At 59.3% G+C, this 91,371-nt stretch carries 83 protein-coding genes, 4 tRNA genes, 3 pseudogenes and 1 riboswitch; of the genes and pseudogenes, 35 read left to right on the forward strand and 55 right to left on the reverse strand.

The genetic code is table 11. The features are described from left to right. From BFQ00_RS02900 to leuC, 7 genes are all read right to left on the reverse strand, one after another. Positions 1 to 1,144 (reverse strand): type IV pilus assembly protein FimV (locus BFQ00_RS02900; protein WP_305884807.1); only part of this gene is annotated, 1,144 nt, incomplete at its 3' end. 161 nt (positions 1,145 to 1,305) lie between these two features. Continuing rightward, positions 1,306 to 2,316, reverse strand: a complete 1,011-nt coding sequence (locus tag BFQ00_RS02905; protein ID WP_065932552.1) for an aspartate-semialdehyde dehydrogenase — start codon at positions 2,314 to 2,316, stop codon at positions 1,306 to 1,308. Positions 2,317 to 2,562: 246 nt separating this feature from the next. Beyond that, on the reverse strand, positions 2,563 to 3,675 hold the full coding sequence (asd, locus tag BFQ00_RS02910) for an aspartate-semialdehyde dehydrogenase (protein WP_057721535.1): 1,113 nt from the start codon (positions 3,673 to 3,675) through the stop codon (positions 2,563 to 2,565). Between the two features lie 64 nt (positions 3,676 to 3,739). Next, positions 3,740 to 4,822: a 3-isopropylmalate dehydrogenase gene (leuB, locus tag BFQ00_RS02915; protein WP_065932553.1), complete on the reverse strand. Its 1,083-nt coding sequence runs from the start codon at positions 4,820 to 4,822 to the stop codon at positions 3,740 to 3,742. Positions 4,823 to 4,875: 53 nt separating this feature from the next. Next, the gene (locus tag BFQ00_RS02920) at positions 4,876 to 5,640 is read right to left on the reverse strand and encodes a class I SAM-dependent methyltransferase (RefSeq protein WP_065884098.1); all 765 of its coding nucleotides are present in this window, start codon (positions 5,638 to 5,640) and stop codon (positions 4,876 to 4,878) included. Positions 5,641 to 5,769: 129 nt separating this feature from the next. Then, positions 5,770 to 6,411, reverse strand: coding sequence for a 3-isopropylmalate dehydratase small subunit (leuD, locus tag BFQ00_RS02925; protein ID WP_065932554.1), 642 nt, complete (start codon positions 6,409 to 6,411; stop codon positions 5,770 to 5,772). 10 nt (positions 6,412 to 6,421) lie between these two features. Next, positions 6,422 to 7,840 carry a 3-isopropylmalate dehydratase large subunit gene (gene leuC / locus BFQ00_RS02930; protein ID WP_065884101.1) on the reverse strand — a complete coding sequence of 473 codons (1,419 nt, stop codon included), beginning with the start codon at positions 7,838 to 7,840 and terminating at the stop codon, positions 6,422 to 6,424. A 139-nt stretch (positions 7,841 to 7,979) separates the two neighbouring features. Here leuC and BFQ00_RS02935 point away from each other — a divergent pair, with 139 nt between their 5' ends. Both BFQ00_RS02935 and BFQ00_RS02940 read left to right on the forward strand, forming a co-directional pair. Then, positions 7,980 to 8,870 carry a LysR family transcriptional regulator gene (locus BFQ00_RS02935; protein WP_065932555.1) on the forward strand — a complete coding sequence of 297 codons (891 nt, stop codon included), beginning with the start codon at positions 7,980 to 7,982 and terminating at the stop codon, positions 8,868 to 8,870. Positions 8,871 to 8,936: 66 nt separating this feature from the next. Next, positions 8,937 to 12,215: a PAS domain S-box protein gene (locus tag BFQ00_RS02940; RefSeq protein WP_065932556.1), complete on the forward strand. Its 3,279-nt coding sequence runs from the start codon at positions 8,937 to 8,939 to the stop codon at positions 12,213 to 12,215. A 67-nt stretch (positions 12,216 to 12,282) separates the two neighbouring features. Here the strand turns inward: BFQ00_RS02940 and BFQ00_RS29880 are convergent, their stop codons facing one another. The 12 genes from BFQ00_RS29880 to uvrB all read right to left on the reverse strand — a co-directional run bounded on the left by BFQ00_RS29880 (position 12,283) and on the right by uvrB (position 22,194). After that, complete coding sequence (locus BFQ00_RS29880; protein WP_242527119.1) at positions 12,283 to 13,233, reverse strand: hypothetical protein; 951 nt, start codon at positions 13,231 to 13,233, stop codon at positions 12,283 to 12,285. An 88-nt stretch (positions 13,234 to 13,321) separates the two neighbouring features. Then, complete coding sequence (locus BFQ00_RS02950) at positions 13,322 to 14,413, reverse strand: hypothetical protein (protein ID WP_130184624.1); 1,092 nt, start codon at positions 14,411 to 14,413, stop codon at positions 13,322 to 13,324. A 384-nt stretch (positions 14,414 to 14,797) separates the two neighbouring features. Beyond that, the gene (locus tag BFQ00_RS02955; RefSeq protein WP_065884111.1) at positions 14,798 to 15,757 is read right to left on the reverse strand and encodes a tRNA dihydrouridine synthase; all 960 of its coding nucleotides are present in this window, start codon (positions 15,755 to 15,757) and stop codon (positions 14,798 to 14,800) included. Positions 15,758 to 15,812: 55 nt separating this feature from the next. Further along, on the reverse strand, positions 15,813 to 16,247 hold the full coding sequence (locus BFQ00_RS02960; protein ID WP_065932558.1) for an acyl-CoA thioesterase: 435 nt from the start codon (positions 16,245 to 16,247) through the stop codon (positions 15,813 to 15,815). A 39-nt stretch (positions 16,248 to 16,286) separates the two neighbouring features. Next, entirely contained in the window at positions 16,287 to 17,120 is an 834-nt protein-coding gene (locus tag BFQ00_RS02965; RefSeq protein ID WP_065932559.1) for an alpha/beta fold hydrolase, read from the reverse strand. Positions 17,121 to 17,134: 14 nt separating this feature from the next. Further along, the gene (locus tag BFQ00_RS02970; protein ID WP_065884118.1) at positions 17,135 to 17,674 is read right to left on the reverse strand and encodes a TetR/AcrR family transcriptional regulator; all 540 of its coding nucleotides are present in this window, start codon (positions 17,672 to 17,674) and stop codon (positions 17,135 to 17,137) included. Between the two features lie 182 nt (positions 17,675 to 17,856). Beyond that, positions 17,857 to 17,932: transfer RNA gene (locus BFQ00_RS02975), tRNA-Glu, on the reverse strand. 78 nt (positions 17,933 to 18,010) lie between these two features. Then, positions 18,011 to 18,086, reverse strand: a tRNA-Ala gene (locus tag BFQ00_RS02980). A 49-nt stretch (positions 18,087 to 18,135) separates the two neighbouring features. Then, positions 18,136 to 18,211 (reverse strand) — tRNA-Glu (locus BFQ00_RS02985). Positions 18,212 to 18,289: 78 nt separating this feature from the next. Next, positions 18,290 to 18,365: transfer RNA gene (locus tag BFQ00_RS02990), tRNA-Ala, on the reverse strand. A gap of 147 nt (positions 18,366 to 18,512) precedes the next feature. Beyond that, a complete protein-coding gene (gene gltX / locus BFQ00_RS02995) occupies positions 18,513 to 19,994 on the reverse strand; it encodes a glutamate--tRNA ligase (protein ID WP_065884120.1) in 1,482 nt (493 codons plus the stop codon). A gap of 184 nt (positions 19,995 to 20,178) precedes the next feature. Next, complete coding sequence (gene uvrB, locus BFQ00_RS03000) at positions 20,179 to 22,194, reverse strand: excinuclease ABC subunit UvrB (RefSeq protein WP_065894094.1); 2,016 nt, start codon at positions 22,192 to 22,194, stop codon at positions 20,179 to 20,181. A 342-nt stretch (positions 22,195 to 22,536) separates the two neighbouring features. On the opposite strand from uvrB, the gene BFQ00_RS03005 reads away from it, so the two are divergent. Then, the gene (locus BFQ00_RS03005; RefSeq protein ID WP_065894093.1) at positions 22,537 to 23,733 is read left to right on the forward strand and encodes an amino acid aminotransferase; all 1,197 of its coding nucleotides are present in this window, start codon (positions 22,537 to 22,539) and stop codon (positions 23,731 to 23,733) included. 101 nt (positions 23,734 to 23,834) lie between these two features. After that, positions 23,835 to 24,044 (forward strand): hypothetical protein, encoded by a 210-nt coding sequence (locus BFQ00_RS03010; RefSeq protein WP_043047518.1) that lies wholly within the window; start codon positions 23,835 to 23,837, stop codon positions 24,042 to 24,044. A gap of 144 nt (positions 24,045 to 24,188) precedes the next feature. Here BFQ00_RS03010 and BFQ00_RS03015 read toward each other — a convergent pair whose 3' ends face one another. Next, a complete protein-coding gene (locus BFQ00_RS03015) occupies positions 24,189 to 25,061 on the reverse strand; it encodes a putrescine utilization regulator PtrR (RefSeq protein ID WP_065884125.1) in 873 nt (290 codons plus the stop codon). A gap of 105 nt (positions 25,062 to 25,166) precedes the next feature. On the opposite strand from BFQ00_RS03015, the gene BFQ00_RS03020 reads away from it, so the two are divergent. Then, entirely contained in the window at positions 25,167 to 26,558 is a 1,392-nt protein-coding gene (locus BFQ00_RS03020) for an aldehyde dehydrogenase family protein (protein WP_065932560.1), read from the forward strand. A 158-nt stretch (positions 26,559 to 26,716) separates the two neighbouring features. Here BFQ00_RS03020 and BFQ00_RS03025 read toward each other — a convergent pair whose 3' ends face one another. Both BFQ00_RS03025 and BFQ00_RS03030 read right to left on the reverse strand, forming a co-directional pair. Continuing rightward, on the reverse strand, positions 26,717 to 27,016 hold the full coding sequence (locus BFQ00_RS03025) for a protealysin inhibitor emfourin (RefSeq protein WP_065884129.1): 300 nt from the start codon (positions 27,014 to 27,016) through the stop codon (positions 26,717 to 26,719). A 28-nt stretch (positions 27,017 to 27,044) separates the two neighbouring features. After that, a complete protein-coding gene (locus tag BFQ00_RS03030) occupies positions 27,045 to 28,106 on the reverse strand; it encodes a M4 family metallopeptidase (RefSeq protein ID WP_065884131.1) in 1,062 nt (353 codons plus the stop codon). Between the two features lie 134 nt (positions 28,107 to 28,240). On the opposite strand from BFQ00_RS03030, the gene BFQ00_RS03035 reads away from it, so the two are divergent. The 4 genes from BFQ00_RS03035 (at position 28,241) to BFQ00_RS03050 (ending at position 32,324) form a co-directional block, all read left to right on the forward strand. Then, complete coding sequence (locus BFQ00_RS03035; protein ID WP_065932561.1) at positions 28,241 to 29,170, forward strand: DNA/RNA non-specific endonuclease; 930 nt, start codon at positions 28,241 to 28,243, stop codon at positions 29,168 to 29,170. Between the two features lie 72 nt (positions 29,171 to 29,242). After that, positions 29,243 to 29,437, forward strand: a riboswitch (cobalamin riboswitch). A 114-nt stretch (positions 29,438 to 29,551) separates the two neighbouring features. Then, entirely contained in the window at positions 29,552 to 30,562 is a 1,011-nt protein-coding gene (locus tag BFQ00_RS03040) for an ABC transporter substrate-binding protein (RefSeq protein ID WP_065932562.1), read from the forward strand. Then, positions 30,559 to 31,563: a FecCD family ABC transporter permease gene (locus tag BFQ00_RS03045; protein ID WP_065894088.1), complete on the forward strand. Its 1,005-nt coding sequence runs from the start codon at positions 30,559 to 30,561 to the stop codon at positions 31,561 to 31,563. The genes BFQ00_RS03040 and BFQ00_RS03045 overlap by 4 nt, the downstream gene beginning before the upstream one ends. Further along, on the forward strand, positions 31,560 to 32,324 hold the full coding sequence (locus BFQ00_RS03050) for an ABC transporter ATP-binding protein (protein WP_065932563.1): 765 nt from the start codon (positions 31,560 to 31,562) through the stop codon (positions 32,322 to 32,324). The genes BFQ00_RS03045 and BFQ00_RS03050 overlap by 4 nt, the downstream gene beginning before the upstream one ends. Before the next feature lie 370 nt (positions 32,325 to 32,694). On the opposite strand, the gene BFQ00_RS03055 is transcribed toward BFQ00_RS03050, so the two are convergent. The 5 genes from BFQ00_RS03055 to BFQ00_RS03075 all read right to left on the reverse strand — a co-directional run bounded on the left by BFQ00_RS03055 (position 32,695) and on the right by BFQ00_RS03075 (position 36,107). After that, positions 32,695 to 32,919 carry a hypothetical protein gene (locus tag BFQ00_RS03055; protein ID WP_065884138.1) on the reverse strand — a complete coding sequence of 75 codons (225 nt, stop codon included), beginning with the start codon at positions 32,917 to 32,919 and terminating at the stop codon, positions 32,695 to 32,697. A gap of 30 nt (positions 32,920 to 32,949) precedes the next feature. Next, entirely contained in the window at positions 32,950 to 33,903 is a 954-nt protein-coding gene (locus BFQ00_RS03060; protein ID WP_065932564.1) for an alpha/beta hydrolase, read from the reverse strand. Beyond that, on the reverse strand, positions 33,903 to 34,343 hold the full coding sequence (locus BFQ00_RS03065) for a tryptophan-rich sensory protein TspO (RefSeq protein ID WP_065932565.1): 441 nt from the start codon (positions 34,341 to 34,343) through the stop codon (positions 33,903 to 33,905). The genes BFQ00_RS03060 and BFQ00_RS03065 overlap by 1 nt, the downstream gene beginning before the upstream one ends. 128 nt (positions 34,344 to 34,471) lie before the next feature. Further along, positions 34,472 to 35,035 carry a nucleotidyltransferase family protein gene (locus tag BFQ00_RS03070; protein WP_065932566.1) on the reverse strand — a complete coding sequence of 188 codons (564 nt, stop codon included), beginning with the start codon at positions 35,033 to 35,035 and terminating at the stop codon, positions 34,472 to 34,474. Between the two features lie 115 nt (positions 35,036 to 35,150). Further along, positions 35,151 to 36,107 carry a GlxA family transcriptional regulator gene (locus BFQ00_RS03075; protein ID WP_065884144.1) on the reverse strand — a complete coding sequence of 319 codons (957 nt, stop codon included), beginning with the start codon at positions 36,105 to 36,107 and terminating at the stop codon, positions 35,151 to 35,153. Between the two features lie 116 nt (positions 36,108 to 36,223). Between BFQ00_RS03075 and BFQ00_RS03080 the strand changes: the two genes are divergently transcribed. Further along, positions 36,224 to 37,225: an SLAC1 anion channel family protein gene (locus BFQ00_RS03080; RefSeq protein ID WP_065932567.1), complete on the forward strand. Its 1,002-nt coding sequence runs from the start codon at positions 36,224 to 36,226 to the stop codon at positions 37,223 to 37,225. Positions 37,226 to 37,368: 143 nt separating this feature from the next. Here BFQ00_RS03080 and BFQ00_RS03085 read toward each other — a convergent pair whose 3' ends face one another. The 4 genes and pseudogenes from BFQ00_RS03085 to BFQ00_RS03095 form a co-directional block, all read right to left on the reverse strand. Further along, on the reverse strand, positions 37,369 to 38,406 hold the full coding sequence (locus BFQ00_RS03085; RefSeq protein WP_065932568.1) for a GGDEF domain-containing protein: 1,038 nt from the start codon (positions 38,404 to 38,406) through the stop codon (positions 37,369 to 37,371). 163 nt (positions 38,407 to 38,569) lie between these two features. Continuing rightward, on the reverse strand, positions 38,570 to 39,076 hold the full coding sequence (locus BFQ00_RS30285) for a methyl-accepting chemotaxis protein (protein ID WP_370671201.1): 507 nt from the start codon (positions 39,074 to 39,076) through the stop codon (positions 38,570 to 38,572). Positions 39,077 to 39,121: 45 nt separating this feature from the next. Then, positions 39,122 to 39,838, reverse strand: a pseudogene (locus BFQ00_RS30290) (PAS domain S-box protein); the annotation flags it as partial. A 99-nt stretch (positions 39,839 to 39,937) separates the two neighbouring features. Beyond that, the gene (locus BFQ00_RS03095; protein ID WP_065932570.1) at positions 39,938 to 40,831 is read right to left on the reverse strand and encodes a helix-turn-helix domain-containing protein; all 894 of its coding nucleotides are present in this window, start codon (positions 40,829 to 40,831) and stop codon (positions 39,938 to 39,940) included. A gap of 214 nt (positions 40,832 to 41,045) precedes the next feature. Between BFQ00_RS03095 and BFQ00_RS03100 the strand changes: the two genes are divergently transcribed. Continuing rightward, a complete protein-coding gene (locus tag BFQ00_RS03100) occupies positions 41,046 to 41,402 on the forward strand; it encodes a hypothetical protein (protein WP_065932571.1) in 357 nt (118 codons plus the stop codon). Positions 41,403 to 41,750: 348 nt separating this feature from the next. Further along, positions 41,751 to 41,981, forward strand: coding sequence for a DUF6124 family protein (locus BFQ00_RS03105; protein WP_065932572.1), 231 nt, complete (start codon positions 41,751 to 41,753; stop codon positions 41,979 to 41,981). A 194-nt stretch (positions 41,982 to 42,175) separates the two neighbouring features. Here the strand turns inward: BFQ00_RS03105 and BFQ00_RS03110 are convergent, their stop codons facing one another. From BFQ00_RS03110 to BFQ00_RS03120, 3 genes are all read right to left on the reverse strand, one after another. Beyond that, positions 42,176 to 42,904 carry an SDR family oxidoreductase gene (locus BFQ00_RS03110; RefSeq protein ID WP_065932573.1) on the reverse strand — a complete coding sequence of 243 codons (729 nt, stop codon included), beginning with the start codon at positions 42,902 to 42,904 and terminating at the stop codon, positions 42,176 to 42,178. A 122-nt stretch (positions 42,905 to 43,026) separates the two neighbouring features. Then, positions 43,027 to 43,512 (reverse strand): nuclear transport factor 2 family protein, encoded by a 486-nt coding sequence (locus tag BFQ00_RS03115; RefSeq protein ID WP_065884159.1) that lies wholly within the window; start codon positions 43,510 to 43,512, stop codon positions 43,027 to 43,029. 205 nt (positions 43,513 to 43,717) lie between these two features. Further along, complete coding sequence (locus BFQ00_RS03120) at positions 43,718 to 44,458, reverse strand: SDR family NAD(P)-dependent oxidoreductase (protein ID WP_065932574.1); 741 nt, start codon at positions 44,456 to 44,458, stop codon at positions 43,718 to 43,720. A gap of 174 nt (positions 44,459 to 44,632) precedes the next feature. Between BFQ00_RS03120 and BFQ00_RS03125 the strand changes: the two genes are divergently transcribed. Beyond that, positions 44,633 to 45,232, forward strand: a complete 600-nt coding sequence (locus BFQ00_RS03125; protein WP_065932575.1) for a TetR/AcrR family transcriptional regulator — start codon at positions 44,633 to 44,635, stop codon at positions 45,230 to 45,232. A 126-nt stretch (positions 45,233 to 45,358) separates the two neighbouring features. Continuing rightward, positions 45,359 to 45,976 carry a LysR substrate-binding domain-containing protein gene (locus tag BFQ00_RS03130; RefSeq protein WP_083208007.1) on the forward strand — a complete coding sequence of 206 codons (618 nt, stop codon included), beginning with the start codon at positions 45,359 to 45,361 and terminating at the stop codon, positions 45,974 to 45,976. Positions 45,977 to 46,025: 49 nt separating this feature from the next. Here BFQ00_RS03130 and BFQ00_RS03135 read toward each other — a convergent pair whose 3' ends face one another. After that, complete coding sequence (locus tag BFQ00_RS03135; protein WP_065884166.1) at positions 46,026 to 46,775, reverse strand: glucose 1-dehydrogenase; 750 nt, start codon at positions 46,773 to 46,775, stop codon at positions 46,026 to 46,028. 201 nt (positions 46,776 to 46,976) lie between these two features. Here BFQ00_RS03135 and BFQ00_RS03140 point away from each other — a divergent pair, with 201 nt between their 5' ends. After that, entirely contained in the window at positions 46,977 to 47,837 is an 861-nt protein-coding gene (locus BFQ00_RS03140) for an AraC family transcriptional regulator (protein ID WP_083227287.1), read from the forward strand. 34 nt (positions 47,838 to 47,871) lie between these two features. On the opposite strand, the gene BFQ00_RS03145 is transcribed toward BFQ00_RS03140, so the two are convergent. From BFQ00_RS03145 to BFQ00_RS03155, 3 genes are read right to left on the reverse strand one after another with little or no spacing between them, the layout of a single operon-like run. Then, positions 47,872 to 48,849: a saccharopine dehydrogenase family protein gene (locus tag BFQ00_RS03145; RefSeq protein WP_065932577.1), complete on the reverse strand. Its 978-nt coding sequence runs from the start codon at positions 48,847 to 48,849 to the stop codon at positions 47,872 to 47,874. Next, positions 48,846 to 49,247 (reverse strand): VOC family protein, encoded by a 402-nt coding sequence (locus BFQ00_RS03150; protein ID WP_065932578.1) that lies wholly within the window; start codon positions 49,245 to 49,247, stop codon positions 48,846 to 48,848. Before BFQ00_RS03150 ends, BFQ00_RS03145 begins: the two co-directional genes overlap by 4 nt. Before the next feature lie 11 nt (positions 49,248 to 49,258). Beyond that, a complete protein-coding gene (locus BFQ00_RS03155; RefSeq protein ID WP_065884211.1) occupies positions 49,259 to 50,002 on the reverse strand; it encodes an SDR family NAD(P)-dependent oxidoreductase in 744 nt (247 codons plus the stop codon). 139 nt (positions 50,003 to 50,141) lie between these two features. Here BFQ00_RS03155 and BFQ00_RS03160 point away from each other — a divergent pair, with 139 nt between their 5' ends. The 3 genes from BFQ00_RS03160 to BFQ00_RS03170 all read left to right on the forward strand — a co-directional run bounded on the left by BFQ00_RS03160 (position 50,142) and on the right by BFQ00_RS03170 (position 52,867). Continuing rightward, positions 50,142 to 51,026: an AraC family transcriptional regulator gene (locus BFQ00_RS03160; protein ID WP_065932594.1), complete on the forward strand. Its 885-nt coding sequence runs from the start codon at positions 50,142 to 50,144 to the stop codon at positions 51,024 to 51,026. Positions 51,027 to 51,443: 417 nt separating this feature from the next. Further along, positions 51,444 to 51,962, forward strand: a complete 519-nt coding sequence (locus BFQ00_RS03165) for an isochorismatase family protein (RefSeq protein ID WP_065887277.1) — start codon at positions 51,444 to 51,446, stop codon at positions 51,960 to 51,962. 500 nt (positions 51,963 to 52,462) lie between these two features. Beyond that, positions 52,463 to 52,867 carry a hypothetical protein gene (locus BFQ00_RS03170; RefSeq protein WP_065932595.1) on the forward strand — a complete coding sequence of 135 codons (405 nt, stop codon included), beginning with the start codon at positions 52,463 to 52,465 and terminating at the stop codon, positions 52,865 to 52,867. Positions 52,868 to 53,604: 737 nt separating this feature from the next. On the opposite strand, the pseudogene BFQ00_RS03175 reads toward BFQ00_RS03170, so the two are convergent. Continuing rightward, positions 53,605 to 53,781 (reverse strand): annotated as a pseudogene (locus BFQ00_RS03175) (IS5/IS1182 family transposase); the annotation flags it as partial. 288 nt (positions 53,782 to 54,069) lie between these two features. On the opposite strand from BFQ00_RS03175, the gene BFQ00_RS03180 reads away from it, so the two are divergent. The 5 genes from BFQ00_RS03180 to BFQ00_RS03200 all read left to right on the forward strand — a co-directional run bounded on the left by BFQ00_RS03180 (position 54,070) and on the right by BFQ00_RS03200 (position 59,057). Next, the gene (locus tag BFQ00_RS03180; RefSeq protein ID WP_065932580.1) at positions 54,070 to 54,921 is read left to right on the forward strand and encodes an AraC family transcriptional regulator; all 852 of its coding nucleotides are present in this window, start codon (positions 54,070 to 54,072) and stop codon (positions 54,919 to 54,921) included. 310 nt (positions 54,922 to 55,231) lie between these two features. Further along, the gene (locus BFQ00_RS03185) at positions 55,232 to 57,391 is read left to right on the forward strand and encodes a TonB-dependent siderophore receptor (RefSeq protein WP_242527107.1); all 2,160 of its coding nucleotides are present in this window, start codon (positions 55,232 to 55,234) and stop codon (positions 57,389 to 57,391) included. A gap of 107 nt (positions 57,392 to 57,498) precedes the next feature. Next, positions 57,499 to 57,912 (forward strand): hypothetical protein, encoded by a 414-nt coding sequence (locus tag BFQ00_RS03190; RefSeq protein ID WP_242527106.1) that lies wholly within the window; start codon positions 57,499 to 57,501, stop codon positions 57,910 to 57,912. Further along, the gene (locus BFQ00_RS03195; protein ID WP_065932583.1) at positions 57,899 to 58,300 is read left to right on the forward strand and encodes a hypothetical protein; all 402 of its coding nucleotides are present in this window, start codon (positions 57,899 to 57,901) and stop codon (positions 58,298 to 58,300) included. Before BFQ00_RS03190 ends, BFQ00_RS03195 begins: the two co-directional genes overlap by 14 nt. Positions 58,301 to 58,844: 544 nt before the next feature. Next, complete coding sequence (locus tag BFQ00_RS03200) at positions 58,845 to 59,057, forward strand: DUF6124 family protein (protein WP_065932584.1); 213 nt, start codon at positions 58,845 to 58,847, stop codon at positions 59,055 to 59,057. A gap of 224 nt (positions 59,058 to 59,281) precedes the next feature. On the opposite strand, the gene BFQ00_RS03205 is transcribed toward BFQ00_RS03200, so the two are convergent. From BFQ00_RS03205 to BFQ00_RS03215, 3 genes are read right to left on the reverse strand one after another with little or no spacing between them, the layout of a single operon-like run. After that, positions 59,282 to 60,142: an SMP-30/gluconolactonase/LRE family protein gene (locus BFQ00_RS03205; protein ID WP_065932585.1), complete on the reverse strand. Its 861-nt coding sequence runs from the start codon at positions 60,140 to 60,142 to the stop codon at positions 59,282 to 59,284. A 39-nt stretch (positions 60,143 to 60,181) separates the two neighbouring features. After that, complete coding sequence (locus BFQ00_RS03210; RefSeq protein ID WP_015371102.1) at positions 60,182 to 60,655, reverse strand: DMT family transporter; 474 nt, start codon at positions 60,653 to 60,655, stop codon at positions 60,182 to 60,184. An 11-nt stretch (positions 60,656 to 60,666) separates the two neighbouring features. Further along, positions 60,667 to 62,064 carry an amidohydrolase family protein gene (locus BFQ00_RS03215; protein ID WP_015371103.1) on the reverse strand — a complete coding sequence of 466 codons (1,398 nt, stop codon included), beginning with the start codon at positions 62,062 to 62,064 and terminating at the stop codon, positions 60,667 to 60,669. Between the two features lie 145 nt (positions 62,065 to 62,209). Here BFQ00_RS03215 and BFQ00_RS03220 point away from each other — a divergent pair, with 145 nt between their 5' ends. Further along, entirely contained in the window at positions 62,210 to 63,121 is a 912-nt protein-coding gene (locus BFQ00_RS03220; RefSeq protein ID WP_015371104.1) for a LysR substrate-binding domain-containing protein, read from the forward strand. Here BFQ00_RS03220 and BFQ00_RS03225 read toward each other — a convergent pair. Then, entirely contained in the window at positions 63,034 to 64,281 is a 1,248-nt protein-coding gene (locus BFQ00_RS03225) for an MFS transporter (protein WP_015371105.1), read from the reverse strand. The two genes, BFQ00_RS03220 and BFQ00_RS03225, sit on opposite strands and share 88 nt — an antisense overlap. A gap of 88 nt (positions 64,282 to 64,369) precedes the next feature. On the opposite strand from BFQ00_RS03225, the gene BFQ00_RS03230 reads away from it, so the two are divergent. From BFQ00_RS03230 to BFQ00_RS03245, 4 genes are all read left to right on the forward strand, one after another. Then, on the forward strand, positions 64,370 to 65,164 hold the full coding sequence (locus BFQ00_RS03230; protein ID WP_041931406.1) for an AraC family transcriptional regulator: 795 nt from the start codon (positions 64,370 to 64,372) through the stop codon (positions 65,162 to 65,164). 117 nt (positions 65,165 to 65,281) lie between these two features. Next, positions 65,282 to 65,902 carry a tyrosine-type recombinase/integrase gene (locus BFQ00_RS03235; protein ID WP_015371100.1) on the forward strand — a complete coding sequence of 207 codons (621 nt, stop codon included), beginning with the start codon at positions 65,282 to 65,284 and terminating at the stop codon, positions 65,900 to 65,902. A gap of 253 nt (positions 65,903 to 66,155) precedes the next feature. Beyond that, entirely contained in the window at positions 66,156 to 66,470 is a 315-nt protein-coding gene (locus BFQ00_RS03240; RefSeq protein WP_017530066.1) for a hypothetical protein, read from the forward strand. Positions 66,471 to 66,769: 299 nt separating this feature from the next. Next, the gene (locus tag BFQ00_RS03245) at positions 66,770 to 67,141 is read left to right on the forward strand and encodes a DUF1203 domain-containing protein (protein ID WP_225927072.1); all 372 of its coding nucleotides are present in this window, start codon (positions 66,770 to 66,772) and stop codon (positions 67,139 to 67,141) included. 825 nt (positions 67,142 to 67,966) lie between these two features. On the opposite strand, the gene BFQ00_RS03255 is transcribed toward BFQ00_RS03245, so the two are convergent. The 3 genes from BFQ00_RS03255 to BFQ00_RS03265 form a co-directional block, all read right to left on the reverse strand. Next, on the reverse strand, positions 67,967 to 68,548 hold the full coding sequence (locus tag BFQ00_RS03255) for an NADPH-dependent FMN reductase (protein ID WP_065883890.1): 582 nt from the start codon (positions 68,546 to 68,548) through the stop codon (positions 67,967 to 67,969). Between the two features lie 122 nt (positions 68,549 to 68,670). Beyond that, positions 68,671 to 69,414 (reverse strand): SDR family NAD(P)-dependent oxidoreductase, encoded by a 744-nt coding sequence (locus tag BFQ00_RS03260; protein ID WP_056861412.1) that lies wholly within the window; start codon positions 69,412 to 69,414, stop codon positions 68,671 to 68,673. A gap of 2 nt (positions 69,415 to 69,416) precedes the next feature. Next, entirely contained in the window at positions 69,417 to 70,274 is an 858-nt protein-coding gene (locus BFQ00_RS03265; protein WP_056861411.1) for an SDR family NAD(P)-dependent oxidoreductase, read from the reverse strand. Positions 70,275 to 70,423: 149 nt separating this feature from the next. On the opposite strand from BFQ00_RS03265, the gene BFQ00_RS03270 reads away from it, so the two are divergent. The 6 genes and pseudogenes from BFQ00_RS03270 to BFQ00_RS03285 all read left to right on the forward strand — a co-directional run bounded on the left by BFQ00_RS03270 (position 70,424) and on the right by BFQ00_RS03285 (position 77,817). After that, positions 70,424 to 71,383 carry a LysR substrate-binding domain-containing protein gene (locus tag BFQ00_RS03270; protein WP_234010441.1) on the forward strand — a complete coding sequence of 320 codons (960 nt, stop codon included), beginning with the start codon at positions 70,424 to 70,426 and terminating at the stop codon, positions 71,381 to 71,383. A 256-nt stretch (positions 71,384 to 71,639) separates the two neighbouring features. Continuing rightward, positions 71,640 to 73,283, forward strand: coding sequence for a GMC family oxidoreductase (locus tag BFQ00_RS03275; protein WP_065883894.1), 1,644 nt, complete (start codon positions 71,640 to 71,642; stop codon positions 73,281 to 73,283). A 324-nt stretch (positions 73,284 to 73,607) separates the two neighbouring features. Beyond that, positions 73,608 to 74,354, forward strand: coding sequence for an AAA family ATPase (locus BFQ00_RS27595; RefSeq protein WP_083203152.1), 747 nt, complete (start codon positions 73,608 to 73,610; stop codon positions 74,352 to 74,354). Positions 74,355 to 74,633: 279 nt separating this feature from the next. Continuing rightward, on the forward strand, positions 74,634 to 75,002 hold the full coding sequence (locus BFQ00_RS27600) for a hypothetical protein (RefSeq protein ID WP_082463679.1): 369 nt from the start codon (positions 74,634 to 74,636) through the stop codon (positions 75,000 to 75,002). 314 nt (positions 75,003 to 75,316) lie between these two features. Beyond that, a pseudogene (locus tag BFQ00_RS03280) lies at positions 75,317 to 76,938 on the forward strand (methyl-accepting chemotaxis protein). A gap of 156 nt (positions 76,939 to 77,094) precedes the next feature. After that, positions 77,095 to 77,817 carry a hypothetical protein gene (locus BFQ00_RS03285; protein ID WP_065932586.1) on the forward strand — a complete coding sequence of 241 codons (723 nt, stop codon included), beginning with the start codon at positions 77,095 to 77,097 and terminating at the stop codon, positions 77,815 to 77,817. Between the two features lie 59 nt (positions 77,818 to 77,876). Here BFQ00_RS03285 and BFQ00_RS03290 read toward each other — a convergent pair whose 3' ends face one another. The 4 genes from BFQ00_RS03290 to BFQ00_RS03305 form a co-directional block, all read right to left on the reverse strand. Continuing rightward, the gene (locus BFQ00_RS03290; protein ID WP_017136893.1) at positions 77,877 to 78,110 is read right to left on the reverse strand and encodes a hypothetical protein; all 234 of its coding nucleotides are present in this window, start codon (positions 78,108 to 78,110) and stop codon (positions 77,877 to 77,879) included. Positions 78,111 to 78,249: 139 nt separating this feature from the next. After that, positions 78,250 to 78,978: a hypothetical protein gene (locus tag BFQ00_RS03295; RefSeq protein WP_065932587.1), complete on the reverse strand. Its 729-nt coding sequence runs from the start codon at positions 78,976 to 78,978 to the stop codon at positions 78,250 to 78,252. An 83-nt stretch (positions 78,979 to 79,061) separates the two neighbouring features. Further along, the gene (locus BFQ00_RS03300) at positions 79,062 to 79,793 is read right to left on the reverse strand and encodes a BPL-N domain-containing protein (protein WP_065895502.1); all 732 of its coding nucleotides are present in this window, start codon (positions 79,791 to 79,793) and stop codon (positions 79,062 to 79,064) included. A 102-nt stretch (positions 79,794 to 79,895) separates the two neighbouring features. Further along, positions 79,896 to 81,350 (reverse strand): MFS transporter, encoded by a 1,455-nt coding sequence (locus tag BFQ00_RS03305; RefSeq protein WP_065932588.1) that lies wholly within the window; start codon positions 81,348 to 81,350, stop codon positions 79,896 to 79,898. Positions 81,351 to 81,480: 130 nt separating this feature from the next. On the opposite strand from BFQ00_RS03305, the gene BFQ00_RS03310 reads away from it, so the two are divergent. Then, positions 81,481 to 83,247: a S8/S53 family peptidase gene (locus BFQ00_RS03310; protein ID WP_065932589.1), complete on the forward strand. Its 1,767-nt coding sequence runs from the start codon at positions 81,481 to 81,483 to the stop codon at positions 83,245 to 83,247. 69 nt (positions 83,248 to 83,316) lie between these two features. Here the strand turns inward: BFQ00_RS03310 and BFQ00_RS03315 are convergent, their stop codons facing one another. From BFQ00_RS03315 to BFQ00_RS03335, 5 genes are all read right to left on the reverse strand, one after another. Beyond that, positions 83,317 to 84,402, reverse strand: coding sequence for a choline metabolism transcriptional regulator GbdR (locus BFQ00_RS03315; RefSeq protein WP_065932590.1), 1,086 nt, complete (start codon positions 84,400 to 84,402; stop codon positions 83,317 to 83,319). 21 nt (positions 84,403 to 84,423) lie between these two features. Next, a complete protein-coding gene (gabP, locus tag BFQ00_RS03320; RefSeq protein ID WP_065932591.1) occupies positions 84,424 to 85,830 on the reverse strand; it encodes a GABA permease in 1,407 nt (468 codons plus the stop codon). 152 nt (positions 85,831 to 85,982) lie between these two features. Further along, on the reverse strand, positions 85,983 to 88,547 hold the full coding sequence (locus tag BFQ00_RS28885) for a hypothetical protein (RefSeq protein WP_130184416.1): 2,565 nt from the start codon (positions 88,545 to 88,547) through the stop codon (positions 85,983 to 85,985). 49 nt (positions 88,548 to 88,596) lie between these two features. Then, on the reverse strand, positions 88,597 to 88,998 hold the full coding sequence (locus BFQ00_RS03330) for an InvB/SpaK family type III secretion system chaperone (protein ID WP_065884205.1): 402 nt from the start codon (positions 88,996 to 88,998) through the stop codon (positions 88,597 to 88,599). Positions 88,999 to 89,157: 159 nt separating this feature from the next. Beyond that, complete coding sequence (locus BFQ00_RS03335; protein ID WP_065932592.1) at positions 89,158 to 90,891, reverse strand: OPT family oligopeptide transporter; 1,734 nt, start codon at positions 90,889 to 90,891, stop codon at positions 89,158 to 89,160. Between the last annotated feature and the right edge of the window lie 480 nt (positions 90,892 to 91,371).

Raw genomic sequence — 91,371 nt, forward strand, 5'->3', positions numbered from 1 at the left:
CAGGCGCCGGCTCATCGGCCGACGGCGCAGGCATCGCCGCCGCCACGGGCGCAGTTGCCGTCGCGGGCGCCACTGCATCGCCCTTCTCGGCCTGCAGCCGGGCCAGTTGATCGTTTTTCAGTTGAATCAGCTTTTGCAGCTTGTCCAACTGGCTTTGCAAATCCGCCGCGCGGCTTTTGAGTTCTTCGTTATCGCGACGGGTGGTGTCCAGTTGCTCTTGAGTCATCGCCAGCTTGTCGCTCAACGCACGGCTGTCGCCCGCCTTGCCGTTCGCCCCTTTTTTGGCTGCTTCGGCCGACACCAGGCTCAAGTTGTCCTTGGCGTTGGTGCTCGACGGCGCATTGCCCGTCTCGGTGCGCTTGGTGGCATCCAACTGGGCCTTGCCCGCCACTTGCTGGCTGGCGGTACGGCGGCCCTGGCGCCAGGCGGCGTTCTGCGCAGTCACTTCGGCAATCGCCTGGGGTTGCGCCAGCGCGGTGCTTTGCACGGTGTCCGGCAGGCGCAGGACCTGGCCGGTTTTCAGGCGGTTGATGTTGCCATCGACAAAGGCATTCGGGTTGAGTGCCTGAATGGCCAGCATGGTCTGTTGCACAGAGCCACCATTGCGGTTTTTCTCGGCAATTTCCCACAAGGTGTCGCGAGCCGTGGTGGTATGTTGCGCAGGCTTGCTGACGGCGGACGCGGTGCCGGCCGGCGCACTCAAGCGCGGCGCCGGGGCGCTGGCAGCCGATGTGGGCTGATCGAATTTGGCGGGATCGAGCAACACGCTGTAGTCACGCATCAGGCGGCCATTGGGCCATTGCACCTGCAGCAGGAAGCGTACATAGGAGTCGGGCAGGGGTTTGTCGGAGGTGACGCGCACCACGCTGCGGCCATTGGGATTGACCACCGGCGTAAAGGTGAGCTGGTCGAGAAAGGCCTGGCGATCGACACCGGCATCGACGAACGCCTGGGACGACGCCAGGCTCGGGGTGATCTCGGACGCCGTGAGGCCACCGACGTCGAGCAGCTCGATTTCCACCGACAGCGGCTGGTTCAACTTCGACTTGAGGGTCATCTCCCCAAGTTGCAGCGCCTGCGCCATACCGGAGGACAGCGCCGAGGCGGCCGCTATTGCTAACACCAGTTTGCGAACTTGAACCATAGCCTCATCCTTTGTCTGAACACTCCCCGGCCTGCGAGAAGGTTGGTAACCGCTGCCATAAGGCATGGCGAGCCGATAGGTTACCGACGCGCTTGTGTTCCGCTTTGGGCCAAGCATAGCGCTTGGTGAGAATCAATCTACAAATTGACGCCAAGTATCTTTTACGCAAGGCCTTTTATCAACAACTGCGCCACTTGCACGGCGTTAAGCGCCGCCCCTTTGCGTACGTTATCTGACGTCAGCCACAAATTTAGTTCCGCCGGGTCGTCGACACCCGCGCGTACTCGCCCTACATAAACAACGTCCTGACCCACTGCATCACCAACTGCCGTCGGGTAGTCGCCCGCCTCGACCAGCTCGATACCCGGCGCCGCCTCAAGGGCCTCGTTCACCGCAGCCAGATCGACCGGCGCCGCCAACTGCAGCGACACAGCCAGGCTATCGCCGAAAAACACCGGGGCTTGAACGCACGTGGCGGACACTTTCAGTAAAGGTGTTTCCAGTACGGCGCGCAATTCATGCACGAGACGTTTCTCCAGCGCCGTGTGACCCTGGGCGTCTGGAGTGCCGACTTGTGCCAGCAGGTTGAAGGCCACTTGCCGATCGAAGAAGGTCGGCTCCAGCGGACGCACATTCAACAGCTCGGCGGTCTGGCGGGCCAACTCACTCACGGCCTCGCGGCCCAGGGCAGACACGGCCAGGTTGGCGGTGACGCTCACGCGCTGGATATCCAGCAAGCCACGCAACGGCGCCAGCACCACCGCCAGGTGAGTCGCGGACGGGCTCGGGCTGGCGATTTGAAACGGTTTCTTCAAGCCTTTGAGCACATGGGCATTGGCTTGCGGCACCACGTGCGGCGCCTGTTCGGCAGGCAACGCGCCAGACAGGTCGATCACCGAACAACCGGCGGCCGTGGCGCGCGGCGCGAAGCTCAAGGTCACCGCCGGGCCGGCCGCGAAGAACGCCAGTTGCGCCTTGCTGAAATCGAACTCGTCGACCTCCTTTACCCGCAGGTTCTTGCCGCGGAACGGCACCGAAGCACCGGCGGAATTGTTGCCTGCCAGCAAATAAAGGGTGCCTACCGGGAAGTCCAGCTCTTCGAGAATCTGTACCAGGGTTTCGCCAACGGTGCCGGTGGCGCCGATCACGGCGATTTCAAAGGTCTGGGTCATGGAGGTTGCCTCGGGCATTGCGGGGGAGCGGCACTTTACCGGGTGGCAGGGGGTGAGGCAATTGGCCTGGGTGCTGTGGTGTGGCTGAGGGCCTCATCGGGGGCAAGCCCCCTCCCACAGTTGACCGAGTTCCAACCTTGAAATGAGGGCAAATGTGGGAGGGGGCTTGCCCCCGATGAGGCCCTGGCAGACAACAAAAAACCCGCGCCTGTCACCAGAGCGCGGGTTTCCCGGAACAAGCAGCAATCAACGCTCGAGCAAAATCCGCAGCATGCGCCGCAACGGCTCGGCCGCGCCCCACAGCAGCTGGTCGCCGACGGTGAACGCGCCGAGGAACTGGCTGCCCATGTTCAGCTTGCGCAGACGGCCCACCGGTACATTCAGGGTGCCGGTGACCTTGGTCGGGCTCAGCTCCTGCATGCTGATATCGCGGTTGTTCGGCACCAGCTTGACCCAAGGGTTGTGCTGGCTGATCAGCCCTTCGATATCGGCGATCGGCACGTCTTTGTTCAGTTTGATGGTCAGCGCCTGGCTGTGGCAACGCATGGCACCGATACGTACGCAGATGCCGTCCACCGGGATCGGGTTCTTGAAGCGACCGAGAATCTTGTTGGTCTCGGCCTGGGCCTTCCACTCTTCGCGGCTCTGGCCGTTCGGCAGTTCCTTGTCGATCCACGGGATCAGGCTACCGGCCAACGGCACGCCGAAGTTTTCGGTCGGATAAGCTTCGCTGCGCATGGCGTCGGCCACGCGGCGGTCAATATCCAGGATCGCGCTGGCCGGGTCGGCCAGTTGATCGGCAACCGCAGCATGGGTCGCGCCCATCTGCTTGATCAGCTCGCGCATGTTCTGCGCACCGGCGCCGGAGGCCGCTTGATAAGTCATGGCGCTCATCCACTCGACCAGGCCGGCCTCGAACAAGCCGCCCAGGCCCATCAGCATCAGGCTGACGGTGCAGTTGCCGCCCACATAGTTGCGGGTGCCGGCGTCCAGCTGCTGGTCGATGACCTTGCGGTTGACCGGGTCGAGGATGATCACGGCATCGTCCTGCATGCGCAGGCTCGATGCGGCGTCGATCCAGTAGCCCTGCCAGCCGGCTTCGCGCAGCTTGGGGAAGACTTCGCTGGTGTAGTCGCCGCCCTGGCAGGTCAGAATCACATCGAGGGTCTTGAGCTCTTCAATGCTGTAGGCATCCTTGAGCGGCGCAATATCCTTGCCCACGGACGGCCCTTGGCCACCCACGTTCGACGTGGTGAAAAACACCGGCTCAATAAGATCGAAATCCTGCTCTTCCAGCATCCGCTGCATGAGCACGGAACCGACCATACCGCGCCAACCGATCAGACCTACACGTTTCATCGCAACTACACCTTGTTAAAAAGTGGGCCGCCTTGCAGCGACAACTGCAAGCGGGCCCGAGAGATTACAGATTCCGCAGCGCGGCGACTACAGCATCGCCCATTTCTTGCGTACCTACGCGGGTGCAGCCCTGCGACCAGATGTCGCCGGTGCGCAGGCCCTGGTCCAGCACCAGGCTTACGGCCTTCTCGATCGCATCGGCCGCATCGCTGAGGTTGAAGCTGTAACGCAGCATCATCGACACCGACAAAATGGTCGCCAGCGGGTTGGCAATGCCCTGGCCTGCGATGTCCGGTGCAGAACCGTGGCACGGCTCGTACATGCCCTTGTTGTTTGTGTCCAGGGAGGCCGACGGCAGCATGCCGATGGAGCCGGTGAGCATCGACGCCTGGTCGGACAGGATGTCGCCGAACAGGTTGTCGGTGACGATCACGTCGAACTGCTTGGGCGCACGCACCAGTTGCATGGCGGCGTTGTCGACGTACATGTGGCTCAGCTCGACGTCCGGGTAGTCCCTGGCGACTTCTTCGACGATCTCACGCCACAGTTGGCTGGAAGCCAGTACGTTGGCCTTGTCCACCGAGCAGACCTTCTTGCCGCGCACACGGGCCATGTCGAAACCGACACGGGCGATGCGGCGGATTTCGCTCTCGCTGTACGGCAGGGTGTCGTAGGCCTGACGCTCGCCATTTTCCAGCTCGCGCACGCCGCGCGGCGAACCGAAATAGATACCGCCGGTCAGCTCACGCACGATCAGGATATCCAGGCCCGCCACTACTTCCGGCTTGAGGCTCGAGGCGTCGGCCAGTTGCGGATAGAGGATGGCCGGGCGCAGGTTGCCGAACAGGCCCAGTTGCGCACGGATTTTCAGCAGGCCGCGCTCAGGGCGGATATCCCGCTCGATCTTGTCCCACTTCGGTCCGCCCACGGCGCCCAGCAGCACGGCGTCGGCGGCGCGGGCGCGGTCCAGGGTCTCGTCGGCCAGGGGCACGCCGTGCTTGTCGATGGCGGCGCCGCCGATCACGTCGTGGCTCAGTTCGAAGCCCAGGCTGTATTTGGCGTTGGCCAATTCCAGCACCTTGACCGCTTCGGCCATGATTTCCGGGCCAATACCGTCGCCAGGGAGAATCAGAATCTGCTTGCTCATGGGTTCCTCATTTCATCGAGCGACCTGCCCAGGGGCCGGTCGGGAAAAATCAATCAGCGTTGGGCAAAGACCACCAGCACGTCGGTGCTGAAGGTGCCGTCGGCCTGAATGTCGTAGTAATCGCGCACTTCCTGGCCCATCGCCTGTTGCAGCTCAAGGATGGCCGCACGCAGCACCTCTGGCGTGCGCATACGCTCGACCCACGAGGTGTACTCCAGGCGCAGGCGTTGACGCAGGCTGTTACGCACATGCAGACCGGACTCGCTGAGTTGCTGCATCCACTCGGCAGCGGCGTAATCACGCACATGGCTGGTATCGCGCAGCACTTCGACGGTTTGCAGGTAAGTGTCCAGCAACGGGCTGCCGGGTGACAACACATCCACGAACGCCGCCACGCCGCCCGGCTTGAGCACCCGACGCACTTCGCGCAGGGCCAGGCCGAGGTCGCTCCAGTGGTGGGCCGAATAACGGCTGAACACGAAGTCGAACTCGCCATCGGCGAACGGCAGGCGCTCGGCGGCGCCGTTCACGGTGCTGATATTGGTGAAACCGCGATCTTGCGCAGCGGCGGCCACCACATCAAGCATCTGTTGGGACAAGTCGTAGGCCACCACTTCTTTAACCAGCGGTGCGACATGAAAACTGACATGGCCGGCACCGCACCCCAGGTCCAGCAGTCGTGCACCGCCCTGCCCGGCCAGTTCGGCCTGGAGCAGCGCGAATTCGGTGCCCTGGGCGTGAACGGCGCTGCTCAGGTAGGCCGCGGCCTGTTCGCCGAATTGCTTTTGCACGACGTGGGTGTGGGCGGTGGTGGTCATGGGGGCTTCCTCGGGTTTTGTGTGGTTAACACTGGCCTCATCGGGGGCAAGCCCCCTCCCACATTTGAATGTATTCACAGGTCAAAAGGTGGGAGGGGCTTGCCCTCGATGGCGGCGGTCCTGCCTACCTCAATCGCGAAACAACCACGGCTGGCTCGCCCGGTGCTTGCTCTCGAACGCCGCAATCGCATCGCCGTCCTGCAAGGTCAGGCCAATATCGTCCAGGCCATTGATCAAGCAGTGCTTGCGAAAGGCGTCCACTTCGAAGTGGTACACCTTGCCATCCGGACGGGTCACGGTCTGTGCGGCCAGGTCCACCGTCAGTTGGTAGCCCACATTGACTTCCACTTGCTGGAACAGCTCATCCACTTCGGCGTCGCTCAGGATGATCGGCAACAAGCCGTTCTTGAAGCTGTTGTTGAAGAAGATGTCCGCATAGCTCGGCGCGATAATGCTGCGAAAGCCATATTCTTCCAGGGCCCACGGCGCATGTTCACGGCTGGAGCCGCACCCGAAGTTTTCCCGGGCCAGCAGCACACTGGCGCCCTGGTAACGCTCGGCGTTGAGCACGAAGTCCTTGTTCAGCGGGCGCTTGGAGTTGTCCTGGTAGGCATAGCCCACGTCCAGGTAGCGCCATTCGTCAAACAGGTTGGGGCCGAAACCGGTGCGCTTGATCGACTTCAGGAACTGCTTGGGGATGATCTGGTCGGTGTCCACGTTGGCACGGTCCAACGGCGCGACTAAACCTGTGTGTTGTGTAAAAGCACGCATGGGGTATTCCTCAGATCAATTCGCGAACGTCGATGAAACGACCGTTGACGGCAGCGGCGGCAGCCATGGCCGGGCTGACCAGGTGGGTACGCCCACCGGCGCCCTGGCGACCTTCGAAGTTACGGTTGGAGGTGGACGCGCAATGCTCGCCGGACTCCAGGCGGTCCGGGTTCATTGCCAGGCACATCGAGCAGCCCGGCTCACGCCATTCGAAACCGGCTTCGAGGAAGATCTTGTCCAGGCCCTCGGCCTCGGCCTGGGCTTTGACCAGACCCGAACCGGGCACCACGATGGCTTGTTTGATGGTCGACGCCACCTTGCGGCCCTTGGCGATCACGGCAGCGGCGCGCAGGTCTTCGATACGCGAGTTGGTGCAGGAGCCGATGAATACGCGGTCCAGCTGGATATCGGTAATCGCCTGATTGGCTTTCAAGCCCATGTACTTGAGGGCGCGCTCGATGGAGCCGCGCTTGACCAGATCGGCCTCCTGGGCCGGGTCCGGCACGTTTTGATCAACGGCCAACACCATTTCCGGCGACGTGCCCCAGCTGACTTGCGGCTTGATCTGCGCAGCGTCGAGTTCGACCACGGTGTCGAACACCGCGTCGGCGTCGGAGACCAGGTCTTTCCAGGCTTCGACGGCGGCGTCCCAATCAGCGCCCTGCGGAGCGAATGGCCGGCCCTTGACGTATTCGACGGTCTTTTCGTCCGCCGCCACCATGCCTACGCGGGCACCGGCTTCGATGGACATGTTGCAGATGGTCATGCGGCCTTCGATGGACAGGTCGCGAATGGCGCTGCCGGCGAATTCGATGGCATGGCCGTTACCGCCGGCGGTGCCGATCTTGCCGATTACCGCGAGCACAATGTCCTTGGCGGTCACACCGAACGGCAACTGGCCTTCGACGCGCACCAGCATGTTCTTCATCTTCTTGGCGACCAGGCACTGGGTGGCGAACACATGCTCCACCTCGGAGGTGCCGATGCCATGGGCCAGGGCGCCGAACGCACCGTGGGTGGAGGTGTGCGAGTCGCCGCAGACCACGGTCATGCCCGGCAAGGTCGCGCCCTGCTCCGGGCCGATCACGTGGACGATGCCCTGACGCACGTCATTCATCTTGAATTCGGTGATGCCATATTCATCGCAGTAATCGTCGAGGGTCTGTACCTGCAAGCGCGACACCGTATCGGCAATGGCGTCAATCCCGCCCTTGCGCTCCGGGGTGGTTGGCACGTTGTGGTCCGGGGTGGCGATGATGGAGTCGACGCGCCATGGCTTGCGCCCGGCCAGCCGCAGGCCTTCGAACGCTTGAGGCGAGGTCACTTCATGGATGATGTGACGGTCGATGTAGATCAGCGACGATCCATCATCGCGACGTTTCACTTCATGGGAATCCCAAAGCTTGTCGTAAAGCGTTTTGCCGGCCATCAGTCGGTCCTCATCAGCGGTGTTTCCATATGCCGGGCTTTCAATAACCCTTTGGCTTGTGAGGCTGATGGTATGGCGCTACATTAAATAACTCAAATTCATATTTTTTATGCTTTGGATTACCAACTGGAATAGCACCATGGACCTGGCCAACCTCAATGCCTTTATCGCCATCGCCGAAACCGGCAGCTTCTCCGGCGCCGGTGAACGCCTGCACCTGACCCAACCGGCCATCAGCAAACGCATAGCCGGCCTGGAGCAACAATTGAAGGTACGCCTGTTCGATCGCCTGGGCCGTGAAGTGGGCCTGACCCAAGCCGGGCGGGCCTTGCTGCCGCGTGCCTATCAGATCCTGAATGTGCTGGATGACACCCGTCGCGCCTTGACCAACCTGACCGGGGAAGTCAGTGGGCGCCTCACACTGGCTACCAGCCACCACATCGGCCTGCATCGCCTGCCGCCGGTCCTGCGCACCTTCACTCGGCAATACCCCAGCGTGGCGCTGGATATTCAATTCCTCGATTCGGAAGTGGCCTACGAAGAAATCCTCCACGGCCGCGCCGAAGTGGCGGTCATCACCCTGGCGCCCGAGCCGCACAACCTGGTGCGCGCGACACCGGTGTGGGACGACCCGCTGGATTTCGTGGTGGCCCCCGAACATAGCCTGATCAACAACGGCTCGGTCAGCCTGGCCGATATCGCCGGGCACCCTGCGGTGTTTCCCGGCGGCAACACGTTTACCCACCATATTGTCAGCCGGCTGTTCGAGGCCCAGGGCCTGACGCCGAACATCGCGATGAGCACCAACTACCTGGAAACCATCAAGATGATGGTGTCCATCGGCCTGGCCTGGAGCGTGTTGCCACGCACCATGCTGGATGATCAGGTGGCAAGTATCGCTTTGCCGGGCATACAGCTGCGTCGCCAGCTAGGCTATATCGTGCACACCGAAAGGACGCTGTCGAACGCTGCGCGGGCTTTCATGAGCCTGCTGGATGCACAGGTCGATCCGCCAGGGACACCGGCATGATCTTGTGCGTCCTCGGGTTTAAACAAAAGCGCGCTGTCTTCCCATCGAGCCAAGGCCCTTTGAATAATGCCCAACCCCGTTGATTCCGTGCCACCGCTGCCCCGCATCCACGCCCTGGACCCACAGGAGGCGGAACAACACTGGGACAGCGCCCCGCAATTGCTGTCGGCGCTCAATGCCGCGCGACTGGGCGCGTGGTGCTGGGAAATCGACACCGGGAAGATCAGCTGGTCCCGAGGCACTCAGGCATTGTTTGGCTACGATCCGCGCCAGCCACTGCCCAATGACCTCAATTACCTGGACCTCCTGGCGCCGGAAGACCGCGCCCGGGTCGTCAGGGCATTTCATGCGGTGCTGGCCGGCGAACCGGTCGAACAGGCCATGCATCACCGCATCCAATGGCCCGATGGCAGCCTGCACTGGCTGGAAATCAACGGCAGCCTGGTGCCGGACAAAAACGGCAGGCGCCGAATGATTGGGGTGGTCCGCGAGATCACGCACCAGCGCGAGCGGGAACACGCCCTCAGCCACTCTGAAAAACGCTTCGCCACGCTCTTCCACCTGTGCCCGAACATGGTGCTGCTGACGCGCCAGGCCGACGGCCTGATCAGCGAGGCCAACCACCATTTCGAACTGCTGTTCGGCTGGCCGGTGGCGCAAGTCATTGGCCGTACCACGCTGGAGTTGGGCCTGTGGCGTCACCCGGAGCAACGCGCGCACCTGGTCAAGGCGACCCAGCGCAAAGGTGAATCCATCATCATGGAAGTGCAGTTCTGCGCCAGCAACGGCCAGATCCACGATGGCACGCTCAGTGCGCAAAAGGTCGAACTGGACGGTGAGGCCTACCTGATCAGCACCTTCCTCGACACCACCGAGCGCAAAAATGCCGAGCAAGCGCTCAAGGACAGCCAGGAGCGCCTGGACCTGGCGCTGGACTCGGCACAACTGGGCACCTGGGACTGGCATATACCGACCGGCATGCTCTACGGCTCGGCCCGTGCCGCCCAGCTCCATGGCCTGCCGAGCGAACCGTTCCACGAATCCTTCGATGCGTTTTTTGAAGGCATGTCCGATCAGGACCGCGAGGGCATGCGCCATGCCTACCGCAGTTTGCGCGAAGGCGCGGACGGCAACTACCAGTTGACCTACCGCGTACCGGCCGAGGACGGCAGCGTGCGCTATCTGGAAAGCCGCGCACGCCTGTATCGCGATGAATCCGGCAAGCCCCTGCGCATGGCCGGCACCCTGCTCGATATCACCGATCAGGTGGAACGCGAGCAGCGCCTGAGCGCGTCCGAAGAGAAATTCGCCAGCCTGTTCCAGGCCAGTCCCGACCCTATTTGCGTCACCGGCCTGGACAGTGGCGAGTTTATCGAGATCAACCCGGCGTTCACCCAGACGTTTGGCTGGACGGCCGCCGAAGTGATCGACAAGAGCGCCGAGCAGATCGGCCTGTGGGATGAATCGAGCAAGCGCCTGCAACGCATCCAGCGGGTGATTCGCGAACAATCACTGAGCAATGTGGCCATCGTGGTGCATGCCAGGAACGGCCAGAGCCTGACCTGCGTGATTTCCAGCCGCCTGGTCAAGGTCAATGAGCAGCCGTGCATCGTCACGACCCTGCGCGATATCACCCAGCAGCAACGCTCGGAGGCGGCGCTCAAGGCCAGCGAAGAGAAGTTCGCCAAGGCCTTCCATTCCAGCCCCGACGCCATTTCGATCACCGAGCGCGACACGGGTCGATACGTGGAGGTCAATGATGGGTTTTGTCGCCTGACCGGCTACCGCGCCGAAGAAGCCATCGGCCTCACCCTGTACCAGATTGGCATCTGGGCCGATGAAAACCAGCGCACCGCGCTGCTGGCCGAATTGCAGATCAAGGGGCGCATCCATCACCTTGAAATGCTTTGGCACAACAAGCGTGGCGAGGTGCTGGCGGTGGAGGTGTCGGTCGAACCGATCACCTTGAATGAAACGCCGTGCCTGCTACTGACCGCGCGGGACGTGAGCCTGTTGAAGAACGCCCAGGCACAGATCCGCCACCTGGCCTATCACGACCCGCTGACCAACCTGCCCAACCGTGCGCTGCTGATGGACCGCCTGAGCCAGCAGATCGCCCTGCTCAAGCGCCACAACCTGCGCGGCGCCCTGCTGTTCCTCGACCTCGACCACTTCAAGCACATCAACGACTCCCTCGGTCATCCGGTGGGCGATACCGTGTTGAAAATCGTCACCGCACGCCTGGAAGCCAGCGTGCGCACAGAAGATACGGTGGCGCGCCTGGGCGGTGACGAGTTCGTGGTCCTGCTCAGCGGCCTGGAGGGCTCACGCATACAAGTCAGCGGCCAGGTGCAGGCGCTGGCCGATACCCTGCGCGAATTGCTCTCCGAACCGATGTTCCTCGACGGCCACCGCTTGCAGGTGACGCCAAGCATCGGCGTGGCGCTGATCCCCGACCATGGCACCACCCCCGCCGACCTGCTCAAGCGCGCCGACATCGCCCTGTACCGCGCCAAGGACTCGGGGCGCAACACCATCCAGATGTTTCACACCAGCATGCAGAAAACCGCCAGCGAGCGCCTGCGCATGGAAACCGACCTGCGCCTGGCCCTGTCGCGCGGTGAATTCAGCGTGCACTACCAGCCTCAGGTGGATGCGCGCGGCAACAAGATCGTCGGCGCCGAGGCCCTGGTGCGCTGGCAGCACCCGCAACTGGGTGCGCAGTCGCCGGCGGAATTCATCAAGGTGCTGGAGGACAGCGGCTTGATCCTGGAGGTGGGCACCTGGATTCTCGACGAAGCGTGCAGCGCATTGGCGCAGTTGATTGCCGAAGGCCTGGTGGACCCGCTGAATTTCAGCCTGTGCGTGAATATCAGCCCGCGGCAGTTTCGCCAGAACGACTTTGTCGAGCGGGTCGAGCGCAGCCTCACGCAACACCACCTGCCCTGCAGTTTGCTGAAGCTGGAAATCACTGAAGGCATCGTGATCCAGAACCTGGACGACACGGTGATGAAGATGCGGCGCCTGAAAAAACTCGGGGTCAGCTTTGCGATGGACGATTTTGGCACCGGTTACTCATCGCTGACGTATCTCAAGCGTTTGCCGGTGGATGCGCTGAAAATCGACCAGTCGTTTGTGCGCGACGCGACTCACGATCCCAATGACGCTGAAATCATCCGTGCCATTGTGGCCATGGCCCGCAGCTTGAATCTGGAAGTGATTGCCGAAGGCGTGGAAACCGTGGAACAACTGGCGTTCCTGCAGAAGCTCGGCTGTCATTTGTATCAGGGGTACTTGCATAGCCGGCCATTGCCGATAGAGGGGTTCAGGCAGCTACTGGAATAGCCATGTGCTGAAACGCAGCGTTGAAACAAAATGCACCCTGGGTTATCCCTGCCCAGGTGCACCACGGTCAAATCAGTGCAACGGCCTGACCATGCGAGGGGGCTCGCCCCTGTTTTCCCCATAACTCTTCGCGGCCGTTGATGACCGCCACCGAATGCCCGGTACGGTTGCACATGCCCAACTGACCTCGGGCAAGCTCACCCACCGGTACTCTCTTCATGTGGTTTTTCAAGCCAAGGCGCAGAAAGCCTTCTCCCGGACCGCTTTCATCCTCTCCGTTATTCAGACTACGAATCGCATGCTGATAACTGCGACCGGCCGTGCGATCGTTATCCTCCATCTGTGCACGCTTGGCGCTGACGGCAAACAGAAATTGCGCATCCTTGAGCATGCCTTTGTCGGGACCATTGAACTGGGCGCCTCGAGAGCCCTCGGCCAATTCGCGGTCAGTCAACGTGAGCCGGAAGCCATCGCGCATGACAACATGGTATCCGTCATGGGTCTTGGCCACTTCCTGGAAAATATCCGTGGGACTTTGTCCGAATCGGTGCATCGCAGCCTTGATCGCCGATACCGTCACGCAGTTGCCATCCGGGCCCTGACGAAAGCCACTCCAGATATTGTCGGGCTTCGCGCCACCGCGCTTGTTGGACAACCCCGGAATGTCCGCTGCGGCATCCGGTTTCGGCAACACCGGTTGGGGGGTTACCTGCGGAACAACAGGTGAAGGAACAGCGTCAGGCTTACTCTCTTCTTTTTTATCGGTTACCAGGGCAAGCAACTGAATAAAAAACGAAGCAAATAAAGCCATGACTGCGTTGATCGGCTGCGTGTCATTCCCGCCAGCCGCCGAACGCTGCGATATATATCCATACCTTATATCAGGCGTCGCACTGATCGGCGCGAGACCAGCACCTGATTTAATAGTGGCTTCATTACTTGCGCTGAGTGCATCGATCGTCAATGACTGCCTTACATCAATGACCCGCGCAATGTTATTAATTGGAAAGCGTGACATAGAGTTCTCCCTATACAGGCATCTCTTCGAAATACACGCTCGAAAAAATGCCTGTACTTATAAAAAGACCAAAACGCGATGACGGTGTTTAAAACCTGGAACTTAGCCGATTAAAACGGCCATGCCTGTCAGCCGTTCGGTCATCAACAGGACCCGGACTGGTCAGATCCGGAGTGGGAGCGTCGGGCACGGGCGTTGGCTTGGCGTCCGGCGACATGGGGCGCTGCGTTTTGGTATCCATTGGCACATTAGGCCTTGGGAAGTCGCCCGGAAGCACAGGGGGTTGGGGCCTGGTATCCGTGGAAACCCTGGACGGCGGCAGGCGATCCGGCAAGACTTTTCCATCAGGGCAGTGGCAATGGCCAACAACCACATTCACATTTACGTTTGTCTTGGGGTCATTGTCCACGCTGATCTCGGGCTTGGGCACCGTCGGATGGAGCGGCATGGGGTGCGGTTTATTCCCAGGCACGTTGACCAAGGGATCATTGGGTTGTGGCAGCACCCGCATGCCTGCGTCCGGTTTCACCGGCAGCTTGTCTGCATCCGGCTTGATCAGCGCCTGGGAGGTATCCGGTTTTACCGGCTGCTTGCCCGCATCCGGCTTGATCAGCGCCTGGGGGGCATCCGGCTTCACCGGCTGCTTGCCTGCGTCCGGCTTAATCAACGCCTGGGGGGTATCCGGTTTTACCGGCTGCTTGCCCGCATCCGGCTTGATCAGCGCCTGGGGGGTATCCGGTTTTACCGGCTGCTTGCCTGCATCCGGCTTGATCAACGCCTGGGGGGTATCCGGTTTTACCGGCTGCTTGCCTGCATCCGGCTTGATCAGCGCCTGGGGGGTATCCGGTTTTACCGGCGACTTGCCCGCATCCGGTTTGACCAGTTCCTTACTGTTATCCGGTGCAATGGGTAATTTGCCTGAGTCAGGTTTGATCGGTGTTTTACCCGAAAATATGTCGCGCATGGCCCTGAAGATACCTTCAAGCATATCGAACAGTTGCCTTAGCGCGGTCTCGGGGGTGATTGCCGTGTTATCGGGACGCAGGGACGTTTGAGGCGGTGTTGTCCCCAAAGACTTGCCGGTTTGCTGGGGAATAACTTTATTGTCCGAAACCGTTTGTTGTTCCGTAACAACTGTATCGACTTTAACCAATGGCGGAGTGTTAATCGACATAGACATACGCACGTTCCTTTATTTCATACAACCCGACCGTTTAACGGCCGGAGGGAGTGATAGTTTTATTGACTGAACAACAACAGCGCTGCTTCAGTCCCTCCATTCGTGGGAACTTGAGCTATCGAGTTCCGCGAATCGCAGTTCATATAAGGAAACCAACATGCATTATCAGACTTTGCCTCATGGACAATTTGCGCGAAGCCTTGATTTATGGCTTTGTAGCTACGAAAGTGTGGTCACACGCGCTAATACTCTGTAGGCATGTCACTCGTCGATAACATTCCACGTGTTTACTTGCCTCTGGTTTGTGTTAACTCGCACGCGTAAAAAAGGCGCCTGCCGTGGCGCCTTTATGCAAATTAATGGCAAGAGTTCGATTGCCTCGCTTCAGACAGCCACAGGGTTGGGCATCCCCAGCAGGCGACTGACCTGCTCCAGGCCGGTCTCGCGGCGCAAGGCGGTAAACAGCTCCACCGCTTCGGGGTAGTTGCGCGTCAGCATCGCCAGCCACTGCTTCAAGCGGCCGGGTGCCTGGCGCTCGGTCAATTGCGCCACCGATTGGGTCCAGAATTCCTGGAGCATCGGCTGCATCTGCGCCCAGGTCATTTCCACCACCTCTTGCCCTGCACGCGCCGCCGCGATCTGCCGCGCCAGGTCAGGACGCGCCACCAGGCCACGGCCAAGCATGATGTCTTCGGCGCCACTGACTTCGCGGCAACGTTTCCAATCGTCGACGCTCCAGATGTCGCCATTGGCAAACACCGGCACCTTGACCACCTCCTGCACCCGCGGAATCCACTCCCAATGGGCGGGCGGCTTGTAGCCATCGGTCTTGGTGCGCGCATGCACCACGATATGCGCGGCCCCGCCTTCGGCCAGCGCCGTGGCACAGACCAATGCGCCATCCGGGCTGTCGAAGCCCAGGCGCATTTTGGCGGTGACCGGGATATGCGCCGGGACCGCACGGCGCACATGCTCGACGATCCGGTTGAGCAGCTCCGGCTCCTTGAGCAGCACCGCACCGCCGCGGGACTTGTTGACGGTCTTGGCCGGGCAGCCGAAGTTGAGGTCGATCACCTGCGAACCCAACTCGCAGGCCAGGGCGGCGTTTTCCGCCAGGCAGACCGGGTCAGACCCCAGCAATTGCACGCGCAGCGGCACGCCCGCGGCGGTGTGGGCACCCTGCAGCAGTTCCGGAGCGAGCTTGTGAAAATAGGCGGGGGTGAGCAAGCGGTCGTTGACGCGGATGAATTCGGTCACGCACCAGTCGATACCGCCCACGCGGGTCAACACGTCCCGCAGGATGTTGTCGACCAACCCCTCCATGGGCGCCAAGGCAATTTGCATGGAAAACACTCAACAAAAATCGTGGCGCAGTTTACTGGGTTTCCCACGACAACCGTTAACCCCCTGTCAGCGCAGGCCCGTACCCCTCGATAAACTCGGCGGGCATGCGCTTGGGCCTGCCGCTGGACAGTTCGATGCAAACGAAGGTGGTCTGCGCGCGCAGCAAGGTCGCACCGTCACGCGGGCGTACCAGCTGAAAGCGGCGCGTCATCTTCAGGCGCTGGTCCCAATCGACGATCCACGTGGCCAGTTGCAGCTCATCGCCTTCGTAGCCGGCCGCCAGGTAGTCGATCTCATGACGCACCACGGCCATCGCGCGGTCCAGGCGCCGATACTCGGCAAGGTCCAGCCCCAGGCGCTGGGAATGGCGCCAGGCGCAACGCTCCAGCCAGGACACGTACACGGCGTTATTGGCGTGCCCCAGGCCGTCGATGTCCTCAGCGGCGACCTGCAGGTCGATGATGAACGGCGTTGCCAAATCCCAGCCCATGCCTTGCTCCAGTCGATTGATGTCGGCGGGCGCAGTGTATCAGGCGGTCTGGCGCTCCTGTACATGACAGCTCGCCAACAGGGCGAGTACGCCTTCGATTACCTGTGGATCGGCCAGCACCTTCTGATGCCCGCCCTGCTCCAGGCGCATCAGGCGACTGCCTGGCCAGGCCTCGTGGATGGTCTGCGAGGCTTTGACCGGGACGAACGTATCGTCTTCGGCATGCACGATCAGGCCGGGAAGGTTCATCTGGTAGTGCGCGACATCCAGGTGCTTGAGCGGCATGCCGAACGCCAGTTCGACCGTCTGGATAAACGCCGAACGTGCGCGCGGCGGCAACCCCATCATGCGCGTGAAACCGCGCAGCGCATCGAGGAACCGCGAGGGCGCGGCGATACTCACCAACGCCTGCGTACGCAGCCCCAACTGCACCGCCAGCATCGCGCTGGCACCGCCCATGGAGTGGCCGACCACCGCCTGCAGCGGGGGCAGCTCGGCCGCCGCCTCGAGCATGGCACGGGCGAACAGCAGCACATGCGCTTCACGCCCTGGCGAATGCCCATGGGCCGGGCCATCCAGCGCAATCACCGAGTAGCCGCCCTCCACCAACGCCGTGATCAGGCTGGCGAATTGCGTAGGCCGGCCTTCCCAGCCGTGCATCAGCAACACCGCCGGCCCTTGCCCCCAGCGCAGCGCCGAGAGGCCGAACCGCAAGGTGATGCGCTCCGATTGCGCCAGCACCGGCAGCTCCCACGCCCGTGGCGGTAGCTCACGGGGCGTCATGAAGGTGCGGCGCATCCGGTTGGCCACCGTTTGCGGCGCGAGTCGGCCGACCGTGCCGTTGAAACCACGAACCCAATTCAAGCCGCCCATGCCCTGAACCCTCTTCAGCGTACCGCCGACTTGGCGGCGCGCAGCACACGATCGGACAGCTCACCGGGCCCCAGGGCCCGCGCCAGCGTCAGGCCGCCGACCATCAGCGCCATGTCGGCCAGGGCCTTGTCGGTATCTTCCGGGGTGGCCGCCAGTTGGGCGGCCATCAGCTCGCAATGTTCGCTCAATGCCTGACGGAACGCGTCCGGCAAACGGCCCATTTCGCCAACCGTCGCAGGCAGCGGGCATGCCTCGCCGGTGGAGTCCCGGTGCTTGCGCGACAAGTAAAACGCCGCCACCAGGCTTCGGCGCTCTTCGCCGGTCAGTTGGGTGTCCAGGTCTTCTATCGCCGCGCGGCGCTTGGCCAGCAACTCAGTGAAGGCCTCCAGCATCAGCGCATCCTTGCTCTCAAAGTGCGCATAAAAACCGCCGACCGTCAGCCCCGCCGCGCCCATGACTTCGCCGACACTCGGCTCAGCCGGGCCACGCTGGATCAATGCCGCGCTGGCGGCCTGCAAGATGCGTTCGCGCGTTTGCGCTTTTTTATCGCTCATCAAAGCCTCCGTCTCTCATGGGTTGAATATTATTACCATAATAATATTGCGCAAGCGACAAGCATGACCATTGGTCAGAACAGAAGAAAGGAGGTGAAGAAAGAATTGGCCGAACGCCAGACAAACAAAAGGGCCATTCAATAATTGAATGACCCTTAAAAATCCCGCAGAGCGGGTAATCGTGGCGTCCCCTAGGGGACTCGAACCCCTGTTACCGCCGTGAAAGGGCGGTGTCCTAGGCCACTAGACGAAGGGGACACAAACCTTCTGTACAGTGATCAGTGCGAAGACCGATCGACCCAAGGACGGTGTGGCCGCAACCTTGAACCTGTAAATTGGTGGAGCTAAACGGGATCGAACCGTTGACCTCTTGCATGCCATGCAAGCGCTCTCCCAGCTGAGCTATAGCCCCGATTTTTCGCCTGGCGGCGCAGCAGATCTTTCGAGCTGCTTGTTGAAACTGGCGTCCCCTAGGGGACTCGAACCCCTGTTACCGCCGTGAAAGGGCGGTGTCCTAGGCCACTAGACGAAGGGGACAAAACCTTCTGTACAACTGATCGGCGCTGAGTGCCGATCGATTCAAGGACGGTGTGGCCAGACCTTGAACCTGTAAATTGGTGGAGCTAAACGGGATCGAACCGTTGACCTCTTGCATGCCATGCAAGCGCTCTCCCAGCTGAGCTATAGCCCCTCATCGGTGAGGACGGGGCGAATCTTAATGGCGGTTTCGAAACGTGTCAAATTTATTTTCAACAATTTTCAAAATTTTTTGCCGGGATAACAATCACTTACCGACGAAACCCCGGAAAACCGGGGTTTCGTCCTTACAGCCGTGCGCTTAAGCGATAGCGCCCAGCAGTTTTTCCCACTCTTTGTTTTCTTTCTTCGAAACACCACCAAGCAAATCAAGGGCTTGGCGCAGACGGAAACGCGTGAGGTCCGGGCCGAGGATTTCCATCGCGTCGAGCACCGACACTGAACTGGCCTGACCGGTAATCGCGGCAAACATCAACGGCATGGCATCACGCAACTTCAGCTCCAGCGACTCGACCACCGCCTGGATCGTCGCGGTGATCGCATCCTTCTCCCATTGGCGCAGGCTTTCGAGCTTCCACAGGATCAACTGCATCAACTGACGCACCTGGTCACCGGAGAGCTTTTTCGATTCAAACAGCTTGGCCTCCGGGTTCACGCCACCGGCGAAGAAAAAGCTGGCCAGCGGTGCGACCTGGCTGAACGTTTCCACCCTGCCCTGCACCAGCGGCGCTATCTTCATCATGTACTCGGGGTTGAGTGCCCACTGCTGCACACGACTGGCGAACTCTTCTACCGGCAAATCACGCAACCACTGGCCGTTAAGCCACGACAGCTTCTCGATATCGAAAATCGGCCCGCCCAGGGAGACGCGGGACAGGTCGAAGTTATCGACCATTTCCTGCAGCGAGAATTTCTCGCGCTCGTCCGGCATCGACCAGCCCATGCGGCCCAGGTAGTTGAGCATCGCTTCGGGCATAAAGCCCATGCGCTCGTAGAAGGTCACCGACGTCGGGTTCTTGCGCTTGGACAGCTTGCTCTTGTCCGGGTTACGCAGCAGCGGCATGTAGCACAGCTGCGGCTGCTCCCAGCCGAAGTATTCGTAGAGCAGGATCAGCTTGGGCGCCGAGGGCAGCCATTCTTCGCCGCGCAGCACATGGGTGATGCCCATCAGGTGGTCGTCGACCACGTTGGCCAGGAAGTACGTCGGCAGGCCGTCGGTCTTCATCAGCACCTGCATGTCCATGCGGTCCCACGGAATCTCGACATCACCGCGCAGCATGTCCGGCACCACGCATACGCCTTCGCTCGGCACTTTCATGCGGATCACATGGGGCTCGCCGGCGGCCAGGCGCGCGGCCACTTCCTCTTTGGACAACAACAGCGCGCGGCCATCGTAGCGCGGTGTCTCGCCACGGGCCTGTTGCTCGGCGCGCATCTGGTCCAGCTCTTCGGCGGTGCAGAAGCAGGGGAACGCGTGGCCCATGTCCACCAGTTGCTGGGTGTACTGCTTGTAGATGTCGCTGCGCTCGCTCTGGCGATACGGGCCGTGGGGGCCGCCGACATCCGGGCCTTCGGCCCAGGTAATGCCCAACCAGCGCAGGGCATCGAAAATCTGCTGTTCCGACTCACGGGTCGAGCGCAGTTGATCGGTGTCTTCGATCCGCAGGATGAATTCACCGCCGTGCTGCTTGGCAAAGCAGTAGTTGAACAGGGCGATGTAAGCAGTGCCGACGTGGGGATCCCCAGTAGGCGATGGCGCAATGCGCGTGCGGACGGTGGTCATGGCAGGTCTCGAATGGGCGATAAAAACTGAAAATTGAAACAAGGGGCGAATGGTAACAGCCCAAAGCGCCTTATTGTAGGAGCGAGCTTGCTCGCGAAGAACGCAAGGACACCACGTTTAGCCAGGAGGCCCGCGTTATCGTTGACGATTTTCGCGAGCAAGCTCGCTCCTACAGTGGGTGGGTTTATACGGCTAAAAGGCGCTCGCGCAACTTGCCAATCTCATCCCGGGTCTGTGCCGCCGCCTCAAACTCCAGATCGCGCGCCAACTGATACATCTTCTCTTCCAACTGCCGAATCCGCTTGGTGATTTCACTCGGCGAGCGCAGTTCGTTTTCGTACTTGGCGCTTTCCTCGGCAGCCTTGGCCATGCCCTTGCGCTTCTTGCTGCGCGAGCCGGGTACGGTGGCGCCTTCCATGATGTCGGCCACGTCCTTGAACACGCCCTTGGGGGTGATACCGTGTTCCAGGTTGAATGCAATCTGCTTCTCGCGACGACGCTCGGTCTCGCCGATCGCGCGCTCCATGGAGCCGGTGATGCGGTCCGCATACAGGATCGCCCGACCGTTGAGGTTGCGCGCCGCGCGGCCGATGGTCTGGATCAGCGAACGCTCGGAGCGCAGGAAGCCCTCCTTGTCCGCGTCCAGGATCGCCACCAGCGATACCTCGGGCATGTCCAGGCCTTCGCGCAGCAGGTTGATGCCCACCAGCACATCAAAGGTGCCCAGGCGTAGATCCCGAATGATTTCCACACGCTCCACCGTGTCGATGTCCGAGTGCAGATAGCGCACGCGCACGCCGTGGTCGGCCAGGTAATCGGTCAAGTCTTCGGACATGCGCTTGGTCAGGGTAGTAACCAGCACGCGCTCTTCCAGGGCCACGCGCTTGTTGATCTCCGACAGCAGGTCGTCGACCTGGGTCAGCGCCGGGCGGATTTCGATTTGCGGGTCGACCAGGCCGGTCGGTCGCACGACCTGTTCAATTACCCGGCCGGCATGTTCGGCCTCGTAATTGCCGGGCGTTGCGGAGACAAAGATGGTCTGCGGGCTGATGGCCTCCCATTCGTCGAAACGCATTGGCCGGTTGTCCAGCGCCGATGGCAGACGGAAGCCGTATTCCACCAGGGTTTCCTTGCGTGAACGGTCGCCCTTATACATCGCGCCGACTTGCGGCACGCTGACGTGGGATTCGTCGATCACCAGCAAGGCGTCCGGCGGCAGGTAATCATAAAGTGTCGGCGGCGGCGCACCGGACTCGCGACCCGACAGGTAGCGCGAATAGTTTTCGATGCCGTTGCAGTAGCCCAGCTCCAGGATCATCTCCAGGTCGAACCGGGTGCGCTGCTCCAGGCGCTGGGCTTCCACCAGTTTGTTGTTGGAACGCAAGTACTCCAGGCGCTCGGCCAATTCCACCTTGATGCCCTCGATCGCGCCCATCAGGGTTTCACGCGGGGTCACATAGTGGCTTTTCGGGTAGAAGGTGAAGCGCGGCAATTTGCGGATCACCTCGCCGGTCAACGGGTCGAAGGCCGACAGGCTTTCGACTTCATCGTCGAACAGCTCGATGCGGATCGCCTCCAGGTCGGATTCGGCCGGGTAGATATCGATCACATCGCCGCGCACGCGGAACGTGGCGCGGGCAAAGTCCATGTCGTTGCGGGTGTACTGCAGGCTGGTCAGGCGCCGCAGCAGTTCGCGCTGGTCGAGCTTGTCGCCGCGATCGACGTGCAGCACCATTTTCAAATAGGTTTCCGGGCTGCCCAGGCCGTAGATGCACGACACCGTGGTGACGATGATCGCGTCCTTGCGTTCCAGCAAGGCCTTGGTCGCCGACAGCCGCATCTGCTCGATATGGTCGTTGATCGACGCATCCTTCTCGATAAAGGTATCGGAGGACGGCACATAGGCTTCGGGCTGGTAGTAGTCGTAGTAGGAAACGAAATACTCCACCGCATTGTTCGGGAAGAACGCCTTGAACTCGCCATACAGCTGCGCGGCCAGGGTTTTGTTCGGTGCCAGCACCAGGGTTGGGCGATTGATCTGCGCGATCACGTTGGCGATGCTGAACGTCTTGCCTGAACCGGTCACCCCAAGCAGCGTCTGATGCGCCAGGCCGGCCTCAATGCCTTCGACCATCTGGCGAATCGCTTCCGGTTGGTCGCCGGCGGGTTCAAAACGGGTGACGAGCTGGAAATCCGACATAACGTACCTCGTGTGGTCACCCCAGACTCAACACCGCCAGGGACGAAATAGCTCAGCAACCCACGGATAATCATCGCAGGTTGCAGGAAAAAACCATGATAGCCGTAGTAGTGGTGACGAAGGTGTCGGGTTTCAAGGCAAACGTCCTACCTGCCGTCCGGGACCAATCTGCAATAAGACTAACGGTGGGCAATTAAACCGAAAAACTTGGCCGAAAAGGCGTTTCCGCTGTCGCCCTCAGCCGTGATGGCCTCTATACTAGCTCCCCGTTTGTGCACCGCTCTAGTGCAACCGGCTGGAGCGCGACACGTCCCTCCCTTCCCCCATAGAGCTGCCGCAAAAATGAGCCTGTTCTCCGCTGTCGAAATGGCACCACGCGATCCAATCCTGGGCCTCAACGAAGCATTCAACGCCGATACTCGAACCACCAAGGTCAACCTTGGCGTGGGCGTTTACTGCAACGAGGAGGGGAAGATTCCGCTCTTGCGTGCCGTTGCCGAAGCGGAAGCCATTCGCGTGGCGCAACATGCCGCCCGTGGCTACTTGCCGATTGACGGCATCGCGGCCTACGACAAGGCCGTGCAAACCCTGCTGTTCGGTGATAAGTCGCCGCTGCTCGAAGCCGGCCGTGTGGTGACCGTGCAGGCCGTGGGTGGCACCGGCGCGCTGAAGATCGGCGCCGACTTCCTCAAGCAGTTACTGCCCGACGCCGTGGTAGCCATCAGCGACCCGAGCTGGGAAAACCACCGCGCGCTGTTCGAAACCGCTGGTTTCCCGGTGCAGAACTACCGCTACTACGACGCCGCCACCCACGACGTAAACCGCAGCGGCCTGCTCGAAGACCTCAACGCCCTGCCGCCACAGTCCATCGTGGTGTTGCACGCCTGCTGCCACAACCCGACCGGTGTCGACCTGAGCCCGGCGGACTGGCAGAACGTACTGGACGTCATCAAGGCCAAGAACCTGGTGCCGTTTCTCGATATGGCCTACCAAGGCTTCGGCGACGGCATCCACGAAGACGCCGCCGCGGTGCGCCTGTTCGCGGAGTCGGGCCTGACCTTCTTCGTGTCCAGCTCGTTCTCCAAGTCGTTCTCCCTGTACGGCGAACGCGTGGGCGCCTTGTCCATCGTCGGCGACTCCAGGGAAGAAAGCGCGCGCATCCTGTCCCAGGTCAAGCGTGTGATCCGTACCAACTATTCCAACCCACCGACCCACGGCGCGGCAATCGTTGCAGCGGTACTGAACAACCCTGAGCTGCGCGCCCAGTGGGAAACAGAACTGGGCGAAATGCGCCTGCGCATCCGCGGCATGCGCGAGCAGATGGTGGCGGAGCTGACCAAGGCCGCGCCAGGCCACGATTTCAGTTTTGTCGGGCGCCAGCGTGGGATGTTCTCCTACTCCGGCTTGAGCGTTGAGCAAGTCACCCGCCTGCGCAGCGAGTTTGGCATCTATGCACTGGATACCGGCCGCATCTGTGTGGCGGCGCTGAACCAGTCGAACATTGCTGCGGTCACACAGGCAATCGTTCAGGTGCTGTAAACCTGGCCAGCGTTGAACGAGGGGGAAGCCAAGGGCTTCCCCCTTTTTGTTGGCGAACGCACTAGACTGCACACCGACTGTCCCTTTGCTGTGAGAGCCCTATGAGAAACGACGACCTGGATCTGCGTGCCGACCGCGACGAACTGCATGACTATGCTCCACGCGCGCCGCAAGCCAAGCGCCAGAAAAGCCTGGTGCTGCAAGTGGCGCTGGGGGTGTTCCTCGGTGGCCTGGCGTTGTGGCTGGTGCAACTGGGCGCCACGGCGATCATGGCCAAGCTGGCCATGGGCACCTTCCAGTTCGGCGGCTGATCAAGAGCGAAATGTGGTAGGGGGCTTGCCCCCGATGTTGTAGGAGCGAGCTTGCTCGCGAAAAACTCACAGCCACCGCGTTTATCCAGGAATTACGCGTTATCGTTGACGTTTTTCGCGAGCAAGCTCGCTCCTGCATTGGATTCAGGCTGCTGCAAGCCCGCGTTCTTCCAGCAGTTTTACGAAGCTGTTCAAGCTTTGCGACACCGTGCCCCGGCGCCAGATCAGCCAGGTATTCAACACACGGAAGTTGTCCGCCAGCGGCCACACGCTGACCGCCGCCGCCCCCGGCATGCTTTCCAGCATACTGCGCGGCATCAACGCCAGCCCTGCTCCGGCGCTGACGCACGCCAGCATGCCGTGGTAGGACTCAATCTCAAAGATTTTGCCCGGCACCGCACCGTCCTGTGAGAACCAACGCTCGAAGTGATGCCGATATGAGCAGTTGGAACGAAAGGTGTAGATGTTCTCGCCATTCACCTCCCGCCCCCGCGTGATCGGCGCATGATGCAGCGGCGCAATCACCACCATCTCCTCTTCAAACACCGCCACGCCCTCCAGCGTGGAGTGCAGCACCGGGCCATCGACAAAGGCCGCCGTCAAACGCCCGGACAGCACGCCTTCGATCATCGTGCCCGACGGTCCCGTGCTCAGGTCCAGCTCGACCTTGGTGTACTGCTGGTTATACGCCGCCAGCAACGCGGGAATACGCACCGCCGCGGTACTTTCCAGCGAGCCGAGGGCAAAGGCGCCCTGGGGCTCCTCCCCCGCCACCGTGGCGCGGGCCTCCTGTACCAGATCGAGAATACGCCGCGTATAGCCGAGGAAATTCCACCCGGCCGGTGACAGGCGCAGGCGGCTTTTCTCGCGGATAAACAATTCCACGCCCAGGTCCTGCTCCAGTTGTTTGATCCGCGTGGTCAGGTTCGACGGCACCCGATGGATCAACTGTGCGGCGGCGCTGATGCTGCCTTGTTCGGCAACGGCCTTGAAGATTTCCAACTGCACCAGATCCAATTCATTCTCCAATCGTGAATGTATTGCTTAATATTATTCAGTTTTCGGAAAACGTCCAGCAGCGTACGCTGGCTTCCATTCCCATCACCCCTGCAGGACGGTGCCATGAACGCTATTTCCCATCAGACCCACGCGTTGTCGATCAACCCGGCCAATGGCGAGACCGTTGGCAGCTACGCGTATGAAAGCCCGTCGCAGCTGGATGCCGCGCTCACCCGTTCCACCGCTGCCTTCCGCACCTGGCGCCGCCAAACCGTGGGCCGCCGCGCGCAATTGCTGTTGGCTCTGGCCGGCGCCCTGCGTGACCAGGCCGAAGCCATGGCGCAGATGATCACCCTGGAAATGGGCAAACCCATTGCCCAGGCCCGTGCCGAAATCGAGAAATGCGCCCAGCTCAGCGAGTGGTACGCGCAGCACGGCCCCGCCATGCTCGCGCCGGAGCCGACCCTGGTGGACAACGGCAGCGCCCGGATTGAATACCGCCCGCTGGGGCCGATCCTTGCCGTGATGCCGTGGAACTTTCCGGTATGGCAGGTACTGCGTGGCGCCGTGCCGACCCTGCTCGCCGGCAACACCTACGTGCTTAAACATGCGCCGAACGTGATGGGCAGCGCTTACTTGATGCAGCAGGCGTTCCAGAAGGCCGGTTTCGCTGAAGGCCTGTTCGAGGTGATCAACGTCACCCCCGAAGGTGTGTCCAGCGCCATCGCCGACCCACGTATCGCCGCCGTCACCCTCACAGGCAGCGTGCGCGCCGGTATCGCCATCGGTTCCCAGGCCGGTGCGGCACTGAAAAAATGCGTGCTGGAACTGGGCGGCTCCGATCCGTTCATCGTGCTCAACGACGCCGACCTCGACGCCGCCGTACAGGCCGCGCTGATCGGCCGCTTCCAGAACAGCGGCCAAGTCTGCGCCGCCGCCAAGCGCTTGATCATCGAGGCAGGTGTGGTTGAAGCCTTTACCGCCAGGTTCCTTGAAGCCAGCCGCAACCTGGTGATGGGCGACCCGACCTCGCCTGCCACCTACATCGGCCCCATGGCGCGCTTCGATCTGCGCGATGAGCTGCACGGCCAGGTCCAGGCCACCCTCGACGAAGGCGCCACCCTGCTGCTGGGCGGCAACAAAGTGGCGGGCGCAGGCAACTACTACGAACCCACCGTATTGGCCGACGTCACCGACCAGATGACCTCGTTCAAACAGGAACTGTTCGGCCCCGTTGCGTCGATCATCACCGCCCGCGACGCCGACCATGCGGTGGCCCTGGCCAACGACAGCGAATTCGGCCTGACCGCCAGTATCTTCACCACCGACCCGGCGAAGGCGCGAGAGATCGCCGACCAGTTGGAAACCGGTGGGATCTTCGTCAACGCTTACAGCGTTTCCGACCCGCGAGTCGCATTTGGTGGCATTAAGAAAAGCGGATTCGGCCGTGAGCTGTCGCACTTCGGCGTACGCGAGTTCTGCAACGCGCAAACGGTGTGGCTCGACCGTCAATAAACAGCCCTGGCTTCAACACACATCAAATGTGGGAGGGGGCTTGCCCCCGATGGCGGTGGATCAGCCAGACATCTGTCACTGACACACCGTTATCGGGGGCAAGCCCCCTCCCACATTTGGATCCAGACAACCTTGGAGGCCGTACCTATTCTAAGCAATCAGCGAATATGCCGCCGCACGCACTGCACCAACCCGTCCAGTGCCTGCGACTTCACCGGCGCCAATACGCACACGGTGTGTTCACGCTCGCCCTCGGTCACAGTGAGCGTGTAATGCACCTGCCCGGGATTGCCGGAGGGTTGAGTACTTTGCGGCAACTGGAAAAACTTCGACTGCTCGATCAGTTGCCGCAACTCCTGCTGATCCTGCTCGGGCAGTGCATCGAGCTCGACACTGCGAGGTTTGGCCAAACCCGGAAAGAACGCCGGGCCGCCGTTTTCCTTGATCGAGATTCGCATGGCTGTTCCTCACCGCCCTGGCGGAGTGTCAGACGTTGATACCGACCGCTTTCCAACCTTCCTTCACGGCCTTCTGCTCATCCTTGTTCGCGCCATAAAGGCGCCCGGCGACATCGTAAGTGATACGTGCAAAACGCAGAAACCCCGAGTTCGGCCGCAACCGCGAATCACGCAGGGCGTCATACCAGATACGCCCGGCACGCTCCCAGGCGAACCCGCCAATACGCGTAGCAACCTGATAGAACGCATGGTTGGGAATGCCGGAATTAATGTGCACGCCGCCATTGTCGTCATAGGTTTGCACAAAGTCATCCATATGCCCCGGCTGCGGGTCCTTGCCCAGCAATTTATCGTCAAACGCCGTGCCGGGGGCCTTCATCGAGCGCAGCGCGGTGCCTTTGATCTTTTTGGTAAACAGCCCCTTGCCGATCAACCAATCGGCGTCCTCGGCCTTTTGCTTTAACGCGTACTGCTTGATCAGCGATCCGAACACGTCCGACAACGATTCGTTCAGTGCACCGGATTGATTGAAGTACATCAACTTGGCTTCATCCTCGGTCACCCCGTGCGCCAACTCGTGACCAATCACGTCCAGCGCCACGGTAAAGCGGTTGAACAACTGCTGGTCGCCATCACCAAAGACCATCTGGGTCGAGTTCCAGAAGGCATTATTGTAGTCCTGGCCAAAGTGCACGGTGGCATCCAGCGCCATCCCGGCATCGTCGATGGAATTGCGATCGAATACCTGGTCGAAAAAATCGAAGGTCGCGCCCAGGCCGTCGTAGGCCTCGTCCACCGCGGCATCACCGCTGGCGGGTTGCCCTTCGCCACGGATCAGCTTGCCGGGCAGGCTGTCGGTGTTGTCGGCGCTGTAGATCGAGCGCTGTTTCTCGGCGCCCGCCAGCAGCGCCATGCGGGCCGGGCCTTTGGCGGGCACGGCGACCATGCGCAAGGAGCGGAACGTGCTGTCCTTGGCGCGCGTGCGCAGCGCAACCTCGCGCTGGGCTTTGTCACCGTGGCGCGCGATCTGGTCGAGCATGTACGGCGGGATCAGGCAGAAAATCGGATTTCGCGGGTGGCGAACACACATAAGCTGGCTCCTTTTTGGCGTGTGGTGAACGGCCGGTTAACGACTTCAGGATAGACGCGCGTCCGCCGCCTGGGACAAATTGTCATGAAATCATGTTGCAGTCGTGTTTATCCAAGGCCCATCAGGAATCCCCCATGCCCGCACGTCACGTCAAAATCGACCTGTCCTACCGCCCAAGGCTTGCCGACCTTAGCCCTCTGATCGCGCCCGCCCCTTCGCTGCTGGAGGCCAGGGCCGCGACGCCGCGTGTCACCGCCGCCAAGGACCTGCAAAACCGGCGCGGTTACGCCGAGGACTTTCTCGGTAGCTTCGCAGTGCCCTGGCCCACGCTGGACACGGCCCTGGCAGGCGATGCCCAGCCCGGACGCCTGGACTACACGCACTTTTCCATCAGCATGTCGCGCTCGCGACGCCTGGCACTCTACGTCGGCGTCAACATCGACGGCGACAAGCACGTGGATATCGTGCGCAGCAACGACACCTGGGCCTACGATGGCCGCCTGCCCCTCGACGCCCAGGTGGGCGAAGACCTCTACGCCAGCAATGGCCTGGACCGTGGTCATCTGGTGCGGCGCCAGGACCCCAATTGGGGGGACGAGGCGAATACCGCCAACATCGACACCTTTCACTTCACCAACTGCTCGCCGCAGATGAGCGGCTTCAACCAGAAGACCTGGCTGGAACTGGAGGACTACATCCTCGACAACACCCAGCGCTGGAAAGCCCGCGCCAGCGTTTTCAGCGGCCCGGTGTTCGCCGACGACGACCGCCTGTACCGTGGCGTGAAAATCCCCCAGGCGTTCTGGAAAGTGGTGGCCTACCTCAGCGACGACGGCAAACCCTCCGCCAGCGCCTACATGATCGACCAACGCAACGAACTGGGCCAACTGGACCTGGTGTTCGGCCCGCTCAAAACCTACCGGTGCAGCGTGTTGCAGATCGAACAACTGACCGGTATCCGCTTCGGCAACCTGGCCGACTACGACGGTTTCAGCAACGAGGAGCGCGCCACGGGGACGCGGATCGAAGCGCTGGTGCGGGGGCCGCAGGATATCCGACTCTGACCACGGCGCACCGGGGCCCCGCGTTATCGTTGACGACCTTCGCGAGCAAGCTCGCGCCTACAGGTCGTGATCGACTACCATAGCGCCGCCGGTTCCCGCACGGGACTAATAGGGAATTCGAAACGCCGTCCGCGACGTCAATCGAAACTGCCCCCGCAACTGTAGGTGCTGAGCCTGCTCCCCACTGCCACTGGACGTTGTCCGGGAAGGCCGGAGCCTGGCGACGACGCATCAGTCAGGAGACCTGCCGGCCAAGTGACTCACTAACCGGCGGGGTGTCCGGGAAGGCCATCCTTGCGCTGCCCGGCCGGCGGCGCGTGTGGGTGTATTTCCGAACCGTCCCTGCCCTGCTTCATCGACGGTTCAAACGGAGATTGCCCCATGCTGCCACGCGTTACGGCCCTGATCATCGGCCTGGGTGTCTGCACCCTGGCCCAAGCCGCACCGACCCACTACCCGCTGACCGTCGAGAACTGCGGCAGCTCCATCACCTTTGCGCAGGCTCCCGCGCGCAGCGTGACCATCGGCCAGGCCGCCACCGAGATGCTGTATGCGCTGGGCGTGGGCGATAAAGTGGTCGGCACGTCGCTGTGGTTCAACGATGTACTGGCGCAGTACAAGGCGCAGAACGCCAGCATCGAGCGCCTGGCCAATAACGAGCCGAGCTTCGAGGCAGTCATCGCCAAGCGCCCGCAACTGGTGGCCGCCGAGCTGGAATGGGTGGTCGGCCCCCAAGGTGTGGTGGGCACCCGCGAACAGTTTCACGAACTGAATATCCCCACCTACCTGCTGCCCTCCGACTGCGAAGGCAAGGACAACCTGGTGGGCGCCGACGGCACGCGGCTGGAGCCGTTTCGCATCGAGACGATCTACAAGAGCCTCAGCCAACTGGCCGAGATCTTCGACGTGCAGGCGCGCGGCCAGCAACTGACCGATGACCTCAAGGCGCGCCTGGCCAAGTCGATCGCCACCGCGCAGGGCAAAGGCTTGAAGCAGGCCAGCGCGCTGGTGTGGTTCTCCAGCGCCGAAATGGCCAGCGACCCTTACGTGGCAGGTCACAAAGGTGTTCCGCAATTCATGCTGCAAACCCTTGGCCTGCGCAACGTGGTGCAGTCCGACGAAGAATGGCCCGCCGTCGGCTGGGAAACCATTGCCAAGGCCAACCCTACCTTCCTGGTGATCGCACGCATGGACCGCCGTCGCTACCCCGCCGACGACCATGAAAAGAAGCTGGCCTTCCTGCGCAGCGACCCGGTGACGCGCAACATGGACGCGGTGAAGCACAACCGCATCATCATCCTTGACGCCCTGGCGCTGCAGGCCAGCCTGCGCACGTTCGACGGCCTGGAACAGCTGGCCGCCGCCATCGACGGCTACAACCTGCCGCAATGATACGCACCCTGCTCGCCCTTACGCTGCTGTTGATCGCCCTGCTTGCCGGCGTGGCCATCGGCGAAACCGCTATCTCGCCGCAGGTGGTACTCCAGGTGCTCGCCAACAAACTGTGGGCGGCCGGCTACGTGCTCGACCCCATCGATGAAGGCGTGGTGTGGAACTACCGCCTCACCCGTGCCCTGGTCGCCGGTGCCTGTGGCGCGGGCCTGGCAACCTGTGGAGTGATCCTGCAGTCGTTGCTGCGCAACCCGTTGGCCGACCCGTATCTGCTGGGCATCAGTGCCGGCGCCTCGACCGGTGCGGTGCTGATCGCGCTGATCGGGGTGGGCGGCGGGCTGATTTCGTTGTCGGCCGGTGCCTTTGTCGGCGCCATGGCCGCGTTTGCCCTGGTGATCCTGCTGGCGCGGGCCAGCGGCTCGTCCAGCGGCACCGGCCAGATCATCCTGGCCGGCATTGCCGGTTCGCAGTTGTTCAATGCGCTCACCGCGTTCCTGATTACCAAATCCGCCAGTTCCGAACAGGCTCGCGGCATCATGTTCTGGCTGTTGGGCAACCTCAGCGGCGTGCGTTGGCCATCGGTGTGGCTGGCGGTGCCGGTGGCGGTCGCGGGGCTGGCGGTATGCCTGTGGCACCGCCGTGCTTTGGATGCGTTTACCTTCGGCACCGACTCGGCGGCCTCGCTGGGCATCCCGGTGCGCCGCGTGCAGGTTGTGCTGGTGGGCTGCGCGGCGGTGGTCACGGCGGTGATGGTGTCGATTGTCGGCTCCATCGGGTTTGTCGGGCTGGTGATCCCCCATGCCGTGCGCTTGATGCTCGGCACCGGTCACTCGCGCCTGCTGCCGGCCAGCGCCCTGGGTGGCGCCTTGTTCCTGATCGCGGCGGACGTGCTGTCGCGCACCTTGATCAAGGGCCAGGTGATTCCGGTGGGCGTGGTCACGGCACTGGTCGGTGCGCCGGTGTTCGCGCTGATACTGATCGGCCGGAGGAATGCACGATGACGGTACTGAGCTGCACCGGCCTGGGCTTCAAGGTGCGTGACGCCGAGTTGCTGTGCGATATTCATCTGCAGGTGCAGTTGGGGGAAACCCTCGGCATCGTCGGGCCGAACGGCTCGGGCAAATCCACCCTGCTCAAGTTGCTCGCCGGCTTGCGCACCCCGGCCAGCGGTGAGGTACAGCTGGACGGCAAGCGCCTGGGTGAGTTGTCGCGCCGCGCCATCGCGCAGCAATTGGCGGTGGTGGAACAACAGGCCGACACCGACGACGCCATCCGCGTGTTCGACGCCGTGGCGCTGGGCCGCACGCCGTGGCTGTCGGCGTTGAGCCCATGGTCCGATGACGACGACCGCATCGTGCGCCAGGCCCTGCATGACGTGGACGCCACCCACCTGAGCCACCGCGCCTGGCGCAGCCTCTCCGGTGGCGAACGCCAGCGCGTGCACATCGCCCGCGCACTGGCACAACGGCCCCGGATTTTGTTGCTGGATGAACCGACCAATCACCTGGATATCCAGCATCAACTGACCATCCTCAAAGGTGTACAGGGTTTGCCGGTCACCACCTTGATCGCCCTGCATGACCTGAACCAGGCGCTGACCTGTGATCGCCTGGCGGTGCTGGACCGTGGGCGCCTGGTGGCGCTGGGCACGCCGCTGCAGGTGCTGACGCCAGCGCGGTTAAACGAGACATTCGGCGTGCAGGGGCATTACCTGACGGACCCCTTCGACGGCGCAAAAATCCTGCGCCTGCGCTGCAGCTGAATGCTGTGACGGCGGCACAGCTGCGGTGATTCACATGTGAGAGGGGGGTTGCCCCCGATGAGGCCGTGTCAGTAAAAGCATCAGTCACTGACCCACCGCTATCGGGGGCAAGCCCCCTCCCACATTGGAACACCAGAGGCCATTGCATCGGTGTCGCCTGCCCTGCCGAATTGGCGCGCAGAGACGTTACCTGACGGACCCGATCGACGGAGCGCAGTGATCCAAATGTGGGAGGGGGCTTGCCCCCGATGAGGCCGTGTCAGTAAAAGCATCAGTCACTGACCCACCGCTATCGGGGGCAAGCCCCCTCCCACATTGGAACACCAGAGGCCAGCGCATCGGTGTCGCCTGCACTACCGGATTGGCGGCCTCATTCCACCTTGATATGGGTGATTCCCACCACCTGCGCCTGCTCGAGGATTTCCTCCGGCGTCGCATCCGCAGCAGGCAGGATCAAGCCGTTTTCCGCATCACCAAAATGCAATTGCAGCAAATGCACCGCCGCTTCATGCACCGGCAGCTCGGACTGTTTGAGGTCAAATGTATGAGTGCGCGGTTCGTCATTGAACCGGTAGTTCAAGGTGTAAGCAGGCATTGGGGAATCCTCATAATGAGAAACAACTGATTAACCTGACTCAGCGATCAGTTTTTTAGTTCCCACTCGATGCAGGTGCTGGGTGATCCATTTGCGACTGTACGCCAACACGTTGTCCGCCAGCGCCACCGGAAAATGAATGAAGCCATGGGCCGACTCCGGCAGCAGATGCGCTTCTACCCCGCTCCAGCGTTCGGCGATGAGCAGCGTGTCGTCCTTGAGCGGGTCCAGCTCGCCCACAAACATCAACGCCGGCGGCAGGCCGCTAAAGTCGCCATACAAGGGTGACAGTGGCGGCTGTCGACGTGCTTCGTCGCTGATGCCCGGCGTGAGCAGACGCAGCGCCGCGACCATGCCCGGCCCATCCAGCAGCAGCGTCTGCGGCCCGGCCGCGCGCACGCTTGGCGTGCCGGTCAAGTCGTACACCCCGTAGTACAACACCGCGCCAGCGACGCGTTCGAGCAACGCCGGCCACTGCTTGAGCGCCAGCAACGTCGCCGCCGCCAAATGCCCACCGGCCGACTCGCCGACGAAAAATACCGGCAGGCCGGCAAACTCCGTGCAGTCCGCCAACAGCCAGCGCGCAGCGGCCAGGCAGTCTTCGAGCAGCCCCTCGACCGGCGTGTCGACCGCCAGCCGGTAGTCCACCGACACCACCGCCACGCCGCAGGCGCGCACCATGCCCAGGTTGAGGTCGTCATTCATCTGCGCATTGCCGATTACCCAACCGCCGCCGTGGATGTCCAGCACCACGCCTTTGGGCGCACCGTCGGGCCGCATGATGCGCACCGGCACGCCGCCGACCAGCCTGCGCTCCACCACCGGGGCCTTCTTGAAACGCTGGCTGGTTTGCAGCAGCGCCTGGATCAGACGGGGGGTGACGCGGTTGCGAATTTTAAAGCGCGGCATCCACGACAGCTTCTGATTGAAGCGACGCATCTGGGCCAGTTCGGCCTCGCTGGCGGGCCAGGATTGGTAAGCCATCAACGGTTATTCCGCAAAATCGAGAAGTTCAACGCCGCGGCCACACACAGCCAGGCGAGGTAAGGAAACAGGATCAAGCCGGTAATCAGGTCCAGGCGCACCGCCAGCACCACCATCGCCGCCACGGTCAGCCACAGCAGCACAATGATCACCATCCCGGCGAGCAAGCGGTGCGCGCCGAAGAACACCGGCGTCCACAGCGTATTCAACGCAATCTGCGCCGCCCACAGGGCCAACACCGTTTCACTGCCGGGGATCAGGCTCAAGCGGTAACCGGCCCAGGCCAGCAACAGGTAGATGATCGTCCACGCCACCGGGAACAGCCAATTGGGCGGTGTAAAGCTGGGCTTGACCAGGGATTCGTACCAGGCGCCGGGTTTGAAAATCACACCGGTACTGGCGGCGGCGGCGCAAGCGAGCAGGAAGATGAAAAAGGTCATGGTCGGTCCTTGAGAGGCAATGGTGGAAAGCAACGCAGTCTTTTCCAGTGACTCGAACGGGCGCGCATAAATTCCCTATACGCGGCAAAAATGACAGGCAGGCCATCTATTCAATATGCCGTGAAAAATCAGTCCGGTTCCACAATCCTGAGCCAGGGCCAGCGCGCCTGATAACTCCCGGCCTTGCGCAGAAACAGCTCAGGCTCGGCATGCACGGGGTTCATGCGCAGCACGCCCTGCTCCACATCCGCCAACCCATAAGGCGCATACACCTCACCCGTGGCAATGTCCAAAGCGATGCACGTGCCCGCCACCAAATACCGGTCCACCCCCTGCCTGGCCGAGAGCAATTGCGGGTATGGCCGGCCAAAGCACTGCCCATACCAGAGGTGAACGCGCGCCTGGTTCTTGACCTCCACGTTGACGCCCAGGTCCTGGAACAACGTCTCGGCCCTTCGAATCACTGCATCCTCCGCCTCGTAGGACAGGTCTTCATCGAAGTAGAAAACGTCATAGTCCTTCACCCCCGCGTCCGCCGGCCGCTGCGCCTGATGATTCCACACTGCCTGGAACAGACAGCCCGCCGTGAGCATGCATTGCGGCACGTCCAACGCCGGCAAGCGCGCAGTGATCTCGACGTTGATGGGGTTGGCCATGGCCAGTTCGAGGAAGGTGTTGACGGTCAATGTCATGGAAACTCCCAGGTAATCCGGCTCGAATTTGTTCGCCGAAAACGCCCTATCTGCGTTTACGCGCCAGGCCTTCCACGTGAGTGTTATCGGGCCGGAAGCGCGCGCTGAAGCAAGATTACACCGATGAAAAGCGCTTTCGGTAATCACTTGGCCCCACGCCGAGACGCCGCATGAATGCCCTCCTGAACCCATCCGTATTGGCATAGCCGACGGTATCGGCCAAGCGTTTGAGTGATACGTCCGAGCCTTCGATCAGCCGCCTGGCCGTATCGATCCGCGCCAGTTCGACAAATTCGGCCGGGGTCGAACCGGCTTCGGCCTTGAAGATACGGGCGAAGTTGCGCTCACTCATACCGGCGCGGGCGGCTAGGACGGGTACGCTCAAGTCGGTCTTCAGGTGCTCCACGACATAATTCTGCACGTCTGCGATCACGCTGCGTTCGGCGGTCTGCGCCGCCAGGTGCGCGCTGAACTGCGATTGCCCGCCAGGCCGCTTGAAGAACATCACCATTTCACGGGCAACGCTGAGCGCCAGTTCTCGGCCGTGGTCTTCTTCGACCAGCGCCAACGCCAGGTCCATGCCCGCCGTGACCCCGGCCGAGGTGTAGATGTTGCCATCCTTGATATAGATGCTGTCCGGGTCAACGCGGGTTTGCGGGTACTGCTCCGCCAGTTTTGCGCTGGAATTCCAGTGAGTGGTGACATGGCGGCCGTCGAGCAGGCCAGCGGCGGCCAGCAGAAAAGCGCCGCTGCAGACCGAGCCGATCCGACGTACGGATTTCGCCTGCCGGCGCAGCCAATCCTGCACAACAGGGTCATGCGCAATTTCGTCGATGTGGGGGCTGCCGGCCACGAGCAGGGTGTCGATCCTGCCTTTATGAGTTTTGAAGGTTTCGTCGATACCCAGCTTCAAACCACTTGAGCTTTTGATCATCCCCTTGTCGGCACCGATCACCTCGACCCGATAGGCACGTGGATTGCCCAGTTGCCTGGCTGCTTCGGCAAAAACGTCGGCAGGGCCGACGACGTCAAGCAGTTGCACGCGGGGGAATGCCAGGAGCGTTATGCGCATGATGTCTGTCCTCGTCGACTAATTGGCTGAATACGTCGCTATACAACTCTTTCAGCCATGGGCTCATTTGGCTGAAAATAGCCTCAACAGCAAATTCAGTCAAACAGGAGACTGCCATGAACACTGCATCCCCCCACAGCGCCGCTGCTGCTCAAGCGGTACACACCGGCACGACGTCCATCAAGAACCTGCCTGTCAATTTGTTTGGCTCGGTCATGGGCTTGGCCGGCCTGAGCCTGGCGTGGCGCTTGAGCGGGCAGTATTACGGCGTCGGCGGCGCGTTGGGTGAAGCGATTGGTGCCCTGGCCGGCCTGGTATTCGTGGTGTTGACCTTGGGTTACCTGACCAAATGGGCGAGACATTCTGGCGCAGTAAAAGCCGAGTTCAACCATCCGATCGCCAGTAACTTTTTTGGCACCGTCACCATTGCAGTGTTGCTGCTGTCGGCAGTCGCCGCGCCCCACAATGAATGGCTCGGACAGGCGCTCTGGATACTGGGGAGCTTACTGACCGTGTTGCTCGCAGGCTTCGTGGTGTTGCGCCTGTTGTCGGGCAACCAGGACGCGTTGAATGCCGTACCTGCCTGGCTGATTCCAGGTGTTGCCACCCTCGATATCGCGGTCACCGGCGCGCACATGCCCATGGCCTGGGCGGCTGAGTTCAACCTGTTTGCCCTCGCCGTGGGTGCGGTGCTGGCGCTGGTTTTCTTCACCCGGATTTTCTCGCGACTGGTGCATGAAGCCCCTCTGGCCAAAGGCATGGTGCCTTCGCTGATGGTCCTGATTGCACCTTTTGAAGTGGGTTTCCTGGCGTACACCAATGTATTCGGCGAGATCGACCGGTTTGCCAGCGTGTTGTTCTACTTCGGCCTGTTCCTGTTCGTGGTGCTGAGTTTCAAAGTGTTCCGTCGCGATGTGCCCTTTGCCCCTTCGTGGTGGGCAATCAGCTTTCCCATCGCAGCCCTGAGCAATGCGGCACTGAAATATGCACATGCCCAGGAAAGCAGCGTGCTGATGGTCATCGCCGCAGCGATCCTGCTGTTCCTCACGGTGGTACTCACCGTGCTGATGGTGAAAACCCTGATCAGCCTGTTCAGCGGCAAACTGCTTGCCAACTGACCGTTTACCTCCCTTTGGCGAGCCTTCATCGGCTCGCTTTTTTTTGCCCCACAGGTTTCATCCGCTGACGCGACCGCCGGTATGGCGCATGCCGGCACCATCCCTGCCCCGCGCAACCATGTACAACCGGAGCCCCCTCCTGATCATTTAATCGCAGGAAGCAGCGGCTTGATGCGTTTGCCATTCTGAAAAACTCGATCTTTACCGTCATGCTTGGCTTTATACATATTGATGTCCGCGCATTTGAGCACTGCTGACATGTCCGATGTCGCCGAGAACGGCGCGACCCCCGCGCTGCAGGTGTATTGATGCGGAGGCAATACGCTGCAACGGATGTTTGCCAATAGGCGCAACGCATATTCATGGGCGACGGCGTCATTGTCCCCCAGCAACAAGACACCGAACTCCTCCCCGCCGAGCCGCCCGACACTGTGGCTGCCTGGAGTCGATTTCAGGCAAGCGGCCATGGCGCATAAAATCTTGTCTCCCACATCGTGACCGTACTGGTCGTTTTTCTGTTTGAAACCGTCAATATCCAACATGATGAAATACCCGCTGCGCCCTCCCGCCAATGCACTTTGGAAGGTCGCCATGAAGGCGCGCCGGTTAAGAATGGAAGTAAGAAAGTCGGTCTCCGCCAATGTTCTGAACTCGCTTTCCACCAACAGTACCGAACGCATGTTCCTTAAATAGGTAAAGCTGAGGGTAAAGCCGACAGACATGGACGCGATGCAGAAAATGGCGAGATACACTTCGAGTCCGTTATACAAACCGACGTCAAGCGTGGGCCACATGATTACCCACACCAGCAGCGCAGACAGGAAATAGTCTTGAACCGCAACAAACAGGATGGCGCTACTCACCACGATGATTACAGCAAGCGGAAGTGTGAAGACGCGCAGCTCCGCATTGGCATCAATGACGTGCGCAAAACCCAATGACAACAACACAATATAAAGAATGCCAAGCACTCTCCAGATCCAGAAGTGAGCGGTTATGCGATGAACATACCAGACCCCTGACAGCGACAGCGTGATAATAATGTTTGGCAGGTCCAGCGTCGTCATCGGGTCTATCAGCAGAACCCCTATCCAGGCAACCAGCCCCACCCTTTCAATCATGTTCACAGCGGGTGATAGCAGCGTTCGCATTCTTGGTCTGATCTTGAAAATCGCCGGCATCCTGAAACTCCTTTGCCAAAATGACCTGGATGTATGTTAAATGTCCGGACGAGCGTTAATCCATGATGCAGACGATCCTCGACGGGTAACCCCCTCCTTAATCAGAAACATGCCTATAACACTGGGTGGCTACGTAAACATTACTGCGCAGCACGTTGAGAATTCAGTCCAGGTCGCTGGTGACCCTGCCAATGGCTTCCACGACTTGCCTGGCGCCAAGTTGGATATCAGCCATTGCCACGCCTGCCTGCTCGGATAATTTCAGCAAAACGTCAGCCTGGTCTCTGCTGCACTGGACACGCACTGCGGCTTGAGCGGCCAATTCACGGTTTTCCCGTACTACGCCCGTAATCTCCTGCGTGGCTAAACTGGTGCGGCCGGCGAGTTTGCGCACTTCATCCGCCACCACCGCAAAACCTCGTCCGTGTACTCCTGCGCGTGCCGCTTCGATGGCAGCGTTAAGCGCCAACAAGTTGGTCTGGGTGGCAATGGCGCCGATGGTGTCAACGATGGAACCGATCAACTGCGACTGGGATTCAAGCGCGGTCATGCTGTCGTTTACTGAGGCCATCTGTTGCGCAATAGTTTGGGCACCATGTACCGAGTCCGCGACCAGTTCCATACCTTTGTTAGCTTTTACATCGGTAGCCAACGACACGTCATAAGCCATTGTAGCGGCGCGTTTGACTCCATCGGCTTTCTCCACTTGCGCGGTCACTACGCTGGCGAATTTGGCTATTTTATAAACCCGGCCGGCAGCGTCCCTGATGGGATTGTAAGTGGCTTCCAACCACACCACGTTTCCGCTTTTATCCACCCGGCGAAAGCGCCCGGCGTGAAACACGCCTTTGTTTAAAGTCTTCCAGAACTCGGCGTAATCCGCCGAAGCCACGTCCTCTGCCAGGCAGAAAATACGGTGATGCCTGCCCTCTATCTCGGCAAGGCTATAACCCATGGTCTGGACGAAAGACTCGTTGGCATAAGTGACTTCACCCGCAAGGTTGAATTGAATCATCGCCATCGAACGGTCCAGCGCGCTGAACATTTCGATAGCCTCCCGTTCGTCCTGGGCAGGAGGGGGCACAACGACGCCGTAGCCTTGAAATGTACGGTTTGCCGCCATAATCCAACCGATATCGAGCATCACAGCACGGCCGTCGGCGGCACGATAGCGTTGCCGTTCGATGGCGCACAGGTTCGGGGCAAAATCGTTGCGTGGCTCATCCGTGATATCACTTACTGTCATATTCGACAGTCTTTCCAGCGAGTACCCCAGCGTCGCCGCAAACCGCTGATTGGCCGATATAATTCGCCCAGCCCCATCAACACGTATGGAGAGAAAGACCGATTCGATGCTGGCGAGCGTACCCAGCGACGTCGTCAGTTCCTCCTGGCAGTCAAGGAGAGCATTCTTGATTCGACGATTGAACACACTGACCTCCGGTATGAGCGAGTGTAAAAAAGGACAATGCTGGTGGTTAACACTGTTTTCGAGAGGACGACCGAATAAAACAAGGCGCTTATATCGGGCTCACGCCCTCAACAAACTGCAAGTATCCACAGAGCCATTCTTAACCGGCTCCTCAGCCACACCCAACTCCATACTCACCCGCGTGATTGCGAAACATATCGACATGGCCCGCCTCATTAACTCAACAAACGCCGGACTCAACACAATCAGACGTTTATCGCATTTGAAGTAGCCCTGTAACTCGCCCTCTTTGATCATGCGTTGCATGTGCGTTTTTGACACGCCAAGACATTGCGAGAGCTCCACATAGGATGACACTTTGTAACCGGTTTCCAGCGACCCGTTGCGCAAGGCATCCGTGTACAGCGCGAGCATTGGCAAGTGACCGCCATCGCGATTAAGAATCCATTTTGCCTCAGGTAAAAGTTTATCAAGCAGGAAATCCGACTCCAGTATTCTGGTAAACCCCCGAGCATAGATTCGTAATAAATCCACGGACGTTGCCAAGCTCGGGAACCAACTGTCGTAAGGAAGAATCATCTGCGATGGCAATAAATATGACTTGATGATCGGCGTGGCATCGCGCAATGTTTTATCCGTGGGATGAAAACAACGCAAGCGTCCATCTTGAACATGGAGCTGAACGCTCATATAGCCGCTGACCACTAGAAAGGAGAAATAGGCATCCAGACTGTTGCGAGACATATAGCCGCGTTTCTGGCAAAAAGCTTTAACTTCGGACAAGGGGACTTGTTCATCTTTGTAGCCAAAGCCGATTAAAGACAGCGCGACCATGAACCTGTCATATTTCAACAGGTTTTTATAGAAAAAAGGTTTGCTCCGATAGCGTTCCATTATCAAATCGAAATGAAGGAGCATCGCTTCATCTATATTGCCTCGGGTCATTTCGGTACTGGTCTCTTTCAAATACTCAAGCAGATCAGCTGTCTTCATCGACGTCAAACGACCCTCTCTATATAGAAACAATTTTTACTGCTCACAATGCCGGTAGTATATGCATATTCCAACGGCTGGCTGATTCACCCCAAAAATGTTTTACGGCCTTGCCTCGCCTCAAGCGCGTTCGATTGAAGGCGCGTCTGATCGACAAAGCAGAGTCGGACAAGGCCGGGCCTGCCCCACGCAACCATGCACAACCGGAGCCCCGATGCCGCTGACCAAACGCGACTGCGCCCGCCTCGAACGGCAACTGATCGCCGCCCTCACCGAGGCCTGCGAAACCGCCAAAGCCGAAATCCCGGGCTTCGACTGGCTGACCCACACCGTCGACTACAGCGCCTTCCCCCAAAGCCTGCGCGTGACCTGGGTATTCGACACCCGCGCCAACAAGGCACTCGCCCTCAGTTGCGGTGCCGACAAACGCATGCGCGAACTGACCGCCACGGCGCTGCACGAAGCTGGCATCCCACCCTTGCCGATGGAGCGCTGCGTGCATTTTGATTGCGAAGAAGACTGTCGCCTGCAACACGCGGGCGACTGGCGTGCGCGTCTGGCGCGTCGCTAACCTGACCTGATGCCGAGGCCCGCAGGAAAAATCCCAACCCCCTGCAACGCCTTGCTCCCTTGCCTACGCATGGGTCAGAATCCGCCGGCTTGTGCGCTGGGATGGCCGTGATTAAGGTGGCTCGGTCGCTGAATGTCTCGGCGATCGGGTTTAGTAGCCCACGGTTTAACCTAACAAGTGCACACGCTCTATCCACCAGACGTCCCGTCTGTGCTTGATGGTGGCTGTGCGTAGGGCGCCCCAGGGCGCGCCGGTTTTGTTAGGTTCCACCGGTCTACTAACCTGCGTACAGCTACCGCCTTATTGTTTAGTAGCGATGAGGCCGTGGCCCAAGCAAGGAACTTAACAATGGCTACTGTTTCAACCACCCTCTTCCGCGTCACTGCCGATGCCACCAATGAAACCCTCATCACCAACAGCTACGAAACCTTCACCAGCGTCAGCACCCTGCTGCTCGACCTGTCCGAAGACCTCAACGGCAAACACCGCGACATCGCCATGGCGATACACCAACTGAGCGAACTGGGCGTACTGCTAATCGCCCGATTGCTCGACCGCGAAATGCCGTGTACAGGCTGATTTTCAAGCATCCAACTCGAAAGACACTTTACTCGCCGAGTCGTTGTACGCACGTACGACGACGCGGCGATTTGCTTTTGATGGCTGCGTCGAATGACACAAAATGCGGCAGCTTTCGGCCATAAGCGGACTGGTGAATTCTTCGGGCATGGCACGAATGAACCATCAACTCGCATTGACGGGCCTTCACGCGACTACCAGGGCTGCCGACCGTGACTTCCAAAAAAACCACCAGTGGGGCCATCGAGACCCAGCAGCGCCATTTTGATAACTGTCGCCGCCCCTTCTTCAGGCGTCAAAATGCCCGAGTTACCATTGAGGTCGGTCCGCACATGCCCAGGTTCGACCGCATTCACTTTAATCCCCAGCGGCTCTAGTTCTTTCGCGAAAGAGACCGTAACGGCATTCAAGGCCACTTTTGAAGAGGTGTAGTCGAGAAGGTTGACGGTCGAATAGATCGATGTCGGATCTGTTATCAAAGTAAGCGAACCGACGCCGCTGCTCACCATGACGATCCGGGCCTGGTCAGCTTTTTTCAGCAAGGGCAGGAAGGCTTGGGTGACTCGAACCGGGCCAAACAAATTGACCTCGTAAACGGCTTTCATATCCTGCATTCGCACCTCACTGGGTGCTTTGGTCATGTCAACCGCGATCCCGGCGTTGTTAATCAGGATATCCAGCGCACCGATTTGCTCGGACAGAATCGCTGCTGCTCGATACACACTGTCTTCGACCGCAACGTCAAGATCCAGGAGGTCTGCATCGAGCCCGATATTACGTAATTGGGCAACGGCCTGCTCGCCACGGCTCCGATCGCGAGCGCCGATCCAGACAAAGAACCCAGCCTCGGCAAGCCCTTTGGCAATCGCCAGTCCGATACCTTTATTTGCGCCGGTGACGAGCGCCTGTCGTTTGTTATTCATCGCGATAGTCCTCGAAATATAAAGATGCTCTTCCTTTTGCAAGGCTTTAGGCTGCCAACTTGAAGAGCCCGCCCCCCATACCCGAGCCGCTTCACAAGCCGGGTATGGAGCCGGTTTTCTTGTCAGGAGGTCTGGGCTACCGCATCACTTTGAGCCCCCTGGACGTGGTGCCGTAGGTCGCCGGCAAACCGCAAAGTCACCTCACGACGAGTGAACCGCCATTCCCCATCATGCAGCTCGAACTGGTCGATGTACTTGCCGGCGCAGATAGGCTGCAATGGAAAGCCGTCGAGTTGCTGATGCACGGTGTAGTAACTCGCAGAACTCGCTTTATCGCCCGAAGGACCGACATCAATCAGCACATTGGTGATCGAATGCCACGTGCGGGGCGTAGCATCGGCATGTATCTGTAGGCCCGCCTCGAAGAAACCCAACAGCCCTTCAACCGAAGAGGCCTCGTTGCCAAGCACATGAATCACCGCATGCTGAAGCACCTCGGCGACACCCGAGAAATCTCCGCTATCAAGACGATGGATATAGGTGGCGTGAAGGCGGTGAATGGCGCTCTCGGCGGCGAGACGTGCGAGTATTTCTGGTGAGTAGGTCATGACTCTCTCCGGGGCCTTAGCCCACAAAGGAATGATGTATAGCGGCGGCCATACGTTTGATGCGCTCGGCAGACGACCTTGGCGGCAATCCAATATGGCGTCAGACGAACAATGATTTTGATAAGCGAGTTGTCAGCCTTGTGGCGGGGGACGAAATGGGATCAACCCTGCGGTTAAACCCCGAGGTCCGCAGCGATCCAGTGATCTAGGATTGCGACGCTCCGCCATCCGCGAACAGTTCGACACCGTTGATATAGCTGGCGGCGTCACTGGCCAGGAAGGCCACGGCAGCGCCAATCTCATGAGCTTGGCCGATACGTCCGATGGTGCTTTTTTCACTCAAGGACTCGATCACCGCCTCAGCGTGTTCCGCGAGCATATGACGCAGTGATGGGGTATCCACGGGGCCCGGACTCAAGAGGTTGATACGCACCCCGCTGCCTTTGATATCGAGCGTCCAGCTTCTGACCAGCGTGCGCAGTGCAGCTTTGGTTGCACCGTATACGCTCAGGCCAGGACCGGGATCAATGGAGGCTGTGGAGCCGATGATGATAATGCTGCTGCCCTTGCCCATGAGCGGCAGCGCTCCCTGAACGGTGAAGGTCACACCCTTGACGTTGGTGTTGAATACGCGGTCGAAGTAGGCCTCTGTGATGCTGCCAAGCGGAGCGATCTCGCCCATACCTGCATTGGCGACGAGCACATCGATTCGACCATGGCGGGTCTTGATTGCATCAAACAGCACAGTGAGGTCGGCTATTACCGAAACGTCCGCGACCACTGCGCTGGCCCGCTCCCCGAGCTTCGATAATGCCTCGTCCAGTTGCTCCTGCCGACGCCCGGTAATCACCACTGTGGCCCCCTGCCCCGCCAGTTCTTGGGCGATGGCAAGGCCCAATCCCGAGGATCCTCCGGTGACGAGAACGACTTTGTCTTGAAACTGCATGCTGATGCTCCAGTGAATGCTGAGGAGGGATGAATTTATATAGCGAACACTATATAGCTCCAGAGCATGAAGCAAGATATTTAGTGACCACTATATAAATTCACCGTTCAGCTCAGCACAGTTGCCCCGGCATATAGCGGTCGCTACAATCGCGACCACGCCAACGAGATCAACATGACCGACAAAATCCGCCAACGCCGCCCTGCCTTCGACAGAGAGGCTGGAGTCGCCATCGCCCAAGCCATGTTCCACGAACACGGCTTCGACGCGGTGAGCCTCACCGATCTGGTCGAAGCCATGGATATCAAGCCGCCCAGCTTCTATGCCGCGTATGGCAGCAAGGCTGAGTTGTTCGAGAAGGCCATGCAGCGCTATGCGCGCGAGCACGCTTTACCGTTGGACAAACTGCTAGCGCCGCACCGGCCAGTGCCTGAAGCACTCGCCGCCTTGCTGGTCGCGGCGGCGAAGCAGTATGGAAAGGACAGTGTTCTGCGAGGCTGTATGATCACTGAGGGCATGCGCGCGGACGACGAGTTGGCCCGCCAGATGGCGCAAACGTTGGCGGACGGAGGAATCAAAGTAATTCGGGATTATCTTGATCAGGCACTGCCTGAAAAAGCCCAATGCCTTACCGACTACCTTTCGATTACCCTGCGCGGGCTATCTTCTGCGGCGTGTAACGGAATGCCGCGTAAAAGGCTGATCGAGGCCGCGCAGACGGCGGGCCGGTTCATTGCTCATGAGCTGGATAAAGAGCAGCAAATGACCCGTTAGCACACACGCCCACCACAGCGTCCCACATTCCGAACTCAGCTGTTCTGCCCACCATCCACATTCAGCGTTGCGCCCGTAATGTAGGCCGCATCCGGCCCCACCAAACGCTGGCTGCATAGTCGCCACATGGGCACGACCATTGCCACGCACCTGGTGATACCGGCACTGGCAGCCTTCAACGCCCACTACCCCAACATCCAGATCGAAATAGATGCCAGCGACCGCACCGCAGACCTGGCAAGCGAAAACATCGACTGTGTCATTCGCGGCGGTGATCTTCGCGACTCCTCCCTGATCGCCCGTCGCTTGGGCAGCGTGGAATTCGTCACCTATGCGGCCCCTGCCTACCTCGCTGCGCGCGAACCGCTCTGCCATCCCTCGCAATTGGAGAACACTCACCCGGTGGTGCGGTACGTATTCCCTTCCTCCGGCAAACACAACCGGGTCGAATTCGTGCGAGGTGACGAGCAGATAGTGATCGACGGCAACTATGTGGCCGTCAACGACAGCAACGGCTACCTGGCCGCCGGGCTTGCAGGGCTGGGCGTGCTCCATACATTACGCTTCATGGTCCAGTCTCATCTGGATTCAGGCGAACTGGTTCCCGTGCTGGAAGACTGGTGGGCGCGCGCCAATACCCTTTCGGTGGTGTACATGCCCAATCGGCATCTGAGCGTGCGAGTGCGGGCATTTGTCGATTGGCTGGTCGAATGTTTTGCGACGCACCCGCAAGTGATGGCTTGAATGACACCGGCAACGCGTGGCCTCACGTGTTGCCCTCTCATCGCAACGGTCAGTAACCAACCCCGCGCACGCCGCCCGAAGCGCGAATGGACTCTCCGGTGATCCAATGCGAATCCTCGGATGCGAGGAAGACGGCAAGCGCAGCGATATCTTCCGGCTCACCGAAGCGCCCTAGCGGCGTTCCTGCCAGCAGCTTCTCGCCCAATTCTCCGGCAAAGTTACCGTGGGTACCTGGCGTATTGGTATGCCCTGGCAGGATGGAATTGACCCGGATGCCCCGTACGCCCAACTCGCGCGCCAAAGCAAAGGTCAAGGTATCTACCGCCCCCTTGGTGGCCGAGTAGACGCTGGAGGCCAGGTAGGGGTCGGTGCTGAGGATGGAACTGATATTGATGATGCTCCCACTCGCTCCTAGCAGCTTGACCGCCTCGCGCACTGCCAGCAGATAGCCCAGCACGTTGAGATTGAACTGTTTGTGGAAGGCCTCTTCGGTGAGGTCATCGATCATCTGGAACACCGCCAAGCCCGCGTTGTTGACGAGAATATCCAGGGTTCCATGCTCAGCCCTTACGGTATCGAACAGACGCACGACATCGGCGCCTATACTCATATCGGCCTGTAAGGCATAGGCGCTGCCTCCCTGCTCGGTGATGTGTGCGACTACGGCCCCGGCCTCGATCTGGCTGGATGCGTAATTGACGATGACCGTCGCACCCTGAGCGCTGAGTGCCTTGGCAATGCCCGCGCCGATGCCTTTGGAGGCGCCTGTGACTACCGCGATTTTTCCTTCGAGTTTCATGTTTGATTTTCTATGAGTCAGGGTTCTACTGAAGGCTCGTCGCCACCGGTCTCTGGCCGGAACGCAACGAACTACGTGCCCTAGTATTCGCCCCCCGCCTGCTCCACCGTATGCCGGTTTCTCGCACATCCTTGCCTATTCTTCTCACACGGGTTGCGCTGTCCCGATAACAAGATCATCTTCTCAGCCATGGACAAAGCAATGGCAGAACTGCGCAGCATCGTGATGCGCGCACACGATAAATGGACCGATACGGGATTGCCACGCGTGCAAATGGTCCGCGCCGAGGCATGCGCCGACCAGGTCTATCAGCCCATGCTGCATTTGGTGCTTCAGGGGCAAAAGACGCTGTCGATAGGGGATGCCGTATCTCGATACGTGGCGGGCAGCTATTTTCTGGTACCCGTGGATGTACCCGCGACGGGGCAGATTCACAGTGCCGCCACCGACCAACCCTATCTCGCTGTCAGCCTCACCCTAGATCCGGTGGTGATCTCGACGCTATTGTTTGAAGACCCCAGCACCGCCAAGCCCTCCAGAGGCTCCTGCTTTGAACCTGTGCAGGCACCGGCCGAGATGATCGATGCCTGGTTGCGCATGCTGCGCTTGATGGATCACCCCCATGAGGCTGCGGTTCTGGGTCCCATGGCCGAGCGCGAGATCCTGTTCCGCGCATTGCAGGGCCCCCTGGGCGGGGTGCTGCGAGACGTTGCGCGTCCGGAGGGTCGACTGGCGCAAATCCGACGGGCGACCCTGTGGATCCGCGAACATTACACAGAGCCATTTCGCGTGGAGCCGCTGGCTATGATGGCGGATATGAGCGTGGCGGCCTTCTACCGCCATTTCAAGTCGGTGACCGCCATGACGCCCATCCAATACCAGAAGCACCTGCGTTTGCTGAGGGCACGCTGGTTGCTGCTGTTCGACACGCGAGATGCCACCTCGATTGCCTACACCGTGGGCTACGAGAGCGCTTCGCAATTCAGCCGCGAATACGCACGGCTTTTTGGTCTGCCGCCGGCGCGCGATGCAGCAAGATTCAAACTGCCGCCCGCGGCCTAGGCAAAACCTGTTTCGTGAAAACGGGGCATCGCACCTAGAGATCGGTGATGACCGTTCCGGGAATGCTCTCGGCGAACCTGTTACCAAAAACGCCTACGGGCGTTGCAAAGCCGGAGCGTCGGTCACCGTCCAGAACGCGCCGCGCCGCCTCGATGGCCGCCAGCGGTGTGTAGGAATATCCGTTTACCGTCTCGATCCTCGAACACACCCTGCTGCCATCTTCCGCTATCACCTCGACCACAGCGCGGGCTCGATGGGCATCACGCTCCTGAGCACTGGGACCATCGGGCAGCAGTGACAAATCACCCTCAGGAAACGCATCACCGGAGATATGCACAAACACCGCGATGTTCGGTATCCGTGTCGTATGCCAACCGGTCACCAAATCGCCGAATGACAACGGCACACACAAGGCCTCGCCGTCACCAAAATCAAAATGGCGTGGCTGGGCGTCCGGGGTCGAGATCAGTCCGCCATCGATTCGCGCCAGCACACCCGCGCCGATGATCTCGCCAACGCTCATCGCCGACCCCCGGGACATCGATCCCGGTACCTGGAGTGCGATGCTCAACGCCAGGGGATTCGTGACGCGCTGGGCAACGTGCGCCGCGAGGCTATCAGTGGGAACAACATCCCAGCCAACGCCGGGCAACAGCATCACTCCTGCCGTGGCGGCTTGCATGCTTAATTGCTCGGCCAGCCGATAAATATTGATCTCTGCGGTGATATCCAGGTAGTCGACCTTGGCTACGATGCACGCTGCCATCAGAGCTGGAGCCGTATGCGCAAAGGGGCCTGCGAAGTTCAGCAGCACACTGATGCCCGACAGCGAACGCGCAGCATCGGCGTCTGCCTCGAACACGCGATAAGGCACTTCAAGCTGATCGGCGAAATCGACCAGAGCCTGGCGATTGCGACCGCCTATTTCGAAAGGCAGACCCAGTGCCTTGGCCCGATGGGCAGCCATGCGGCCGGTATAGCCCGTGGCGCCATAAATCAGAAGTGTGTTCATTGGACGTGCTGCCAGTTCTTGAAGACGAATTCCAAGCTGTACCCGTCCGGGTCCAGCACATTGGCGGCGTAGTAATCGGGATCGTAGTGCAAACGCGCGCCAGGTGCGCCGTTGTCGTCACCGCCATTGTTTAGCGCCGCAGCATAGGCGGCTTCAACCTCGGCCTTACTGTGTGCGACGAACCCCACATGCAGCGCCCGCCCTTCGACGACGCCGTTGCGCAACCAGAAGAACATCCGCCCATTGGCGCCAAACCCCTTCAGGTCAGGATGCCCGGGCGGGCCATCCAAGCCGTCGTAGTCCAATCGAGCTGTGATGCCCAACGGCGCGAGCGCCGCTTCGTAAAAAGCTATAGAGCGTGCAATGTCGCTGACCGACAGGAAAATATGATCCAGCATGGTGACACCTCTCAGATAATGTAGCCGCCAGCGACTTCGATGCTTTGGGCGTTGATCCAGGCGCCTTCTTGCGACAGCAGCATGGCGATGACCCGTGCAACATCTTCGGGCTCACCCACCCGGCCAAGTGCCGTCTGCCCGGCCAGCAGGTCTTCGAACTCATCGTTGAGCCCACCGCCCAACTCGGTACGAATCGCACCTGGGGAAACCGCATTGGCGCGGATACGGCGCTCGCCGAACTCCTTGGCCATGTACCGGGTGAGCACCTCCAGCCCGCCCTTGAAGGCTGCATAAGGCGCTACCCCGGCGGTGGCCACGCGGGTCGTGGCGCTGGTCAGATTGACAATGCTGGCGTGCTCACCCAGCAGTGGCAGCAACGCCTGAGTCAGGAAGAATGGCCCTTTGAGGTGAACATTAAAGAGGCCGTCAAACTGCGCCTCGGTGACTGACTCCAGCGGATTGAGCAGACCGTAGCCCGCGTTGTTCACCAAGCCTGCGAGCACTGTCGTGCCCCAGACTTCCTGAATGACCGTGGTCACAGTGCTGCGAAAACCCTGGAAGCTGGAAACGTCGGCAACATCGAGTTTGAGCGCAACGGCTTTACCGCCCGCCTGCTCGATGCGCTGCACGACCGCCTGCGCAGCCTCTGGGTGAGCGTTGTAGGTGAGGATGACGCCCATGCCGCGTTGCGCTACGTGTTCCGCTGCACTGGCACCTATACCGCGGCTGCCACCTGTGATGACGATTACGCTCATGATCATGCTCCGCTGCTCGTTAAATGAGCCTCCACGGTAAGGGACTGGGGCTTGGTGAGCGCGACGATTCCTGCTTCAAACTTGCCTGTTTCTGCTTTTCGCTTGCACTGCGCACCAAAGCCACGTCAGCATGCCCGGCATGAACAGCCAACTGAATGAACTGCGCACCCTCGCCGCCAAGGCTGAAAACCGTCGCACCGAGACGGGCATCCCGCGCGTGGCGATGGTCCAGGGCAAGATCCCGGAGCACATGCTCGCTGCGGTCTACGACCCGATGATCAACCTGATTTTGCGGGGCAGTAAAACCATGACGGTGGGCGACCGTACGTTGCGGTACGACCCGGCCACCTATTTCGTCATGTCCATCGAGTTACCAGCTGTGGGGGCTGTCCACCCTGCCGTCACCGGCGAGCCATACCTGGCGATCAGCTTGACACTCGATCCCATGGTGCTTTCGACACTGCTGGCGGACCTGCCCAAACCTGCCGGGCGACACGATCACGATCCAGGCTTTTCGGTCGCCGCTACCACACCCGAATTGATGGACGCCTGGGTGCGGATGCTGCGCTTGATGGGCAAGCCTGACGACATCGCGGCACTCGCCCCTGCGTATGAGCGCGAGATTCTGTTTCGCGTGCTGCAAGGGCCTCATGGCTGGATGTTGCGAGAGATCGCGGCGCCCGACACGGCCATGGCCAGGGTAAACCAGGCCATCCAATGGATTCGCCGTGACTACGCCGAACCCATCAGGGTCGAGAGCCTGGCGCAGCGAGCGGCTATGAGCGTCTCGGCGTTCCATCGTCATTTCAAGGCAGTGACTACGTTAAGCCCCTTGCAATATCAAAAGCGCGTACGCCTGCTGCAAGCGCGCATGCTGATCATCGCCAGTGCCAAAAGCGTCACGTCGGCGGCATTCGAGGTTGGTTATGAAAGCGCGACCCAATTCAGTCGAGATTACGCACGAGTGTTCGGATTACCTCCAGCGAGGGACGCGGGGAGAATCCTGGAAGCGACAAAGACCTAGGATCACTGCGAATGCAGTTGTGGCTTCCTAGGTGACAACCATACCCGCCACGTTGGGGGAATTAACCCAGTGAAATTTGCGAATTTGTAGCAACGGGGATAGAAGACGTTGAACGCCCTGCTTAAAGGTCATACACATGCCCAAGAGGCTGCTATAGGCCAGAAGCGGACCTCAATGAGCAATACAAGAAGTAGCCATCGCGCAGATCTTGTCCCCTTGCCAACCAAGCACCGTGCAGATACTGTCCACTTATGAATCAGCTACGTATTGCCTCGACCACCACTACCACGACCGCCCAAGGCGGGTCGTGAGAGGTGTCGTGAGCCAATAACGCACGAACTTCAAAGGCCCGCCAGTGATGGAGAGGGCCTTTTCTTTTGCCCTTGTGTCACTGGTCCAAACGCAAGGAAAAGCACTATGCATGCACTGTTGATTCTCGATATGCAGGTTGGATTGTTTCATGGCCCAGATAAACCATGGGCTGGTGAGGCGCTGCTAAATACGTTGAATAGTCTGTTGAATAAAGCCCGCAGGGCCGGCACGCCAATTTTTCTTGCTCGCCACGTGGGGCCGCCCGGCTCGCCTATCGAACCTGGAAGCCCGTTGACGCAACTGGTGCAGGAACTGTTGCTGCAAGGCGACGAAGTGATTTTCGAAAAAAGCCGACCTAACGCTTTCGCCATGACTGACCTGGCCGATCGACTAAAGGCTTGTGGTTCTCAAGGCGTGGTTATTGCCGGAATGAAGACCCAGTATTGTGTCGATAGCACCTGCCGCGCCGCACAAGATCTTGGATTCGATGCAGTACTGATCGCCGATGGTCATAGCTGCACTGACACTCCCGCATTGAAGGCTGAAAGTATCGTCGCTCATCACAATGCAACCCTGGCGGGCCCATTCTGTCGTGTCGTTCATGCTGAGGACTGGCGTTTTTAACCTGCATTGATAGATCGACTCAAGTTCTGGGTCGATCTGTCCGTTTTGGGTCAATTGTAGACGGTCGCGAAAGACCGATTACTGCCCGTCACGAACGGCAGAAATCGGCCGATTCTGTTGAAAACAGTCGGCCATGGTTTGCGCATCAGAAAAGTACGCGCCCGAGATTGAAATCTTTACTTTTGGGAGATGATTCCGAACTCGGATTTCAAGTAGCAGCGTGCAAAAAAGTCGTTTTCACCAGTCAAAGATCAGGCATTTTGGGCAGACCGACTTTTTCAACAGAATCGGCCAGAAGCGGTCACTCCCCGTCACATCCCCGGCCTGAAAGCCTGGATAGCCGAGTTGACCGTTCACGATGCAGTGCACCCGACTTGCCCAAGAGGATAGGTCGATACCCAATGTTTGGCATCGCTGTGCGGCCATTTTGCTGGCTGGGAAGTATTATGAGTGACACGGGTACGACATCCGCAACGTGGAAGGGAACCGTGGACGGGAGGTTGACAAAGAACCAACGCAGTAAGCTTTTGGTTGAAGCCGAAGCCTACGGTTTAACGTTGAATGATCTTGCTGCCACCTGCGAGGAATTCGGCGTGGCCCCCCGCAATCTGCTGAACGAGCTATCCATAGCGGTTGCTGAAGGCTACTTGGCAGGGGCTCTGACTTACGAGTTCTGCGATGGCGTCATGAACGGGCTCATCGCTGCCATCGTTGATGTGGGCATGACCAATGACATGCCGCAGTCTGCTTTTTCGCTTTATCAGGCCTTTGATCAGGGGGAGGGGGGGCGCCATGATGATCCGCCAGAGATTGATACCATTGAGAAATATGTGAAGCCGCTGGTTGTGCAGATAGTGCGTGAGTTTCAGGGTGATAGCGGATATCGATCAGAAGCAGATCTTTAAGCTGGAAAAATAAATCCTTCGAATTTCTTCCCGCTTTGAGAATTTGTCTACGCACTTTTAGACTCTCTGGGCTGGTAAGCAGAGTTGGGAAATCAACTCGTCCCCTCTTCAAAAGTAGGTGCAAATAATGGCTCCCTTCGCTCTTCAGGACTTTGACGTTGGATGGGTCGCTACCGACGCGCTCGGACAGGTTGCGCTCTTCACTACAGGTGGCCCCGGACCAGTTCCTGATTCCGCGATACCCTCCGTCGAAAACTCCGAAGAATTTGTCCTTTCCTTACCGAAAGTGTCCGATGTAGATCGGGCCACTGCCCGGGCTGGTGCAAACGCTTTCGTTGAATTTGCTAAACGTGGTTTCTTTGCTTACGACTGGTCGGACGTTCATCGCGATTCACGCCAGGCGTTGAGGGGGTATGAGCTGCAATACCGTCCCCGGAATCCACTGAAACTATTCGATTTGCCTGCCCCATTACGCGCATTGGCTGAGGTTACCCGGCTATCTCACGTAATCTTCGGAGCATCCATCATAGTGATAGGTGATCAGGTTTCTTAGCCTTTATTCGGCGATTAGGGACCGCTTTTTTGGGGCGAAAGCGTTCAGTTGCGTATGGTAGCTATCGGCCCAGAGTGTGTAAAAACGCTCAAGGCCTCATCGTCTTGGATCATTGACGTTCGTGGCTGAACGATCGCATGGCAAATGCTGCGCATTGCATCAGTCGCGACCTGGAACACGTCAACGCTGTTTTTACAGTATCAGCTGGAATGGCACCTTCAAATCCCAGATTGACCAAGTCGAGTTCGTCGACGAAGACGTCGACTACCCGCACCGGATTGGTATCGCCGACGTAGTCGTCGAGGCTCTCGGGAAGTAAGGTGCCTTGGCCTCGATGTTCACCTTGGATAAAGCGCTTCATGGGCGATACCTGCGATGAAATCCTCAGAAATCATAGCAAGAGTTCGCGAAGGCGTTTTTACACACTCGGGGCCAGAAGCCGTCACGGCTCAAACACCTTCAACAAATCGTTCCTGTCGCTGCGCCTGTTGGAGCCGGGATTGCCCATCGCAGAGAAATTGCCCTCTTCCCTCCAGGAGGAGCCAGTCCCCGAGCGTTAGGAATGGCTAGACCTTATTGAGCAGGTTGGTCATAGTATTTTCCGATTAGGCCAACGCCTCATCTTCAATCCGGGGCTCTAAGAGACAACATGTCCAGCATCGCAATTACCGATCTAATTGTGCCTTGGGACGTCGACAGCATCTCTCGACCTATTGTGGCCTTCAGTGCCACATGGGTAACAAAAGACTGGGAAAATGCGAGGCATCAGCACCGCAAAGCGCAGTTGATCTACTCCCTACGCGGAATCCTCAACTGTGAGATTGACGACGGTGTCTGGATCGTGCCGCCGCAATGCGCCATATGGATACCGGGAGACTTGCCGCACGCGGCGCGTGGAGCGGGTGAAACGGAATGCTATTGCCTGTTCGTTGAGCCAGACGCCGCACCGGACCTTCCGAAAACCTGTTGCACGATTTCGGTATCGCCTTTGCTACGCGAGTTGCTACTGAAGGTGGCCGGTTTTCCTGAGTTATACGCGCCAGGGGGACGGGAAGACCGGTTGATTGCTGCATTGCTCGACGAGCTGGTGGCGGCACCGGTGGAAGACTTGCATCTGCCCATGCCGCGTGATCCCCGATTGCGCCGCCTTGTGGAAATGCTGCTGGCCGCCCCCTCGGACAAAACCTCGAAGGCCGATTGGGCTACTCGAATTGGCATGAGCGAGCGAAGCATGAGCCGTCTTCTGCTGCATGAAATTGGGATGAGCTTTGGGCGCTGGCGTCGGCAACTGCATGTGATCCTTGCGCTGCAACATTTGACCAAGGGTGAAAGCGTGCAAACGGTGGCATTGGAGTTGGGATACGAAAACGCCAGCGGTTTCGTAACCATGTTCCGCAAGGCGGTGGGCAAACCTCCGGCACGATACCTCTCGGATCGCATCAGCGGCGCAGCGCTTGCTTCAGTGCCCAGCATCATACTACCCAATGAAATTTTACCCTGATGGATCGAGCTATCCAGGCTCGGGACAAATGACCGCCCTTGCACTCCACATAGCATCTCGCTTGGCCTGACTGAATAACAATCTGGCCTGATTTCGCCATCAAGCACCCGTGTGTCCGTTGTTAAATGCAACATCTAAATACAAATGAGTATTGTTGATGTTCATCATGGCAACAGTTGATCAGTCCAGTTGGCCAAGTGGTTGGAGGGCAGAGCCCGCTGGCTATCCTCATCTGGATGGTCCGTACAAAGGCGCAAGCAGGAACGCGTCCCGCACCGTGTTGGGCTCGGCAGTTGCGGCAGCAGTTCTCATGAGTGCCCAGGGCGCATTCGCCGCCGAGCCGGGGCAGATTCAAACCAGGGCTGAGGGGACGTATCAAGAAAAGATAGCCTTGCCGGCCATCACCGTAACAGCCCCCATGGATACGGCAACCACCGAAGGTACTGGCTCCTACACCACCGGCCAGACGTCGGTGGCGACGCACCTGCCGCTGTCGCTGCGGGAAACACCGCAGTCGGTGACGGTGATCACCCGCCAACGCATGGACGACCAGCAATTGAACTCGGTGCAAGGCGTACTGGATAACACCACAGGCGTCTCGTCGTACCAATCCGACAGCGAACGGACGAGTTTCTATTCGCGTGGTTTCTTGATCAACAACGTTCAGTACGACGGCATACCCACCGTCGTCGGCGACATTGTCAACGGGAGCGGCATCGGCTCCCTCGATACTGCGTTCTACGATCGTGTCGAGGTCGTGCGCGGCGCCTCCGGCTTGCTGACCGGCACCGGCAATCCCTCGGCCGCCATCAACCTGGTGCGCAAACGACCAACCCGCGAATTCTCGGCGTCCGCCTCGCTCGGTGCGGGGAGCTGGGATACCCACCGGGAAATGGCCGACGTATCGACTCCGTTGACCGAGGATGGCCGTATCCGCGCCCGCATGGTCGGGACATCCCAGGAAGGAAACTCGTACATGGATGGGTACAAGCCCCAGAGGAAGGCGTTCTACGGCATCATTGAGGCAGATCTGACACCCGACACCACGGTCAGCCTGGGCTATGACTACCAGGACATCACACCGAAGGGCTCCACCTGGGGAGGTTTACCGCTATGGTTCAGCGACGGCACGCAGGCGGAGTATTCACGCTCCAAGAACTACGCGCAGAACTGGAGCCATTGGGACAACACCCTCAAGACGGCGTTTGCCGAGGTCGAGCATCGCTTCGACAACGGCTGGAACCTGCGGGCCGTCGCTGATCAATACCGCACGCAATTCGATGCCGAACTGCTCGGCCTGGTCGGTCGCCCCGATCGCGCCACGGGGCTGGGCTCCTTTCCCAACGGGGCTTTTCCGGTGGCACTGGCGTCCGAAGGTCGCAGCCGTCAAAACACCTTCGACGTGATGGCCAGCGGCCCCTTCGAACTGCTTGGCCGCCAGCATGACTTGGTGGTGGGGGCGACCAGTTCGCGCCGCACCGCCAGCCAGGAAGCTATCGCTCCGTTCTATGCAGGCTTCACGCCGGTCAATGTCTATCAACTGAGCCCGGCCTTTCCCCGCCCCAACTTCGATGCCATGGCTTCGATACCGACCCGCACCCTGATCAAACAGAGCGGTGTCTATAGCGCAGCCCGCTTCTCGCTGGCCGAGCCTCTGAAACTCATTGTCGGCGGCCGCTTCAGCAACTACGAAATCGACGACGCCGTCGGCGGCTCGTCGTTGCACTACAAGAAGAGCAGTGAATTCACCCCGTATGCCGGCTTGATCTACGACATCGACAAGACCTATTCGGCCTACGTGAGCTATACGGGCATATTCAATCCGCAAACCGACTATCGCGACAGCAGGGGCAACGTGCTCACGCCGACAAAGGGAAAAACCAGGGAAGTCGGCCTCAAAGGCGCTTACATGGACGGACGTCTGAATGCGTCGGTGGCCTTGTTCGAGACCGAGTTGGACAACGCTGCACAGATCGTCGCAGGAACCCGTACGCCAAGTGGTGCCCAAGCCTATATGGGCTCGGATGGGACGAAGTCGCGCGGGATCGAGTTGGACTTGCAGGGCGAACTGGCGCGTGGCTGGAACATCTATTCAGGCATCGCCCATTTCACGGCTCAAGATGGCGATGGCGTCCGCTTGAATTCGCAAATACCGCGCACCACTGCCCAGCTTTTCAGCACCTACCAGTTGCCCGGAGAGTGGAGCAGGTTGACGCTGGGCGCAGGCGTGAAATGGCAAAGCCGCTTCTACCAGGCGCCCAATACAGGCACCAGTTCGTTGGGTGGGGAACAAGGTTCCTATGCGCTGGTATCACTGTTGGGGCGCTACGCGATCACGAAGAAGATCACCGCAGCGGTCAACGTTAACAACGTGCTCGATAAGAAGTACGCGTTGCAGAAGGGCGATTTTGACACTGTGGGTTATGGCGCACCACGCAACTTGATGGTGACGCTGGACTATAGGTATTGATTCCCCCGGCCGAACGCTTCATCCGTTAGAAATCCAACAGCCCATTGATTATCGAGAAAGCTCCTATGCCCCTCAAGCCTACGCTACACCTCCCCCAAGAGCCTGCGGTGAACAACGCAAACAAAGTCGCCTTGTTCTGGTTGACGACGGCCGCTGGTGCCGTACTTTTTGTCACCTTCCAGTTATTTTTCTATGTAAACGATTTTGCGAGAGCGCCCGGAGCGACACCGGCGATTACGTTTGAGCCCGATATACTGTGGATGTTTTCCGCATTCTATGGTTCCTGGATCGTCACGGTGCTTCTCGCACTAACAGGAACCCGTAAGGCTCAGTGGGTTGCTCTGGTTCTTGGCAGCCTGCTTGTCGGCCTGAATACCCTCGGGGGAATCTCCGATGGGTTGCGCGACGGTTGGCACGTTGCTTTTTCGGCCGTGTTCTTCATTACGTTGCCCGGCGTGTTCGCCATCGTGGCCACCTGGCGTTGTGTTAAACACAAAGGAAACGACCATGTCGGTGAATAGTTCTGACTTCCCTTTTGTCTGGATGAGCCTTACGCAAGAACCCGGACACGATCACCAAAAGGACCTCGCCGAATTAGAGGCCAATTTGCAGCGCGCAGAGCCCTTCGTATTCTTGACCGATACCGTACCTACCGAAGACCATGAGCACTCCCCGGAAGAAAAAAAACGCACCGCGCTCTGGATGAAAAAGCACAAGGTTGAATTGCGAAAGTGGGTTATGGCAATGATCATGATTGAACCCAACTCGGCAAAACGCCTTGGGTTCAAGGCATTTGCGCTCGTGTTTGCCAAGTTCTGGGGCTACCCTTTGCTTCTTGCTGCTTCACGTGAGCAGGCAATGGAGATGGCAAGAGAACTGCTCCCAAAGGATGGAAAGTCATCTCACTGATGGCCAATGCCGGCATCCGATCTCCATGAAACTCTGCCGCCGCGCACCGTCACGGCGAGCTGCTGCCCGGGCGCTGCACGAAGCTGGCATCCCCCCTTGCCGATGGAACGCTGCGTGCACTTTGATTGCGAAGAAGAATGCCGCCTGCAACACGCGGGCGACTGGCGTGCGCGGCTGGCGCGTCACTCACCTGACCTGATGCCCCGAAGCCCGCAGGAAAAATCCCAACCCCCTATGACGCCTTGCTCCATTGCCTACGCATGGGTCAGAATCCGCCGGCTTGTGCGCTGGGATGGCCGTTATTAAGGTAGCTCGGTCGCTGAATGTCTCGGCGATCGGGTTTAGTAGCCTGAAGGTTTATCCAAACAAAAGTGCATGAGCTGCATCAATCAGACATTCCTGTCTGTACTTGATGGTGGCTGTGCGCAGGGCACCTTCGGGTGCGCCGGCTTTCGTTTGGATTCCCCGGTCTACTAACCTGCGCACAGCTGCCACCCTTCTGTTTAGTAGCTAAAGGACGGTAGCCACACTCAGGAATTCAAACATGCTATTCACCGTCGCCCCCAACGCCACCAACGAAACCCTCATCACCAACAGCTACGAAACCTTCACCAGCGTCAGCACCCTGCTGCTCGACCTGTCCGAAGACCTCAACGGCAAACATCGCGACATCGCCTTGGCAATCCACCAACTGAGCGAACTGGGCGTACTGCTCACTGCCCGATTGCTCGACCGCGAAATGCCGTGCGCTGGCTGATTTTCAAGCACCCAACTCGAAAGACATTTTACTCGCCGAGTCGTTGTACACACGTACGACGACGCGGCGATTTGCTTTTGATGGCTGGGTCGAATGACACAAAATGCGGCAGCTTTCGGCCAAAAGCGGCCCTTCGCAACAGGCATAAATCGGCCAGAAGCGGTCATTCATACGCGTCTACCAAGTTGGCATTCAGAACGGCGCGACAGGCTAGAACCTACTATTCAGTGCAGTCGTCCTGTAAATCGCTCTTCAGGGGATCCGGCAGCTAAAACGGCTTCGGCTTTTATCAGCGTGCCATCGAAATCTGCCGGCTTATCCAGCCCTATCCGTGCGCTGGTGCAGTAAAGCGTTTCATAACCAAGTCCCGCTAACACCGGACAAGTGGTCTGAATACACGGGGAGTCGATCACGCTGTCAACTTTGCCGTCAGTCGCGTAACGCACGACTCTGCTACCGCCCCATTCCGCATTCCAGAGAAAGCCCTGCGCATCAATACAAGAACCGTCTGGAGCACCCGGACCGTTGACTGTAGTGAATACACGCTGGTTTTCTAGCGACGGGTAATCGCAGCAGAAAATGCATCCTTGCAGGGAGTCCGCGTAATACATGGTGGAACCGTCCGGGCTAAAACAGATGCTGTTCGGGATCGCCACTTCGGGAAGGTCCAGCGTTTCAGTCTTGAGCGTCGCGGCATTGAACCGGTGAAATCGCCCTATAGTTTGCACCGCCTCACCGGCATCCATAGTGCTAAACACAAAGTTGCCCATACGGTCGCAGCGGCCATCATTGACCCGGGTTCCGGGTACTCCAGGCGTGATGGTAATTTTGGTGAAGCGAAGAGTACTCAGGTTGTAATAACCTAGGCAGGAGGCCAATCCCATTAGCAATACGTCTGTATTGGTCGTAAGGGCGAACGACCCCAGCGGCTCGGGCACTCGCCAGTGCTGTACTTCACCGCTCACGGGGTCCAGAGCAAGCAGTTCGCAACCAGGGATATCGGTCCAGAACAGGCGTTCCGTTCTTTCACACCAGACAGGGCACTCGCCAAGAAGACTGGTGGTGCCGCTTAGGGTTTTAAACATGGTTGCGTCCTACGAAACAGGATGGGGCAAACAAGGCAGTCAGTTGGAGAAAAGCGCTGACCACCTGTCACCGAACAGGGCGATGGCCAGTCCTGCGAGCATCACCATCGACCCGGCCAACTTGATGAGAGACACCGGCCTTTCCGATGCCCCCATCAATCCGAAATGATCGATAACCAGTGAGGAGATAATCTGACCTGCGATAGCGAGGCCCAGCAGGGCTGACAGGCCGATTTTTGGCGCAAGCACCACATAACTAAGCAAGGCACCGGCACCCAGCAGACCGCCCAGCAGGCTCCACCAGGGCTGGGCAGGTATAGCCGCCAGTGAGGCCACTATCCCGCCACGCATCAATGAAAAGACGCCCAGGCACACCGCTCCGGCAGTAAATGAGAACAGCGCCGCCGCTACGGAATCTCCACCCACACCTTTAGCGAGTTGACCATTCAGCGTGGTCTGCAGGGTAATGCCAAGCCCCGCGGCGATGGCCAGCAGGTAGTAAGCTGCGTTCATTTCGCGCCTCCTTACTTGGCTGACTCAAGCGGCATGAATGTCTCGGCAAAAATATCCGGCTGGTAGCCTGCGGCAGCAAACAGATGCTCACGGGATTCGTCGATTGCTGCACGCAGCCTTTCGCTGTCCACGCCCAGCACCTTGCCGCCGCGCTTGACGATGCGCCCGCCAATCATGACCGTGTCGACATTGCTGCGTTCGGCCGCGTGTACCACGGTGCCGAATGCGTTACCCGACGGGTAAAGGTTGATGTCCTGCGCATTGATAAGGATCAGGTCGGCCTGTTTGCCGGGGGTCAGGGTGCCGACTTTGTCCTGCAATCCTGCACAGGTGGCGCCGTCAAGAGTGGCGGCTTTGAGCAGGCCATGAGCCGACAGGGTCACCGGATGATGCTCTGCGCCGCAGCAGCGCTGCTGGTGCATGCCCATGACGCGTTGCAGGTAGAACGCCACCCGCATCTCCATGAACATGTCACCGCTATAGGAGGTTTCGTTATCGACACTCAGCCCCGGGCTGATGCCGTGACGCTGGGCCGACTGCATGGCGAACATTCCATCTTCAATGCCGTAGTGGGCATCTGAACGCGGGCATACGTTGACCCGCACGCCAGCCTCGCGAATGATTTTCCAGCCGGCGTCCGGCAGCGCTGTGCAGTGGTTGAAGATGTTATCGGGGCGCAGCAGACCCTCGCGATGCAAACCCTCCAACTCAGCTGCCATGTCCCCGCCGAAGAATTCGGTAATGATAGGCAGCCCCAAGCGCCGGGCCTCAGCCCATAGCTCAGGCTCCAGCTGCGCCATTACCGCCAGCGAGAGCAGCGGGTTGTCACCGTTCTTGACGTATTTCCCCTGGAGACGCTCCAGGTTGCCGGGCCAGTGGGCTTTGTCCCACTCACCAGAAACTGGCGCACCGGAGGCGTGTACAGACCGGATACCAGCATCGAGCAGCGCCTCGACCGCGGCGTCGGAGTGCGCGCCGGTGCGGCTGTTGTGCGAGTTATCGACCACGGTCGTGATGCCCGCATCGATGCACCCCAATGCAGTCAGTAGATTGCCAATATACATGTCAGCCGGGCGATAGTATTTGGCGAACGAGAAGTGCGTTGCGTTGCAGTAGTCTTCCAGGGTTTCGGCATTCGGATTGATTCGACGCAGTTGGCCCTCCCAGGAGTGACGATGCGTATCGACCATGCCGGGCATGGCAATCATGCCGGATGCCTCGATAACCATAGCGTCGCCGGCCTCGATGTTTTCACCTATGGCCGTGATGGTGCTGCCTTCGATAAGGATATCGCCGCGCGCCAGATTGCCGATATCACCGTCCATGCTCAGCACAGTGGCGCCGCGGATAAGGGTGCGGGCGGCCTGAGCGGTCGGGGCCTGCACAATGCTGCGGTTATATTCAGCCATTTTCTGTACACATCTTCAAATTTCGTTGGAAGCAATGTACGCAATGCGATACTGCGGGAAAAAGATGGTTAAACTGTTTTTATTATTCAATATCTACGAATAATAACGACTTTACCCGATCACTGCTTTGAGGCTGCTAACAGTCATGGACCGTATTCAAGCGATGCAGGTTTTCGTACGTGTGGCTGAAGCAGGAAGCTTTATCCAGGCGGCGCAGACGCTCTCTCTGCCGGCCTCCACAGTTACCAGCAGCGTTAAAAATCTTGAGAAGTACTTGCAGGTACGCCTGCTGAACAGAACAACGCGTCGGGTCAGCCTGACCTCTGAGGGCGCACAATATCTGGCGCAATGCCGGGAAATATTGGAGCTGATCGAACACACAGAGACCAGCCTGACGGATTCCGTAAAACGGCCACAGGGGCGTTTGCGTGTCGATATGCCGGGTGGCATTGCACACTTCATCGTCATGCCAAACCTGCAAGACTTCTACAGGCGCTACCCGGATATCTACCTGATGATAGGCGTCAACGATCGGCAGGTTGATCTGGTTCAAGAGGGTGTCGATTGCGTTATTCGTACAGGCGAGCTCGATGACTCAACGCTCGTTGCGCGCCCACTCGGTCGGTTTCGCTGGGTAACCTGTGCGTCTGCCGCCTATCTCGAAGAGAACGGCACTCCGCAAAATCCGCAAGATTTGTCTCACCACCGGGCCATCCATTACTTCTCGGGCCGCGCAAGGCAAGCAGGTGAAATGCGCTTTGCCCGTGGTACCGAAAAAATCTCAGTCCCGGTGAACGGCACAGCGGCCGTCAACGAGACTGGGCTTTACATCAAAATGTGCCTTGAAGGCTTCGGGCTGGTGCAGCTCGCTGAGAACGTGGTCAGCGAGCATCTGCGAGAAGGGCGACTGGTCGAAGTGCTTGCTGACTGGCAGCCCGCATCGGTTCCTGTTCACCTGCTATACCCGCATCAGCGCTTTTTATCGCCAGCTGTGAGCGCATTCGCTGACTGGATTGCTGGGCTTGTTCGCGACGATGATTCAGCAGATTCAAGTTGAACGTTGCGCCCGGCCAGCATGCCGGTGAATGCTCCGGCTACGGAGATTGCGGCTGTGATCAGCAGCGGTCCTGTCCAGCCACCGGTCCAGTCGTGCAGTTGGCCCAGCAGCAAGGGGCCTGCGGCTGCCATCAGGTAGCCGACGCACTGCGCCATTCCTGAAAGTGCCGCCGTGTCACCGGCATTTTTTGTGCGCAAGCCGATGAAGGTCAGGCCGAGCATCATGCTGGCACCAGAGCCGAAGCCCAGGACCGCGGCCCACAACATGGCGTAGTCTGGCGCGTAAATGAGCCCGATCAGGGATGAGGCGGTTAACAGGCTGACGGTAGCGGCTGCCAGTTTCTGGTCTTTGAGACGACGAAGCGTGGCCGCCAGAATCAAGCCGGGAATGGCCGTCGTCAGTTGAAGCGTGCCGTGTACCGTGCCTGCTTGCTCCGGGGATATGCCATGGTCCATCAGAATGGTCGGCAGCCAGCCGACGGCGACATAAAAAGGCATCGCGTTCAGCCCCATGAACAGTGTGACCTGCCATGCCAGCGGCGAACGCCAGACGGCCACGGTTGGCGCTTGTTTCGGACCTGACAGATTTACGTGTTCGTGTTTTTTCAACTGCGGCAGCCACACCACCAGCGCCAACAACGGGGCTGCGACCAACAAACTCAGGGCAATCGGCCATCCCCATGATTGGGTCAGCGGAACTATTACGGCTGAACCGACAGCGCCCGCTGCACCCATGGTGATGGAATAAGCGCCGGTCATGGACGCCATTTTTGTCGAGAAGTCGCGTTTGATCAGGCCGGGCAGCAGCACGTTGCCCAGGGCGATCCCAGTGCCTATCAATATCGTACCGGCGTACAACACCCATGCGCTGCCTGCGGAGCGGAGCAGGATGCCCGCTGAAATGACCAACAGTGCACCGAAAAGCGTGCGCTCGATGCCGAACCTGCGGGCGACCGATGCGCTGAGCGGGGAGAAGGCTGCAAAGGCAAGTAATGGCAGTGAAGTAAGCAGGCCTAGAGCTGAGGCGCTCAAGCCAAAATCATTCTGGATCAGCGGCAAAACGGGCGCGATGCTGGTAAAGGGAACGCGCAGGTTCACGGCGATAAGCAGAATGCCTGCGACGAGCGCGATGGCATGCCACTTGTTTTTTGTATCTGACATATTCTTTATCTGTCCTCTTAAAAGAAGACAACTGTAGAGAACTTCAGAACCGGCTAATATAGATATCAAGACACCTGATATCTAAATTATGCCAAGCTCAAAAAATGTCGTTTCCTCGCCGGAAGATTTCGATTCAGACCTTTTCGCCCAGGCAGCGATTGCCCTCAAGGTTGCGCCTGACCTCAATGATTCGGGTGCCCGTCCGCATGATCATCGCAAAGGCCAGCTCATCCTGTCTTTGCATGGCGCAGTGAGCTGTGAGGTGCAAAATGCACTCTGGCTTGTCCCTCCCCAGCACGCCGTATGGATCCCGGGCGGCACGCCGCACAGTTGCCGAGTGACCGAAAACGCCCGGACCTGCTTTCTGTTCGTTGAGCCCGGTGCGGCAGCCATGCCTGAAGAATGCTGCACGGTTGCCATTACGCCCCTTGTTCGGGAGATGGTCCTGCATCTCGCTGAACAGGAACCTGCTTACCATTCCGAGGGCAAGACAGCTCGGCTGGTTGCAGTGCTGCTTGAGCAGCTTTCCGATGCCCCGCTGAAAGAGCTGCATTTGCCGATATCAGACCACCCCAAGATCAAACAAATCGCGGATACGCTCTTCTCAGATCCAGGCGACCGAACCACGTTGCGCGAGTGGGCCACTCGGCTTGCAACCAGTGAACGAACGCTGGCCAGGCTTGTAGAAAGCACGACCGGGCTGAGCTTCGGACGCTGGCGTCAACAATTGCATTTGATGATCGCACTGAGTCATTTGGCGGAGGGGGTATCCGTGCAACGTGTGGCGGGCATCCTGGGATATGACTCTGTTAATGCATTCATCACTATGTTCAAGAAAGCACTGGGTAAACCGCCTACTCAGTATTTTTCCTCTCTGCGCTAGTGCTCTGCTGGCTGATACAAAGCGCCGAGGCTGTAGAACGATCTGTCTGCTATTGGCCGGTTAGCGACCGTCGCTCTGATTAGCCATCCTTGTCTTTCCACACGTGGAGGACTTGTCATGAACATCATCGCTACCTGCGGCCGTCAGCCCTGGAACAAAGGAAAACTAGTCGGGCAGAAAGCCCCACTCCGACTGAGAGATATCTGGGCCATCCGAGTAAGGCTTCAAATTGCGAAAAGAACCCGGGATCTGGCTCTCTTCGATCTGGCCATCGACAGTAAGCTTCGAGCCTGCGACTTAACCAAGCTCCGCGTGCGTGATGTCGCCCATGGCGAGCACGTATCATCACGAGCCATGGTGATGCAGCAGAAAACGCAGCGACCAGTGCAGTTTGAGATCACTGAGCAAACACGGTCAGCTCTCGTGGCCTGGATACATCAGGCACAACTTCGCAGCGAGGACTGCCTTTTTCCTAGCCGGCTACATACCTCAGACCATCTATCCACTCGTCAATACGCTCGTATCGTCAAAGGCTGGGTGAAAGCCGTAGGCCTTGATCCAGCCATGTATGGCACTCACACAATGAGACGTACGAAGGCATCACTAATCTATCGCAGAACGAAGAACCTACGGGCGGTTCAGTTGCTGCTCGGCCATACGAAGCTGGAGAGCACTGTTCGATATCTGGGTATTGAGGTCGATGACGCCCTGGAGATGGCGGAACAGACTGAGGTTTGATCATGCATAGCGACGGTCGAAGTCAGGCCGTCGCTAACCGGCCAAAAGCGGTCAGTCGTCCCTACGAAATTTTGGACGATTCAGCGTGCTACCTGAGGGCAGTAGCTTGTTAAAGGAGTCGGGTAACATCTTCATCGGTGTCACGACTATGCACAGCTGTTATGAAAGTGATACACGAGCCTGTGCAAGATTATTAGCCGGAAGGCGAGCCCGCGCTGATGCCCGTCAGCACCAGAAAATAAGGAGATTGATCATGTGGCTCAAAAATGTGGCATTTGCGCTGTTGATTTGCCCCCTCGTCACCGCATGTTTCAGCGAGCCTTTTCAGCCCCCTACGGCTGATGCTGACTTATGGGAGAAGCCGGGAGCGAGCAGGAATGATGTCTTGGCGTCCATGCTAGCTTGCGGTGAGAAAAATGGCTCCGGCATCGATCCTAATGCCAGCTTCCAAGAGATGGCCCAGCGATTTGTATGTATGAAGCGTGCGGGCTATACCCGGCGTGACGGTTTCGACATCTGTGCATTGCACCCGAAGGAGCCGTTGAAGGCCTGTGAGTCGGCGCAATGAAGCCATAAAGGCGTCGCACGGTATTGAGGGAGTCGGCATTGAACTCTTTAGGGTGAATTGGCCCAAGTATTTGGTACATGCGACTGACTGCTTCCGACCCTAAGCAGTCGGTCTCGGTCAGCTTGAATAAGGCAGCAAGAAACGGATAGTAAGTGCTGGACGAATTCCAGCCTGATACGACTCCAACTAATAGGAGTTTAACCATGGCGTTTCGTATAACTGGCCTTTCCCCCGAGCCATTCCAGTCACTGTTTGGATTGCCCGACCAAGAGCTAGCATCTCTCGGGATAAAGCGTTACATGGTCGACAGCAACCCAGGCTTTCCTGACCGTATCGAAATAAAGGATGCAGAGCTAGGTCAGAGTGTGCTTTTACTCAACCATCTCTCTCAGCCAGCCGAGACGCCATACCGTGCCTCACATGCGATCTTCATAAGGGAGTGGGCTACGCAAGCTTATGACGCAGTCGATCAGATACCCGAGTCTATGCGAATCCGTCTGCTATCACTTCGTGCATTCACTGATGATGGGATGATGCTCAATGCCGACGTCGTAGATGGAATAGCGATAGAACCTGTTGTTACTCGGATGTTTGCTGATCCAGGGGTTAGTTACATTCACGTTCACAATGCCAAGCAGGGTTGCTACTCCGGGCGAATAGATAGGGCGTAGTCGCCGCAGTCTCGATGGCTCGTTCCGCTTTCGACTTTTCTAGTCACCAACTTTCCGCTATTGGCCGATTTCTGCCTGTCGTAGCGGGCAGTAATCGGCCAGAACCGGATGTTTAAAGCTGGGGCAATGAACTCGTCGAATTTCTTCCCGCTTTAAGAGTTTGCCGACGCGCTTTTACACACTCTGGGCTGGCAAGTAGAGTTAGGAAATCAACTCGTCCCTTTTTATAAAGTAGGTGCAAATGGTGGCTCCCTTCGTTCTCCAGGACTTTGATGTTGGATGGGTCGCCACCGACGCCGTCGGGCAGGTTGCGCTCTTCACTACGGGGGGGCCAGGGCCGGTTCCTGATTCCGCAATGCCCTCCGTCGAAAACTCCGAAGAATTTGTCCTTTCATTGCCGGAGGTGTCCGATGTAGATCGGGTCACTGCCAGGGCTGGCGTAAACGCTTTCGTTGAATTTGCCAAACGTGGGTTCTTCGCGTACGACTGGTCAGACGTTCATCGCGATTCACGCCAGGCCTTGAGGGGGTATGAGCTGCAATGCCGCCCACTGAATCCACTGACACTTTTCGATTTGCCTGCCCCTTTACGGGCATTAGCTGAGGCTACTCGGCTATCTGATGTAACCTTCGGAGCACCCATCATAGTGATAGGTGATCAGGTTTCTTAGCCTTCATTCGGCGATTCGGAGCCGCTTTTTTGGGCCGGAAGCTTTCAGTTGCGTACCGCAGCTCCCGGCCATTAGCGGACACTAAGGCCGTACGTGAAACCTGAGACGACTCATACAACGCCTTAGATCAGCCAAAGCAGAGAGTTTCTAGCACCCTAGATTAAACCCGTTGACTTGGCGGTATTGATTTCGACCCATGCAGCAAAGGCGTCAATGAATTTTTTCAAGAACTGAGTAGTTCCGTCGTCATTCAAATTTCCGCCTGGCCCCAGTAGCCTTGTCGCCCCACCGATATACGCTTCCGGCTGCTGCAAAAGTGGCATGTCCAGAAATACCATAGACTGACGTAAATGATGGTTAGCACCGAAGCCGCCGCTGGCACCGGGCGATACGCTTACGATAGCTGCGGGTTTGCCTGCCCACACAGACTCGCCGTAAGGGCGAGAACCAATATCAATGGCGTTCTTCAATACACCAGGAACTGACCTGTTGTATTCGGGAGTGAAAAACAGTACTCCATCTTTCGACGCCATATTTTGGCGAAAACGAGTCCAGGCTTCAGGGGCACTCTTACCGTTTTCTTCCAAGTCTTGGTTAAACAGATTCAGTTCATTGATCTCGACTATTTCTAATAAAAGGCTCGGTGGCGCAAGCGCGATTACTTCTTGAGCAAATAGGCGGTTCAACGACTCTTTGCGCAGGCTGCCGACAATGACGGCAATCTTTTTAGGCGACATGATGGGACCTTGATTTAAGTGGCTTTAAAGGGGGTAATCAATTTGAAAAGAACAAAAAAACGGACGTCGAACCGTGGCCGAACGATGAGGACTGCCCCACCGCCTGGTCATGTGGGTCTGCCCTATACTTTGGCGGCGCCGTTGACAACCAGGTGATGACCGGAAATCCAAGCTGCATCGTCACTTGCCAGGAAAAGCACGGCGCCTTCGACATCGGCGACAGAGCCCAAGCGCGCAAATGGCGACAACTGTGCCAATGCCTGATAGTCATTTTCCTGAAGGTTTGCGATGACACCGGCGTCACGTAGCGGCCCCGGTACCACACCGTTCACCGTGACGTTACGCTTGCCCATTTCCTGCGCGAGACATTCAACGTAAAGCCGGCCGGCGGCTTTGCTTCCGGCATACGCGGTGAAGCCTGCGTTCGGTACGATCGTCGTAGTGGACGAAATCACGATGATGCGTCCACCATCGGTAACATGGCGCGCACTTTCGCGAAGCGTATAGAAGGTGCCAAACACATTGGTTTTGGTGACAGCCTCGAACATCGCGTTATCGATTTCCGTGATCGGTGTGTCGATAAGCTCCCGCCCGGCATTGGCCACGACAATATCGATGCGCCCAAATCGAGCCAGCACTGCTGCGAATATGGCTTTGACAGCGTCCGGGTCGCTGATGTCTCCCCCGATGGCCATTGCTTGAGCGCCCTCAGCAACGAGAGCCTCGACATTTCGGTCGGCTGCGGCAGCGTCAGTGTTGTACGTCAACGCAACGGAAGCCCCCTCTCTGGCAAAACGACGTGCCAGGGATAATCCGAGCCCGCGCGATGCGCCGGTAATCAGTACAACTTTGTTGGTCATTCGCATGATCAGATTCCGTTGATGCTGCGTTCTGTAGAGGTTGCGTTGCCCTGCCACTGGACAAGTTCCTGCTCGACTTTGGCCATTTTTGCACGCATTCCGCCCATCGCATCGGCACCCAAGGCCGCGTGTACGGGTGGATGATCCGCCTCCATCAGGTTGATAATCGCCAAAGCCCCTTTTCCTGGAACATTCGGCTGCTTACCTTGCAGACCACCTATAGCTACACGGAACTTACCGACGGGTGTGCCTTCATAGTCATCGATTTTTTGCTCGACGTAAGCCAGTGAGCGACCCGCAAATTGGGTCTCGAATACACCGATGGTCAACACAGTCGTGGCGATGTTAAAGGGTGCAAGTTCACCTGCCAGTGCTTCCCCCAGGATGTCAGTAGCGCCCTTAGCGGCCGAGTACACGCCCATGCCCGGGTAGCCAATGAAGCCACCGATTGCGGAGAATTGAATGATGTGCCCGCTGCGCTGCTTGCGCATCGCAGGGGTTACAGCGCGAATGATGTTCAGGCCGCCAAAGAAATTCAGATCGAATACACGCCGCGCTTCTCGATCCGTCATTTCTTCAACTGCACCCACTGTGCCAGCACCCGCACAGTTGGCGACAATGTCGATACGTCCAAAGTGATCCAGCACCTGGGCCACACCCGTTTTGACCGCCACATCGTCTGTCACGTCTACCAAAACGCCCATGCCCTGCGCAGCATGTTTACCGTTATAGAAATCCACTTCTTCTTGCTTGCGAAAGGTGGCTGCGACTAGCGCACCTTTTTCCAGCAGTTGATGCACTAACTCGCGCCCCAATCCCGATGAGGCACCAGTAACGAGGACGACTTTGCCATTTATTGATTTCATTCTCTGCTCCGGGGTTTGGCTATTCACCGGATGTTAGGTATTGGGCCTCCCCCCAACAAGCCGGTTTGGCCAGATTCAACTTCCCGCTCATTGGACGCTCCTTCCCAGCGAAACATTGCCAAATAACCACATAGTTCTAGACGGTACCCTTGGAACTCTTCAAGATTAAAAATTGCCTTCCTATGATTGGGCCATACGTGAATCGGCTGGACCTGAACGATCTGTTTATTTTTGTCAATGTGGTCGATCGCGGTGGGTTTACTGCCGCAGTTGCAAGTACCGGTATGCCCAAGTCAACGCTTAGCCACCGCATGCAACAATTGGAGGGCGAATTAGGTGTGCGTTTGCTCAGCCGAACGTCGCGTCGCTTCGGTATGACCGAGGCAGGAGAAGAGTTTTACCAGCACGCGTTGGCCGCGCTGCGAGAAGCGGAGATGGCAGAAATGTCAGTGCGTCAGCGGTTGTTGGAGCCCGTCGGGACCATCCGGTGTACCGCTGGAGTCGCGACCATGAATTTCGCCATGGCGGGCATGATCGCTGACTTCCTTCGTGTCTATCCCAAGATCAATATGGTCGCTCATGCAGCCGATCGAACCATCGATATTGTTGGCGAAAATTACGACGTCGCCATCCGGGCGCATGAGGCTCCATTGCCGGACTCCGATCTTGTCCAGCGCATGCTCGGGGTCGCTCCCTGGTTTCTGTTCGCCGGATCAAGCTATCTGGCCGAACATGGCGCACCGGCCACGCCAGCGGAGCTAAGCAGCCACGCCTCGATTTTCTTTGCGCGAGCTAATGCCCCCATGAACTGGCGGTTGCGCCATGTCACTTTATCGATCGAAGAAATTGCTGTGCCCATCATGCCGCGGCTGCAAAGCGAGGACATGCTCAGCCTGCAACATGCAGCTATCAGCGGGCTTGGGATTGTGGCCCTGCCGAGTTACATCGCGCGGGCGGCCGTTGCGCGTGGTGAGCTTCATCGAGTTCTGCCCGAATGGATAGCTGGCGATGCCAGGATCACTGCACTGGTACCTTCCCGCAAAGGATTACTGCCGTCAGTACGTGTTTTCTTGGATCACTTGGCTTCGGAGTTTCCCAAGATCCTCTAGCTGTAAAGCCATCCTTAATACGCTGGGCAAATCGTTGCAGCGGCTTCTCCGTGAATACAGCACATTTTTTTACCGAATACAGCAACTACGGCGGCACTACCGAGCGGGTAGGCGCCGAAGATAGGGGGAGTTCTCGACGTCCATTCCACCGGACACAGATTCCAGAAACCCCGTCTTGCTGGGTCAGGTACGCGTTCCTACCATGGTTTCTTGCCTCTCATCCTCGACGGCACTAACGATACCTGATCTGGAATCTATGACTTTGACAATCACACGACGCGGCGCGATAGCTTTGGGAGCACAGGCAGTGCTGGTTGCAATGACGGCAGGCGCTGCTACATTTGCCTCTAGTGCAACGCGCAGCTCCAGTAAAACTAAAGAGACCCCTCGGACTGGCAAGCAGTTTGACGTGGTGATCGTCGGTGGTGGATCTGCCGGTGCCGTCCTTGCAGCACGTCTCAGTGCCGACCCGCTGCGCAGTGTGCTGCTGCTCGACGCAGGTCCCGACTTTGCGCCCGACCGGTATCCAGCAGTGCTGACGAACGCCGACCTAGTTGCCGCCTCTCCCGAATACGACTGGCATTACCATAGTGACGACTCAGCTCGGATAGGTCACGACATAGCCATCCCACGCGGCCGAGTGATCGGTGGTAGCTCCGCGGTCAATGCTGCTGTGGCGATGCGTGCGCGTCCTGCCGACTTTGCGCGCTGGGCCGGACGCGGAATCGAAGGTTGGGCTTGGCCGGAAGTGCTGTCCGCCTACCGAACGATGGAAAACACGCCAACTGGCGAAGATGCATGGCATGGCCGTACCGGCCCATTTCCAGTGCGTCAGCGCACTGCTGCGCAGAATACTATCTCAATGCGTGCTTTCGTGGCGGCTGCCGAGTCAGTTGGACTGCCGCTCGTGGATGACTTCAACGGCGCGCGCCAGCACGGCGTAGGTCCCTACCCGTTGAATGTCATCAACGGCACCCGAATCAATACCGGCATGGCTTACCTGAGTGCAGACGTGCGGGCTCGCGCCAACCTCACTATCCGCGGCCACGCTGAAGCCGACCGCGTCCTGATAGAACGAGAACGCGCCATAGGTGTATTGCTAGTAGACGGCGAGATAGTTCCAGCCGGCGAAGTAATCTTGTCGGCCGGTGCCATAGGCAGCCCCGCTATCCTGCTACGCTCCGGTATCGGCCCACAAGGCCATCTTCGCGAGATGGGAATCGCCACCGTCGCTGATCTACCGGTAGGTGAACGGTTGCAAGAACATCCGTTTTTCTTCAACGTCTACGCGCTGAAGACCTCCGCAATTGCTATGACCCCAGCCGGCGGCGCCATCGCCTGGACTCGTTCGCAACACGCCGCACCGGACGATCTGGACTTACATATCTCCGGTACACACCTGATCGACCCAAAGGCAAGCCCTACCGGCGGTGCGATAGTGCTGGCATGCGCCGTCACATTACCTAAATCCAACGGTAGCGTACGCTTGACCAGCCGTGACCCCCGAGTTGCGCCGAACATTCGGTACAACTTTTTTGAACAGGAAAATGACTTGGATCGCATGGTCGAAGCTGTAGAACTGTCTCGCAAGATTGGCCGCAGTGCACCGTTTGCTGACTTGGTTGACCATGAAATGACACCGGGTAGCAGCGTACTTGAAGGCAAGGCTTTGCGACAAAACATCGTAAACAATGTCGCCGGCTATCAGCACCCCACGTCGAGCGTGCCGATGGGCGCGGACGGTGACAAGGCCGCCGTAGTCAACAATTGGGGCGCGGTGCGAGGTATCGCGGCACTGCGTGTTGTGGATGCCTCTATCATCCCGGATATCCCATCGGTGGCGACAAATCTTACTACTATCATGCTAGCCGAACGCATTGGTGCCCACCTGACTCGATAATTTCCCCGAACGCAGCGTAAAACTGGAGCATCAATGATTGGATCGCTAAAGCCGAACTCTGCAATAAGAACCATAATCTGAAATTGAATAAAATATACGGAGACCGTTGAGCAAACGCCGTCAATAGACGATAAATTGCAAATTAGAAGTTTGGCCGAAACAGCGCCGCAACTGCGGCGCGAGCCAAGAATGGTTTATTTTTATGTCGGACATATCTAGTGCTTATAAAAAAGAGCCAAACTACAGAAAGACTATTTATAATTACCCTAAGTATCACACATATAACTATAACCATCAAATAAGATAAATAAAGCCAGGAAGTTAATGCCTTACATTAAGAGAATTGAAATCTTAGAGAACTATAGAGAAGAGAATAATTTCCCCTTCTATTTGCCTTCAATTCAATCAATTAGCAAAATCGAGCTTCATCCCGTGATAAATTTTTTCGTTGGAGAAAACGGTAGCGGTAAGTCAACCCTCTTAGAGGCTATTGCAGTTTCATGTGGCTTTAATCATGAGGGAGGCAGTAAGAATTTCAAGTTTTCTTCCAGCGATGAAAAATCCCTACTGTCCAAGGCATTGCGCTTGTCACGCACAGCAAAGCGACCTCGAGATGGCTATTTTTATCGCGCAGAAAGTTTTTATAATGTAATTACAGAGATGAATAAGTTGGATTGCGGACCTGGCGGGCCAGCTATTAAGGACTCATACGGGGGAAACGATCTTCATACGAGGTCTCATGGGGAGGCTTTTATGGATCTGATTTTACATCGATTCGGAGGAAACGGATTGTATTTACTAGACGAGCCTGAATCTGCGCTATCTCCCCAACGCCAATTATCTCTGCTGGTACGTATAGCGGAACTCGCAAAACAAAATTCGCAGTTCATAATTGCAACTCACTCACCAATTTTAATTGCTTACCCGGGCGCCAGAATTTGGGAGTTTACCAATAGTGGATTGGTAGAGAAGGAATATTCAGAAACTGAAAACTACCTAATTATGAAAAGTTACTTTGCTAACCCTGAAAGCTTTATGAGCAAACTATTTGATGAAAAGCATGATTTTTAGTTAGTTCAGGCACTGAAGAACATCGATGGCTAGAGCGTTTATCAAGATCGCTGGCGCAAAAAAATGAATTGTTGCCGATCGCGGCTTAATAAGTACGACGGCATTATTGCCTTGTTTAGCGTAGATCGAGATGCCGCCGATTTTGAGGAGAATGGCCACTTCTTGCCGAAAGCGGTAGCCTGGTACGGCAGGTTTCGGCTAGAAGCGCACTCGACAGTTAGCCGCTGATGTCTCTACGCTGATCGATCTGGTGAAAGCACACCACTAAAAGGAGCAGTCATGTTGGTAGTTGCCGTTGATCGAGATAGCGTTCATGCGGGAGATGATCTGGAAAGTCATGCAATATCGATCACATTCGATCAATCAGCAACACTGCGCACCTTGATCGAAGTGATACAAGATATGGACTACCTACCTCGTATCAGTGGAGGCAAGGCCACTTGGGTTGTTTATTCATCTGGCAAACCATTAGGTGTTTTAGCCCAGCAATGGCCAGAACCTAAATTGGTCGTGCGCCCCGAGAGCATCGTGGATCAATATTTCGGAAATATCGAGCCTCGCCTACTTTTCAGATATTGGTGTCAGGCAGATCCAGATGAGGTCTTTTCGGATGCCCAGGCCGGAAATGAACTGCCATCACGATTTTAGGATGGGCAGGAGGCATTGCTTTAAATCAATGCGAGATTACTGCTGTGGGTCGAGAGCCGCCTCCCGTGAACGACTGCTTTTGGCCGAAAGCCGCCCTTCATCTCAACTCCAAACAACAGGATATCTCCAGGGGAAACACAACAAAAATTCCTAACGCCGCCGGTCCAACTCCCCTCAAGAACCGCTCTACCACGCCGATGACAAGGCTAATAGCTTGCGCGGCCACAGCCGCCAACCGATACCGCAGACAGGGAAGTTTGGACGTCTTTCACGCCCAATCCGGCGCACCTCAATCCTGTCATGAGTATCAACCCATGCTGCAAAAATCCCTGAGAGCTCAAATCCTCACGCTGCTGAGCGCCAGCCTGCTGGCGATATTGCTGATTGCCCTGGCCTGCTTTCATTTTCTGTCCAACGGCGTGCAAAACTACGCGAACCTGATCGAAGGTCCGCTGCACACTTCGCAATTGATCGATGAGGCCAACTGCAATTCAAGGTGCAGGTTCAGGAGTGGAAAAACGTATTGCTGCGGGGCAAGCAGCCGGCAGACCTGGACAAATACTGGAAGCAATTCGAAGACCGCCAGCGCGACGTACAGGGGATCCTCGGCGAGCTGGCCGGCCAGAAAGGCCTGGACGGCCAACTCAAGACCCGCATCGAACGCCTGCGTGACGAACACCGTCAGTTGGGCAGCGCCTACCAAAAAGGTCGCGATGCCTATATCGCCGCCGGGGCGGACCCGACCGCAGGCGACGCCGCTGTCAAAGGTGTGGACCGCGCCACCAGCGATCAGATGAGCGAACTGGTCAGCGAACTGCGTAAGCAGGGCACCGAGCAATCGGCGCTGATCAGCGCAGCAGCCGATCGCACGGTGATGGTGGGGACTACCGTGATGCTCGCCTCGGGGCTGTTGATCGGCCTGTTGAGCCTTTGGTTGATCAATCGCAACCTGGTTGACCCCATCCGCAAGCTGATCGACTACGTGGAGCAGTTGAGCCGAGGCAAATTTGCCGAACGCGTGGCCAGCGCCCGTAAAGACGAGTTAGGCAAACTGGCCATGGCCGCCAACACCCTGCGCGATTTTCTTGCCGAAACCTTCAGCCGCCTGCAGCGCAGCGCCAATGACCTGGACAGCGCCAGTGGCGAGTTGAGCGCCATCGCCGGCCTCATCGCCAGCGGCACCAACGAGCAGTTCAACCGTACCGATCAAGTGGCGACGGCGATGAACGAAATGTCCGCCACCGCCCAGGAAGTGGCACGTCATGCGGCCGATGCCGCACGGGCGGCCGATGATGCCGACCAGTCGGCGCAGCAGGGCGAAAAAGTCATGAGCAACACCATTCACACCATCACCCGGATGCGTGGCGAGATCGTCAACACCGCCACCGTGATTCGTCGTCTGGAAACCGACAGTGGTCGCATCAGCAAGGTGCTGGAGGTCATTCGCGGCATCGCCGAGCAGACTAACTTGCTGGTACTGAACGCGGCGATCGAAGCGGCCCGTGCAGGTGACGCCGGACGCGGTTTTGCGGTAGTCGCAGACGAAGTGCGCAGCCTGGCTCAGCGTACGGCGACATCGATCATCGAGATCAATCAGATCATCCAAACCGTGCAAACCGGCGCGGAAGACGCGGCAAAGGCGATTGAAAGCGGCCAGACGCGCAGTGAAGAAAGTGTCGCGCAAGTGAATCAGGCCGGTGTCATGCTGGAGCGCATCACCCATGCGGTGGAAGCCATTCGCGACATGAACCGTCAGATTGCTACCGCCGCCGAAGAGCAAACCTCTGTGGCCGAAGATATCTCGCGCAACCTCACCGAAATCACCTCGATTGCCAGTACCAACCTGGACAATGTGCAGCGCACAGAGGCGGCAAGCCACAACCTTCACGGGTTGTCCGGGCAATTGAATGAAGTGACGGCACGCCTGAGTGCCTAGCCGGTCCGTTCGGGGCTTGCGAGAGGAAAACCGGAAAACTGGGAAAACCGGGGTCATGGGAAAACCGGGGTCAGACTACCGTTAAGATAATGCGAGCCCGGCCCCGGTATCCAAAGGCGCAGGCGCTAATCCCCCAGCAGGCATGAAGGAAAGCCAGTGACCACGGAAATCGAAAAATACCTGCAAATCAACGCCGAGATCGAGCAAACCTACAAACAAGCGCTGCGCAGCAAACGCCAGCAAACTCGGGCAGGCAAGGATGCCCGGCTCGACAGAGCCTATTTCTGGTTTGCCCTGGTCGGGCCATCGATTCTGGCCATACCGCTGACCATTATTGGCAAATGGACTCAAGCCTACTGGCTGTACAACGCGAGTGCGGGGCTGATCGCGCTATCTTACCTGGCGATGTTTTTCTACCCGCTGCTGGGGGTGTTGCTGTACCGCGACTCGCTGAAAAAAGTGTTCACCGCGCCCTTCGCCAACCTGCTGGAGTTGAACGTCAAAACGCTCATGCAGGTAGAGGCCCGTTATTTACCGCAATTGGCAACCCTCTCGCGCGAGACGCTGAAGCTGGGTGCGCTGGAACTGAAAAGCGAGCGCGACAGCCTGGAAAAACGCACGCATATGGTGACGGGCGCGCTGGAGAAGGTCGGTATTATCCCGGGCTTGCTGGCGCTCGTCGGTGCCCTTTTAAGCTTGGACGATATACTTGTCAGGGTAGGCATTGCTGAGCGTACGGCGTGGTTACTGGCGATACCGGCGATCTATACCTTTTTCTTCGTGATGTGCTGTTACGTGCAATTCATGATTGTGCGCTACGAGCGCATGATCGCCCTCACCGAACTGGCCCTGGACTGCAAGGACCGGCAAACAACCTGAGCGTTGCCTTGAGGCGGGGCCCAGGTGGCGGAAAAACCGGCAGCAGGACCGTCGTACCTTCAGCCCTTCAACTCGCCGGCACGATTGCTCGCCGCGTCATCGTAAGCCACGTACAAAGACTCGGCGATCTGGCTTTTGATGGCCTTGGTGGACTCCAGGCCCAGCACGAACCCTTCGGCCTTGCCGCCGGCGCGGTTGAGTTCTTCGTGGGTGGCAGCGCCGGTGATGGCGTCCAGGAGTTTGGCGGCGTGCGGGCCTACGCCTTTGGGCAGGGAGATTTGGTCGATGGACATGGCGGTACCTTTAAGAATGAGGTCGGTAGCGCGTGTAACCACTGCCGGGCGAGCATGGTAAACCGGCTGGCGAAGAAAGGGGCCGCTTTCGGCCCCTGAAATGCACAAGCGAAGTGTCACGACGAACAATCACATCGCGTCAGACTTGCGCATTCATCCCCTGCCCCGCACGTCGCTCAAGCATCGCCCTCTCCGTCTCCTCCGTCGCCCGCTCCCCCTTGTACGCCAACTGGGTCACCAAAAACCGATCCTTGATGTCCGTCAGATCCGACGGGTCATAGGTTCTGAGCATCGGCGCCAGGTCGATGGATTTGGCGAAGTTTTCGTTGGTCACGCTGTAGTAGCCCATGACACTGCCGGACCAGGGCGAGCCCGCGTCCGTCATGTCGATGGTGGCGTTGCGGTAGGCCACGGCGGCGGTTTTCAGCTCGGCGGAGCCGTTGAGTAGAACGGTGAGGCGTTTGATGTTCGCTTCGCCTAGCTGACCGGCCTTGTCGAGCACTTTCAAGCGGCCGTCGGCTTCGACGGTAAAGCCGTAATCGGTTGCGGCCAGGTCAGGTGCGGTGCTGGCCAACGTTGATTCGAATGCGGTGAAGGCGCTTTTCAGCACGGCTTGTGCACCATTGAAACGCTCGGCAAAGCGCGGAAACTCTGGCGATTCAGAGCGGCCGATCCAGGTGTCGATCACCTGCGGCGGTTCGCGCAGGGTTTGGGCGGCTTCGCTGGGATGATAAATAGCCGCCGGGCCGGCGTTTGCCAAGGCCTGGCCGGCGGCCTCGGACGGCGCCTGGGGCGTGAGTGCCTGCTCGGAAGGCGCAAGGCGCGTGTTGGCTGGGGCTAGATGGGCAGCGCTGACGGAAAGTGACATTTCAATCGGTCCATGATTGGCGGGTTCATGGAGGTTATCGACGTAAAGGGCTCGATCTTTAGGCGCGCTCGGGCCAGCAAGCCTTACTCTTGCACGCTGCGTATCAGCGTGCCGAACAGGTTCCCACGCGGCATCTTGTCCAGTGGGATGTCGGCGTCCTCGAACCAGGCCTGCCCGGCTTCCGGATGGGGACCGCTGAGCACCACCACGCCCTTTTTATAGGTGTAACGCGCGGCCGCCACGTCGCCGTTCTGGTAGGTCGCCAGGGTGGTATACGCGGAGGTCGAGGTGGCCTTGGGGAAGTACGGGCCATCCTGGTAGAACACCGTATCCGGCTTGCCGTCCCAGGTGACGCGTACGGCGGCGTCTTCGATGCCGCTCACTTCAAAGCCTGGCCGGCCTGCTTCGCTGTCGAGGTCCTGGGTAATCAAGCCGAGGTTGTTGTCATCGGCCAGGTAAGCGCCCATGCACAACCCCAGGTAGCGCCCGCCCCCGGCGACGTAATCGCGGATGGCATCGGCGCGCGCATCGCCCAGGCTGTCCAGCGCGGCCGGGATGTCCTGGCCGCCCCCCGGTTGAACGTAGAGGTCGTAGCGCGCGAGGGTTTGCGGGGTGATGTCGACCGGTTCATCGGCGCCGACAAAATCGATCTGGTAATGCGGGTCCAGGCGCAGCAACGCCGCCTTGACGTTTTGCGAACAGTCGGCACAACCTGCCGGGCCTCGATAGATCGCCACATGGGTGATCGGCGTGGCGGCGTGCGCCTGGGCGGCGGCGAAAACGAGAAGCGTGGCGGCGATAGCGTGCAGGTTCATGGGAATGCGCTCTGTAGCAGATGGGATTCGCGTACCACAGCCTAAATCGAATAGCCCGCGAAAACCGTTAACAGTTGTAACCAACCGCCGTTGAAATGCCCCTTACCCAGCCGCCTGCGACAACGGCCGCGCCACCTGTTCCAGGGCCTTGCGCTCAGCCGCCACGCCCCAGATCGCCTGCACCACCGCTGCGATGAGCATCAGCGCCGCGCCGATCAGGTAGCCGATCAACAGGCTGCTTCGCTGCTGCGTCTGGATCAACTCGCCAAATAACGTCGGCCCGATGATCCCGCCCAGCCCCGTGCCGAACGCGTAGAACACGGCAATCGCCAGCGCGCGTATCTCCAGGGGAAAGGTCTCCGCCACGGTCAGGTACGCCGAACTCGCCGCTGCCGAGGCGAAGAAGAAAATCACCATCCAGGCGATGGCTTGCTCGGTCACGTCGAACCAGCCTTGCTGGAAGGCATAGCCGCTGAGCGCCAGCAACACGCCGGAGGTGGCGTAGGTAAAGCTGATCATCACGCGCCGACCGATCACGTCGAACAGCCGGCCGAGCAGCAGCGGCCCGCAGAAGTTGCCAAGGGCCAGAGGCAGCACGTACCAGCCGACGTGCTCGGCAGGCACCTGGTAGAAGTCGGTGAGCACCAGCGCGTAGGTGAAAAAGATCGCGTTGTAGAAAAATGCCTGGGCGGTGAGCAGGGTCATGCCGACCAGGGCGCGACGACGATAGCTGACGAACAGGGTGTGGAAAATTTCCGCCAGTGGCGTGTGGTCGCGGGCATGCAGGCGCAGCGGCGGACTGGTGACGGGTGCCAGCGCATGGCCCTGTTCGCGCAGGCGCGCCTCGATGCCGTCGACGATGCGCTGTGCTTCGGCGTGGCGGCCGTGGATCAACAACCAGCGCGGGCTCTCCGGCAACCACAGCCGCATCACCAGGATGACCAGGCCCAACGCGGCACCGATGCCGAAGCACAGGCGCCAGCCGAGGTCGCCGCCGACGATCTGCGGGTCGAGCAGCACAATGGCACCGCCGGCGCCGAGGGCGGCGCCCAGCCAGAAGGTGCCGTTGATGGTCAGGTCGACCCAGCCGCGATAGCGTGCCGGGGTGAATTCCTGGATGGTCGAGTTGATCGCCGTGTATTCGCCGCCGATGCCCATGCCGGTGAGGAAGCGGAACAGCAGAAAGCTTTCCAGGTTGAAGGAAAATGCCGTGGCGGCGGTGGCGCCGACATAGAGCCACAGGGTGATGAAGAACAGTTTGCGCCGGCCCAGGCGGTCAGTAAGCCAACCGAACAGCAGCGCACCCAGCACCGCGCCGGCGATGTAGATGCCACCGGCGAGGCCGATGTCAACGTTGCTGAAATTCAAGCCCGTGCTGCTTTTCAGCGCACCGGACACTGAACCCGCCAGGGTCACCTCAAGACCGTCGAGCAGCCAGGTAATGCCCAGGGCGAACACCAGCAAGGTGTGGAAGCGGCCCCAGGGCAGGCGGTCCAGGCGTGCGGGCAGGTCGGTTTCGAACAGCGCGCCAGGGGTGGTGGAGTGTGGTTGGGTCATTGTCACATCCGTCATGTGCAGTCCCTCGTCAGTTATGAGTGAGTCTTTTGAGGGGGAGTTCAACGGGGTTACGCTGAACGAAGGGGCGGATGGCGCAGTCGCACTATCAAGCCCCGCAAGGAACCCACTGATGCCCCTGACACCTTCCGCTTTCGCGATGCTGTTGAGCCTGGCCGCCGGTACGGCGCTCGCCTCCCAGGAACCGCTGCGCCTGGAACAGCTGAAACGCTGCGGTGACCTGCTGGAAAACCAACAGCAGGACTGGTGCCTGCGCGTGCGCGGCATGGGCGATACCACCGCGCAATTGAAACTGGGCGGCACGGTGCTGCCGCAGGACGCCGTGCAGCGCGACGGCGACCACCTGCGCCTGCGCCTGGACAGCCGCCGCTACCAGAGCGGCCCGCTGTGGCTCGAAGACGGCCCGCGCGCCAGCAACGCCGCCTGGCTGAGCCTGCGCAACAGCCAGGTAGTGGCCGCCGGGCCCAGCGAAGTGGCGAAGAACATGGACGGCCTGACCACCTATGTCGATCTGGTCAGCGTACTGATCGAAGAGGACCAGAATGGCCGCCAGGAAGCCGAGCGCCTGGCGCGCAAATACGGGGCGACGGTGGTGGGCAGTATCGCGCCGCTGAACGTTTTTCAACTGCGCCTGCCCGCCACCGACCTGATCCAGCGCGACGCCCTGGTGCTGCGCCTGGGCAGCGAGACCAGCGTCGATGCGGTGGTCATCGAAGAGTCCGCCGCCGAAGAAGCCGAGCACGCCGCCCCTCGCCGTGAGGCGCCGAAGAAGCCGGCGCCCGACTCCGATGAATGGGCCGCCAACCGCTTTCTCGATGCGGTGGCCTATTACCAGCGACGCATCCCGGGCCAGCACACGCCCATCGTGCCGCAACCGGTGCGCATCGGGGTGATCGAGCGCGGCGTGGATTTCGACACGGCAGATTTCGCTGACTACCTGGGCGCCTGCGCGCCCCGGCGCACCTGCGTCTACGCGGGCGATACGGGTTCGGCGGACAGCCATGGCACCACCGTCGCCGGCATCCTCGCGGCAGGCTGGAACAACGGCGGCAATACCGGCTTTTTGCGTGGCCTGGACAAGGCCGGCGGGGGCTTTGAGGTGATTGTCGAGCGCAACTCCGATGCTGGAATCACCGCCAACATCGCCGCATCAGTCAACCTCGTGGAGGACGGCGTGCGCGTGCTCAACTGGAGCTGGGGCGTTCATCGCGTCGGCACCAAGGACGTCAACGGCCATGACGTCGACTCGCTGGTGCGTTCAGGAATAGCCATGAGCGGCTACGAAGAACTGCTCGAAGAGTTCTTCCTGTGGCTGCGCAAGGAACACCCCGACGTGATCGTGGTGAACTCCGCCGGTAACGGTTCGGCCTTCTCGGGCAGCGACGAGTACCGCCTGCCCTCCTCCTTCGTCACCGAGCAATTGCTGGTGGTGGGTGGGCACCAGCGCAATGAGCGCAACGACGTTGCCGTTGATGATCCCGCCTACGCCGTCACGCGCAGCTCTTCGAACGTGGACATGCGCGTCGACATCACCGCCGCCGCCTGCGCTCACGCTTCAACAAAAGGCGCCGACCAGGAAGGCGCCGTGCATTGCGGCACCTCCTACGCCACGCCGATGGTCGCCGGCCTGCTGGCGGCGATGCTGTCGATCAACCCGCAGTTGCAGCCCGAACAGCTGCGCATGCTGTTGCGCCGCAGCGCCCTGGCGATCGGCGATAACCACGACTTTGAACGCAGCGACGCCCAGGACCTCACGGCACCGATCCTGCCGTCGGAGCGCAATTACCAGCTCAATGACAAGGACGTGGGGCGCTCGGCGCGGTTGGATATGCAAAAGGCGCTGGACCTGGCGGTGCAGAGCCGTTCGCGGGTGCGGTAGTGGCGAGCGGCGGCATGTCGATAGTTTTCGTCGCCAGAGCCAAGGCTAACGCAGCATGCCCCGTCCCCTTCAACGCCGCTGAATCTTCACACTGGCAAACGTCGATTCTTCCCGTGCCTGCTCCAGTATGTTCTTGGGTTTGGCCGGCGCCCCCGGCCTGGCCACAGGGCGCGGCGCAATCGGCAGGCGCAGGCGCATGTCCGAGCGTTCGTCACTGGGTGCCACGCCGAAGAAGTCCCGATAGCACTTGGAAAAGTGCGGCGTGGACACAAAGCCGCAGATCGCCGCAAGCTCCACCATCGAGATAGGCGTCTGCATGAGTAACTGGCGAGCCCGGGTCAGGCGAAGCTTGAGGTAGTAGCGCGACGGCGTGCAGTACAGGTAGCGCTGGAACATGCGCTCCAGCTGGCGCCGCGATACCTGGACGAACGCGGCCAGTTCATCCAGGTCGATGGGTTCTTCCAGGTTGGCTTCCATCAAGGCCACCACTTCCTGCAGCTTGGGCTGTTGCGTGCCCAGCAGATGCTTGAGCGGCACGCGCTGGGTGTCGCGCTCGTTGCGGATGCGCTCGTACACAAACATCTGCGAAATCGCCGCCGACAGTTCATGCCCGTGATCGCGCCCGATCAGGTGCAGCATCATGTCCAACGGGGCGGTGCCGCCCGAACTGGTGAAGCGGTTGCCATCGAGGGAGAAGACGCTGGCGCTGACCGTGACACGGGGAAAGGCTTCTTGCATGGAGGCCATCAGCTCCCAATGCACGCTGCACTGGAAACCATCGAGCAAGCCCGCCCTGGCCAGCGCCCAACTGCCGGTGCACACCGCGCCGAGGCGGTTGCAATACAGACGCGCCTGGTTGCGCAACCAGGTGATGTGCGCGGGTGTGGCGGCCTGTTGGATGCCCACGCCGCCACACACGATCACGGCGTCCAGGTCGCGCTGTTCATGCGCCACCGCATCCGGTGTGACCGACACGCCATCGCTCGCCCACACCGGTTCACCGTTAAGGCTGAGGGTGCGCCAGCGATAGAGTTCCTCACCGGCCAGTTGATTGGCCATGCGCAAGGGCTCGACCGCACAGGACAGCGATATCAGGGTGAATTGGTCCAGCAGCAAAAAGCCGAGGGTCTTGCAGGCAGGCGCGTCAGGTTCCATCACAGTACTCCGCACGCGTGATCAAGAGGGCTCAACCACAATGGCCTTGGCCGACTGCCCGTGCTGACGCGCCGTGACCACGCCGATCAAGGAGATCAGCAAGGCCAGGCCAATGGTCGAGGACACTTCCGTGCGGTGCTCCGGCGTCACCATCATCACGGCCAATGCTGCGCAGATGAACACGATCACCAGGTAAGTCAGCCAGGGAAACAGCCACATACGAAAGGCCAGCTCGACGTTCTGCCTGAGCAGCATCCGCCGCATGCGCAGTTGCGAGATGGCGATGACCAGGTACACCAGCAACGCGATGGCACCGGAGCTGGCGAGCAGAAACTGGAACAGACCGGCGGGCATGAAGTAGCTCAGCAGCGTCACCCCCGCGCCGATGATGGTGCTGGCAATCACCGCCGCCCTGGGCACGCCTGCGGCTGAGGTGCGTTTAAGCGCCGCAGGCGCGTCGCCGCGTTTACCCAGGGAGAACAGCATGCGCGAGGAAATGTAGATCGAGGAGTTCATGCAACTGGCAACGGCGATCAACACCACCACGTCGACCATGAATTTGGCGTTGGGGACGTTCATCAATTCCAGCGCGCGCTGATAGGAACCCACGGACGCCAGCAACGGGTCGTTCCAGGGCACCACGGAGATAACGACGAAGATCGACAGCAGGTAAAACACACCGATGCGCCAGATCACCGAGCGTGTCGCCCTGGCGATGTTCTGCGCCGGATTACTCGATTCGGCCGCGGCGATGGTCACCGCCTCCGTACCGATAAAACTGAACATGATGGTAATGAACGCCCCGACCACCGCCGACAAACCGTTAGGCGCAAAACCACCGTGCTCCTCCATCAACCGGCTCAAGCCACTGGCTTCGTGATCAGGCACCCAGCCCATCAGCACGCTGAATCCAAGGCCGATAAACCCGATGATGGCGATCACCTTGGCCATCGCGAACCAGAATTCGAATTCACCGTACTTGGCCACGCTGAACAGGTTGGTGATCACCAGCAGGATGATCGACAACAAGGCGAACAGCCACGCATCAACCTGGGGAAACCACTGATTGAGTACATAACCGGCAGCCAGCGCCTCGATCGGAATCACCAACACCCAGAACCACCAATACAGCCAGCCGATGGTAAAGCCCGCCCAACGGCCGATGGCCTGGTCGGCGTAGGTGGAAAAGGATCCGGTGTCGGGACGCGCCACCGCCATTTCCCCGAGCATGCGCATCACCAGCACCACCAGCAGGCCGGAGAACAGATACGCCAGCAACACTGCCGGCCCCGCCGCCGCGATGGCATGGCCGGAACCGACAAATAACCCCGCGCCGATGATGCCTGCGATGGACAACATGGTGACGTGGCGCGGCTTGAAACCCTGCGCCAACTGACCGTTGGAATCGTTGGAATTTAGGCTATTCATTGTTTTTGTTGTTCTCGGGCGACCAATACCCCTCACCTTAAGGGCGCTGCGCCGGGCCAAAGTAGCCTGAGTACGCCATCATCGTGTCTGATCTCGACATTTGCCGATCGGTTACGGCGGCTGGCGAGCCGGCGCCTGCAACCGACCGCTCCTCAGGTTGCGGTACCGGCCTTGAATAATTCGCTCATGAGTTCGGTGGCCGCTCCGTGCCCGAAGACATGCGCGGAGTCACGCTGGGAGGGGTCCAGTGTGCCTTCGCCTCTGATGCTCTGCCCGGTATAAACCAACGTTCCCTCAAGCACTTCGACTGCGCTGTGATAACCCAGGCCGACCAAAAACGCGCCGGTCCCAGCCGCACGCGCATAACGCTGCGCCTGCTCGGCCGGCGTCAAATTCGACATAGGCGTGAGCCCGCTACCGTCCCGAGCGGGCAGCGCGCCCACGTATTGATCGCTCGCGCTCACCCCGCGCAGCATGTCCCAGGTCTGCAAAATTTCGGCCGGCGAGGCTGACATATGCCCGACAAGCGGCTCGGCGGTTTCCTTGATGCGAGCCGTACCGATATCGAAAACCGCCCAGCGATTATCAGGAATACGCTCGGATGCCGGCACATTGAGTGCTTTATCCGCCTCCAGCCCGCTGTTATGCACGCCTGCCCGAAAAGGCATGTCGGCAGGCGAATCGAACGAACGGACTTTTCGTTCAGCGCGCTTATCCGGGCCTACCGCCGCAGAGCCGCCGTGCTCGCGCATGCGCTGGACGGCGGCGGCATCCGGCACTTGCAGCCCCTGTGCCTGGAGCTGCCGGTTGAGCGCCGTCATCAGTCCCTGGTCCGCGTTGCCGGGGGTGGTGTAAAACCCGCCGATATCGCCCATCAATGCGATGGCCACCGCTCTATCGGTGGCGCTTGCCGATCCGCTGGCGGCGCGCGCCAATGCTGCCAGCAAGTCATCCGTTGTCTTCCCCGCCAACAGCCTGCCTTCCCCCAATAAATGAGCGCCCAGCGTGCCCTGATGCTGCGGGCTCAGGTTCGAGACCACACGGTGCAAGACGCTGGCGGCACCGGCCAGCTCTTGAGTCAAGACGTCGCCGGGCTTGTAGAGCACGTTTCGCGCCGCGACAGTCTGTGCCAACGCCAACGCTTTGGTGGTCGCCTGAGCGGACTGGCCCGCCGGGTTGCCATGGGTGATGTGTTGATGCACGGCATCCTTGGCCTTGAGCACCTCATTGAAGACCGCGGCGTCCCTGGCGGCGTTTTCCAGGGCGCTGTCATTCATGAAAAGCCTATCGCCGATGTGCTCGAAGCCGGGCCTTCCCGGGAACGTTTCAAGCAATTTGCCGCGTACAGCCGGATGGGCCAGCGCATATGAAATTTCATCCATCGAATGCCCGCCATCCACATAAATGAACAGCGCGGATTGAATGGCCAAATAGGCTTCAAGGTCGTCCGGCCGGGTATTGGCATGCACATCCTTGCAGGCACGCACCGCCCCCTGTTCGATCACAATCGAACCCGACGGCCCGTTAACGTAAGTCCCCGTGCCTTTTTCAAACAAGGTCTTCACATAAGAACCCGGCTTGGATGCATCCGGATGCTCGGGATCCTGCATCTCAAGCCTGTCGGGGCAACGGGTGCTGGCGCCGGCCAGCAACTGGCTCTGGTAATCGCTTTCATATTTGATATTGAAAGGCTCATTCAGGCGCAAGTCCCGGGGGGTCGCATCGATATTTCGCAAAATACCGACGTTATGACTGTCTGCCTGCCTGAACAAATTACCTTCTCGGGCGTTGAGTTCAATACGGCCTTTTCCGGGTGCCTTGATGGGATCAAACACGCCGTCCCAATGGCCCGCCGGGAGTTTTGCCGCGACATCCGGCTCATTCCTCAGCGCGTAACTTAAATAACGGTGTTTGTAGATATCAAACAAGGCCGTCCTGGCCTCGGGAGAGATATTCAGGGTTTCCAGGGTTTTCTCGGCACGCGTATAGAAACCCTGGAGTTGATCCAAACCCTCGATGCTCGTGTCGAAACGCTGGTTCTTCCAGGCGGCCTCGTATTTCTCGAACAACTGCGCAGACACGTAGTTGTCCTTGATGTAATTGACCTGATTGTTTGAGATAGCGACAAAGGTTTTATAGGTTTCCGGCGAACGGAAATAATCTTGCAGGGCATGCTTGGCATAGTAACTTTCGAATGCGCGCCGCACCGGGTCGTTGACCATTTTCAGCCTCATCGAACCTTCGGCTGCGTGCGGGGAGCCGTTGGCGACCAGCTTGGTCAGCTCAGCTCTACGCTGCTCCGGATCGGTAATGCCACGCAGTCGGGTAAGGATCTTCTGGGTTTCGGTTTCAGCCGGCTCCGCGATCCTGAACCTGTTCAAGCCCAGGCTCAGCGCGCCATCCTTGATGGACGCCTTGCCCGGCGCGATACGGTCCTGGGAGTGTTTTTCCACGATATCACTGTCAATTACGGCGTTATAAATAGCACCGTTCCTGATTTGCGCGACCTGCGGGCCGTCGTACAGAAAACCGACGGGGCGCGCTTGCCCGTCGGCTTTGAGCGTGACCGTGGGCAGGGCATTGGAAGTGACTTCAATAGGTTTGTTTTTTATGGAGTCGAAATTCTTCACAAACTCGACATTCTTCAACACCCGATTACCAGCGTTAGCCTGCAATTGGGCCGCCGCGCTGGAGCCGTTATCATTATTGATCAGCATAGTGGTTGCCTCTACCTTTGAATAAGGCGGCGAGCGTCGTTGCGACGGTTTATTTGAAAATGCTGTGCAGCGATGTCATCAGGTTGAAAAAACCATCCAACGCAATCTGCAATGTTTTGGCCGACCCCGTGCACGCGTCGTCCAGCAGGGCTTTGACTTCGTAACCGCGCAGACCTTTGCCCAACACCGGCTGGCCGGTCACCACCGATGGCAATGCGTGTTGCAGGGAAAGCAGCAGTTTTTCCGCATGGATATTCAGCGTGGCGCTGTTCAGATTTTTCAACTCACTCCACATCCACACCCCATGACGGTCGGCAGTGAGCATGATCGGGCTGATCGTTTTAAAGTTAAGCGCGATCGAGGAGTGGCGATCAAAGGAGCCGAGACGTTCCTGGGGTACGCCAAGGTCCAACAAGGTTTCGCGGAGTATTTTCGCAATATCAGAACTCACGGCCTATCCCCTCAGCGTAAGCAGCCTTGCTTCTGGAGTTATAACTGGCGTCCCTGAGTTATCCGTTGGCGCCCTGCTCAGCGAACGTGAGACCGGCGAGAGATGAGTGGCGGCCGTCCACGAACAGTTCCATTGGGCAATAGCTGCGCGATTTGCCTATCAGCCCGCCTGCACCATCATTTGCCACAACGAAGCCCCAACGCCGGTGATGCTCTCGCCGGCAATAAGCCCGGCCGCCGCGGTAATCGCAAAACGTTCGGTAAGACGTGGCCGACGACAGCTGACCAACCAGGTCAGCACCGCTCCCAAAGCCATCATCAGCGAAATGGACGCCGGCAGTACAAACGCCAATCCCAGGGCGGCGGCGCTGGGCAGATAGCGCGCGCGATGCGCAGACAAGGTGCTGTCGAGCACACCCAGCAACACGCCGATCAAGCCCGCGATGGCGATGGCCCAGCGAATGCTCGGCGATAACGAGTCCAGCCCGTGGGTCAGGGTTTGCGCCACGGCTTTCCAGGTGGCGACGGCCGGGGCCGGCCATTGTTCGGTGAGGAGCATGGTCTGTGGGTCGGGGATCAGCGCCAGGTAGGCGAATACACCGACGATACTGCCGACAAAAATCCCCAGGACCTGCGCAATCACCTGCTTGTGAGGGGTGGCGCCAATCGCCTTGCCGACCTTGAAGTCATTCATCAAGTCGGTGCATTGCCCGGCCGAACCGCCGGCCGTGTTGGCGCTCATCAGGTTGATCGGTACCTGCCCCGGCGCAACGATGCCGAAACTCAGCTGGGACAATTGCCCAATTGCGCCAATCGGCGGAATGCCGGTGGCGCCCACCACCCGCGCGGCCACGGCGGCCAGGCAGATGGCCAGGGGGATGGTGAGCAGCGCCATCCACGGGTTGATGCCGAACAGCAGCGCCTGCAGGCTCACGACCAGGATGATCGCCAGGGCAAACCCCGCAGCCGGGCCCGGCTTTGGCAGGGTCCAGGGCGTGCCGCCGTCCGCGCGGGTGGTTCGGTGCAATGCCCACAAGCGAATCGCCAGGGACGCCAGGGTAGAACAGACCATCAGGCTCACGCCGGGCCACAGCAGCCACTCCACCAGTGCGGCGAATTGCGGCCCGCTGCTGCCCGGCGCAACGTGCACCAGCCCCTGCGCCAACAGCCAGGGCCCCAACCCGCCCCAGGCCAGCAACGCGCCGAGCAGCAAGGTCAGGCCCACGCGCAGGCCGATGATGCCGCCAAAACCGAGCAGCAACAGCGACGGGTCGGTGGTAAACGTCAGGCGTTCCAACTGGGCCGTCGGCGACCAGCGCGGCAATGCCCACAGGAAGGTATCCACCCACTTGACCGACCCCGACAGCAACGCGGCGCCGAGCAGCACTTTCAAGCGAGTCGCCGCTTCGCGACCGTGGTTGTAGATATGCAGAAGGGTCTCCAGGGTGGCCATGCCTTCGGGAAACTTCAGCGCCTTGTCGTTGAGCAATGAGGGCCGCAGGTACCACGCGATCCAGATCCCCAGGAAGCTCACGGAAAACACCCAGGCGATCATCGGGATCGCCTCCAGCTGATTGCCCGTAAGCAAGGTGTAGGCCGGGATGGGCGCGACCAGCCCACCGGAAATGATCGACGCCGCGGCCGAAGCGACGGTCTGGTTGATATTGCTTTCGTGCAGCGTCCACGGCAATGGCGCAGCAGAGCGTTTGGCCAGGCCCTGCCAGATCGCGTAGCCGATCAGCAACGCGATGATCGACATGTTGAACGACCAGCCGATCTTGAGGCCGGCGTACACATTGGACGGCGTGAGCAGGATACCGAGCAGGATCCCGGTGATGACCGCGCGCAGGCTGAGTTCACGTTCTACCGGGGTGATTGCCGAGGTGGGGTGCATGCAGATTCCTTTCGACGAAAAACAGTGCCACCTCATAAGTGAGCGCTGAAAGGCTCGAAGGTTCATCGATGCGGCTTGCCCGATAGCCATAGGTATCTACACAACGCTGTAGTGCCCAACGCTAACCACGATGCGAAGCGAGCCGCTCTTGATCTGGCTTTTGATCTTGATCTCAGGCGCCCCGTCAAACCACGCTGGCCGAACGCAGGCTTGAGTCCGTGGGTAACCCGGCAGGACGCCGGGTTAGCCGCACTGGGCAAGGGATGACCCATTGCGGCGGCCTAGAGGACGCCATCGGGGGCAAGTCGAATCGTCGCACCGCCCCTCCCACATTTGGATCGCGGACCGGCAAGTGACACCGGTCGGCTCTAAGGCCGCCGCGCTTTTGCTTTTGATCTCAGGCGCCCCGTCAAACCACGCTGGCCGAACGCAGGCTTGAATCCGTGGGTAACCCGGCAGGACGCCGGGTTAGCCGCACTG

The sequence above is a fragment of the Pseudomonas sp. 28 E 9 genome (assembly GCF_900004785.1).
Lineage (GTDB): Bacteria > Pseudomonadota > Gammaproteobacteria > Pseudomonadales > Pseudomonadaceae > Aquipseudomonas > Aquipseudomonas orientalis_A.

What these genes read in the sequence shown, in the direction of transcription:
- BFQ00_RS02905 (WP_065932552.1), bottom strand. Translation starts at nt 2,316, where the DNA reads ATGACCCAGACCTTTGAAATCGCCGTGATCGGCGCCACCGGCACCGTT.
- asd (WP_057721535.1), bottom strand. Translation starts at nt 3,675, where the DNA reads ATGAAACGTGTAGGTCTGATCGGTTGGCGCGGTATGGTCGGTTCCGTG.
- leuB (WP_065932553.1), bottom strand. Translation starts at nt 4,822, where the DNA reads ATGAGCAAGCAGATTCTGATTCTCCCTGGCGACGGTATTGGCCCGGAA.
- BFQ00_RS02920 (WP_065884098.1), bottom strand. Translation starts at nt 5,640, where the DNA reads ATGACCACCACCGCCCACACCCACGTCGTGCAAAAGCAATTCGGCGAA.
- leuD (WP_065932554.1), bottom strand. Translation starts at nt 6,411, where the DNA reads ATGCGTGCTTTTACACAACACACAGGTTTAGTCGCGCCGTTGGACCGT.
- leuC (WP_065884101.1), bottom strand. Translation starts at nt 7,840, where the DNA reads ATGGCCGGCAAAACGCTTTACGACAAGCTTTGGGATTCCCATGAAGTG.
- BFQ00_RS02935 (WP_065932555.1), top strand. Translation starts at nt 7,980, where the DNA reads ATGGACCTGGCCAACCTCAATGCCTTTATCGCCATCGCCGAAACCGGC.
- BFQ00_RS02940 (WP_065932556.1), top strand. Translation starts at nt 8,937, where the DNA reads ATGCCCAACCCCGTTGATTCCGTGCCACCGCTGCCCCGCATCCACGCC.
- BFQ00_RS29880 (WP_242527119.1), bottom strand. Translation starts at nt 13,233, where the DNA reads ATGTCACGCTTTCCAATTAATAACATTGCGCGGGTCATTGATGTAAGG.
- BFQ00_RS02950 (WP_130184624.1), bottom strand. Translation starts at nt 14,413, where the DNA reads ATGTCTATGTCGATTAACACTCCGCCATTGGTTAAAGTCGATACAGTT.
- BFQ00_RS02955 (WP_065884111.1), bottom strand. Translation starts at nt 15,757, where the DNA reads ATGCAAATTGCCTTGGCGCCCATGGAGGGGTTGGTCGACAACATCCTG.
- BFQ00_RS02960 (WP_065932558.1), bottom strand. Translation starts at nt 16,247, where the DNA reads ATGGGCTGGGATTTGGCAACGCCGTTCATCATCGACCTGCAGGTCGCC.
- BFQ00_RS02965 (WP_065932559.1), bottom strand. Translation starts at nt 17,120, where the DNA reads ATGGGCGGCTTGAATTGGGTTCGTGGTTTCAACGGCACGGTCGGCCGA.
- BFQ00_RS02970 (WP_065884118.1), bottom strand. Translation starts at nt 17,674, where the DNA reads ATGAGCGATAAAAAAGCGCAAACGCGCGAACGCATCTTGCAGGCCGCC.
- gltX (WP_065884120.1), bottom strand. Translation starts at nt 19,994, where the DNA reads ATGACCACCGTCCGCACGCGCATTGCGCCATCGCCTACTGGGGATCCC.
- uvrB (WP_065894094.1), bottom strand. Translation starts at nt 22,194, where the DNA reads ATGTCGGATTTCCAGCTCGTCACCCGTTTTGAACCCGCCGGCGACCAA.
- BFQ00_RS03005 (WP_065894093.1), top strand. Translation starts at nt 22,537, where the DNA reads ATGAGCCTGTTCTCCGCTGTCGAAATGGCACCACGCGATCCAATCCTG.
- BFQ00_RS03010 (WP_043047518.1), top strand. Translation starts at nt 23,835, where the DNA reads ATGAGAAACGACGACCTGGATCTGCGTGCCGACCGCGACGAACTGCAT.
- BFQ00_RS03020 (WP_065932560.1), top strand. Translation starts at nt 25,167, where the DNA reads ATGAACGCTATTTCCCATCAGACCCACGCGTTGTCGATCAACCCGGCC.
- BFQ00_RS03025 (WP_065884129.1), bottom strand. Translation starts at nt 27,016, where the DNA reads ATGCGAATCTCGATCAAGGAAAACGGCGGCCCGGCGTTCTTTCCGGGT.
- BFQ00_RS03030 (WP_065884131.1), bottom strand. Translation starts at nt 28,106, where the DNA reads ATGTGTGTTCGCCACCCGCGAAATCCGATTTTCTGCCTGATCCCGCCG.
- BFQ00_RS03035 (WP_065932561.1), top strand. Translation starts at nt 28,241, where the DNA reads ATGCCCGCACGTCACGTCAAAATCGACCTGTCCTACCGCCCAAGGCTT.
- BFQ00_RS03040 (WP_065932562.1), top strand. Translation starts at nt 29,552, where the DNA reads ATGCTGCCACGCGTTACGGCCCTGATCATCGGCCTGGGTGTCTGCACC.
- BFQ00_RS03045 (WP_065894088.1), top strand. Translation starts at nt 30,559, where the DNA reads ATGATACGCACCCTGCTCGCCCTTACGCTGCTGTTGATCGCCCTGCTT.
- BFQ00_RS03050 (WP_065932563.1), top strand. Translation starts at nt 31,560, where the DNA reads ATGACGGTACTGAGCTGCACCGGCCTGGGCTTCAAGGTGCGTGACGCC.
- BFQ00_RS03055 (WP_065884138.1), bottom strand. Translation starts at nt 32,919, where the DNA reads ATGCCTGCTTACACCTTGAACTACCGGTTCAATGACGAACCGCGCACT.
- BFQ00_RS03060 (WP_065932564.1), bottom strand. Translation starts at nt 33,903, where the DNA reads ATGGCTTACCAATCCTGGCCCGCCAGCGAGGCCGAACTGGCCCAGATG.
- BFQ00_RS03065 (WP_065932565.1), bottom strand. Translation starts at nt 34,343, where the DNA reads ATGACCTTTTTCATCTTCCTGCTCGCTTGCGCCGCCGCCGCCAGTACC.
- BFQ00_RS03070 (WP_065932566.1), bottom strand. Translation starts at nt 35,035, where the DNA reads ATGACATTGACCGTCAACACCTTCCTCGAACTGGCCATGGCCAACCCC.
- BFQ00_RS03075 (WP_065884144.1), bottom strand. Translation starts at nt 36,107, where the DNA reads ATGCGCATAACGCTCCTGGCATTCCCCCGCGTGCAACTGCTTGACGTC.
- BFQ00_RS03080 (WP_065932567.1), top strand. Translation starts at nt 36,224, where the DNA reads ATGAACACTGCATCCCCCCACAGCGCCGCTGCTGCTCAAGCGGTACAC.
- BFQ00_RS03085 (WP_065932568.1), bottom strand. Translation starts at nt 38,406, where the DNA reads ATGCCGGCGATTTTCAAGATCAGACCAAGAATGCGAACGCTGCTATCA.
- BFQ00_RS30285 (WP_370671201.1), bottom strand. Translation starts at nt 39,076, where the DNA reads ATGGCTTATGACGTGTCGTTGGCTACCGATGTAAAAGCTAACAAAGGT.
- BFQ00_RS03095 (WP_065932570.1), bottom strand. Translation starts at nt 40,831, where the DNA reads ATGAAGACAGCTGATCTGCTTGAGTATTTGAAAGAGACCAGTACCGAA.
- BFQ00_RS03100 (WP_065932571.1), top strand. Translation starts at nt 41,046, where the DNA reads ATGCCGCTGACCAAACGCGACTGCGCCCGCCTCGAACGGCAACTGATC.
- BFQ00_RS03105 (WP_065932572.1), top strand. Translation starts at nt 41,751, where the DNA reads ATGGCTACTGTTTCAACCACCCTCTTCCGCGTCACTGCCGATGCCACC.
- BFQ00_RS03110 (WP_065932573.1), bottom strand. Translation starts at nt 42,904, where the DNA reads ATGAATAACAAACGACAGGCGCTCGTCACCGGCGCAAATAAAGGTATC.
- BFQ00_RS03115 (WP_065884159.1), bottom strand. Translation starts at nt 43,512, where the DNA reads ATGACCTACTCACCAGAAATACTCGCACGTCTCGCCGCCGAGAGCGCC.
- BFQ00_RS03120 (WP_065932574.1), bottom strand. Translation starts at nt 44,458, where the DNA reads ATGCAGTTTCAAGACAAAGTCGTTCTCGTCACCGGAGGATCCTCGGGA.
- BFQ00_RS03125 (WP_065932575.1), top strand. Translation starts at nt 44,633, where the DNA reads ATGACCGACAAAATCCGCCAACGCCGCCCTGCCTTCGACAGAGAGGCT.
- BFQ00_RS03130 (WP_083208007.1), top strand. Translation starts at nt 45,359, where the DNA reads ATGGGCACGACCATTGCCACGCACCTGGTGATACCGGCACTGGCAGCC.
- BFQ00_RS03135 (WP_065884166.1), bottom strand. Translation starts at nt 46,775, where the DNA reads ATGAAACTCGAAGGAAAAATCGCGGTAGTCACAGGCGCCTCCAAAGGC.
- BFQ00_RS03140 (WP_083227287.1), top strand. Translation starts at nt 46,977, where the DNA reads ATGGCAGAACTGCGCAGCATCGTGATGCGCGCACACGATAAATGGACC.
- BFQ00_RS03145 (WP_065932577.1), bottom strand. Translation starts at nt 48,849, where the DNA reads ATGAACACACTTCTGATTTATGGCGCCACGGGCTATACCGGCCGCATG.
- BFQ00_RS03150 (WP_065932578.1), bottom strand. Translation starts at nt 49,247, where the DNA reads ATGCTGGATCATATTTTCCTGTCGGTCAGCGACATTGCACGCTCTATA.
- BFQ00_RS03155 (WP_065884211.1), bottom strand. Translation starts at nt 50,002, where the DNA reads ATGAGCGTAATCGTCATCACAGGTGGCAGCCGCGGTATAGGTGCCAGT.
- BFQ00_RS03160 (WP_065932594.1), top strand. Translation starts at nt 50,142, where the DNA reads ATGAACAGCCAACTGAATGAACTGCGCACCCTCGCCGCCAAGGCTGAA.
- BFQ00_RS03165 (WP_065887277.1), top strand. Translation starts at nt 51,444, where the DNA reads ATGCATGCACTGTTGATTCTCGATATGCAGGTTGGATTGTTTCATGGC.
- BFQ00_RS03180 (WP_065932580.1), top strand. Translation starts at nt 54,070, where the DNA reads ATGTCCAGCATCGCAATTACCGATCTAATTGTGCCTTGGGACGTCGAC.
- BFQ00_RS03185 (WP_242527107.1), top strand. Translation starts at nt 55,232, where the DNA reads ATGAGTGCCCAGGGCGCATTCGCCGCCGAGCCGGGGCAGATTCAAACC.
- BFQ00_RS03195 (WP_065932583.1), top strand. Translation starts at nt 57,899, where the DNA reads ATGTCGGTGAATAGTTCTGACTTCCCTTTTGTCTGGATGAGCCTTACG.
- BFQ00_RS03200 (WP_065932584.1), top strand. Translation starts at nt 58,845, where the DNA reads ATGCTATTCACCGTCGCCCCCAACGCCACCAACGAAACCCTCATCACC.
- BFQ00_RS03205 (WP_065932585.1), bottom strand. Translation starts at nt 60,142, where the DNA reads ATGTTTAAAACCCTAAGCGGCACCACCAGTCTTCTTGGCGAGTGCCCT.
- BFQ00_RS03210 (WP_015371102.1), bottom strand. Translation starts at nt 60,655, where the DNA reads ATGAACGCAGCTTACTACCTGCTGGCCATCGCCGCGGGGCTTGGCATT.
- BFQ00_RS03215 (WP_015371103.1), bottom strand. Translation starts at nt 62,064, where the DNA reads ATGGCTGAATATAACCGCAGCATTGTGCAGGCCCCGACCGCTCAGGCC.
- BFQ00_RS03220 (WP_015371104.1), top strand. Translation starts at nt 62,210, where the DNA reads ATGGACCGTATTCAAGCGATGCAGGTTTTCGTACGTGTGGCTGAAGCA.
- BFQ00_RS03225 (WP_015371105.1), bottom strand. Translation starts at nt 64,281, where the DNA reads ATGTCAGATACAAAAAACAAGTGGCATGCCATCGCGCTCGTCGCAGGC.
- BFQ00_RS03230 (WP_041931406.1), top strand. Translation starts at nt 64,370, where the DNA reads ATGCCAAGCTCAAAAAATGTCGTTTCCTCGCCGGAAGATTTCGATTCA.
- BFQ00_RS03235 (WP_015371100.1), top strand. Translation starts at nt 65,282, where the DNA reads ATGAACATCATCGCTACCTGCGGCCGTCAGCCCTGGAACAAAGGAAAA.
- BFQ00_RS03240 (WP_017530066.1), top strand. Translation starts at nt 66,156, where the DNA reads ATGTGGCTCAAAAATGTGGCATTTGCGCTGTTGATTTGCCCCCTCGTC.
- BFQ00_RS03245 (WP_225927072.1), top strand. Translation starts at nt 66,770, where the DNA reads ATGGTCGACAGCAACCCAGGCTTTCCTGACCGTATCGAAATAAAGGAT.
- BFQ00_RS03255 (WP_065883890.1), bottom strand. Translation starts at nt 68,548, where the DNA reads ATGTCGCCTAAAAAGATTGCCGTCATTGTCGGCAGCCTGCGCAAAGAG.
- BFQ00_RS03260 (WP_056861412.1), bottom strand. Translation starts at nt 69,414, where the DNA reads ATGCGAATGACCAACAAAGTTGTACTGATTACCGGCGCATCGCGCGGG.
- BFQ00_RS03265 (WP_056861411.1), bottom strand. Translation starts at nt 70,274, where the DNA reads ATGAAATCAATAAATGGCAAAGTCGTCCTCGTTACTGGTGCCTCATCG.
- BFQ00_RS03275 (WP_065883894.1), top strand. Translation starts at nt 71,640, where the DNA reads ATGACTTTGACAATCACACGACGCGGCGCGATAGCTTTGGGAGCACAG.
- BFQ00_RS27595 (WP_083203152.1), top strand. Translation starts at nt 73,608, where the DNA reads ATGCCTTACATTAAGAGAATTGAAATCTTAGAGAACTATAGAGAAGAG.
- BFQ00_RS27600 (WP_082463679.1), top strand. Translation starts at nt 74,634, where the DNA reads ATGTTGGTAGTTGCCGTTGATCGAGATAGCGTTCATGCGGGAGATGAT.
- BFQ00_RS03290 (WP_017136893.1), bottom strand. Translation starts at nt 78,110, where the DNA reads ATGTCCATCGACCAAATCTCCCTGCCCAAAGGCGTAGGCCCGCACGCC.
- BFQ00_RS03295 (WP_065932587.1), bottom strand. Translation starts at nt 78,978, where the DNA reads ATGTCACTTTCCGTCAGCGCTGCCCATCTAGCCCCAGCCAACACGCGC.
- BFQ00_RS03300 (WP_065895502.1), bottom strand. Translation starts at nt 79,793, where the DNA reads ATGAACCTGCACGCTATCGCCGCCACGCTTCTCGTTTTCGCCGCCGCC.
- BFQ00_RS03305 (WP_065932588.1), bottom strand. Translation starts at nt 81,350, where the DNA reads ATGACCCAACCACACTCCACCACCCCTGGCGCGCTGTTCGAAACCGAC.
- BFQ00_RS03310 (WP_065932589.1), top strand. Translation starts at nt 81,481, where the DNA reads ATGCCCCTGACACCTTCCGCTTTCGCGATGCTGTTGAGCCTGGCCGCC.
- BFQ00_RS03315 (WP_065932590.1), bottom strand. Translation starts at nt 84,402, where the DNA reads ATGGAACCTGACGCGCCTGCCTGCAAGACCCTCGGCTTTTTGCTGCTG.
- gabP (WP_065932591.1), bottom strand. Translation starts at nt 85,830, where the DNA reads ATGAATAGCCTAAATTCCAACGATTCCAACGGTCAGTTGGCGCAGGGT.
- BFQ00_RS28885 (WP_130184416.1), bottom strand. Translation starts at nt 88,547, where the DNA reads ATGCTGATCAATAATGATAACGGCTCCAGCGCGGCGGCCCAATTGCAG.
- BFQ00_RS03335 (WP_065932592.1), bottom strand. Translation starts at nt 90,891, where the DNA reads ATGCACCCCACCTCGGCAATCACCCCGGTAGAACGTGAACTCAGCCTG.